At 68.1% G+C, this 108251-nt stretch carries 103 protein-coding genes and 1 tRNA gene (1 of these 104 only partly in view); 66 read left to right on the forward strand and 38 right to left on the reverse strand.

Annotation, left to right across the window (positions count from 1 at the left end):
- The 6 genes in view from PV766_RS07440 to PV766_RS07465 are tightly spaced (at most 10 nt apart) and all read left to right on the forward strand, a layout consistent with a single transcriptional unit that may run on beyond the window.
- A protein-coding gene (locus PV766_RS07440) for a histidinol-phosphate transaminase (RefSeq protein WP_421096774.1) crosses the window boundary here: on the forward strand, nucleotides 1–756 show its 3' portion. 372 nt of this gene lie to the left of the window's left edge; the window shows 756 of its 1128 coding nt (coding positions 373–1128); its start codon lies off the left edge, out of view; the stop codon is at nucleotides 754–756.
- Nucleotides 753–1367 carry an imidazoleglycerol-phosphate dehydratase HisB gene (hisB, locus tag PV766_RS07445; protein WP_421096775.1) on the forward strand — a complete coding sequence of 205 codons (615 nt, stop codon included), beginning with the start codon at nucleotides 753–755 and terminating at the stop codon, nucleotides 1365–1367. Before PV766_RS07440 ends, hisB begins: the two co-directional genes overlap by 4 nt.
- A gap of 3 nt (nucleotides 1368–1370) precedes the next feature.
- The gene (locus PV766_RS07450; protein ID WP_016696019.1) at nucleotides 1371–1526 is read left to right on the forward strand and encodes a hypothetical protein; all 156 of its coding nucleotides are present in this window, start codon (nucleotides 1371–1373) and stop codon (nucleotides 1524–1526) included.
- Nucleotide 1527: 1 nt separating this feature from the next.
- On the forward strand, nucleotides 1528–2685 hold the full coding sequence (locus PV766_RS07455) for an MFS transporter (RefSeq protein ID WP_064062962.1): 1158 nt from the start codon (nucleotides 1528–1530) through the stop codon (nucleotides 2683–2685).
- Nucleotides 2686–2695: 10 nt separating this feature from the next.
- Nucleotides 2696–3331, forward strand: a complete 636-nt coding sequence (gene hisH, locus PV766_RS07460; protein ID WP_421096776.1) for an imidazole glycerol phosphate synthase subunit HisH — start codon at nucleotides 2696–2698, stop codon at nucleotides 3329–3331.
- Nucleotides 3328–3582, forward strand: a complete 255-nt coding sequence (locus PV766_RS07465; protein WP_064062964.1) for a hypothetical protein — start codon at nucleotides 3328–3330, stop codon at nucleotides 3580–3582. The genes hisH and PV766_RS07465 overlap by 4 nt, the downstream gene beginning before the upstream one ends.
- Nucleotides 3583–3695: 113 nt before the next feature.
- Here PV766_RS07465 and PV766_RS07470 read toward each other — a convergent pair whose 3' ends face one another.
- Nucleotides 3696–4682: a helix-turn-helix transcriptional regulator gene (locus PV766_RS07470; RefSeq protein ID WP_421096777.1), complete on the reverse strand. Its 987-nt coding sequence runs from the start codon at nucleotides 4680–4682 to the stop codon at nucleotides 3696–3698.
- Between the two features lie 62 nt (nucleotides 4683–4744).
- On the opposite strand from PV766_RS07470, the gene PV766_RS07475 reads away from it, so the two are divergent.
- The 6 genes from PV766_RS07475 (at nucleotide 4745) to PV766_RS07500 (ending at nucleotide 10035) form a co-directional block, all read left to right on the forward strand.
- Nucleotides 4745–7024, forward strand: coding sequence for an ATP-binding cassette domain-containing protein (locus PV766_RS07475; RefSeq protein ID WP_421096778.1), 2280 nt, complete (start codon nucleotides 4745–4747; stop codon nucleotides 7022–7024).
- A gap of 72 nt (nucleotides 7025–7096) precedes the next feature.
- The gene (gene priA, locus PV766_RS07480; RefSeq protein ID WP_006554069.1) at nucleotides 7097–7831 is read left to right on the forward strand and encodes a bifunctional 1-(5-phosphoribosyl)-5-((5-phosphoribosylamino)methylideneamino)imidazole-4-carboxamide isomerase/phosphoribosylanthranilate isomerase PriA; all 735 of its coding nucleotides are present in this window, start codon (nucleotides 7097–7099) and stop codon (nucleotides 7829–7831) included.
- Between the two features lie 3 nt (nucleotides 7832–7834).
- Nucleotides 7835–8677, forward strand: a complete 843-nt coding sequence (locus PV766_RS07485; protein WP_421096779.1) for an inositol monophosphatase family protein — start codon at nucleotides 7835–7837, stop codon at nucleotides 8675–8677.
- A complete protein-coding gene (gene hisF / locus PV766_RS07490; protein ID WP_064062968.1) occupies nucleotides 8674–9447 on the forward strand; it encodes an imidazole glycerol phosphate synthase subunit HisF in 774 nt (257 codons plus the stop codon). Before PV766_RS07485 ends, hisF begins: the two co-directional genes overlap by 4 nt.
- On the forward strand, nucleotides 9444–9809 hold the full coding sequence (gene hisI / locus PV766_RS07495; protein WP_016935787.1) for a phosphoribosyl-AMP cyclohydrolase: 366 nt from the start codon (nucleotides 9444–9446) through the stop codon (nucleotides 9807–9809). Before hisF ends, hisI begins: the two co-directional genes overlap by 4 nt.
- Nucleotides 9810–9855: 46 nt before the next feature.
- Nucleotides 9856–10035, forward strand: coding sequence for a tautomerase family protein (locus PV766_RS07500; protein WP_016935788.1), 180 nt, complete (start codon nucleotides 9856–9858; stop codon nucleotides 10033–10035).
- Between the two features lie 122 nt (nucleotides 10036–10157).
- On the opposite strand, the gene PV766_RS07505 is transcribed toward PV766_RS07500, so the two are convergent.
- Nucleotides 10158–10643, reverse strand: a complete 486-nt coding sequence (locus PV766_RS07505; RefSeq protein WP_129976124.1) for a MarR family winged helix-turn-helix transcriptional regulator — start codon at nucleotides 10641–10643, stop codon at nucleotides 10158–10160.
- Nucleotides 10644–10749: 106 nt separating this feature from the next.
- Between PV766_RS07505 and PV766_RS07510 the strand changes: the two genes are divergently transcribed.
- The 10 genes from PV766_RS07510 to PV766_RS07555 all read left to right on the forward strand — a co-directional run bounded on the left by PV766_RS07510 (nucleotide 10750) and on the right by PV766_RS07555 (nucleotide 21217).
- Nucleotides 10750–11538 carry a dioxygenase gene (locus PV766_RS07510; protein WP_064062970.1) on the forward strand — a complete coding sequence of 263 codons (789 nt, stop codon included), beginning with the start codon at nucleotides 10750–10752 and terminating at the stop codon, nucleotides 11536–11538.
- A gap of 44 nt (nucleotides 11539–11582) precedes the next feature.
- Entirely contained in the window at nucleotides 11583–13166 is a 1584-nt protein-coding gene (locus tag PV766_RS07515) for an anthranilate synthase component I (RefSeq protein ID WP_421096780.1), read from the forward strand.
- A complete protein-coding gene (locus PV766_RS07520; protein ID WP_421096781.1) occupies nucleotides 13163–13828 on the forward strand; it encodes a TIGR02234 family membrane protein in 666 nt (221 codons plus the stop codon). The genes PV766_RS07515 and PV766_RS07520 overlap by 4 nt, the downstream gene beginning before the upstream one ends.
- Before the next feature lie 91 nt (nucleotides 13829–13919).
- On the forward strand, nucleotides 13920–14729 hold the full coding sequence (gene trpC, locus PV766_RS07525) for an indole-3-glycerol phosphate synthase TrpC (protein ID WP_064062973.1): 810 nt from the start codon (nucleotides 13920–13922) through the stop codon (nucleotides 14727–14729).
- Between the two features lie 112 nt (nucleotides 14730–14841).
- Nucleotides 14842–16104 carry a tryptophan synthase subunit beta gene (gene trpB / locus PV766_RS07530; protein WP_421096824.1) on the forward strand — a complete coding sequence of 421 codons (1263 nt, stop codon included), beginning with the start codon at nucleotides 14842–14844 and terminating at the stop codon, nucleotides 16102–16104.
- The gene (gene trpA, locus PV766_RS07535) at nucleotides 16101–16904 is read left to right on the forward strand and encodes a tryptophan synthase subunit alpha (RefSeq protein WP_016935009.1); all 804 of its coding nucleotides are present in this window, start codon (nucleotides 16101–16103) and stop codon (nucleotides 16902–16904) included. The genes trpB and trpA overlap by 4 nt, the downstream gene beginning before the upstream one ends.
- Nucleotides 16901–17911: a prolipoprotein diacylglyceryl transferase gene (gene lgt, locus PV766_RS07540; protein WP_064062975.1), complete on the forward strand. Its 1011-nt coding sequence runs from the start codon at nucleotides 16901–16903 to the stop codon at nucleotides 17909–17911. Before trpA ends, lgt begins: the two co-directional genes overlap by 4 nt.
- A complete protein-coding gene (locus PV766_RS07545; protein WP_064062976.1) occupies nucleotides 17908–18822 on the forward strand; it encodes a TM2 domain-containing protein in 915 nt (304 codons plus the stop codon). Before lgt ends, PV766_RS07545 begins: the two co-directional genes overlap by 4 nt.
- Before the next feature lie 92 nt (nucleotides 18823–18914).
- The gene (gene pyk, locus PV766_RS07550) at nucleotides 18915–20336 is read left to right on the forward strand and encodes a pyruvate kinase (RefSeq protein WP_064062977.1); all 1422 of its coding nucleotides are present in this window, start codon (nucleotides 18915–18917) and stop codon (nucleotides 20334–20336) included.
- The gene (locus tag PV766_RS07555) at nucleotides 20333–21217 is read left to right on the forward strand and encodes an acyl-CoA thioesterase (RefSeq protein ID WP_421096782.1); all 885 of its coding nucleotides are present in this window, start codon (nucleotides 20333–20335) and stop codon (nucleotides 21215–21217) included. The genes pyk and PV766_RS07555 overlap by 4 nt, the downstream gene beginning before the upstream one ends.
- Here PV766_RS07555 and PV766_RS07560 read toward each other — a convergent pair.
- A complete protein-coding gene (locus tag PV766_RS07560) occupies nucleotides 21187–21381 on the reverse strand; it encodes a hypothetical protein (protein WP_421096783.1) in 195 nt (64 codons plus the stop codon). The genes PV766_RS07555 and PV766_RS07560 overlap by 31 nt on opposite strands.
- On the reverse strand, nucleotides 21378–21995 hold the full coding sequence (locus PV766_RS07565) for a DJ-1/PfpI family protein (protein WP_421096784.1): 618 nt from the start codon (nucleotides 21993–21995) through the stop codon (nucleotides 21378–21380). Before PV766_RS07565 ends, PV766_RS07560 begins: the two co-directional genes overlap by 4 nt.
- A 349-nt stretch (nucleotides 21996–22344) precedes the next feature.
- Between PV766_RS07565 and PV766_RS07570 the strand changes: the two genes are divergently transcribed.
- From PV766_RS07570 to PV766_RS07585, 4 genes are read left to right on the forward strand one after another with little or no spacing between them, the layout of a single operon-like run.
- Complete coding sequence (locus PV766_RS07570; RefSeq protein WP_064063033.1) at nucleotides 22345–23373, forward strand: isopenicillin N synthase family dioxygenase; 1029 nt, start codon at nucleotides 22345–22347, stop codon at nucleotides 23371–23373.
- Nucleotides 23374–23417: 44 nt separating this feature from the next.
- Nucleotides 23418–24254, forward strand: coding sequence for a MetQ/NlpA family ABC transporter substrate-binding protein (locus PV766_RS07575; RefSeq protein ID WP_129976116.1), 837 nt, complete (start codon nucleotides 23418–23420; stop codon nucleotides 24252–24254).
- Entirely contained in the window at nucleotides 24254–25273 is a 1020-nt protein-coding gene (locus PV766_RS07580; protein WP_064062981.1) for a methionine ABC transporter ATP-binding protein, read from the forward strand. Before PV766_RS07575 ends, PV766_RS07580 begins: the two co-directional genes overlap by 1 nt.
- 13 nt (nucleotides 25274–25286) lie before the next feature.
- Nucleotides 25287–25955: a methionine ABC transporter permease gene (locus PV766_RS07585; RefSeq protein WP_129976114.1), complete on the forward strand. Its 669-nt coding sequence runs from the start codon at nucleotides 25287–25289 to the stop codon at nucleotides 25953–25955.
- Nucleotides 25956–25992: 37 nt separating this feature from the next.
- Here the strand turns inward: PV766_RS07585 and PV766_RS07590 are convergent, their stop codons facing one another.
- Complete coding sequence (locus tag PV766_RS07590; protein ID WP_421096825.1) at nucleotides 25993–27006, reverse strand: iron-siderophore ABC transporter substrate-binding protein; 1014 nt, start codon at nucleotides 27004–27006, stop codon at nucleotides 25993–25995.
- 351 nt (nucleotides 27007–27357) lie between these two features.
- Between PV766_RS07590 and PV766_RS07595 the strand changes: the two genes are divergently transcribed.
- The 18 genes from PV766_RS07595 (at nucleotide 27358) to PV766_RS07680 (ending at nucleotide 46724) form a co-directional block, all read left to right on the forward strand.
- Entirely contained in the window at nucleotides 27358–27639 is a 282-nt protein-coding gene (locus PV766_RS07595; protein WP_245207778.1) for a hypothetical protein, read from the forward strand.
- 79 nt (nucleotides 27640–27718) lie between these two features.
- Entirely contained in the window at nucleotides 27719–28111 is a 393-nt protein-coding gene (locus PV766_RS07600; RefSeq protein ID WP_421096785.1) for a hypothetical protein, read from the forward strand.
- A 254-nt stretch (nucleotides 28112–28365) separates the two neighbouring features.
- Nucleotides 28366–28725, forward strand: coding sequence for an NADH-quinone oxidoreductase subunit A (locus tag PV766_RS07605; RefSeq protein WP_016935086.1), 360 nt, complete (start codon nucleotides 28366–28368; stop codon nucleotides 28723–28725).
- 98 nt (nucleotides 28726–28823) lie between these two features.
- Nucleotides 28824–29378, forward strand: coding sequence for a NuoB/complex I 20 kDa subunit family protein (locus tag PV766_RS07610; protein ID WP_059381031.1), 555 nt, complete (start codon nucleotides 28824–28826; stop codon nucleotides 29376–29378).
- Nucleotides 29375–30091, forward strand: coding sequence for an NADH-quinone oxidoreductase subunit C (locus tag PV766_RS07615; protein WP_421096786.1), 717 nt, complete (start codon nucleotides 29375–29377; stop codon nucleotides 30089–30091). Before PV766_RS07610 ends, PV766_RS07615 begins: the two co-directional genes overlap by 4 nt.
- Nucleotides 30091–31392 carry an NADH-quinone oxidoreductase subunit D gene (locus PV766_RS07620; RefSeq protein ID WP_421096787.1) on the forward strand — a complete coding sequence of 434 codons (1302 nt, stop codon included), beginning with the start codon at nucleotides 30091–30093 and terminating at the stop codon, nucleotides 31390–31392. Before PV766_RS07615 ends, PV766_RS07620 begins: the two co-directional genes overlap by 1 nt.
- Nucleotides 31389–33575, forward strand: coding sequence for an NADH-quinone oxidoreductase subunit NuoF (gene nuoF / locus PV766_RS07625; protein WP_421096788.1), 2187 nt, complete (start codon nucleotides 31389–31391; stop codon nucleotides 33573–33575). The genes PV766_RS07620 and nuoF overlap by 4 nt, the downstream gene beginning before the upstream one ends.
- Nucleotides 33572–36043 (forward strand): NADH-quinone oxidoreductase subunit G, encoded by a 2472-nt coding sequence (locus tag PV766_RS07630; RefSeq protein ID WP_421096789.1) that lies wholly within the window; start codon nucleotides 33572–33574, stop codon nucleotides 36041–36043. Before nuoF ends, PV766_RS07630 begins: the two co-directional genes overlap by 4 nt.
- Nucleotides 36040–37341, forward strand: coding sequence for an NADH-quinone oxidoreductase subunit NuoH (gene nuoH, locus PV766_RS07635; protein WP_064062987.1), 1302 nt, complete (start codon nucleotides 36040–36042; stop codon nucleotides 37339–37341). Before PV766_RS07630 ends, nuoH begins: the two co-directional genes overlap by 4 nt.
- Entirely contained in the window at nucleotides 37341–37886 is a 546-nt protein-coding gene (gene nuoI / locus PV766_RS07640; RefSeq protein ID WP_064062988.1) for an NADH-quinone oxidoreductase subunit NuoI, read from the forward strand. The genes nuoH and nuoI overlap by 1 nt, the downstream gene beginning before the upstream one ends.
- Nucleotides 37883–38677 (forward strand): NADH-quinone oxidoreductase subunit J, encoded by a 795-nt coding sequence (locus PV766_RS07645; protein WP_064062989.1) that lies wholly within the window; start codon nucleotides 37883–37885, stop codon nucleotides 38675–38677. Before nuoI ends, PV766_RS07645 begins: the two co-directional genes overlap by 4 nt.
- The gene (nuoK, locus tag PV766_RS07650; RefSeq protein ID WP_016935375.1) at nucleotides 38674–38973 is read left to right on the forward strand and encodes an NADH-quinone oxidoreductase subunit NuoK; all 300 of its coding nucleotides are present in this window, start codon (nucleotides 38674–38676) and stop codon (nucleotides 38971–38973) included. The genes PV766_RS07645 and nuoK overlap by 4 nt, the downstream gene beginning before the upstream one ends.
- A gap of 56 nt (nucleotides 38974–39029) precedes the next feature.
- Nucleotides 39030–40922: an NADH-quinone oxidoreductase subunit L gene (gene nuoL / locus PV766_RS07655; RefSeq protein WP_421096790.1), complete on the forward strand. Its 1893-nt coding sequence runs from the start codon at nucleotides 39030–39032 to the stop codon at nucleotides 40920–40922.
- Between the two features lie 13 nt (nucleotides 40923–40935).
- Nucleotides 40936–42621: an NADH-quinone oxidoreductase subunit M gene (locus tag PV766_RS07660; protein WP_421096791.1), complete on the forward strand. Its 1686-nt coding sequence runs from the start codon at nucleotides 40936–40938 to the stop codon at nucleotides 42619–42621.
- Complete coding sequence (gene nuoN, locus PV766_RS07665; protein ID WP_421096792.1) at nucleotides 42618–44222, forward strand: NADH-quinone oxidoreductase subunit NuoN; 1605 nt, start codon at nucleotides 42618–42620, stop codon at nucleotides 44220–44222. Before PV766_RS07660 ends, nuoN begins: the two co-directional genes overlap by 4 nt.
- Before the next feature lie 67 nt (nucleotides 44223–44289).
- Complete coding sequence (msrA, locus tag PV766_RS07670; RefSeq protein ID WP_421096793.1) at nucleotides 44290–44811, forward strand: peptide-methionine (S)-S-oxide reductase MsrA; 522 nt, start codon at nucleotides 44290–44292, stop codon at nucleotides 44809–44811.
- A gap of 125 nt (nucleotides 44812–44936) precedes the next feature.
- Nucleotides 44937–45077 (forward strand): hypothetical protein, encoded by a 141-nt coding sequence (locus tag PV766_RS07675; RefSeq protein WP_421096794.1) that lies wholly within the window; start codon nucleotides 44937–44939, stop codon nucleotides 45075–45077.
- 51 nt (nucleotides 45078–45128) lie between these two features.
- Nucleotides 45129–46724 carry an FMN-binding glutamate synthase family protein gene (locus PV766_RS07680; protein ID WP_421096795.1) on the forward strand — a complete coding sequence of 532 codons (1596 nt, stop codon included), beginning with the start codon at nucleotides 45129–45131 and terminating at the stop codon, nucleotides 46722–46724.
- 7 nt (nucleotides 46725–46731) lie between these two features.
- On the opposite strand, the gene PV766_RS07685 is transcribed toward PV766_RS07680, so the two are convergent.
- The 3 genes from PV766_RS07685 to PV766_RS07695 all read right to left on the reverse strand — a co-directional run bounded on the left by PV766_RS07685 (nucleotide 46732) and on the right by PV766_RS07695 (nucleotide 50062).
- Nucleotides 46732–47610, reverse strand: a complete 879-nt coding sequence (locus PV766_RS07685) for a cyclopropane mycolic acid synthase family methyltransferase (RefSeq protein ID WP_129976092.1) — start codon at nucleotides 47608–47610, stop codon at nucleotides 46732–46734.
- Nucleotides 47611–47791: 181 nt separating this feature from the next.
- Nucleotides 47792–49192: a WS/DGAT/MGAT family O-acyltransferase gene (locus PV766_RS07690; protein WP_421096796.1), complete on the reverse strand. Its 1401-nt coding sequence runs from the start codon at nucleotides 49190–49192 to the stop codon at nucleotides 47792–47794.
- Nucleotides 49193–49522: 330 nt separating this feature from the next.
- Nucleotides 49523–50062 (reverse strand): potassium channel family protein, encoded by a 540-nt coding sequence (locus PV766_RS07695; protein ID WP_421096797.1) that lies wholly within the window; start codon nucleotides 50060–50062, stop codon nucleotides 49523–49525.
- Nucleotides 50063–50193: 131 nt separating this feature from the next.
- Between PV766_RS07695 and ppsA the strand changes: the two genes are divergently transcribed.
- Nucleotides 50194–52479 (forward strand): phosphoenolpyruvate synthase, encoded by a 2286-nt coding sequence (gene ppsA / locus PV766_RS07700; protein ID WP_421096798.1) that lies wholly within the window; start codon nucleotides 50194–50196, stop codon nucleotides 52477–52479.
- Between the two features lie 135 nt (nucleotides 52480–52614).
- Here ppsA and PV766_RS07705 read toward each other — a convergent pair whose 3' ends face one another.
- From PV766_RS07705 to PV766_RS07720, 4 genes are all read right to left on the reverse strand, one after another.
- Nucleotides 52615–53703 carry a TerC family protein gene (locus PV766_RS07705; RefSeq protein ID WP_421096799.1) on the reverse strand — a complete coding sequence of 363 codons (1089 nt, stop codon included), beginning with the start codon at nucleotides 53701–53703 and terminating at the stop codon, nucleotides 52615–52617.
- Nucleotides 53704–53882: 179 nt separating this feature from the next.
- Nucleotides 53883–54551 carry a hypothetical protein gene (locus PV766_RS07710; protein WP_064063038.1) on the reverse strand — a complete coding sequence of 223 codons (669 nt, stop codon included), beginning with the start codon at nucleotides 54549–54551 and terminating at the stop codon, nucleotides 53883–53885.
- Nucleotides 54548–57319 (reverse strand): cation-translocating P-type ATPase, encoded by a 2772-nt coding sequence (locus PV766_RS07715; RefSeq protein WP_421096800.1) that lies wholly within the window; start codon nucleotides 57317–57319, stop codon nucleotides 54548–54550. The genes PV766_RS07710 and PV766_RS07715 overlap by 4 nt, the downstream gene beginning before the upstream one ends.
- Nucleotides 57320–57631: 312 nt before the next feature.
- A complete protein-coding gene (locus PV766_RS07720; RefSeq protein ID WP_421096801.1) occupies nucleotides 57632–58792 on the reverse strand; it encodes an AI-2E family transporter in 1161 nt (386 codons plus the stop codon).
- 207 nt (nucleotides 58793–58999) lie between these two features.
- On the opposite strand from PV766_RS07720, the gene PV766_RS07725 reads away from it, so the two are divergent.
- On the forward strand, nucleotides 59000–59149 hold the full coding sequence (locus PV766_RS07725; RefSeq protein WP_421096802.1) for a hypothetical protein: 150 nt from the start codon (nucleotides 59000–59002) through the stop codon (nucleotides 59147–59149).
- A 57-nt stretch (nucleotides 59150–59206) separates the two neighbouring features.
- On the opposite strand, the gene PV766_RS07730 is transcribed toward PV766_RS07725, so the two are convergent.
- Nucleotides 59207–60997, reverse strand: a complete 1791-nt coding sequence (locus PV766_RS07730) for a glycoside hydrolase family 15 protein (RefSeq protein ID WP_421096803.1) — start codon at nucleotides 60995–60997, stop codon at nucleotides 59207–59209.
- A 298-nt stretch (nucleotides 60998–61295) separates the two neighbouring features.
- On the opposite strand from PV766_RS07730, the gene PV766_RS07735 reads away from it, so the two are divergent.
- From PV766_RS07735 to PV766_RS07745, 3 genes are all read left to right on the forward strand, one after another.
- Nucleotides 61296–61847, forward strand: coding sequence for a GNAT family N-acetyltransferase (locus tag PV766_RS07735; RefSeq protein ID WP_421096804.1), 552 nt, complete (start codon nucleotides 61296–61298; stop codon nucleotides 61845–61847).
- Between the two features lie 120 nt (nucleotides 61848–61967).
- Nucleotides 61968–62900 carry an ABC transporter ATP-binding protein gene (locus tag PV766_RS07740; protein ID WP_064063000.1) on the forward strand — a complete coding sequence of 311 codons (933 nt, stop codon included), beginning with the start codon at nucleotides 61968–61970 and terminating at the stop codon, nucleotides 62898–62900.
- A gap of 16 nt (nucleotides 62901–62916) precedes the next feature.
- Nucleotides 62917–64551, forward strand: coding sequence for an ABC transporter permease (locus PV766_RS07745; RefSeq protein ID WP_064063040.1), 1635 nt, complete (start codon nucleotides 62917–62919; stop codon nucleotides 64549–64551).
- 3 nt (nucleotides 64552–64554) lie between these two features.
- Here PV766_RS07745 and PV766_RS07750 read toward each other — a convergent pair whose 3' ends face one another.
- Nucleotides 64555–65427, reverse strand: coding sequence for a universal stress protein (locus PV766_RS07750; RefSeq protein WP_421096805.1), 873 nt, complete (start codon nucleotides 65425–65427; stop codon nucleotides 64555–64557).
- A gap of 191 nt (nucleotides 65428–65618) precedes the next feature.
- On the opposite strand from PV766_RS07750, the gene PV766_RS07755 reads away from it, so the two are divergent.
- Complete coding sequence (locus tag PV766_RS07755; RefSeq protein WP_421096806.1) at nucleotides 65619–66149, forward strand: flavodoxin domain-containing protein; 531 nt, start codon at nucleotides 65619–65621, stop codon at nucleotides 66147–66149.
- 138 nt (nucleotides 66150–66287) lie between these two features.
- Here PV766_RS07755 and PV766_RS07760 read toward each other — a convergent pair whose 3' ends face one another.
- From PV766_RS07760 to PV766_RS07780, 5 genes are all read right to left on the reverse strand, one after another.
- On the reverse strand, nucleotides 66288–66737 hold the full coding sequence (locus PV766_RS07760; protein ID WP_421096807.1) for a hypothetical protein: 450 nt from the start codon (nucleotides 66735–66737) through the stop codon (nucleotides 66288–66290).
- A 154-nt stretch (nucleotides 66738–66891) separates the two neighbouring features.
- Nucleotides 66892–67659: a glycerophosphodiester phosphodiesterase gene (locus tag PV766_RS07765; RefSeq protein WP_064063002.1), complete on the reverse strand. Its 768-nt coding sequence runs from the start codon at nucleotides 67657–67659 to the stop codon at nucleotides 66892–66894.
- Nucleotides 67659–69044, reverse strand: coding sequence for an ABC transporter substrate-binding protein (locus tag PV766_RS07770; RefSeq protein WP_064063003.1), 1386 nt, complete (start codon nucleotides 69042–69044; stop codon nucleotides 67659–67661). The genes PV766_RS07765 and PV766_RS07770 overlap by 1 nt, the downstream gene beginning before the upstream one ends.
- 37 nt (nucleotides 69045–69081) lie before the next feature.
- Nucleotides 69082–69966: a carbohydrate ABC transporter permease gene (locus tag PV766_RS07775; RefSeq protein ID WP_064063004.1), complete on the reverse strand. Its 885-nt coding sequence runs from the start codon at nucleotides 69964–69966 to the stop codon at nucleotides 69082–69084.
- Nucleotides 69963–70940, reverse strand: a complete 978-nt coding sequence (locus PV766_RS07780) for a carbohydrate ABC transporter permease (RefSeq protein ID WP_064063005.1) — start codon at nucleotides 70938–70940, stop codon at nucleotides 69963–69965. The genes PV766_RS07775 and PV766_RS07780 overlap by 4 nt, the downstream gene beginning before the upstream one ends.
- A 315-nt stretch (nucleotides 70941–71255) precedes the next feature.
- On the opposite strand from PV766_RS07780, the gene PV766_RS07785 reads away from it, so the two are divergent.
- Entirely contained in the window at nucleotides 71256–72125 is an 870-nt protein-coding gene (locus tag PV766_RS07785; RefSeq protein ID WP_242496656.1) for a DeoR/GlpR family DNA-binding transcription regulator, read from the forward strand.
- Nucleotides 72122–72832, forward strand: a complete 711-nt coding sequence (locus PV766_RS07790; RefSeq protein ID WP_016933698.1) for an HAD family hydrolase — start codon at nucleotides 72122–72124, stop codon at nucleotides 72830–72832. Before PV766_RS07785 ends, PV766_RS07790 begins: the two co-directional genes overlap by 4 nt.
- A gap of 40 nt (nucleotides 72833–72872) precedes the next feature.
- On the opposite strand, the gene PV766_RS07795 is transcribed toward PV766_RS07790, so the two are convergent.
- From PV766_RS07795 to PV766_RS07815, 5 genes are all read right to left on the reverse strand, one after another.
- Nucleotides 72873–73955 (reverse strand): ABC transporter ATP-binding protein, encoded by a 1083-nt coding sequence (locus PV766_RS07795; RefSeq protein WP_016933699.1) that lies wholly within the window; start codon nucleotides 73953–73955, stop codon nucleotides 72873–72875.
- Between the two features lie 185 nt (nucleotides 73956–74140).
- Nucleotides 74141–74713 (reverse strand): hypothetical protein, encoded by a 573-nt coding sequence (locus tag PV766_RS07800; protein WP_064063008.1) that lies wholly within the window; start codon nucleotides 74711–74713, stop codon nucleotides 74141–74143.
- A 360-nt stretch (nucleotides 74714–75073) separates the two neighbouring features.
- On the reverse strand, nucleotides 75074–75736 hold the full coding sequence (gene lexA / locus PV766_RS07805) for a transcriptional repressor LexA (RefSeq protein ID WP_016934208.1): 663 nt from the start codon (nucleotides 75734–75736) through the stop codon (nucleotides 75074–75076).
- A gap of 77 nt (nucleotides 75737–75813) precedes the next feature.
- Entirely contained in the window at nucleotides 75814–76347 is a 534-nt protein-coding gene (locus tag PV766_RS07810) for a hypothetical protein (protein WP_129976073.1), read from the reverse strand.
- An 85-nt stretch (nucleotides 76348–76432) separates the two neighbouring features.
- A tRNA-Leu gene (locus tag PV766_RS07815) sits at nucleotides 76433–76506 on the reverse strand.
- Between the two features lie 110 nt (nucleotides 76507–76616).
- On the opposite strand from PV766_RS07815, the gene PV766_RS07820 reads away from it, so the two are divergent.
- On the forward strand, nucleotides 76617–77231 hold the full coding sequence (locus tag PV766_RS07820; protein ID WP_016934206.1) for an ANTAR domain-containing response regulator: 615 nt from the start codon (nucleotides 76617–76619) through the stop codon (nucleotides 77229–77231).
- Nucleotides 77232–77417: 186 nt separating this feature from the next.
- Nucleotides 77418–78749: an ABC transporter substrate-binding protein gene (locus PV766_RS07825; protein WP_064063010.1), complete on the forward strand. Its 1332-nt coding sequence runs from the start codon at nucleotides 77418–77420 to the stop codon at nucleotides 78747–78749.
- A 40-nt stretch (nucleotides 78750–78789) separates the two neighbouring features.
- Here the strand turns inward: PV766_RS07825 and PV766_RS07830 are convergent, their stop codons facing one another.
- The 4 genes from PV766_RS07830 to PV766_RS07845 are packed head-to-tail and all read right to left on the reverse strand — an operon-like array spanning nucleotide 78790 to nucleotide 83064.
- On the reverse strand, nucleotides 78790–79629 hold the full coding sequence (locus tag PV766_RS07830; protein WP_064063011.1) for an ABC transporter ATP-binding protein: 840 nt from the start codon (nucleotides 79627–79629) through the stop codon (nucleotides 78790–78792).
- Nucleotides 79626–80708, reverse strand: a complete 1083-nt coding sequence (locus PV766_RS07835; RefSeq protein WP_421096808.1) for an ABC transporter ATP-binding protein — start codon at nucleotides 80706–80708, stop codon at nucleotides 79626–79628. Before PV766_RS07835 ends, PV766_RS07830 begins: the two co-directional genes overlap by 4 nt.
- Nucleotides 80701–81690 (reverse strand): branched-chain amino acid ABC transporter permease, encoded by a 990-nt coding sequence (locus PV766_RS07840; protein WP_016934864.1) that lies wholly within the window; start codon nucleotides 81688–81690, stop codon nucleotides 80701–80703. Before PV766_RS07840 ends, PV766_RS07835 begins: the two co-directional genes overlap by 8 nt.
- 3 nt (nucleotides 81691–81693) lie before the next feature.
- Nucleotides 81694–83064, reverse strand: a complete 1371-nt coding sequence (locus PV766_RS07845; protein ID WP_421096809.1) for a branched-chain amino acid ABC transporter permease — start codon at nucleotides 83062–83064, stop codon at nucleotides 81694–81696.
- 253 nt (nucleotides 83065–83317) lie between these two features.
- On the opposite strand from PV766_RS07845, the gene polA reads away from it, so the two are divergent.
- Entirely contained in the window at nucleotides 83318–86041 is a 2724-nt protein-coding gene (gene polA, locus PV766_RS07850; protein ID WP_421096810.1) for a DNA polymerase I, read from the forward strand.
- A gap of 80 nt (nucleotides 86042–86121) precedes the next feature.
- Here polA and trxA read toward each other — a convergent pair whose 3' ends face one another.
- From trxA to PV766_RS07865, 3 genes are all read right to left on the reverse strand, one after another.
- On the reverse strand, nucleotides 86122–86493 hold the full coding sequence (trxA, locus tag PV766_RS07855; protein ID WP_016691445.1) for a thioredoxin: 372 nt from the start codon (nucleotides 86491–86493) through the stop codon (nucleotides 86122–86124).
- A 140-nt stretch (nucleotides 86494–86633) separates the two neighbouring features.
- Nucleotides 86634–87641 (reverse strand): GlxA family transcriptional regulator, encoded by a 1008-nt coding sequence (locus PV766_RS07860; RefSeq protein WP_421096811.1) that lies wholly within the window; start codon nucleotides 87639–87641, stop codon nucleotides 86634–86636.
- Nucleotides 87642–87870: 229 nt separating this feature from the next.
- Nucleotides 87871–88389 (reverse strand): 2'-5' RNA ligase family protein, encoded by a 519-nt coding sequence (locus PV766_RS07865; protein WP_421096812.1) that lies wholly within the window; start codon nucleotides 88387–88389, stop codon nucleotides 87871–87873.
- Between the two features lie 37 nt (nucleotides 88390–88426).
- On the opposite strand from PV766_RS07865, the gene PV766_RS07870 reads away from it, so the two are divergent.
- From PV766_RS07870 to PV766_RS07885, 4 genes are all read left to right on the forward strand, one after another.
- The gene (locus tag PV766_RS07870) at nucleotides 88427–89494 is read left to right on the forward strand and encodes an isocitrate/isopropylmalate dehydrogenase family protein (protein WP_421096826.1); all 1068 of its coding nucleotides are present in this window, start codon (nucleotides 88427–88429) and stop codon (nucleotides 89492–89494) included.
- An 86-nt stretch (nucleotides 89495–89580) separates the two neighbouring features.
- Nucleotides 89581–90474: an ABC transporter substrate-binding protein gene (locus PV766_RS07875; protein ID WP_421096827.1), complete on the forward strand. Its 894-nt coding sequence runs from the start codon at nucleotides 89581–89583 to the stop codon at nucleotides 90472–90474.
- An 11-nt stretch (nucleotides 90475–90485) separates the two neighbouring features.
- Nucleotides 90486–91472, forward strand: a complete 987-nt coding sequence (locus PV766_RS07880; RefSeq protein ID WP_016691439.1) for an amino acid ABC transporter permease — start codon at nucleotides 90486–90488, stop codon at nucleotides 91470–91472.
- Nucleotides 91469–92242, forward strand: coding sequence for an amino acid ABC transporter ATP-binding protein (locus PV766_RS07885; RefSeq protein ID WP_064063017.1), 774 nt, complete (start codon nucleotides 91469–91471; stop codon nucleotides 92240–92242). Before PV766_RS07880 ends, PV766_RS07885 begins: the two co-directional genes overlap by 4 nt.
- A gap of 39 nt (nucleotides 92243–92281) precedes the next feature.
- Here PV766_RS07885 and PV766_RS07890 read toward each other — a convergent pair whose 3' ends face one another.
- Nucleotides 92282–93190: a class I SAM-dependent methyltransferase gene (locus PV766_RS07890; protein ID WP_421096813.1), complete on the reverse strand. Its 909-nt coding sequence runs from the start codon at nucleotides 93188–93190 to the stop codon at nucleotides 92282–92284.
- A 219-nt stretch (nucleotides 93191–93409) separates the two neighbouring features.
- On the opposite strand from PV766_RS07890, the gene rpsA reads away from it, so the two are divergent.
- Nucleotides 93410–94870, forward strand: a complete 1461-nt coding sequence (rpsA, locus tag PV766_RS07895; protein ID WP_016934980.1) for a 30S ribosomal protein S1 — start codon at nucleotides 93410–93412, stop codon at nucleotides 94868–94870.
- A gap of 196 nt (nucleotides 94871–95066) precedes the next feature.
- Here the strand turns inward: rpsA and PV766_RS07900 are convergent, their stop codons facing one another.
- Entirely contained in the window at nucleotides 95067–95279 is a 213-nt protein-coding gene (locus PV766_RS07900; RefSeq protein ID WP_421096814.1) for a hypothetical protein, read from the reverse strand.
- Between the two features lie 184 nt (nucleotides 95280–95463).
- On the opposite strand from PV766_RS07900, the gene PV766_RS07905 reads away from it, so the two are divergent.
- The 3 genes from PV766_RS07905 to PV766_RS07915 all read left to right on the forward strand — a co-directional run bounded on the left by PV766_RS07905 (nucleotide 95464) and on the right by PV766_RS07915 (nucleotide 98512).
- On the forward strand, nucleotides 95464–95751 hold the full coding sequence (locus PV766_RS07905) for a hypothetical protein (RefSeq protein WP_421096815.1): 288 nt from the start codon (nucleotides 95464–95466) through the stop codon (nucleotides 95749–95751).
- 304 nt (nucleotides 95752–96055) lie between these two features.
- Nucleotides 96056–97273, forward strand: coding sequence for a dephospho-CoA kinase (gene coaE, locus PV766_RS07910; protein ID WP_421096816.1), 1218 nt, complete (start codon nucleotides 96056–96058; stop codon nucleotides 97271–97273).
- A gap of 96 nt (nucleotides 97274–97369) precedes the next feature.
- Nucleotides 97370–98512, forward strand: coding sequence for an LLM class flavin-dependent oxidoreductase (locus PV766_RS07915; protein ID WP_421096817.1), 1143 nt, complete (start codon nucleotides 97370–97372; stop codon nucleotides 98510–98512).
- Nucleotides 98513–98699: 187 nt separating this feature from the next.
- On the opposite strand, the gene PV766_RS07920 is transcribed toward PV766_RS07915, so the two are convergent.
- The 3 genes from PV766_RS07920 to PV766_RS07930 form a co-directional block, all read right to left on the reverse strand.
- Nucleotides 98700–98831, reverse strand: coding sequence for a putative transporter small subunit (locus PV766_RS07920; protein WP_016935144.1), 132 nt, complete (start codon nucleotides 98829–98831; stop codon nucleotides 98700–98702).
- On the reverse strand, nucleotides 98828–100528 hold the full coding sequence (locus tag PV766_RS07925; protein WP_421096828.1) for a sodium:solute symporter family protein: 1701 nt from the start codon (nucleotides 100526–100528) through the stop codon (nucleotides 98828–98830). The genes PV766_RS07920 and PV766_RS07925 overlap by 4 nt, the downstream gene beginning before the upstream one ends.
- Nucleotides 100529–100972: 444 nt before the next feature.
- On the reverse strand, nucleotides 100973–101491 hold the full coding sequence (locus PV766_RS07930) for a DUF402 domain-containing protein (RefSeq protein WP_064063046.1): 519 nt from the start codon (nucleotides 101489–101491) through the stop codon (nucleotides 100973–100975).
- 69 nt (nucleotides 101492–101560) lie between these two features.
- Between PV766_RS07930 and uvrB the strand changes: the two genes are divergently transcribed.
- The 3 genes from uvrB to PV766_RS07945 all read left to right on the forward strand — a co-directional run bounded on the left by uvrB (nucleotide 101561) and on the right by PV766_RS07945 (nucleotide 105247).
- Nucleotides 101561–103720, forward strand: a complete 2160-nt coding sequence (gene uvrB / locus PV766_RS07935; protein ID WP_421096818.1) for an excinuclease ABC subunit UvrB — start codon at nucleotides 101561–101563, stop codon at nucleotides 103718–103720.
- 45 nt (nucleotides 103721–103765) lie between these two features.
- Nucleotides 103766–104638: an SCO6745 family protein gene (locus PV766_RS07940; RefSeq protein WP_421096819.1), complete on the forward strand. Its 873-nt coding sequence runs from the start codon at nucleotides 103766–103768 to the stop codon at nucleotides 104636–104638.
- A 156-nt stretch (nucleotides 104639–104794) separates the two neighbouring features.
- The gene (locus tag PV766_RS07945; RefSeq protein WP_064063023.1) at nucleotides 104795–105247 is read left to right on the forward strand and encodes a universal stress protein; all 453 of its coding nucleotides are present in this window, start codon (nucleotides 104795–104797) and stop codon (nucleotides 105245–105247) included.
- Between the two features lie 4 nt (nucleotides 105248–105251).
- On the opposite strand, the gene PV766_RS07950 is transcribed toward PV766_RS07945, so the two are convergent.
- The gene (locus tag PV766_RS07950; RefSeq protein ID WP_129976059.1) at nucleotides 105252–105674 is read right to left on the reverse strand and encodes a DUF732 domain-containing protein; all 423 of its coding nucleotides are present in this window, start codon (nucleotides 105672–105674) and stop codon (nucleotides 105252–105254) included.
- 84 nt (nucleotides 105675–105758) lie between these two features.
- Nucleotides 105759–108074 (reverse strand): HelD family protein, encoded by a 2316-nt coding sequence (locus PV766_RS07955; RefSeq protein ID WP_421096820.1) that lies wholly within the window; start codon nucleotides 108072–108074, stop codon nucleotides 105759–105761.
- Nucleotides 108075–108251 lie beyond the last annotated feature (177 nt).

Here is a 108251-nt window from a genome sequence, read left to right on the forward strand (position 1 = left end):
GTGCCGTCGTACTCGATGCACCCGATCATCGCCGACGGCACGCAGACCGAGTGGCTGCCCACCTACCGGCGCGACGACTTCACCCTCGACGTCGACGCATCCGCGGCGGCCATCCGTGAGCGACGGCCCGATGTCGTCTTCGTCACCAGCCCCAACAATCCGACGGGACACAGCATCCCGCTCGACGAGTTGCGGGTGATCCTCGACGCCGCACCCGGCATCGTGATCGTCGACGAGGCGTACGTCGAGTTCTCCTCGCAGCCGAGCGCTCTGAGCCTGATCGACGAGTACCCGGCGAAGATCGTCGTCTCGCGGACGATGAGCAAGGCGTTCGCCTTCGCCGGCGGGCGCCTCGGCTATCTCGCCGCCGCCCCCGCGGTGATCGAGGCTCTGCTGCTCGTGCGCCTGCCCTACCACCTGTCGGTCGTCACCCAGGCCGCCGCGCGCGCGGCTCTGCGGCACGCCGACGACACCCTCGCGTCGGTCGCGGAACTGGCCGCCGAGCGCGACCGCGTCGCCGCCGAACTCGCCCGGTTCGGCTACGACGTGATCCCGTCCGACGCCAACTTCATCCTGTTCGGCCGCTTCGCCGATGCAGCTGCCACGTGGCAGCGGTATCTGGACGACGGGGTGCTCATCCGTGACGTCGGGATCCCCGGCTATCTGCGCACCACGATCGGCCTGGCCCACGAGAACGACGAGTTGCTGCGAGTGAGCGAGAAGCTCGCGGCCACGGAAATCGAGGAAACCCGATGAGCGACCGCACCGCACGCGTCGAACGCACCACCAAGGAATCGAGCATCACCGTCGAGATCGACCTCGACGGCACCGGTCGCACCGAGATCTCCACGGGGATCCCGTTCTACGACCACATGCTCACCGCGCTCGGCCAGCACGGTTCGTTCGACCTCACCGTGCAGGCGCAGGGCGACATCGAGATCGAGGCCCACCACACCGTCGAGGACACCGCGATCGTGCTCGGGCAGGCCTTCGGCCGGGCCCTCGGCGACAAGCGCGGCATCCGCCGTTTCGGCGACTGCTTCATCCCGATGGACGAAACCCTCGCGCACGCCTCCGTCGACGTCTCCGGCCGTCCCTACTGCGTGTTCACCGGCGAACCCGACTACATGGTGCACTCGGTGATCGGGGGATATCCCGGCGTGCCCTATTCGACGGTGATCAACCGGCACGTGTTCGAGTCGTTCGCCTTCCACGCCCGTATCGCACTGCACGTGCGGGTGCTCTACGGCCGCGATCCGCACCACATCACCGAAGCCGAGTTCAAGGCGGTCGCCCGCGCGCTGCGCGAGGCCGTCGAACCCGACCCGCGTGTGTCCGGCATCCCGTCGACGAAGGGCAGTCTCTGACACATGGATGTCGTCCTCACCTATCTGTGCTTCATCGTGGCCGGATTCGCCGCCGGCGGAACGTGGTCGATGTGGAAGGCACGCAACACGTTGTTCGCGGGTGTGCTGCTGGCTCTGACCGTGCTGGCAGCCGCCGCGGGCGTCTTCCGGTTGCTCTGACGTGGCGGAACAACAAGGGCTGTTCACCGTTCGTGGTCTGATCCCGGCATGGTCGACGTCCGCGGCGGCCTTCGGAGGCTTCTCGCTGCTGCTGCCGGTCGTGCCGTGGGCGATCGCCGAGGCCGGTGGCAGCGACACGCTCGCCGGATCGGTGACGGCGGTGTTCATGCTCACCACCGTTCTCACGCAACTCGCGATGCCGCGACTGCTGCGCGCGTTCGGTCACCGCGCGACACTCGCAGCCGGCTGCCTGTTCCTCGGGCCACCGTCGCTGCTGTTCCTCGTGTCGATCGCCCCGGCAGCGGTGCTCGGGATCTCCGGGCTCCGCGGTATCGGCTTCGGGATGATCACCGTGGCGTCGGCCGCGCTCGTCGGCGAACTGGCGCCGCCGAGGTTGCTCGGCCGTGCCACCGGCATGCTCGGCATCGCCATTGCCGCGTCGCAGACGATCGGCTTGCCCGCCGGGTTGGCGATCGCCGAGCGGTTCTCCACCACGCCGGTCTTCGTGCTCGGTGCGATCATCTCGTCCGCAGGTCTGCTCGCCGCGATCCGTCTGCCACGGCTGACCGCGAAGCAGGCCCGGACGGCGCGACGCGTGCCCCCGGTCGTGCTGCTGTTCCCGTTGGTCGCCGTGGGTGCGGGCGCGATCGCCTACGGTGGTCTCACCTCGCTGTTGCGCATCGCGGTCGCCGGCCTGCCCGTCGCGGCGGCCTTGGCCGTACTCAGCGCGTCTTCGCTGATCGGGCGGTATGCGGCAGGTTCCGTCGCGGATCGGATCGGCGCCGGCAAGCTGTTGCCCGTCGGTCTCGGCCTGGCGGGCCTGGCGATGATTCCCTTCGCCCTCGTCGCCGACGACCGAGGGGGAGCGGTCCTGCTGATCGTCGCCGCGATCGCCTTCGGTCTCGGATTCGGTGTCGTCCAGAACGAAGCACTGCTCGTCGCGTTCCGCCGTGCCGGTGCAGGCAACACCGGCTCCGCGAGCGCCGCCTGGAACATCGGTTTCGACGCCGGCACGGGTGCGGGGTCGTTCGCGCTCGGCGCGCTGGCAGCGGCGGCGGGATATCCCGTCGCCTTCACCGTGGCCGCAGTGCTGGTCCCGACGCTGCCCCTGCTCGCCCGGCTGGCCGGGCCGTCGGAACGTCCCCGTCCCACCACATAGAATCGACATCATGAGCGCAACCACGGTCGCCGTCCTCGACTACGGCTCGGGTAACCTCCACTCCGCCACGCGGGCAGTCGCCCGTACCGGCGTGCACGTGGAGGTCACCGCCGACCCGAAGATCGCGCTCGCCGCCGACGGGCTCGTCGTCCCCGGCGTCGGTGCCTTCGACGCGTGCATGAAGGGCCTGCGCAGCGTCGGCGGAGACAAGATCATCGGTACCCGCCTCGCCGGTGGACGCCCGGTGCTCGGCATCTGCGTCGGCATGCAGATCCTGTTCGAACGCGGCGTCGAGCACGGCATCGAGACCGAGGGCTGCGGCGAGTGGCCGGGCACGGTCGAGCGTCTGGACGCGGCGGTGTTGCCGCACATGGGCTGGAACACCGTCGAGGCCCCCGCCGATTCGGTGCTCTTCGCCGGCATGGACGCCGACACCCGTTTCTATTTCGTCCACACCTACGCCGCCCGCACGTGGGAACTGGATGCCCCCGAGCGCCTCGCCCCGCCGAAGGTGACCTGGGCCGAACACGGCAGCCGGTTCGTCGCCGCCGTCGAGAACGGTCCGCTCTCGGCCACCCAGTTCCATCCGGAGAAGTCCGGCGACGCCGGCGCGCAGCTGCTGCAGAATTGGGTCAGCTCGTTGTGACCGAGCCGCGGCGCGGCCGGTCGAGTGGAGACTTCTCCTTCGGCCGTCACGCCCTGATGTCCGTCGGCACGGCGACCGTCGTGCTGCTCGTCACCGCGATCGTCGTGGTGGCGGTCCGGCCCACGCCGGTCGTCGGGCTCGTCATCGCACTCGTCGGCATCGTGGTGGCCGTCGTGGCGATGGGTGTCGTGTCGACGCGGTCGGCCCGCCGCGCCTTCGGTCCCGGCGAGGACGACCGCCCCGGAAGCTGACGCGCCGAACCGGATTTCGCCCGGCGTGTTGCGGTAGCGAACCCCGGTCGGGCGCGCGAGGAGCTTCGTAACGCAGCTGTGCGGAACTCGAAATCGATCTGCCGCGCCCAGATTCACCTCGCGCCGTTCTCGGAGGGGACGACGGCGTCCTGCGCCGCCGCGCGCAGACGATCGGCGAACACCGCGCAGGCCCGGACGATCTCCGGGTCCGCGCGCATCCGGACGTCGGCGTCGAGGGTGGCGAGCGCGAGGACGAGCCACTGCCACGACTCGACCGCGAGGTGCACCTCGGTCCGGTCGTCACCCGTCGGCCGGATCTCGGCGTCTTGGTACTTCAGCGCGTCGGCGACGTGCGTGGCCGAGGCCGCCACGTCCAGGTGCACCGGTGTCCGCCCCTGCCGGAGTCCTTGCCGCAGGTATTCCGTGGCGGACCCGGCGGGAAGTCGGCGGGGTGCGAACCGTCGGCCGGTGCGGAGCAGGTCGCGCACACGATCGAGGCGGAAGACCCGCCAGTCCTCGCGATCGACGTCCCATCCGAGGAGGTACCACCGCAGCAGGTGGTGGACCTGCCGGTACGGCTCGACCCTGCGCGAGGTCGGCGAGCCCTGCGCGTCGACGTAGTCGAAGGTGAGCGTGTCACACCGCGCGATCGCCTCCGCCACGGAGCCGAGCAGCTCCGCCGACACGCTGGGCGCCTGCAGCGCACTCGTCTCCACCGCGCTGCGGACGGCCGCGACGCGCGGGCGCAGCCGCGCGGGCAGGAACTGGTCGAGCTTGCCGTAGGCGCGGGTGGCAGCGTCGTCCAGTCCGCCTTCGGCCGGCCCGGTCGCGGCGAGAGCGCCGAGCCCCAGCAGCACCGCGACGGCCTCGTCGTCGTCGAGCACCAGCGGCGGCATCGAACGTCCCGACGCGAGACGGTAGAAACCGCCGGGCCCGGAGCGGGTTTCGACGGGATATCCGTAGCCGCGCAGCCGGTCGACGTCGCGGCGGAGCGTCCGGCGGCTCACCTGCAGCCGCCGGGCCAGCTCGTCCCCGCCGATCGCGCGTCCGGTCTGCAGGATCGACAACAACGCGAGCATCCGCTCGGTGACGTCCGCCATGCCGTCATCCTCCCACCGGTTGCGGTCAGGATCCGGCCGCAACCGGTCGTAGCGTCGAATCCATGACCACCACCGTCACGACCACCGAGGCGGCAGTGCGAGGCCGCGCCATCACGATTCGTCGCGCCCGCACCCACAACCTGGCCGACGTCGATCTGACCGTTCCGCGCAACCGGCTCGTGGTGATCGTCGGGGTGTCCGGCTCCGGGAAGTCGTCGCTCGTCTTCGACACGATCGCCGCGGAGGCCGGCTACCAGCTCAACGAGACGTACCCGCCGTTCACGCGCAATCGGTTGCCGAAGTGGACACGACCCGACGTCGACCACATCGACGGTCTGACGCCGGTGATCGTCGTCGACCAGCGCCGCCTCGGCGGCAACGCCCGCTCGACGGTCGGCACCATCACCGACACCTGGACCTATCTGCGGCTGCTGTATTCCCGGGTGGGCACACCCGTCCTCGGGGAGTCGAACCGCTTCTCGTTCAACGACCCCACCGGGATGTGCCCGACCTGCTCCGGGCTCGGCGAGATCGTCGTCAGTGCCGTCGAGCGGTTCCTCGATCTCGACAGGTCCCTCGCCGAGGGCGCGATCCTGGTGCCCGGCTTCGGCAACGGTGGGTACTGGTACTCCCAGTACGCCGACATCGGTTCCTTCGACGCGGACACACCCCTGCGCGAGTGGAAGCCCGCCGAGCGGGAGGCACTGCTCTACGGCGGCGAGGCCGCAGCGGCGCTGGGCCACAAACCGCCGGACGGATACGAGGGCGTCGTCGAGAGGTTCGAGCGCATCCACCTGCACACCTCCGACAACCTCTCCGAACGCAAACAGGACGTCATCCGACGTTTCACCCGCGCCGAGACGTGCCCGGACTGCGCCGGAGAACGGCTGAACGCGGCCGCGCGGGCGGTCACCCTTCGCGGCCGCACGATCGGGGAGCTGTCCCGCCTCGAGATCATCGAGCTGCTCGAATTCGTGCGCACGATCGACGACTCGCGCGCCGCACCTGTGGTGTCCGCACTGGTGGGCCGTCTCGAGGCGATGGTGACGATCGGCCTCGGCTATCTCGCGCTCGCCCGGGCGACCACCACGCTCTCGGGCGGCGAATCGCAACGGATCAAGTTGGTCCGGCACCTCGGGTCGAGCCTGACGGAGATGACCTATGTCGTCGACGAACCAACGGTCGGTCTGCATCCCGCCGACGTGGAGACGATGATCGACCTCCTTGAACGGCTCCGCGACAGCGGCAACACCGTCCTCGTCGTCGAACACGACCCGAGCGTGATGGCCCGGGCCGACCAGGTGATCGAGATCGGTCCCGGTGCGGGCTCGTCCGGTGGTCGCCTCGTCTTCCAGGGCACTTTCGACCGGCTCCGAACGGCCGACACTCCCACCGGCCGATCGCTGCGGCGCGACATCGGCCGCGGTCACCCCGCCCGCGAGGCGACCGGTCGTCTCACGATCGCCGATGCGTGTCGCAACAACCTCCGCGACCTGACGGTGTGGATCCCCACCGGGGTGCTCACCGTGTTCACCGGCGTCGCCGGATCGGGAAAGTCCAGTCTCGCAGCCGAACTCGTCGACCAGTACGACGCCACGGTGATCGACCAGCGGCCGGTGAGCACCAATCGCCGCTCCACCCCGATCACCTACGCCGGCATCGCACCCGCCCTGCGGCGGATGTTCGCCGAACACAACGGTGTGCCGGCGAGCCTGTTCAGCGCGAACTCGGCGGGTGCGTGCCCGACCTGCACGGGGTCCGGTGTCGTGTACATCGACCTCGCCTTCATGGACGGACACGAGGTCGTCTGCGACACCTGCCATGGCCGCCGGTTCACCGCCGAGGTGCTCGGGCACACCGTGAACGGCCTGTCGATCGCCGATGTCGACGACCTCACTGTCGGTCGCGCCCTCGAGGAACTGCCGCACCCGGAGATCGCGCGCCGACTGAGTGCGCTCGCCGGGGTGGGTCTCGACTACCTCCGCCTCGGGCAGTCGCTCGACACGCTCTCGGGTGGCGAGTGCCAACGGGTGAAGATCGCCAAGGAACTCGGACGAGTGAAGACGCCGACCCTCTACGTCCTCGACGAGCCGACCACCGGCCTGCACGCCGAGGACGTCGGCACCCTCCTGCACGTCTTCGACGGCCTCGTCGACCGAGGGCACACGGTCGTCGTCATCGAGCACCACCTCGACGTGATGCGCCACGCCGACCACATCGTCGACCTCGGGCCGGGACCGGGACGGCACGGCGGCACCGTGCTGTACGAGGGGTCCGTCGACGAGTACACCGGCCGTCCGACCCCGACCTGCCGGGCCCTCGACGCAGCACGGTCGGCATGACGCACGGCGCTTTCCCGGCGTCCCGGCCACGCGTTTGGCGATGTCACAGGTACAGGCACTAATGTGTACGCAGTGAGCCTGGTCCTTTTGCCCGCAGTCGACGTCGTCAACGGTGAAGCAGTTCGCCTCGTTCAGGGAGAGGCGGGCAGCGAGACCGGCTACGGTTCGCCCCGCGACGCCGCCCTCGAATGGCAGAACGCCGGAGCCGAATGGGTGCACATGGTCGACCTCGACGCGGCGTTCGGTCGCGGCGACAACCGCGCCCTCCTCGCCGAGGTCATCGGCGAACTCGACGTGAAGGTCGAGCTGTCGGGCGGCATCCGCGACGACGAGACCCTCGCCGCCGCCCTCGCGACCGGCTGCGCCCGCGTCAACCTCGGCACCGCCGCGATCGAGAATCCCGAGTGGTGCTCGCGCGTCATCGGCGAGTTCGGCGACCGCATCGCCGTGGGCCTCGACGTCAAGCTCCTCGACGGCCAGTGGCGGCTGCGCGGCCGCGGCTGGGTCTCCGACGGCGGCGACCTGTGGGAGGTGCTCGAACGCCTCGAACGCGACGGCTGCTCGCGCTACGTCGTCACCGACGTCACCAAGGACGGCACCCTCTCCGGCCCCAATCTCGACCTGCTCCGCGAGGTGTGCGCGGCCACCGAATCGCCGGTCGTCGCCTCCGGTGGCGTCTCGACCGTCGACGACCTGCGTGCCATCGCGACGCTCGTCGACGAGGGTGTCGAAGGTGCCATCATCGGAAAGGCGCTGTACGCGGGCCGATTCACGCTGACCGAGGCGCTCGACGCCGTCTCGCGCTGACCGATGACCGATCCCGCAGACCTGAACCGGCTGCTCGCCGTCGCGAGCGGTGTACTCGACGAGGTCGCGGAACGGTTCGTCGCCGGGCACGGTGCGCCGCGTTCCGTCGACAAGGGGCCGAACGACTTCGCGACCGACCTCGATCTCGAACTCGAGCGGCGGATCTCCGGTGCCCTCGCCGAGCGCACCGGTATCCCCGTGCACGGTGAGGAGTTCGGCGGCCCGTCCGCGGGGGAGGGCACCGTCTGGTTGCTCGATCCGATCGACGGCACGATCAACTACTCCGCCGGGTTGCCGATGGCCGGGATCCTCCTCGCGCTCGTCGAGAACGGGGAGCCGATCCTCGGACTCACGTGGCTGCCCCTCACGAAGCAGCATTTCGCGGGAATCGCCGAGGGGCCGCTGCTCGTGAACGGAACGCCCACCGAACCGCTGCAGCCGGCACGGCTCGAGGACGTGATGATCGCCGTCGGAAGTTTCGACATCGACAGTCGCGGTCGCGTTCCCGGCACCCGCCGCCTCGCCGTGATCACCGAGCTGAGCCGGCGGGTCGCACGGTTGCGGATGCACGGCTCCACGGGTGCCGACCTGGCATTCACAGCGGGAGGTGCGATCGGCGGTTCGGTCGTGTTCGGCCACCACCCGTGGGACAACGCGGCCGGTGTCGCGCTGGTGCGGGCGGCCGGTGGGATCGCCACCGACTTCGCGGGCGAACCGTGGCGGATCGGCTCCGGATCGGTGGTCGCCGCAGCGCCCGGAGTGCACGGCGAGATACTGGAGATTGTGCAGTCGGCGACGGAACGGTCCGTGGCCGAGCAGTCGGGTTCCGAAGGAGATCGAACATGACACTGGCCGTGCGGGTCATCCCGTGCCTCGACGTGGACGCGGGGCGGGTGGTCAAGGGTGTCAACTTCGAGAACCTGCGCGATGCGGGTGACCCGGTCGAACTCGCCGCGCTCTACAACGAGCAGGGTGCCGACGAACTGACCTTCCTCGACGTCACCGCGTCGAGCGGCGACCGGGGCACCATGCTCGACGTCGTCACGCGCACCGCCGAGCAGGTGTTCATCCCGCTCACCGTGGGAGGTGGCGTCCGCACCGTCGAGGACGTCGACCGGCTGCTGCGTGCCGGCGCCGACAAGGTCTCGGTCAACACCGCGGCCATCGCCCGGCCCGAGGTGCTGCGCGAGATGTCCGGGCGCTTCGGCTCGCAGTGCATCGTGCTGTCGGTCGACGCGCGCACCGTGCCCGCCGGTCAGGAACCGACGCCGAGCGGCTGGGAGGTCACCACGCACGGCGGTCGCCGCGGTACGGGGATCGACGCGGTCGAGTGGGCCCGGCGCGGCGAGGAACTCGGGGTCGGCGAGATCCTGCTCAACTCGATGGACGCCGACGGCACGAAGAACGGATTCGACCTGAAGATGATCGAGGCCGTGCGCGGGGCCGTGCACGTGCCCGTCATCGCTTCCGGGGGCGCCGGAGCCGTCGAGCATTTCGCGCCCGCCGTGCAGGCCGGTGCCGACGCGGTGCTCGCCGCGAGCGTCTTCCACTTCCGGGAGCTGACCATCGGCGAGGTCAAGGACGCGATGCGTGCGGAAGGGATCACGGTTCGATGAGCAGCGACATCCTGAATCCGGCGATCGCCGCCCGGCTGAAGCGCAACGACGACGGTCTGTTCGCCGCCGTCGTGCAGGAGCGGGCCACCGGCGCCGTGCTGATGATGGCGTGGATGGACGACGAGGCGCTCGCCCGCACCCTGGCGACCCGCAAGGCCACCTACTACTCGCGGTCGCGGCAGCAGTACTGGGTCAAGGGCGAGACGTCCGGGCACACCCAGTACGTGCACGAGGTGCGCCTCGACTGCGACGGCGACACGGTGTTGCTGGTCGTCGACCAGGTCGGTGCCGCCTGCCACACCGGCACGCACACCTGCTTCGACACCGACGTCCTGCTCGAAACGCCGCAGATCGCCGAATAGCCGGGACCGATCGGCGGGTCGTGCGGCGGGCTGCGACAATGCCCGCATGCCTCTCATCCAGATCAGTCAGACGCCGGGCCTGTCCGACGAGCAGAAGGCCGAGGTGATCTCCGCGGTGACCCGCGCGTACGCCGAGGCCTCGGGCAAGAATCCGTCGTCGGTGTGGGTGACGATCACCGAGGTGCCCCGCGAGAACTGGGGTGTGGGCGGAACTCCGCTCGGCTGAACACCATCGGTTACGAGGTCACCGACGCGAGCGGTGCCGTCCGGGACGAGCGCAGCCACGACCCGACCATGTCGTTCCGGGACGTACCGAGGAGCCGCCCCACCACGTGACGGTGGGACGGCTCAGGCCTTGCCGATACCGCCGGCGATTCCCTCGTCGATCTGCTCGACCAGAGCGGAACCGAGACGCGCGAGCGCGCGCACCTGCTGGTCGTCGAGACCGTCGAACACCAGCCTGCGCACGGCGTCGACATGGGTCGGCGCCGCCTCGGCGACGGTGTCGTAGCCGGCCTCGGTGAGCACGGCGTACGAACCGCGACTGCCCGGAACCGGTTCGCGTCGCACCCAGCCGCGCTTCTCGAGGCGGGTGACGACGTGGGACAGCCGCGACAGCGACGCGTTGGCCTCGGCGGCGAGGGCGTTGAGACGGAGCCTGCGCTCGGGGTGCTCGGAGAGCAGTGCGAGGACGAAGTACTCGAAGTGGGTCATGTCGGAGTCGCGCTGCATCTGGGTGTCGAGCGCTGCCGGCAATCGCGTGATGACGGAGACGAGTGCGCGCCAGGCGTTCTGCTGCGTCGGATCGAGCCACCGGGGGTCCTCGTTGCTCATGCGTTCTCCTCGCTCGTTCGGTCTCGCCGCCGCCCCCCGGGAACAGAATGCCCTCAGGGCGGGTTGTCCTTCATAATACTTGAAGCTTCAACCCGAAAGGGATGTCATGAGCACCGATTCCGCGACCACGCCCGCCCTGTTCCTCAGTCACGGCGCTCCGCCGCTCGTCGACAGCGAACTGTGGGTCTCGCAGCTGCAGCGCTGGGCGGCCGACCTGCCGCGCCCCACGGCGATCCTCGTGGTCTCGGCGCACTGGGAATCCGCACCGCTGACCATCGGCTCGACCACGCCGGGCACCCCGCTCGTGTACGACTTCGGGGGATTTCCGCGGCGCTTCTACGAGGTGACCTACACCAGTCCTGGGGCGCCCGATCTCGCCCGGCAGGTCGCGGCACTGATGCCCGACGACGAACCGGTGGTGCAGCAGCCGAACCGAGGACTCGACCACGGTGCCTACGTGCCCCTGACCGTCATGTACCCGGACGCCGACATTCCGGTGCTGCAGATCTCCCTGCCCACTCTCGATCCGGGACGGCTGCTGCACCTCGGCGCCCGGCTGCGCCCGCTGCGTGAGCAGGGCGTACTGATCATCGGCTCCGGGTTCACCACTCACGGTCTGCCCTTCCTGCGCGACCCGCGGCCCGAGGCCGCCGCGCCGGGCTGGTCGTCGGAGTTCGACCACTGGACCGCCGAGCAACTCGCCCGCGGCGACGTCGACGCGCTGCTCGATTTCCGGAACCGCGCACCGGGTATGCCGTACGCGCACCCGACCGTCGAACACTTCGCGCCACTGTTCGTCACCCTCGGTGCTTCGGAGACTCCGGATCGCGGCATCGACCAGGTCGTCGACGGGTTCTGGATGGGTCTGGCCAAGCGGTCGTTCCAGGTCGTCTGACCGCGGCTGCATCGCCGGACACCGCCCCTGGGATGATGGGGCGCATGTCCGGCGAGCCCACCACCATTCCCGCAGCCACAACCGACCCCTCCGGCGGCAGCCGGTCCGATTCGACGACCACCCGCGAGCAGTTCCGTCAGCTGGCCGCCGAGCACCGCGTGGTCCCGGTGACCCGCAAGGTGCTCGCGGACGCGGAGACCCCACTGTCGGCCTACCGTAAGCTCGCGGCCGACCGCCCCGGGACCTTCCTGCTCGAGTCGGCGGAGAACGGCCGGTCGTGGTCGCGGTGGTCGTTCATCGGCGCCGGGAGCCCGGCGGCGCTGACCGTCGTCGACGGCGGTGCGGCCTGGTACGGGCACGTTCCCGCCGGCGCCCCGACGGGCGGCAACCCCGTCGACGTCCTCGGTGAGACGCTGCAGCTGCTCCACACCGACCGCATCCACGGACTGCCGCCCCTGACCAGCGGCATGGTGGGTTACCTCGGCTACGACGCCGTCCGCTATCTCGAGAAGCTGCCGACGCTCGCCGAGGACGACCTGCAGATCCCCGAGATGGTGATGCTGCTGGCCACCGACCTCGCGGCCGTGGACCATCACGAGGGCATGATCTGGCTCATCGCCAACGCCGTGAACTGGGACGGCTCGGACGAGCGCGTCGACGAAGCCTACGACGACGCGGTGGCCCGTCTCGACCGCATGACCGAGGCGCTCGCCGCGCCTGCTCCGGCCACCGTCGCGACCTACTCGCGGCCCGAGCCCGACTACCGCCGTCAGCGCACCACCGAGTCGTTCTGCACGGACGTCCGCAAGCTGATCGGCGACATCGAGGCCGGTGAGGCCTTCCAGGTGGTGCTCTCGCAGCGATTCGAGATCGACTGCGAGGCAGCACCGATCGACGTGTACCGGATGCTCCGCGCGTCCAACCCCAGCCCGTACATGTTCCTGCTCCACATTCCCGGCCCGGACGGCGAGACGGCCTTCTCGATCGTCGGATCGAGTCCCGAAGCGCTCGTGACGGTCTCGGACGGGGTGGCCACCACCCATCCCATCGCCGGGACCCGGTGGCGCGGCGCGGACGAGGAGGAGGATCTCCTGCTCGAGAAGGACCTCGTCCACGACGAGAAGGAGAACGCCGAGCACCTCATGCTCGTCGACCTCGGCCGCAACGATCTCGGCCGGGTGTGCGCACCGGGCACCGTCGAAGTGCACGACTACCGGCACATCGAGCGGTACAGCCACGTGATGCACCTGGTCTCCACGGTCACCGGACGGCTCGCGGAGGGCAAGCACGCCCTCGACGCCGTCACCGCGTGTTTCCCCGCCGGCACCCTGTCGGGCGCGCCGAAGGTACGCGCGATGGAACTGATCGAGGAACTCGAACCCACCCGCCGCGGTATCTACGGCGGCATCGTCGGCTACCTCGATTTCGCAGGTGACGCCGACACCGCGATCGCGATCCGTTCCGCTCTCGTCAAGGACGGCATCGCCTACGTACAGGCAGGTGCGGGCATCGTCGCAGACTCCGATCCGGAGGCCGAGGACACCGAGGCCCGCAACAAGGCCATGTCCGCACTCGCTGCCGTGGCCGCCGCGTCCACACTCACCACCTACGGCGGTGACGCGCGGTGACCGAGAAGACGCCGGACGCCGGCTCCGCCCCCGTACGCCGGCGCAGACCGACGGTGATCGCCGCTCTGCTGCTCGGGCTCGGCGCCGCCCTGCTGTGGGCCTCGAGCCGGATGACATGGGTCACCGCGGTCTCGTCGGACGGTCTCGGCATCGACCGCGTCGACGACCTCGAGGGAGGCCGCTGGGCGGCGGCACTGACCCCGCTCGCTCTCGTGCTGCTCGCGGCGGTCGCCGCGGTCTTCGCCGTGCGCGGGTTCGCATTACGTCTCGTGTCGGTCGTGGTCGCGATCGTCGCCGTGGCAGCCGCGGTCCCCGCGGTACGGTTGCTGACCGGGGACCCCGACCCCGAGACGGCGGCCGGGGTGGCCGCGTTGCCGGACCGCGCGGAGGTGACCGGCATCGAGACGTATCCGCTGCCCGCGATCCTCGTGATCGTCGGTGCCGTCGCCGTCCTCGCCGCGGCGGTGACCCTCTGGCGCACCCCGCGCGAGCAGGCCGGACTGTCGTCGAAGTACGACGCCCCGGCGGCGCGCCGCGAGGCTGCGGCCCGGCGCGCCGAGAGCGACGAACCGCTGTCCGAACGCGGCCTGTGGGACGCGCTGGACGCAGGTGAGGATCCCACGGACGACGGTGGTGAGGGTGATACGGACACCCGCCGGTGACTGCTGTAAACCAGTTCACTACTCTTCTACACAGATCCGATGAGCTTGATCACATCGGGATTGAGCAGGGTGGGAAAGGACTCGAGCCACGATGACAGTTCTCGATTCGATTCTCGAAGGAGTGCGAGCCGACGTCGCCGCCCGTGAGGCGGCCCTCGATCTTGCCTCCGTGAAGGCTGCTGCTGCGAGTGCGCCCCCGCCGATCGACGCCAAGGCCGCGCTGCGCGAGCCCGGCATCGCGGTCATCGCCGAAGTGAAGCGTGCCAGTCCCTCGAAGGGTGCTCTCGCCGACATCGCCGATCCCGCCGAGCTCGCCGCGGCCTACGAGTCCGGAGGGGCTCGTGCCATCAGCGTCCTCACCGAGGAACGCCGGTTCCACGGCAGCCTGGCCGACCTCGACGCCGTGCGTCGTGCGGTCCGCATTCCGGTGCTGCGCAAGGACTTCGTGGTCGGTCCCTACCAGATCCACGAGGCGCGTGCGCACGGCGCCGACATCGTGCTCCTCATCGTCGCGGCCCTCGAACAGACCGTGCTGACGGCCCTGATCGACCGGGTCGAGTCGCTCGGGATGACGGCGCTGGTCGAGGCGCACACCGAGGAGGAGGCCGACCGCGCCCTCGAGGCCGGCGCGACCGTCATCGGGATCAACGCCCGCAACCTCAAGACCCTCGAGGTCGACAAGACGACATTCTCGCGCATCGCGCCGGGCCTGCCCAGCAACGTGCTCAAGATCGCCGAGTCCGGTGTCCGCGGGCCGGCCGATCTGCTCGCGTACGCGGGTGCCGGCGCCGACGCGGTGCTCGTCGGAGAGGGCCTGGTGACCAGTGGGGATCCGCGTCAGGCGGTCGCCGAGCTGGTGACGGTGGGTACGCATCCGTCGTGCCCCAAGCCTGCACGCTGACCGTGCCGGCCGGTCCGGACCCCCATGTGATCCGCGTCGCGTGGTGGGGCAGACTGGACGCGTGACTGCAGACGATTCCGCACTTTCCGCCAAGGGCCGGGGGCTTCCCTCGATGAGCGAAGCCCTCGCCACTCCGACCGCGCACGAACCCGACGTCCGCGGCCACTTCGGAGCCTTCGGTGGCCGCTATGTGCCCGAGGCGCTCATGGCGGTGATCGAGGAGGTCACCGCCGCCTACGAGAAGGAACGCGTCGACCCCGGCTTCCTCGCCGAACTCGATCGGCTGCAGCGCGAGTACACCGGTCGCCCGTCCCCGGTCTACGAGGCCACTCGTCTCAGCGAACACGCGGGAGGCGCGCGCATCTTCCTCAAGCGCGAGGATCTCAACCACACCGGCTCGCACAAGATCAACAATGTGCTCGGGCAGGTGCTGCTCGCCAAGCGCATGGGCAAGACCCGCGTGATCGCCGAGACCGGCGCCGGCCAGCACGGCGTCGCCACCGCGACCGCGTGCGCCCTGTTCGGTCTCGAATGCCGGGTCTACATGGGCGAGGTCGACACCGAGCGGCAGGCGCTCAACGTCGCGCGCATGCGTCTGCTCGGCGCCGAGGTCATCGCTGCCAAGACCGGCTCGCGCACCCTCAAGGACGCGATCAACGAAGCGATGCGCGACTGGGTCACCAACGCCGACAACACCTATTACTGCTTCGGCACCGCCGCCGGTCCGCATCCCTTCCCGGCGATGGTCCGCGACTTCCAGCGCATCATCGGCCTCGAGGCACGCGCCCAGATCCGCGAGCTCACCGGTCGTCTGCCCGACGCCGTCGTCGCCTGCGTCGGCGGAGGGTCGAACGCGATCGGCATCTTCCATCCGTTCATCGACGACCCGTCCGTCAAGCTCGTCGGCTGCGAGGCCGGGGGAGACGGGGTCGAGACCGGACGTCACGCCGCCACCATCGGCGGCGGCACCCACGGTGCTCTGCACGGCGCGTACTCGTACCTGTTGCAGAACGAGGACGGCCAGACCATCGAATCGCATTCGATCTCCGCGGGGCTCGACTATCCCGGCGTCGGCCCCGAGCACGCCTGGCTCGCCGACACCGGCCGGGCCGAGTACCGCGCCGTCACCGACAGCGAGGCGATGGACGCCTTCGCGTTGCTGTGCCGCACCGAGGGCATCATCCCCGCTATCGAGTCGGCCCACGCCGTCGCCGGTGCCGTGAAGCTCGGCCCCGAACTCGGCAAGGGCGCCATCGTCCTCGTCAACCTGTCCGGTCGCGGAGACAAGGACGTCGACACCGCCGCCAAGTGGTTCGGTTACCTGCCGACCGACGAGTCCGCCGACAAGACCGGCCCCGAAGGAGCAGCCCAGTGAGCGCCCCGCACGAACGCCTGACCGAGATCTTCGCGACCTGCCGCGCCGAGAACCGCGCCGCGCTGGTCGGCTACCTCCCGGTCGGCTATCCGACCGTCGAGCGTTCCGTCGAGGCGATGAAGGTCCTCGTCGAGGGTGGCTGCGACCTCGTCGAGGTCGGCATCCCGTACAGCGACCCCGTCATGGACGGCACCACCATCCAGAACGCTGCGTTCGAGGCGATCGCCAACGGCGTCCGGGTCCGCGACGTCTTCCCCGCGGTCGAAGCGATCACCGCCGCCGGTGGCGCCGCAGTCGTGATGACCTACTGGAATCTCGTGAGCAAGTACGGCGTCGAGAACTTCGCGCGCGACCTCGCGGCGGCGGGCGGACTCGGCATCATCACACCGGATCTCGTGCCGGACGAGGCCGAGGAGTGGATCGCCGCCGCCGACAAGTACGGGCTCGGCCGGATCTTCCTGGTCGCACCGTCGTCGACCAACGAACGCCTCGCGATCACCCTCGACAAGTGCCGTGGCTTCGTCTACGCCACGTCGACGATGGGTGTCACCGGCGCTCGCGACAGTGTCGACAACCGCGCGCCGGAGATCGTCGCCCGGGTGCGCACGCACTCCGACATCCCGGTCGGCGTCGGCCTCGGTGTGCGCAACGGTGCACAGGCCGCGGAGATCGCGGGTTACGCCGACGGCGTGATCGTCGGTTCGGCGCTGGTCTCCGCAGTCGCGGAGGGACACGACGCGCTGCTCGCCCTCACACAGGATCTCGCGAAGGGCGTTCGCTCCGCTAACGTGCACTCGTGACATCCACTGCGTCTGTTCTGGCATATCTGCCGAGTCCGCCGCAGGGCGTCTGGTACCTCGGGCCCTTCGCCCTCCGTGCCTACGCCCTGTGCATCATCGTCGGGATCGTCGTAGCGATCTGGTGGGGCGACCGCCGCTGGGTCGCACGCGGCGGGCAGGCGGGCACCGTCCTCGACATCGCTGTGTGGGCGGTGCCCTTCGGCCTGATCGGCGGGCGGCTCTATCACGTCGCCACCGATTGGCAGAAATACTTCGGAGCCGGGGCGGACCCGGTCGACGCCCTGAAGATCTGGGAGGGCGGCCTCGGTATCTGGGGCGCCGTCGCGTTCGGTGCGCTGGGTGCGTGGATCGGGTGCCGCCGGCGCGGGATCCCGCTGCCCGCCTTCGGGGACGCGCTCGCCCCGGCGATCCTGCTGGCGCAGGCCATCGGGCGCCTCGGCAACTGGTTCAACCAGGAACTCTACGGCCGCGAGACCACGGTCCCGTGGGGACTCGAGATCTACGAGCGGCGCAACGGCGCGGGACAGGTCGCTCCCGGGCTGGTCGACGGTGTGTCCACGGGTGAGGTGGCCTTCGTCGTGCACCCGACCTTCCTCTACGAACTGCTGTGGAACCTCGCCGTGGTGCTGTTGCTGGTGCTCGTCGACCGGAAGTTCACGATCGGCCACGGACGACTGTTCGCCCTCTACGTGGCCGGGTACTGCGCGGGCCGGTTCTGGATCGAACTCATGCGCACGGACGCCGCCACCGAGATCGCGGGCATCCGGATCAACACGTTCACCTCGGGCATCGTGTTCGTGCTCGCGGTCGCGTACTTCGTCCTCGCGCGCAAGGGTCGCGAGGAGCCTTCGACACTGAATCCGGGGGCGGCAGCGCACGCGGCCGACCCGGCGGCCGAGGACGAGACGGCCGGGACCTCGCCTGCCGCCGGCACCGCCGGCCCCTCGCCTGCCGCCGGTAGAGTCGACGAGGCGACGTCCGGAGACAACAAGGGGGATCACTCGTGACCACACAGGACCCGGGAGCTGCGGGAGCACCCGATTCGGAGCCTGCCAAGCCGGACCTGACGAAGCGGACCGGGTCCGGACCCGGCGCGGACGCCCCGGATCGGTCGGAGAGCGACCAGACGCCGCCGCCCGATCTCGGGCGCGCCTTCGACTACGACGCCACCGCGCAGGCCTCGCTGTCGGCGCAACCGCCCACCCTCGACTCCCTCGGTGGTGCCACCGGCACTCCGGGGCCCGGATGGGACACCTATTCCGGTGTCGGCAACGGACCGGGTTGGGGCAACACCCCGAGTTACCCGCCGCCGGCCGAGCACCAGTCCGACTATCCGCCCCCGGGCGACTACCCCTACGGCGAGCATCCGGGCCGGACCGAGTCCGGGGCCGGGCCGGTCTACGGGACACCCGATCCGCACTTTCCGATCGGGTCCCCGCAACAGGACCCTTCGCAGGGCGGGTACACCGGTCCGCAGGGATCGCACCAGGCGCAGGGATACGGTCCGCCGCAGGGTGGGTACACCGGTCCGCAGGGATCGCACCAGGCGCAGAGTTACGGCCCGCCGCAGGGTGGACAGGGATACGGCCCGCCGCCCGGTTACGGGGTGATGCCCGCCTACGGCTACCCCGACCCGTCGAACCCGTACGGTCGCGACGCCGCAGCGCCCTTCGGACGCGATCCCTACACCGGCGAGCCGTACTCCGACAAGAGCAAGGTCACCGCGGGCGTGCTCGAGATCCTGCTCGGTGCCTTCGGTGCCGGACGCTTCTATCTCGACCAGCCGGGCGTGGCGGTCGCGCAGATCGCCGTCACCTGGCTCACCTGTGGTATCGGTGGCATCTGGCCGTTGATCGACGGCATCCTGATGCTCACCGGCAAGGTCCGCGACAAGAACGGACGTCAACTTCGTCCGTGATGCCCCGGCATCGCCCGTCTCACGGGCACCCCGGCGACACGCGCCGGGGTGCTGAGATGGAGGGTCCGGGCGTCGAGGGCTAGGCTCGAACCGTGACCCGACGCACCAAGATCGTTTGCACTATGGGGCCGGCCACCGCCGACCCCGATGTCCTGCGGAATCTCGTCGACGCCGGAATGGACGTCGCCCGCCTGAATTTCAGCCACGGCGAACACGCCGACCACGAGGGCCACTACAACCGGGTCCGCGCTGCGTCGGAGGCCTCCGGGCACGCCGTAGGCATCCTCGCCGATCTCCAAGGGCCGAAGATCCGGCTCGGACGATTCGCAGAGGACCGCACCGTATGGGAGCACGGTGAGGTCGTCCGCATCACCGTCGACGACGTGATGGGCGACCACGACCGCGTCTCGACCACCTACAAGGAACTCGCGCAGGACGCCGTCGCCGGCGACCGGCTGCTCGTCGACGACGGCAAGGTCGGATTGGTCGTCGAGGCCGTCGAAGGCAACGACGTCGTCTGCCGGGTCATCGAGGGCGGACCGGTCAGCAACAACAAGGGTGTCTCCCTGCCGGGGATGAATGTTTCCGTTCCGGCCATGTCGGAGAAGGACATCGAGGATCTCGAGTTCGCGCTCCGTCTCGGTGTCGACTTCATCGCCCTGTCGTTCGTGCGGTCCCCGGCCGACGTCGAACTCGTCCACGAGGTGATGGACCGGGTCGGCCGGCACGTGCCGGTGATCGCCAAGCTCGAGAAGCCCGAGGCCGTCGAGAACCTCGAGGCCGTGGTCCTCGCCTTCGACGCGGTCATGGTGGCGCGCGGCGATCTCGGCGTCGAGCTGCCGCTCGAGGAGGTCCCGCTCGTGCAGAAGCGCGCAATCCAGATTGCGCGCGAGAACGCCAAGCCCGTCATCGTCGCGACGCAGATGCTCGAGTCGATGATCGAGAACTCGCGTCCCACCCGCGCCGAGGCCTCCGATGTCGCGAACGCGGTGCTCGACGGCGCCGACGCTGTGATGCTCTCGGGTGAGACCTCCGTCGGGAAGTTCCCGGTCGAAACGGTCCGCACGATGGCGCGCATCATCACCGCCGTCGAATCCGATTCGACGGAAGTGCCTGCGCTGACGCACGTTCCGCGTACCAAGCGCGGTGTCATCTCGTACGCCGCCCGCGACATCGGCGAGCGTCTCGACGCCAAGGCGCTCGTCGCCTTCACCCAGTCCGGCGACACCGTGCGCCGACTGGCGCGTCTGCACACGCCGCTGCCGCTGCTCGCCTTCACGCCCGCCCCGCACATCCGTAACCAGCTGGCACTGACGTGGGGCACCGAGACCTTCTCGGTCGAACCGGTCGACACCACCGATCAGATGGTCGAACAGGTCGACGCCGCCTTGTTGTCGCTGGGCCGGTACCAGCGCGGCGACCTCGTCGTGATCGTCGCCGGTGCGCCCCCCGGACGTTCGGGTTCGACCAACCTCATCCACGTGCACCGGCTGGGTGAGAAAGACACCCGGTGACGCGTTCGGGCACAAGGGATCTCGATGTTCTCCTCGGCCTGCTCGATCTGGAGCAGGTCGAGGAGAACGTCTTCCGGGGCGGGCATCCGGCGCAGGTCGGCAGCCGCACCTTCGGCGGACAGCTCGTCGCGCAGGCGCTCGTCGCGGCCGGGCGGACCGTGGGTGATCGTCCCGTGCACGCGGTCAACGCCCACTTCATCCGGGGCGGCGACGTCAAGCGACCCATCGACTACCACGTCGTCACCCACCGGGACGGCCGGGATTTCGCCAACCGGATGGTCACCGCCTGTCAGGACGAGCAGGAACTGTTCGTCATGCTCGCCGCTTTCCAGCGATGGGGCAAGGGACTCGAACATTCGGTGACCGTCCCCGAAGTTCCACTGCCCGAAGCGCTTCCACCGATCGGCGAACGTCTGCGCGGCTTCGAGGACCAGCTGCCGCATTTCGTCGGCGCCCTCAAGCCGATCGACATGCGTTACGCGAACGACCCCGCATGGGTGCTGCGGGGAGCGGGGGAGAAGCTCGGTCACAACCGCGTATGGATGCGCGCCGACGGGCAGTTGCCCGACGATCCGCTGCTCCACGTCGCCACGCTGGCCTATGCGTCCGACACGACCATCCTCGATTCGATTCTCACCACCCACGGTCTGTCGTGGGGACTCGACCGGATCGTGGCCGCGACGGTCAACCATTCGATCTGGTTCCACCGTCCGCTCCGCTTCGACGAGTGGCATCTGTACGCCACGGAATCGCCGGTGGCCGCGGGTTCCCGAGGGATGGCGACGGGCCGTTACTTCACGATCGAGGGTGAGCTGGTGGCGACGGTCGTGCAGGAAGGGCTCATCCGTCACTATCCGCCGCGTCGTCCGCCGGGGAGCTGATCGGCCGATCGGTCGACCGCGGCGGACAGTGCGCGCATGCCTTGCCCGATCGTCATCGGGGCTTCGACGCCGGTCTCGTCGCACGGTGCACGTGCAGCGTCGGCATGGGTCGGACCGATCGCGGAGACCGCGCCGAGCAGGTCCGTCTCGCGGTGCCCCGTCACGACCCGGATGTCATGAGCTCGTAATAGCCTCGCGGGTCGCGCTCACCGTAGAGGGCGTACCAGGCGTCGAGGACACGCGGTTCGTACATGTCGAGCCGCGCGAAGATCGCGCGGGCGAAGTCGACCGGGGCGATGCCGCTCGCGGTGATGAGATCACCGTCCGTGACCGCGGGCTCGTCCCGGTACAGCCCCGCGCCGCCGTAGCCGACATGCTGCAGGAACTCGAGGGCGTTGCTCGTATGGGGCCGCTCGTCGAGCAGTCCGGCGGCGGCGAGCGCACCGGTCGCGCCGCAGACCGCGGCCACCGGTACACCGGCGTCGAGGAACTGCCGGGCCTTCTCGACGAAGGGGGCGTAGGCGTCGGTCGGCCAGATGTCGTTGCCCGCGAGGATCAGCATCGCGCTGTCCTCCGGCGTCACATCCGCGAGCACGGTGTCCGGGACTATCCGCAGTCCGCCCTTCGTCGTGACCGGCTCGGCGGAGCCGCCCACCGTGCGGACGCGGTACCGTCCGGGATTCCGCTGCCATTCGGGATCCGCGAGGTGCGCCGTGACGTATCCGATCTCCCAGTCCGCCAGGGTGTCGTACACGGCGACGTGAACCGTTTCCACCATGACAGTATGCTGGCAGGAACGTGATGTGCCGGCAATGGGCCTCGTTGCCCGTCGGGGGTGATTTGCCCGGTGGTCGCGGAGGCGATTAGCCTTGATCAGGACCACGTCGTGGCGCCACTGTCGTCGAAGGTCGCGCGCGGCCTCATCGGAGGAGAACATGGGCAACACTCACACGCAGACTGTGAGCACACGCGCTCGGGGCGCCGTGGCTCCTGCGTGTTGTCGTTGCCGCTGATCTCCCTGCCCGGGCAGCTCGTCCTGCCCTCACGATTTCCCTGAGTCCGCCGCGACCGACGGTCCGGCAAGCGACCGGGAATCCTCGCATCCGATGCGGTTCGAAAGGCACATCATGTCCGATTCGGCGGTATTACCCGTCGTCGATCTGTCCGATCTCGACGGCGACGACACAACACGTACTGCTCTGCTCGATCGTCTCCGGGTCGCCACCCACGAGATCGGGTTCTTCCATCTCGCCGGCCACGGGATCGACACCGTGCTCGCGGACGACCTCGTCGCCGCGGCCCGCGAGTTCTTCGCCCTTCCCGAGGCGGACAAGCTCGCCGTCGAGAACATTTACTCGCCTCACTTCCGCGGCTACACCCGCGTCGGTGGCGAGCGCACCCAGGGCAACGTCGACTGGCGCGAACAACTCGACATCGGTCCGGAGCGCGACGCCGTCGCCGAGATCGGCCCCGACCGTCCCTGGGAGGTGCTGCACGGCCCCAATCTGTGGCCGGAGCGGATCCCGCGACTGCGCGAACTGGCACTGCGCTGGATCGACGAGGCCGGCAACGTCGGACGCCGGCTGCTCGGTGCCTGGGCCGAATCGCTCGGCGCCCCGGCCGATCACTTCGAGAAGGCCTTTGCCGATCCCGACCCGCTGCTCAAGATCGCGCGCTATCCCGGGCACGACCGGTCGGTCACCGACCAGGGAGTAGGCAGTCACAAGGACGTCGGTGCGTTGACGCTGCTGTATCCCGAACCCGGCAGCACCGGATTCCAGGTCGAACTCGACGGTAGCTGGGTCGACATCGACCCGCTCCCAGGGCATTTCATCGTCAATATCGGGGAACTCCTCGAGGTCGCCACCGGTGGCTACCTCCAGGCGACGGTCCATCGGGTGCTGCCCCCGCCCGCGGGCACGGACCGCGTGTCGTTGCCGTTCTTCCTCAATCCCGGCCTCGACCGGGCACTCCCGCCGGTGGAGTTGCCCGCAGAACTCGCAGCAGCCGCCCGCGGTGTCGGTCCCGACGCGCACGGCGGTACCCTGCACGCCGTCTACGGCCTCAACGCACTCAAATCCCGCCTCCGGGCACACCCGAACGTGGCGGAGCGTTTTCACGCGGATCTCCTCGCCCGCTTCGCTGCACCCCGATAATCGATTCTGTCCGTCCCGCTATCCCTACGGAAGGTATCCACCCGATGTCACTGCGTCGTATCGTCGTCGCCTCCGCTGCGCTCACCCTCGCGGTGGGTCTCGCGGCCTGCTCGTCGTCCGAAGAGGACGGCACCACCCTCCGGATCTCTGCATCGTCCACTCCGCACGTCGAGATCCTCGACCACGTCGTGAGCACCGGGGCGCTGGGCGACTACACGCTCGACATCGTCGAGATCACCGGTGAGGTCGATCCCAACGAATTGCTCGAGGCCGGCGACGTCGACGCGAACTATTTCCAGCACGAGCCCTACCTGACGGACTGGCAGAAGCAGAAGGGTGTCGACGATCTCGTCGCGGTCGCCGACGTGCACCTCGAGCCGATCGGCCTGTACTCGAACAAGATCGGCTCGCTCGACGAGCTGAAGGACGGCGACACCGTCGCCGTGCCGCGCGACACCACCAACTACGCCCGCGCGCTGTACCTGCTCGAATCGGCCGGGCTGATCGAGATGGACGTGCCCTTCGAGGACGCCGACCTGTCGGTGGTCACCGAATCGAACATCACCGCCAACCCGAAGAACCTGAACCTCGTCGGCATCGAGCGTCCGCAGCTCGCCCGTCAGCTCGACGACGCGCAGATCACCGCCGCCGTGATCAACTCCAACTACGCGCTCGAAGCCGGCCTCGATCCGGCCGACGACGCCATCGTCACCGAGAAGGTGGAGAACAACCCCTTCTCCAACCTGCTCGTCGTGCGGGCCGAGAACGAGAACGACCCGGCCGTCACCGCTCTCGCCGAGGCTCTCGAATCGCCCGAGACGGCTGCCTGGATCGAGGAGACCTACTCCGGCGCCGTGCTTCCGGTTCACCCGACGAACTGATGATCGTCGTCGAGAACCTCGTCAAGACCTTCCCCGGAGCCGGGCGCTCCGGGGAGGTCGCGGCGCTGCGAGGGGTGTCGCTCGAGATCCCGGACGGCGAGATCTACGGCATCGTGGGCCCGTCCGGATCCGGCAAGTCCACCCTGTTGCGCTGCCTGAACCTGCTCGAGCGGCCCACCTCGGGACGGATCCTGCTCGGCAAGGACGATCTGTCGACGTTGTCCGGCGCCGATCTGCGTGCGGCCCGTCGCCGGATCGGGACGGTCTTCCAGCAGTTCAACCTGCTGCATTCGCGCACGGTGATCCGGAACGTGGAGTTCCCGCTCGAGGTAGCCGGGGTGAGCAAGGAGCAGCGACGGAAACGAGCCCTGGAACTGCTCGATCTCGTCGGCCTGGTGGGCAAGGGGGAGAGCTTCCCGTCGCAGCTGTCCGGTGGTCAGCAACAGCGTGTGGGTATCGCCCGCGCACTCGCGGCCGAACCGGAGGTACTGCTGTGCGACGAGGCCACGAGCGCCCTGGACCCCGACACCACCGATCAGGTTCTCGATCTCGTCGCCGAGGTGAACAGACGACTGGGTGTCACGGTCGTGGTGATCACGCACGAACTCGGGGTGCTGCGCCGGATCTGCACCTCGGCCGCACGTCTCGCCGCAGGGCAGGTCGTCGAGACCGGCCGGATCGTCGATCTCGTCGCCGATCCCGAATCGGCACTCGGGCACGCACTCGTCCCGGTCGGCACCGACCCGTCGGCGGGATCGGGTGCGGACACGGCTCTGGTCACCGCAATCGGCGATGCCGCACACGGACCGTGGCTCGCGGAGATGATCCGTGCCCTCGACACCGATGTCGCAGTGGTCGGTGGCCGGGTCGAACAGGTCGGCAGCGTCACCGTGGGCCGGATGCGCCTGCGGTTCACGGCGGGCACCGACCGGGCACGCATCGAGGGATTCGTGGCCGAACGCCCGTACCTGAGCCTGGCCTGGGGGACGGAAGGCGAACTGGAGGGACTCACGGAATGACGGTGCAGGCGCGATGAACAAGCTGCAGTGGTACGACGCCTTCCCGGAAGTGTGGGAAGCCACCCTCGAGACGCTCTACATGGTTGCCGTGTCGTTCCTGCTCACCATCGTCGGTGGTGTGCTGGTCGGGATCGTATTGCAGTTGACCTCACCGTCCGGACTGTGGCCCCGCAGGACGCTCAACACCGTTCTCGGTGTGATCGTCAACCTGTTCCGGTCGCTGCCCTTCCTCATTCTGCTGATCGCCCTGATCGGGTTCACCCGCTTCGTCGTGGGCACCGCGATCGGGCCCACTGCGGCGATCGTGCCGCTCACCATCGGCGCGATCCCGTTCTTCGGCCGGATCGTCGAATCCGCGTTGCGGGAGGTGCCGCGCGGCCGGGTCGAGGCGGCCCAGGCGATGGGAGCCACGAACCTCCAGATCGTGCGCAAGGTGCTGCTGCCGGAGGCGTTGTCGCCGCTGATCGCCGGAGCCACCCTCACGCTCGTGCTGCTGGTGGGCTACTCGGCGATGGCCGGCGTCATCGGTGGTGGCGGTCTCGGCGACTTCGCGATCGTCTACGGCTACCAGCGGTTCAACACGCCGGTGCTGCTGGTCGCGGTGGTCGTTCTCATCGTGATGGTGCAGATCATGCAGTCCATCGGTGATCTGATGATCCGCAGGCTCGCGCACCGGCGGTGACACCCGGGAGCCGGGCGCACCACCGGTGGCGTCCGGCTCAGCGGTCGAGCTTCGCGAGCGCCTCGTCGATGAGCGGGATGTAGCGGTCGATCGCCCACGGCACGGTGAGCGGATTGATGATCGACGAGCCGGTGACGAAAGGTTGTTCCTTCGGCGCGACCAGCGACCCGCGGGCGACCGCCGGGATCTGCCGGTAGACCGGCTGGGCTTCGATCTCGGCGCGGTTCGCCGGGTCGGAGTAGAAGGTGAAGATCAGGTCCGATTCGGACAGCAGGCCGGCGTTCTCGAGACCGATGACCGCGGAGTCGGTGCCCTCGGTCTCCTCGAGCGTCTCCGCGACCGGGTCGACCGTCAATCCGAGTCCGCGGACCATCGCCACCCGTTGTTCATCGGGCATGAACACCCCGAGCGTGCCGGGGCCGGTGTTGTAGATGTAGGAGAACGTCACGTCGGTGTACTCGGGATGGGCAGCCGCGGCGGCCTCGAAGGTGTCCTCGATCTCGGTGATCAGGCCGAGGGACTCCTCGTGCCGGCCGAGGGCGGTGCCGATGGTCTCGATCTGGTCCTGCCAGGTGATCGTCCACGGCAGTTCGGGATAGGCGACGGTCGGGGCGATCGCGGACAACAGGTCGTACTGTTCCTGCGTGATCCCGGACCACGGAGCAAGGATGACGTCCGGCGCGAGTCGGGCGATCGCCTCGACGTCCACCTCGGCTCCGCCGGTGAACTGTTCGGGCAGCGGCTCGTCACGCTCGGTCAATTCCTCGTGGATCCAGGGCAGATATCCCGTTTCGTCGCTGCCCCAGGGATATTCCTCCACACCGATCGGGGTGACACCCAATGCGATCGCCGTCTCGGCCGAGCCCATCCCGAGCGTGACGACCCGTTCGGGTTGCGCGTCGATCTCGGCGGTCCCCAGTGCGTGTTCGATCACGACGGGCTCGAATTCGCCGGTGGGTGAGTCGTTCGGCTCGATGTCGGCTCCGGACGAGCAGGCCGTGAGGGCGACGGCGGCGGCGACCAGCACGGCGGTCGCGCGCGGAATGCGCATCAGGGCTACCGGGCGAGGCTCGCGGCCGGGGCGCAGGGATCGGAGTTTCATGGGTACCTCTCGGCGATGGGGGCAGATCAAGAGGTGAGCCTAACCTTCTTTCGAGCCCGTCGGTGACCGGCAGATTTCAGGGTGCCTGTCGGATTAGTGATGCCCCACAAACAGATCACGAGACGCATGTCACATTTGATAGTATTCTGTTATCGAAACCGCTCACGGCCCGAGCGGAGAAGGGAATGGCCGTAACCGGCTCCTGCGGGGGTCCGCTCGTCACCGACAATTCGTCGACAGGGATGGTGAGTGGACGCGGGAGTGCGGGAGGGGTCGTTCCGGGGAGGAACGGAGATGCTCATGGTTGCATCCACAGGCAAGAGGCCCGATTCGATACCACGCTCGAGTCGGCGAATTCTCGCGATCATCGCGCTCACGGGAATGCTCACGATCGGTTTCCTGGCGGCGGTGTTCACCGGGTCCTATCTGATCGGCGGTGCGTTCGCCATGCTGACCGGTGCGTGCATCGTCCTGGCGCACCTGATGATCGCGCCCGCCTCGATCATCCACGACGACGAGGCGGAGACGGCTGCCCGTTCCGATGTCCGGGGGCGGTGGCATCTTCTCGGAAGCGGATCCTGATCTCGGGCTCCGTCTCCGTACCGCCCCGCGACACGCGGGTTCCCCGGGCGAACCACCGGCCTCGGCTAGCATCGTGCCCGTGACCGACTCGCTGCGCATCCTCGTCTACAGCGACGATGCGACCGTGCGGCAGCAGGTTCGTGATGCCCTCGGTACCCGCCTGCACCCGGATCTGCCCCCGCTCGACTATGTGGAGGTCGCGACACCACCGGTCGTCGTCGAACGCATGCATGCCGGCGACATCGATCTCGCCGTGCTCGACGGTGAATCCGCTCCGGCCGGCGGAATGGGGATCGCGAAGCAGCTCGAGGACGAACTCGACTCGTGTCCGCCGATCGTCGTCCTGATCGCCCGCGCCGACGATGAATGGCTGGCCCGCTGGTCGGGCGCCGAGGTGGCGCTGCGGCATCCGGTCGACCCGATCCGGCTCGGCCGGCAGGTCCTTGCTCTGCTCACCTCCCGCCACTCCTGACCCTTCGGGCGCGGCCGGCAGACCGCGAACCTGTATGAGGGGAGGGGAATCTACCCTCCTTCCCGGTGCGGAGCAGCCCGACACGCCGCCCCGAATCGGGGGTGTGAAATCGCGACAAGTCCGACGCGAACACCACTAGTGTGTGCCGTAACTCACATGCCCGCCCTGGGGCGAGGACCCCGGTGCACGGCGGAGTGGGTGCGCGGGCGACGAGAAGGCCCGCGGCCGGATTCGCGCGAGGAACCGGAGGTGGCATGAACGCCTATGTACCGATCCTGGTACTCGGTGGCATCGCGCTGGCCTTCGCGGTTTTCTCCGTCGCGGTGGCGAGCCTCGCGGGTCCGAGCCGATACAACCGTGCCAAACTCGACGCCTACGAGTGCGGCATCGACCCGACGCCCCAGCCGGTGGGTGGTGGCCGCTTCCCGGTGAAGTACTACCTCACCGCGATGCTGTTCATCATCTTCGACATCGAGATCGTCTTCCTGTACCCGTGGGCGGTCCACTTCGACGCGCTCGGCGTCTTCGGTCTGGCAGCGATGGCGCTGTTCATGTTCAACGTCTTCGTCGCCTACGCCTACGAGTGGAAACGAGGAGGCCTGACATGGGACTGACGCCCCACATGCACGCCCGGACCTGTTGTACCCGAAGCGGTTACGCGACCCGTCCGGCGGTCGTCCGGTCCGTCCGACTCCGGGGGGAGTGACAGGTCATGGGCATCGAGGAGAAGGTTCCCAGCGGTTTCCTGCTCAGCACCGTCGAGACACTCGCCGGGTTCGCACGCAAGGGTTCACTGTGGCCCGCCTCCTTCGGGCTCGCGTGCTGTGCCATCGAGATGATGGCCACCGCGGGCGGACGCTACGACATCGCCCGATTCGGCATGGAAGCGTTCCGGGCCTCGCCGCGGCAGGCCGACGTGATGATCGTCGCCGGGCGCGTCAGCCAGAAGATGGCCCCCGCGCTGCGCCGCGTCTACGACCAGATGGTCGAACCGAAGTGGGTGCTCGCAATGGGGGTGTGCGCCTCGTCCGGCGGGATGTTCAACAACTACGCGATCGTCCAGGGTGTCGACCACGTCGTCCCCGTCGACATCTATCTCCCGGGCTGTCCGCCCCGGCCCGAGATGCTCCTCCACGCGATCCTGACACTGCACGAGAAGATCGCACAGATGCCTCTCGGCGTGAACCGGGCCGAGGCGATCCGCGCCGCGGAGGAAGCCGCCCTGGCCCAGCGTCCGCTCATCGAACTGACGGTGCCGCCGCGATGACCGATCTCGAACGGACCGGATCCGACCACGACGACCGCGCCGACGAGGTGATCGCGGTCCGCCGCGGCATGTTCGGGGTGCGTGGATCCGGTGACACCAGCGGCTACGGACGCCTCGTGCGCCGGGTGACGCTGCCCGGCAGCACCGACCGTCCCTACGGCGGGTACCTCGACGACCTCGTCGACACCCTCGAGGACGTACTCGACGAACGCTCCGGCGACACCGCGGTGGGTTACGCCGACGCGGTGGAGAAGATCGTCGTGCACCGCCACCAACTGACCGCCTTCGTCCGCCGCGAGCAGCTGCCCCTCGTGGCCGGCACCCTGCGCGACCATCCCGCGCTCCGATTCGAGCTGTGCCTCGGGGTGTCGGGCGTGCACTATCCGCAGGAGACGGGCCGGGAACTGCACGCGGTGTATCCACTCGTCTCGATCACCCACAACCGCCGCATGCGTCTCGAGGTCGCGATCCCCGACAGCGACCCGCACGTCCCGTCGCTGTACCGCATCTACCCGACGAACGACTGGCACGAACGCGAGACCTACGACTTCTTCGGGATCGTCTTCGACGGTCATCCCGCGCTCACGCGCATCGAGATGCCCGACGACTGGCGCGGGCACCCCCAGCGCAAGGACTACCCTCTCGGCGGAATCCCCGTGGAGTACAAGGGAGCCCGGATCCCGCCACCCGACGAACGGAGGGCGTACACGTGATGAGCGAACTCGCCGGCGAGACCGTCTTCGACGCCGTCGGACGCGACTGGGACGACATCGCCGCCGCCGTGCGCGACAGCGGTGAGGACCACATCGTCGTCAACATGGGACCCCAGCACCCGTCCACCCACGGCGTCCTGCGCCTGATCCTCGAGATCGACGGCGAGACGGTCACCGAGGCGCGTTGCGGAATCGGGTATCTCCACACCGGAATCGAGAAGAATCTCGAATACCGCAACTGGACCCAGGGCGTCACCTTCGTCACGCGCATGGACTACCTCGCGCCGTTCCACAACGAGACCGCCTACTGCCTCGGTGTCGAGAAACTCCTCGGCATCGAGGATCTCGTCCCCGAACGCGCGCAGGTCGTGCGGGTGATGCTGATGGAACTCAACCGCATCTCCTCGCATCTGGTGGCGCTGGCCACCGGCGGCATGGAACTCGGTGCGACGACACCGATGCTGTTCGGATTCCGCGAGCGCGAACTGATCCTCGACGTCTTCGAGACGATCACCGGACTGCGGATGAACCACTCCTACATCCGGCCCGGCGGACTCTCCCAGGACCTGCCCGACGAGGCCGTGCCGATGATCCGCGACCTGCTCGCCGCGCTGCCCGCCCGGCTCGCCGATCTCGAAGCGTTGTTCACCGACAATCCGATCTTCATCTCGCGCACCCGAGACATCGGCTGCCTCGATCTCACCGGATGCATGGCCCTCGGCGTCACCGGCCCGATCCTCCGATCCACCGGACTGCCCTACGACCTGCGCCGCGCCGAACCCTATTGCGGTTACGAGACCTACGAGTTCGACATCGTCACCGCCGAGGGATCCGACTGCTACGCGCGCTATCTCGTGCGGATCGGGGAGATGCGCGAATCGTTGAAGATCGTCGAGCAGTGCCTCGACCGGCTCCGTCCCGGCCCGGTGATGGTGCAGGACGGCAAGATCGCCTGGCCGTCGAAACTGCAGCTCGGACCGGACGGACTCGGCAACTCGCCCGACCACATCCGCCACATCATGGGCGAGTCGATGGAGGGCCTGATCCACCACTTCAAACTCGTCACAGAGGGCATCCGCGTCCCGGCGGGACAGGTCTACATCGGCGTCGAATCGCCACGCGGCGAACTCGGCGTCCACCTGGTCAGCGACGGCGGCACGCGGCCCTACCGCGTGCACTACCGCGATCCGTCGTTCACGAATCTGCAGGCCGTCGCGGCGATGTGCGAAGGCGGCATGGTCTCCGACGTCATCGCCGCCGTCGCCAGCATCGACCCGGTGATGGGGGGAGTGGACCGATGAGCACCGAATTCGTGCGCGCCGCGGGCGCGGAGACCGTCGGCACCGCGGCCACGAGCGAGACCACCGCCGCCGTGCCGATGACCGAACCCGCTGCGCGCGAACCCGTCCTCGTCCCGCTCGGACCGCGACCCGACGAGGACACCTATCTCACCCCACCCGACGCGCCGCGCCGCTATCCCGACGACGTGCGCGCCCGTCTCGACGCCGACGCCGACCGGATCGTCGCGCGCTACCCGCAGCCACGATCGGCGCTGCTACCGCTGCTGCATCTGGTGCAGGCGGAGGACGGCTACATCACGCCCGCCGGGATCGAGTTCTGTGCCCGGCGGCTGGGGCTCACCGGCGCCGAGGTCGCCGCCGTCTCGACCTTCTACACCATGTACCGCCGCTCGCCGACGGGCCGCCACCACGTGGGGGTGTGTACGAACGCGCTGTGCGCGACGATGGGCGGCGACGAGATCTTCTCCGCGCTGTGCACCCGGCTCGGCATCGGACACGACGAGACCACCGCCGACGGCGCGATCACCCTCGAACACATCGAGTGCAACGCGGCGTGCGACTACGCCCCGGTGATGACCGTCGACTGGGAGCTGTTCGACAACCGCACCGTCGACTCCGCGGTCGAGCTCGTCGACGAACTGCTCTCCGGCGGCACGCCCACACCGACGCGCGGCGCACCGCTGCGCAGCTTCCGCGACACCGCACGCCTGCTGGCCGGTTTCCCCGACCGCCGGCCCGGCGCGCTCGACGCCGCCGGCACCGCCGGACCGGCCTCCCTGGCCGGACTCGGGGTCGCCCGCGAGCACGACATGCGGGCACCGGAACCGCCGGAGAAGGACGAGGCCGTCGTCACCGTCGGGAAATCCCCGACGGGTCTGACCCCTGTGCTCACCCGTTACTGGGACGAGGAGCGGGCGTGGACCCTCGACGCCTACCGGCGGCACGGCGGCTACGAGGCCCTGCCCATCGCGCTCGGTACGGATCCGGACGCCGTCATCGCCGCGGTGAAGGACTCCGGGATCCGCGGCCGCGGCGGTGCCGGATTCTCCACCGGCACCAAGTGGTCGTTCATCCCGCAGGGCGACGACAAGCCGCACTACCTCGTCGTCAACGCCGACGAATCCGAACCGGGAACCTGCAAGGACATCCCGTTCATGCTGGCCACCCCGCACGCCCTCGTCGAAGGCGTCATCATCGCCGCCTACGCGATCCGCGCCCGGCACGCGTTCATCTATCTGCGCGGGGAGGCCGTCCCGGTGCTGCGGCGCCTGCACGCCGCGGTCGCCGAGGCCTACGAGGCCGGCTATCTAGGACGCGACATCCTCGGTTCCGGATACGACCTCGAACTCGTCGTCCACGCCGGTGCGGGCGCGTACATCTGCGGTGAGGAGACGGCCCTGCTCGACTCCCTCGAGGGCCGACGCGGCCAGCCTCGTCTGCGCCCACCCTTTCCCGCCGTCGCCGGCCTGTACGCGTGCCCGACCGTCGTCAACAACGTCGAATCCATCGCGAACGTCCCGCTCGTCGTCCGCAACGGTGTGGACTGGTACCGCTCGATGGGCACCGAGAAATCACCGGGCTTCGCGATGTTCTCCCTGTCCGGGCACGTCACCGCCCCCGGCCAGTACGAGGCTCCGCTCGGCATCACACTGCGGGAGCTGCTCGGCTACGCCGGGGGTGTGCGCGCCGGCCACCGGCTCAAGTTCTGGACACCCGGCGGTTCGTCGACCCCGATCTTCACCGACGAACATCTCGACGTCCCTCTGGACTACGAGAACGTCGCCGCCGCCGGGTCGATGCTCGGGACCCGGGCCCTGCAGATCTTCGACGAGACCACCTGCGTCGTCCGCACGGTGCTGCGCTGGACGGAGTTCTACGCCCACGAATCGTGTGGCAAGTGCACCCCCTGCCGCGAGGGCACCTGGTGGCTCGTGCAGATCCTCGACCGGCTCGAACACGGTCGGGGTACCGAAGCCGACCTGGAGAAGCTGCTCGACATCTCCGACAACATCCTCGGCCGGGCATTCTGCGCGCTCGGTGACGGTGCGACCAGCCCGATCACCTCCTCGGTGAAGTACTTCCGCGACGAGTATCTCGCCCACTTCGAGCACGGCGGCTGCCCGTTCGACCCGCACCTGTCGACGCTCGCCGCCGATACCCCCGCGGAAGGAGGCGAGCGATGACCGCCGTGTCCGGTGCCGGTGCGGAGAAGTCCGAGACCACCGACCTCGTGAACGTCACCATCGACGACACCGGGATCGCCGTGCCGAAGGGCACTCTCGTGATCCGCGCCGCCGAACTGATCGGGGTGCAGATCCCGCGGTTCTGCGACCACCCACTGCTCGAGCCGGTCGGCGCGTGCCGCCAGTGCCTCGTCGAGGTCGAGGGCCAGCGCAAACCGCTCGCCTCGTGCACCTCGGTGGTCACCGACGGGATGGTCGTGCGCACCCAGTTCACCTCGCCGGTGGCCGACAAGGCACAGCGCGGCGTGATGGAACTGCTGCTCATCAACCATCCGCTCGACTGCCCGGTGTGCGACAAGGGTGGCGAGTGCCCGCTGCAGAACCAGGCGATGTCCAACGGCCGCGCCGAGTCCCGCTTCGAGGACACCAAACGCACCTATCCGAAACCCATCGCGATCTCCTCACAGGTGCTCCTCGACCGCGAACGGTGCGTGCTGTGCGCCCGATGTACCCGCTTCGCCGATCAGGTCGCGGGCGACCGGTTCGTCGACATGCTCGACCGCGGAGCGCTGCAGCAGGTCGGCATCTACACCGAGGAACCCTTCGAGTCGTATTTCTCCGGCAACACCGTCCAGATCTGCCCGGTCGGTGCCCTCACGGGCGCCGCCTACCGGTTCCGCGCCCGCCCGTTCGACCTGGTCTCCACACCGAGCGTGTGCGAACACTGCGCGAGCGGTTGCGCCCAACGCACCGACCACCGTCGCGGAGCCGTGCTGCGTCGCCTCGCCGGAGACGACCCCGAGGTCAACGAGGAATGGAATTGCGACAAGGGACGCTGGGCGTTCACCTACGCCACCGCCGACGACCGCCTCACCACGCCCCTCGTCCGCGACCACACGGGAGCGCTCGTCCCTGCCTCGTGGATCGAGGCGCTCGGGGTCGCCGCCCGCGGGCTGGCGGCGGCACGTGGCAGGGCCGCAGTCCTGACCGGCGGCCGGCTCACCGTCGAGGACGCCTACGCCTACGCGAAATTCGCGCGTACGGCGCTCGGCACCAACGACATCGACTTCCGCAGCCGCGCCTTGTCGGACGAGGAGACGGCCTTCCTCGCCGCACGGGTCGCCGGACGGCACCTCGAGGTCACCTACCGCGACCTCGACCGCGCGCCGGCGGTGCTGCTCGTCGGATGCGAACCCGAGGAGGAATCGCCGATCGTCTTCCTGCGGCTGCGCAAGGCGGTCCGGCGGAACAGGCTGCAGGTCTTCACGATCGCGCCGTTCACCTCGCGCGGCGTGCACAAACTGTCGGGGCGACTCGAGCAGTGCGTACCGGGCGACGAGGCGCGTGCACTCGACGCGATCCGCACCGGATCGTCCTCCGACGCGGCCGCCGCGCTGCGAACTCCCGGTGCGATCGTGCTGGTGGGGGAGCGCGCTGCAGTGTCGCCCGGTGCACTGTCCGCCGCGGCGGCCCTCGCCGATGAGACCGGAGCCCGCCTGGCGTGGATCCCGCGGCGCGCCGGTGATCGCGGCGCCCTCGAAGCGGGTGCGTTCCCGACCCTGCTGCCCGGGGGCCGCCCGGTCGACGACCCGCAGGCCCGTCGCGACATCGAGTCGGCCTGGGGTCTTGCGGCCGACACCCTGCCGTCCCGGCCGGGTCGCGACACCGCGGCGATCCTGGCCGCAGCCACCGAGGGCGCGCTGGGCGCGCTCGTGGTCGCCGGGTTCGAACCCGCCGACCTGCCCGATCCCGATGCCGTACATGCCGGCCTCGACGGCGCCGGGTTCGTCGTGAGTCTGGAAGTGCGGCGCAGCGCGGTGACCGACCGCGCCGACGTGGTCTTTCCCGTCGCGCCGGTAGCCGAGAAGGCCGGGAGCTTCCTCGACTGGGAAGGGCGCGAGCGGGTGTTCCCGATCGCGCTCCGCGACACCGGGGCACTGCCCGATCACCGGGTGCTCGCGGCGATCGCCGATGCTCTGGATCTCGATCCCGGCCTCGACGGTCCCGGCTCCCACGACGTCGACACTCTGCGCCGCGAACTCGCGGCCCTCGGGCGATGGACGGGCGCCGTCCCCGAGACACCGGTGACGTCTCCGCGACCTGCACCACGTCCCGTTCTCGGGGAGGCGGTCCTCGCCACCTGGCGGATGCTCCTCGACGCGGGCCGGTCGCAGGACGACGAACCCCACCTCGCCGGGACGGCGCACGAACCCGTCGCCCGCCTGTCGGCCGCGACAGCAGCGGAGATCGGGGCGGCCGACCACCGTTCGCTCACCGTCTCCACCGGACGCGGGTCGATCACGCTTCCGCTGGTGATCGACGAGCTGCCCGACCGTGTCGTCTGGTTGCCCACCGCCTCGCCGGGTTCGATGGTGCACCTCGATCTCGGCGTCACCGCCGGTGATGTGGTGCGGATCCGAGCCGCCGCGACGACGAGCACGGGATCGGCCGAGGAGGATCCGCGATGAGCGTCACCGCCCAGCAGTCCGTGGACCTGTCGATGTTCGGTATCGATCCGTGGTGGCTCGTCGTCGTGAAGGCCCTCGCGATCTTCGCGTTCCTGGTTCTGACCACGCTCGTGATGATCCTCGCCGAACGCAAGATCATGGCCTGGATGCAGATGCGGGTCGGACCCGACCGGGTGGGACCGAAAGGACTGTTCCAGACCGTCGCCGACGGCCTGAAACTCGCTCTCAAGGAAGGCATCATCCCGACCGGGGTGGACAAGCCGATCTATCTGCTCGCCCCGATCATCGCGACGGCCCCGGCGTTCATGGCGTTCGCGGTCGTCCCGTTCGGACCGGAGGTGTCGATCTTCGGAACTCGAACGCCGCTGCAGCTCACGGATCTTCCCGTCGCGGTCCTCTACGTTCTGGCGATCACCTCCGTCGGCGTCTACGGCATCGTGCTCGCCGGCTGGGCCTCCGGCTCGACCTACCCCCTGCTCGGTGGCCTCCGCTCCACCGCGCAGGTCATCTCCTACGAGATTGCGATGGGACTCGCGTTCGCCGCGGTCTTCCTGCAGGCGGGCACGATGTCGACCTCGGGGATCGTCGCCGCGCAGAACGACCTGTGGTTCGTCGTGCTGCTGCTCCCGTCGTTCCTGGTGTACTCGGTGTCGATGGTGGGGGAGACCAACCGCGCTCCCTTCGATCTTCCCGAAGCCGAAGGCGAACTCGTGGGCGGCTTCCACACCGAGTACTCGTCGCTGCGGTTCGCGATGTTCATGCTCGCGGAGTACGTCAACATGGTCACTGTCTCCGCGCTCGCGACCACCTTGTTCCTCGGCGGCTGGCACGCGCCGTGGCCGCTGACGCTGTGGAGCGGCGCGAACTCGGGCTGGTGGCCGCTGCTGTGGTTCGTGATCAAGGTGTGGGTCGTGCTGTTCGTCTTCGTCTGGCTGCGCAGCACTCTGCCGAGGCTGCGATACGACCAGTTCATGGCCCTGGGCTGGAAACTGCTCATCCCCGTCTCGGTGGTGTGGGTGATGGTCGTGGCCGTGCTGCGCCTCCTCGACGGCCACGACGTGCTTCCCGGCACCGCGAGTCTCATCGTCGCCGGTGTGCTGTCCACGGCGCTGCTGTTCGGCTACCTGTCCCTGCGCGCGCGGCGGACCCGGCGTACCGCACAGGCGATCGAGCTGCCCGGACCCGACGAGGAATTCGACGCCATGGCCGGTGGATTCCCCGTGCCGCCACTACCTGCCCGGTCGGGCACCCGACCGAGCCCGCCCGCTTCGGCGGGTCGTCTCCCAGGAGGATCGTGATGGTCGAATTCCGCGGACCGCTGGCCGGTTTCGGTGTGACGCTCACGACGATGTTCAAGAAGCCCAACACCGAGCAGTATCCGGAGCAGAAGAGACCCACCGCACCCCGCTATCACGGACGCCACCAGCTCAACCGGTATCCGGACGGGCTCGAGAAATGCATCGGCTGCGAACTGTGCGCGTGGGCGTGCCCGGCCGACGCCATCCACGTCGAGGGCGCCGACAACACCGATCAGGAGCGGTACTCGCCCGGGGAACGGTACGGACGTGTCTACCAGATCAACTACCTGCGGTGCATCGGCTGCGGACTGTGCATCGAGGCGTGCCCGACCCGCGCGCTGACGATGACGAACGAGTACGAGATGGCCGCGGACAACCGCACCGACATGATCTACGAGAAGGACCGGTTGCTCGCCCCCCTCGAATCCGGGATGCAGCCACCTCCGCATCCCATGGCGCCCGGCGCCACCGACGAGGACTACTACCGGGGCACGATCCCGGTGCCCGAGCACGTGTCCGCCGCCGACGGGGAGGAACACCGGTGACCACCGTCCTGCTCGCCGCCGAACTCGTCACGACCTCCACCGGGGAGGCCGTGCAGTTCTGGATCCTCGGCGCCGTCGCGGTGCTCGGGGCGCTCGGCGTCGTCGTCGCCCCGAAAGCCGTGTACTCGGCGCTGTTCCTCGCCATGACGATGATCGTGCTCGCCGTCTTCTACATCGCGCAGGACGCCGTGTTCCTCGGTGTGGTGCAGGTCGTGGTCTACACCGGCGCGGTCATGATGCTGTTCCTGTTCGTGCTCATGCTCGTCGGCATCGACTCGTCCGATTCCCTCGTCGAAACCATCAAGGGCCAGCGCGTTCTCGCGATCGTCGTGGCGATCGGATTCGCGGTGATGCTCATCGGCGGCATCGGGAACACCGCTGTGTCCGGATTCGCGGGACTCGACGCCGCCAACGCCGGCGGCAACGTCGAGGGTCTGGCGGTGTTGCTGTTCATCGACTACGTCTGGGCGTTCGAACTCACCGGGGCGCTGCTCATCACCGCCACCGTGGGTGCGATGGTGCTCGCCCACCGGGAACGATCGGAGCCCAGGAAGACCCAACGCGAACTCGCCGCACGCCGGTTCCGAGAAGGAGAACGGGTCACTCCGCTGCCGGCTGCGGGTGTCTACGCCCGCCACAACGCCGCCGACGTTCCGGCCCTGCTCCCGGACGGCTCGTTCTCCGAACTGTCGGTCGGTGAGCTGCTCGGCCGCATCGGCCGCGACTGGGACCACACCGAGCTCGGCCTGCGCGAACCCGGCGGTGACGACGCGAGGAAGGATCGGCGATGAACCCCGAGAACTACCTCTACCTGTCGGCACTGCTGTTCACCATCGGCGCAGTGGGAGTTCTCGTCCGCCGCAACGCCATCGTCGTGTTCATGTGCGTCGAACTGATGCTCAACGCCGCCAACCTGGCCTTCGTCACCTTCGCGCGGATGCACGGCAACCTCCACGGCCAGGTGTTCGCCTTCTTCACGATGGTCGTCGCGGCCGCCGAGGTCGTCGTCGGTCTCGCCATCATCGTGACGATCTTCCGGACGAGGCGATCCGCCTCCGTCGACAACGCAGACCTGCTCAAGTACTGACAACCCACGAGGACGGTGAGTGTGAGAGCCCACGACGAACCGAGAGGACACGCGACATGACGTCGTTCCTGAACTCGGCGCTGTGGACGATACCGGCACTGCCCTTGGCCGGCGCGTTCGTACTGCTGCTCCTCGGGCGGCGCAGCGACAGCTGGGGACATCTGCTCGGATGTGCCACTGCGATCGCCTCGTTCGTCGTCTGCGCCGTCATGTTCGCCGGGTTGCTCGGACTCGACGCGAACGCCCGGCTCGCACAGCAGACCGTCTTCGCCTGGGTGCCGGTCGGCGAGCTGCAGGTCGATCTCGGCCTCCGGCTCGACGCGCTGTCGATCTGCTTCGTGCTGCTCGTCACGGGCGTGGGATCGCTGATCCATCTCTACTCGATCGGGTACATGGCACACGATCCGGAACGCCGGAAGTTCTTCGCCTATCTCAACCTGTTCCTCGCGGCGATGCTGGTGCTCGTCCTCGCCGACAACTTCCTCGTCCTGTATCTCGGGTGGGAGGGGGTCGGTCTCGCCTCCTACCTGCTCATCGGCTTCTGGCAGTACAAGCCCGCTGCCGCGACCGCCGCGAAGAAGGCGTTCGTCGTCAACCGCGTCGGCGACATGGGGCTGCTCATCGCTCTCATGATCATGTTCGCGATCTTCGGCAGCCTCGACTACGACACGGTCTTCGCCTCGGTCCCCGCCGCGACCGAAGGCACGGTGACGGCGATCGGCCTGTGTCTGCTCCTGGCCGCGTGCGCGAAATCCGCTCAGCTGCCGCTGCAGTCGTGGCTCGGCGACGCGATGGAGGGTCCCACCCCGGTCTCGGCGCTCATCCACGCCGCGACCATGGTCACCGCCGGCGTCTATCTCGTCGTCCGGGCGAACGCGATCTTCGACGCCGCACCGGCCGCACGACTCGCGGTGGTGATCGTCGGTGCCGCGACCTTGCTCTTCGGCGCGATCATCGGCTGCGCCAAGGACGACATCAAGAAGGCGCTCGCGGCGTCGACGATGAGCCAGATCGGCTACATGGTGCTTGCCGCCGGACTCGGTCCCGCCGGGTACGCCTTCGCGATCCTGCACCTGCTCACCCACGGCTTCTTCAAGGCCGGGTTGTTCCTCGGCGCCGGCTCGGTGATGCACGCGATGAACGACGAAACCGACATGCGCCGCTTCGGCGGTCTCCGCGCGGTCATGCCGATCACCTTCGCCACCTTCGGGCTGGGGTATCTCGCCATCATCGGCATCCCGCCGTTCGCGGGCTTCTTCTCCAAGGACAAGATCATCGAGGTCGCCTTCGCCGCGGGTGGCGTCGAAGGAGCCGTGCTCGGTCTCGTAGCGCTGCTCGGCGCGGGGCTGACCGCCTTCTACATGACCCGCGTGATGATCCTGACCTTCTTCGGCGACCGGCGATGGGCGTCCGGCGCCACCCCGCACGAGTCGCCGGCCTCGATGACCTGGCCGATGATCGCTCTCGCCGTGGGCTCCGTCGGCGCCGGCGGGCTGCTGGTGCTCGGCGGCGCGCTGCAGCACTGGCTCGAACCCGTCGTCGGATACGACCACCACGAGGGCGGCCTGCCCGTCCTGCTCGTGACCACCCTCACTCTGGCGGTCGTGCTCGCCGGTGTCGCCGTCGCCTACCGGCAGTACGTGCGCGAACCTGTGCCCGAGACGGCACCGGAGGCGGTGTCGGCGCTGACCGTCGCCGCGCGCCGCGACCTGTACGGCGACGCGGTGAACGAAGCGGTGCTCATGCGTCCCGGCCAGGGCATGGTGCGCGCCCTGGACGCCGTCGAGTCGACCGGGATCGACGGCTCCGTCACCGGTGCGGCCACCGGGATCGGTGCGCTCTCGCGCGGACTGCGCCGATTGCAGACCGGCTTCGTCCGTTCGTACGCGTTGTACATGTTCGCCGGCGCGACCGTCGTGGTCGGCGCGCTCGTCCTGGTGACGCTGTGATGGGGGTGTACCGGTGACCACCGTTCCCTGGTTGACGATCCTGTGGGTGCTGCCGCTGCTCGGCGCCGCCGTGATCGCGGCTCTGCCCGCACGACATAGCTCCGCCGTCAGGGCGCTCGCCCTCGCGGTATCGATCGCCGTCCTGGTGGTCGCGGTGATCGTCGCCGTCGGGTTCGACCGCGCGGGCGAGCGTTTCCAGTTCGTCGAGTCGCACGACTGGATCCCGTCGTTCGGTGCCGGTTACCGGCTCGGCGTCGACGGGATCGCCCTGGTGCTCGTCCTGCTCACCGCCGCACTCGTGCCGTTGCTCCTGGCCGCCGGGTGGCACGACCACCGCGCCGCCGACGAGGAGGCCGGTTCGGCGCGCCCCCGATCCGCCCACACCTATGTGGCCTTGATCCTGCTCGTCGAGTCGATGGTGCTCGTGTCGTTCACCGCCCTCGACATCCTGCTGTTCTACGTCTTCTTCGAAGCGATGCTCGTCCCGATGTACTTCCTCATCGGCGGATTCGGCTCCCCGGGAACACCGCGAGCCGACCGGGCGCGCGCCGCCGTGAAGTTCCTGCTGTACAACCTGCTCGGCGGGTTGGTGATGCTCGCCGCGCTGATCGGCTTGTACGTGGTCACCGCCCGATCCGGGTTGGGGGAGACCGCGGGTGTCGGCACCTTCGACGTCCGGACCGTCACCGCGGCGGCCGTCGCCGGCGATCTCGACGCGACCCCCGCCGTGCTCGGCGCCCTGTGTTTCGGTTTCCTCGTCGCCTTCGCGGTGAAGGCCCCGCTGTGGCCGCTGCACGGATGGTTGCCCGACGCGGCGGTGCGGACCACCCCGGTCGCCGCGGTGCTCATGATGGCCGTGGTGGACAAGGTCGGCACGTTCGGGATGCTGCGCTACTGCCTGCAGCTCTTTCCCGACGCCTCGGTGACCTTCGCGCCGGTCGTGGCGACCCTCGCCGTCATCGGCATCGTCTACGGCGCCATGCTCGCGATCGGCCAGACCGACATCATGCGCCTGATCGCCTACACATCCATCTCACACTTCGGATTCATCGTCCTCGGTATCTTCGCGCTGACGGCGCAGGGGCAGGCCGGCTCCACCCTGTACATGGTCAACCACGGGATCTCCACGGCCGCACTGTTCCTCATCGCCGGATTCCTCGTCTCGCGGCACGGCGACCGCACGATCGCGGCGTACGGCGGCGTACAGAAGATCGCGCCGGTCCTCGCCGGAACCTTCCTCGTCGCCGGGCTGGCGACCCTGTCCCTGCCCGGACTCGCCCCGTTCGTCAGCGAATTCCTCGTCTTCGTCGGCACCTATCCCCGCTATCGGGTGGCGGCGGTGATCGCGACGCTCGCGCTCGTGCTGTCCGCGCTCTACGTGCTGTGGCTCTATCAGCGCATGATGGGAGGCCCCGTGCGCCTACCCGGCCGGGACCACGACGGGGACGACGGCGCCGAGCACACACGCAGGCTCTCCGATCTCGTGCCGCGGGAGATCGCGGTGGTCGCGCCGCTGCTCGCGTTGCTGCTCGTACTGGGGATCTATCCGAAACCGGCGCTCGATGTCATCACCCCCGCAGTCGACGACACGCTCGTCTCGATCGACATCTCCCGGCCGGAGCCGGTGGTGCCAGCCGAGCGTCCGATCGCCGAGAGTGACGTTCCGGACCACGGTTCCGAGGAAGGTGAAGCCGAATGAACCCCTCCGAGGGCATCGTCGTTCTTGCCGCGTCCCTCCCCGCCCCGGCGATCGACTACGGCCTGATCGCGCCCATCCTGATCGTGTTCGCCGCCGCCGTCGCCGGCGTACTCGTCGAATCCTTCGTGCCGGCCTCGGCGCGCTATCTCGCCCACGTGGTCCTGACGACGGTCGCGCTCGTGGCGGCGTTCGTCGCGGTCCTGATGCTCGCCGGAACCCGCGCGACCACCCTGTCGGGGGCGGTCGTGATCGACGGCCCGGCGCTGTTCCTGCAGGGATCGGTCCTGATCGTGTCGTTGCTGTCGGTCGCGCTGGTCGCGGAACGCAGCATCGAACCGGCTCGTGCACACGCCGTTCCCCGCACGGCGGTCGGTGCGCATCTCGACGCGTTCGCACCTCAGGCGTCGGCGATCCCGGGTACCGCCGCCGAACGACAGGCACTCGCGGCGGGCGGCGCACGGACCGAGGTCTTCCCGCTCCTGCTGTTCGCGGTGGGTGGGATGCTCGTGTTCCCCGCCTCGAACGACCTGCTGACGATGTTCGTCGCACTCGAAGTGCTGTCGCTGCCGCTGTACCTTCTGTGCGGGCTCGCGCGGCGCCGACGGTTGCTCTCGCAGGAAGCCGCGCTGAAGTACTTCCTGCTGGGAGCGTTCTCGTCGGCGTTCTTCCTGTACGGGGTGGCGATGCTCTACGGCTACGCCGGCACTGTTCACCTCGGAGGTATCGCCGTAGCGATCGACACGGGTGCGGGCAACGAGACCATAGCGCTCGTCGGGGTGGGTCTGCTGGCCGTCGGCCTGCTGTTCAAAGTCGGAGCGGTGCCCTTCCACTCGTGGACCCCGGACGTCTACCAGGGGGCCCCGACCCCCGTCACCGCGTTCATGGCCGCCGCGACGAAGATCGCCGCGTTCGGCGCCCTGCTGCGCGTGCTCTATGTCGCGGTCCCCGGTTCCGCCGACCAGTGGCGGCCGATCCTGTGGGCCGTCGCGATCGCGACGATGGTCGTCGGCGCAGTCCTGGCGGTGACGCAGAACGACATCAAGCGCATGCTCGCGTATTCGGCGATCAGCCACACCGGATTCGTGCTCACCGGCGTCGTCGCCGGCACGGCGTCCGGAGTGTCCTCGACGCTGTTCTATCTGCTCGTCTACGGCATCGGGACGGTCGGTGTGTTCGCCGTGGTGACGCTCGTCCGCGACCCGGACGGCGAGGCGTGGGAGTTGTCGCGGTGGGCCGGCGTCGGACGGCGCTCGCCGCTGCTCGGAGGGGCGTTCGCACTGTTCCTGTTGTCACTGGCGGGCATTCCGCTCACCAGCGGGTTCATCGCCAAGTTCGCGGTCTTCGGTGCCGCGATCGCGGGAGGCGCGGCTCCACTCGTGATCGTCGGTGTGCTCGTCAGCGCGGTCGCGGCGTACTTCTACGTGCGGGTGATCGTGCTGATGTTCTTCACCGAGCCGACCGCCGACGTCCCGCAGCTCGCGACCTCCACCGTGGCGACGAGCGCCGCGATCGCGTTCGCGGCGGTGGCGACGGTGCTGCTCGGCATTCTGCCGCAACCCGTCCTCGACCTCGCCGGGCGGGCGGCGGTGTTCGTGCTCTGACCACGAACAGGGTGCGGGCCGGGAATGCCGCGACCCTCGTATCGGTTCCACTTCCCGAGGAGGCGTAATGACCGATACACGCACGGCGATTCTGGCAGGCGGATGCTTCTGGGGCATGGAGGAGCTGATCCGGCGGCAGCCCGGGGTGGTGTCGACACGGGTCGGTTACACCGGTGGGCAGAACGATCACCCCACCTACCGCCACCATCCGGAGCACGCAGAGTCTGTCGAGATCGTCTACGACCCCGCACGCACCGACTACCGGGCACTGCTCGAGTTCTTCTTCCGGATCCACGATCCGACCACCGTGAACCGGCAGGGAAACGACGTCGGAGCATCCTACCGTTCGGCCGTCTTCTATCTCGACGACGAGCAGAAGCAGGTCGCGCTGGACACCATCGCCGACGTCGAGGCGTCCGGTCTGTGGCCCGGCACGGTGGTCACCGAAGTGACTCCCGCGAGCACCTTCTGGGAAGCCGAACCCGAGCACCAGGACTATCTCCAGCGCTACCCGAACGGGTACACCTGCCACTTCCCGCGGCCGGGCTGGAAGCTGCCGAACAGCCGCATCGTCGACGCACCGAACTGAATCGCGCGCACGGGCAGTTCCACGGGAACTGCCCGTGTCGCCGACGGCGACTACTCCTCGGCGTTCCCGCATCCGTATCGTGGAAGTAGCAGTTCTGATGACACACGGAGGAGTGCTCGATGGGAATGTTCGGTAAGGCTATGAAGAGCGCCGCCGCGGTCAAGGCGATCCAGGTCGTCCGGCGTGAGGCGGCCAAGCCGGAGAATCAGCGCAAGGCCAAGGAGATGCTCGCGAAGGTGCAGCAGAAGCGTCGCGGTTCCCACTGAGCTGCCGCTCGACATGTGAGACCCGCCGGACAGGCGGAGAGAAGGTGAACCGTGCTGCGGTTCTTCCTCGTCGGTTTCCTGGGCCTGACTCTGGTTCTGGTCGGTGTGATCGCCGCAGTCGGAGGGTGGGGCTGGTGGGTGCTGGTCGCCCTTCTGACGTTCCTGTCGGTGGTCGGAATCTACGATCTCGTGCAGCGCCGGCATTCGGTGCTGCGCAACTATCCGGTGCTCGGCCACATGCGGTATCTGCTCGAGAGTGTGCGCCCGGAGTTCCAGCAGTACTTCGTCGAGCGGAATTTCGACGGCCGCCCCTTCGACAGGGACGTGCGCACCGTCGTCTACGAACGGGCGAAGGGAATTCACGGCGAGTTGTCGTTCGGCACCGAACGCGACGTCTACGAGGTCGGGTACGAGTATCTCGTTCACTCGACAGTGCCGGCGGCCGAACCCGACGAACCACCGCGGGTGGACATCGGAGGGCCCGACTGCAGCCGGCCGTATTCGATGTCGCTGCTGAACGTTTCATCGATGAGTTTCGGCGCTCTGTCCGCCAACGCGATCCGGGCGTTGAATCGTGGGGCGGCCCGAGGTGGGTTCGCCCACGACACCGGCGAAGGCGGGCTGACACCGTATCACCTCGACGGTGGTGGTGACCTGGTGTGGGAGATCGGATCCGGGTACTTCGGGACGCGCGACCGCGACGGACGATTCGACCCCGCAGAGTTCGCCGACAAGTCGGCTCACGACCACGTGAAGGCGATCTCCCTCAAACTCAGCCAGGGGGCGAAACCCGGCGTGGGTGGCGTGCTCCCGGCGGCGAAGGTGAGTGAGGAGATCGCACGCTATCGTGGCGTTCCGGCCCACGAGAAGTGCGTCAGTCCCGCAGCGCACACGGCCTTCACGACACCGCGCGAACTGATCCGCTTCCTCGTCGACCTTCGGGAACTGTCCGGAGGAAAACCCGTAGGTGTCAAGCTCTGCGTCGGTTCCCGCGTCGATGTGCTCGCGATCTGCAAAGCCATGCTCGCCGAAGGGACGACACCCGATTTCGTCATCGTCGACGGGGCCGAAGGTGGCACCGCCGCGGCACCCCTCGAATACGAGGACAACATGGGGCTTCCGCTCACCGACGGGCTGATGACGGTCCACAACGCCCTCGTGGGTACCGGATTGCGGGGCCGCATCAGGATCGGCGCGAGCGGCAAGGTCGCGACCGGAAACGACATGGTGAAGCGGCTGATCCACGGTGCGGACTACACCAATTCGGCACGGGCGATGATGATGGCGCTCGGATGCATCCAGGCGCAGCGATGCCACACGAACAGGTGTCCGGTCGGAGTGACGACCCAGGACCCGAAACGAGCGCGGGCGCTCGATGTGGCGGACAAGGCATTACGAGTGCAGCGGTACCACGCGAGCACGGTGCGTCAGGCGGTTCGACTCATGGCGTCGATGGGCGTCGACGAACCCGGCGGGCTCACGACGGACATGCTTCGGAAGAAGGTGTCGCCGACCACCGTTCGCTCCTACACGGAACTCTACGAATGGCTCGCTCCGGGCGAACTCCTCACCGATCCACCGCCCATGTGGTCAGCGGATTGGCGTGCAGCCACGCCGGATTCGTTCCGCCCCCGGTCTCGCTCGTGACAGATCCTCATGATCGCTGTCGCTGCTTCACGAGGGTGAACTGCTGGACGTCGACGAGGCGCCGTCGGAAGTTCGCGGCGCAACCGGTCAGATACCTGATGTATCGCTGGTAGACCTCGTCGGAGGCCATCCGGACCGCATCGTCGCGACGCGACTCGAGGGCCTGCGCCCACAGGTCGAGTGTGCGGGCGTAATGGGGTTGCAGCGACTCGATGTTCTGCACCCAGAAACTGTTGCGTTGCGCGCCGGTGATGACCAGGTCCCGGTCGGGTAGCTGCCCTCCGGGGAAGATCTCCCGCATGATGAATCGCAGGAACAGGGCGTCCTCCCGGGTGACCGGCACCTTCATCGCCTCGAGTTGGGCGCGGGAATGACCGACGATGGTGTGCAGCAACATCCGGCCGTCGTCGGGCAGGATGCGCGAGGTGCGTTCGAAGAAGGTGTCGTACCGCTGCCGGCGGAAATGCTCGAACGCCCCGATGCTGACGATGCGGTCCACAGGCTCGTCGAATTCCTCCCACCCCTGCAGGCGAACCTCGGCGGTACGGCCGCCGGCCGACATTCCCGAGAGCAGACCGGACACGTGCTCGTACTGGTTGCGGCTCAACGTCAAGCCGATGACGTGCACGTCGTATCGCTGCGTCGCCCGCACCATCGTCGAGCCCCACCCGCAACCGATGTCCAACAGCGTCATTCCGGGCCGGAGATCGCACTTGCGGAGAGCAAGGTCGACCTTCGCGATCTGCGCTTCCTCGAGGCTCATGCCGTCGCGCTCGAAATAGGCGCAACTGTACGTGCGGGTGGGGTCGAGAAACAGTTCGAAGAAGTCGTCGGACAGGTCGTAGTGGGTCTGGACCTTTTCGTAGAACGGCGTCAGCTTCTGCATTCGGACCTACTCTCCGCGAGGAGTGGGACGAGAGTTCCGGTGTCGGCGTCGATGCCTCCCGACGGACACACCGCTCTCGGTCGATAGTGCTCCCGCAGAGCGCCTTCGCACACGGGAACGGCGATTCCTGGGGCAGTTGTCCGACTCGGTCACACGAGTGTGTTACCGCTACTCCGTGACGTCAGCCTGCACGGACGGATGGCTCGTCGTCGTCCGGCTCGATGCCGAGGGCGTCCTCGAGTGCTTCGAGGGCCGCGTCGAAGTGGTCGAGCAGCGGCTGCAGTTGCGGCAGGCTGCGACTGCACGAGGTCAGGCCGAAGGCGATGGCGTCGTCGGTGCTCGTGCACGTGATGTTCAGCGCCTGGCCGTCGACGGGCACGGACAGCGGATACACCGCGTCCACCCGAGCACCGTTCCAGTACAACGGATCCGGGGATCCCGGCACGTTCGAGACGATGACGTTGAAGGGCGGGCGGGGGAGTGCGCGATTGCGGGTGAGGATGCCTACCGCCAGTGGCGCGACGCCGAGCGCGCTGGTCGCCAACCGCGACAGGGTGGACATGCCCTGCATGGAGGCCTTGCCCTCCGTGGTCGACGCCGACACCCGGGCCAGCCGGTCGGCCGGATCGGCCAGGTCCGTACCCAGATCGCACATCAGGACGCCGAGTTCGTTTCCTGCGCAGTCCTTGTCGGGCCGGAGGCAGACGGGGACCATGGCTACGAGCGACTTGTCGGGCAGCGCTTTCTGCTCCGTGAGAAGAGCGCGCAGTGCTCCCGACGACATGGCCAGCACGACATCGTTGACGGTCGCGTCGGCCGCCCTCGCCACGGTGCGCAGACGGGCGAGCGGCCACGACCGCGCAGCGAACCGGCGCGTGCCCGAGATGGGGACGTTGATCACGGTGTTCGGTGCGGCGAGCGACAGCGATCCGCCCCCACCGCGCAGTGCCCTGTTCACGGTGCCGGCCAGCGCGGGCACGAAGCCTGTGACCTCGGCGGTTGCGGTCCGCACCGCCTGCATCGCGGCGTCGGGGAGACCGAGCGCCGTCCCGGGCGAGTGGGGGCGGCCCGGCGTGTCGAACGGGGCCCACGGCGCCGGCATGTCGGTGCGCTCGGAGTCCGGGCTCAGGGCGCGGCGCAGCAACTTCATCGCACCCACGCCGTCGGCGAGGGCGTGGTGGATCTTGGTGTAGACGGCCAGTCGGCCGTCCGTGAGACCCTCGATGACGTGCATCTGCCACAGGGGCCTGCTCCGGTCGAGCAGCGTGCTGTGCAAACGGGAGACGAGATCCCACAGTTCGTCGAGGCCGCCGGGTTGCGGCAGCGCGTTGCGCCGGACGTGGTACTCCAGGTCGAAGTCCACGTCCTGCTCCCATGCCCACTGTCCGAAGGTGCCCAGGGAACGGGCCGCGCGCTTACGCCACAGCGGGGCGACCTCGCCGTTCTCTGCGGCGGCGGTGAACAGGGCCCCGAGATCCGCGGCGGTTGCTCCGTCCCGGGGACTCAGAAGGATCAATCCGCCCACATGCATCGGATGATCACGGGACTCCCCGAGAAGGAACATCGAATCGGTGGGCGACATGGGTAGACGCATAAGAACGTTTCCTCAGCTCGGAACACCGAGCAGTTCGTGGCGAGACCCCCTGCTGTCCCGTCGGCATGTGCGTCAAACCATGACCCCCGTCACAGATTTATGACGCGACACAACTAATACGCGATCCCGGACCATGTCGCCAAGTCCGGGAGTCCGTTTTCGTACCAGAACGACAATTGTTGTCCGATTTGCGAACTCCGGGCCGAGTTCTGGGACGCGGTCGTGGGAGGCGTCGAGAGTTCTGCGATGTCCGACGCCGACGATCGTGGCGATCAAGACCGGGACGCCGAATCGCGTAGGTCTCGGTCCCGTGATCGGTCACTCCTCGCCCCCACGATTGCGACGACGCCACTGCACGGCGGCCGTGAGCAATCTGATCCCGACAGCCAGGAAGATCAGATTTGCGACCATCTGCACCGACACGACGGCTCGCGCGGTCTCGGATACGGCGGCGATGTCCCCGAATCCCACCGTGGAGAAGACCGTCAGACAGAAGTACAGGGCATCGACGCGGGACAGTGGTTCGGTGAAGTGGTCCGGATGCGCCACGGACATGCGGAGATAGATGGTAGCGAAGACCACGAGATAGGTGGACACGATCGTGGTGAGTGCCTCGACGGCCTGGACCGCCGGGTACTCGGAGGCGAGAATCCTGCGGATCTGCCACCAGCCGACCATCAGGACCGCAGTGCCGCCACCGATGAGGGTCAGGGCCTCGGAGGTGCTACGGATATGCTCGACCGGAATCACGAAGTAGACGCTGACCAGCACGAAGGCGGTGAGCGTCGGACGCGCTATCGCAGTCAGGATCAGCCGTCTCCGCTCCCGCGGGTCCGGTATTCGCGGAGAATCGACCATGACGATGCCCGTTCCGGAATGGTGACTTTCGCCCCTACGGTATCGACCGGGTCGAGGCGACGATGGGAAGACCGAGGATCCGATCCGGCCCGAAAGGTCGACGCGGGGCGGCGAAGCGTGGGGAGTCACCGATGACCGAACACAACCTGTGGGTTCGACCGATCGGCGAAGTAGGCGCCACCGACGCGCCGACGGTGGGCGGTAAGTCCGCGAACCTGGGGGAACTGACCCGCGCCGGGTTCCCTGTCCCCGCCGCCTTCGCCGTCACCACCGACGCCTACCTCGATGCGATGGAGGCTGCCGGGACACGAACCGAGCTGGCCGCCGAGGCGGTGCCCGCACCGGACATCGACGACGCCACGCTCATCCGCACGTCTGCCGCCCTCGCCGCCCTGGTGACCGATTCGACCGTTCCGGACGAGATGCGTGCGGCGATCGTCTCCGCCTACGAACGTCTCGGACCCGATGTCCCCGTGGCGGTGCGGTCGTCGGCCCCGGCGGAGGATGCCTCCGACACGTCGTTCGCCGGGATCCACGAGTCCTACACGAACATCATCGGCGCCGCTTCGGTGGTCCGCGCGGTGCAGGCGTGCTGGGCCTCGTTGTGGTCCGAACGCGCCCGCACCTATCGCGGACTGCGCGGAGTCACCGACGAACCGTCCATCGCGGTGGTCGTCCAGGTCATGGTGAAATCCGAGTCCTCCGGTGTGGCATTCACCGCGGACCCCCGCACCGGCGACCTCGACCGCATCGTGATCGAAGCGGCGCTCGGTCTCGGCGAGGTCGTCGTCGGCGGGCAGGTGGAGCCCGACACCTACGTCGTCGCCAAGGACACCTTCGAGGTGCTCGACGTGCATCTCGGTCACCAGGAGTTCCGGATCGCCTCGACCGACACCGGGGACAGTCGTGTCGCGGTCGATCCGACTCGCAGCACCCGGGTGCTCGACGACGATCAGCTCGACCGCGTCGCGCGGCTGGCCGCCGGAGTCGAACAACACTACGGTCGGCCCCAGGATCTCGAATTCGCATTCGCGAACAACGAGCTGTGGATCGTGCAGACCCGCCCCATCACCACCCTCGATCAGCCGGCTCCTGCCGCCTCGACCGGCAACGGCCAAGCACGACCGTTGCTGACCGGCCTCGGCGCCGGCCCCGGGGCGGCGACCGGGCGTGTACGGGTGCTGCACGAACTCGTCGACGGGAAACGTCTGAGCGACGGCGAGATCATCGTGGCGCCCATGACCCGGCCGGACTGGCTGCCGATCCTGCGGCGCGCCGGTGGCATCGTCACCGACGGCGGCGGCATCACCTGCCATGCCGCCATCGTCGGACGGGAACTGGGCAAGCCCGTCGTGGTCGGTGCCCGGACCGCCACCACCGATCTGCGCGACGGACAGTTGATCACGGTGGACGGCAACGCCGGGGCGGTGTTCGACGGGGCGGTCCACACCGCCGAGCGGCCCGCGGCGACGACATCCGCACCGGCGACGTCGCCTGCCGGAGCTGCGACCGTCACGGCCACAGCGGTATACGTCAATCTCGCCACTCCGGACGCGGCAGAGGCGGTCGCCGCCACCGATGTCGACGGCGTCGGCCTGCTCCGCGCGGAATTCATGATCACGGAGGCGCTCGCGGGGGAGCACCCGTCGCACATGATCGCGCAGGGCCGTCGCGACGAGTACGTGGAGAAGATGGCGGAAGGCGTCGCGACGATCGCGGCGGCGTTCGCGCCACGTCCGGTGGTCTATCGCGCAATCGATCTGCGCAGCAACGAGTTCGCCGATCTCGAAGGAGGCGAGATCGAGCCCCACGAGGAGAACCCCATGATCGGCTACCGCGGATGCTTCCGGTACGTGCGGGATCCTGAACTGTTCTCGCTCGATCTCGATGTGCTGCACCGCGTTCGGAGTGCACATCCGAACGTGCACCTGATGATCCCGTTCGTGCGCACCCGCTGGGAACTCCGGGACTGCCTCGCCCAACTCGACCGGCATCCACTCGGATCCGACCAGCGCATGCTGCGCTGGATCATGGCCGAAGTCCCTTCCGTCGTCTACTGGCTGCCGGAGTACGCGAAACTCGGAATCCATGGGGTGTCGATCGGCAGCAACGACCTCACACAATTGATGCTCGGGGTCGACCGGGACTCCGAGGTGTGCAAGGACCTGTTCGACACCCTCGACCCGGCCGTGCTCGACGCGATCGACCACGTCATCGAACGAGCCTCGGCCGCGGGACTGACGACGTCGTTGTGCGGGCAGGCCGTGTCGACCAGCACCGACCTCGCCGAGCATCTCGTGCGGCGCGGTATCACCTCGGTGTCGGTCACACCCGACGCCGCAACGCAGACGAGACGGACCGTGGCGCGAGCGGAACAGCGCATTCTGCTCGACCGCGCCCGCACCTCGGAGACGTGAGTGAAATATCGACGCCCGCTACCCGGTGGGCCTCTCGACAGGGCGTCGATAGGTCGGATCCCCTGTCTCGGATCCGACACGATCTGTTCCCACCGTCGTTTTCGATCTCCCGCTGCAGGTCGCCGAGACTCGCGCTCAGTCCCGGAGCCCCTCTCCTGTGGTGGTTCGGCTCCCATCCCCGAGGCACTCGGAATCGTCCGAACGAGCCGGGGCACCTGTGCGCCTCCACCCCCACAGGGGCGCTGCGGCAGCGAGTTCCGCCGGAGTGGCGCTGCGGAACAGAGCCGCAGCGACCGGAGGAGCCTGACGGCCCCGGCCGCGGGTGACGTACAAGCTCGCAGCGATGGAGGCCCCGATGATCGTGGTCACCACGGCCAACGAGATCGTGGTGGGGATGTAGAACACGTCGATCTTCAACGCCATCTTGAATCCCACCCAGACGAGCACCAGCGCCAGGCCGACCTTCAGGTAGACGAAGCGGTGGATCAGATCGGCGAGAAGGAAATACATCGCCCGCAGACCCAGGATGGCGAACGCGTTGGCCGTGAACACCAGGAACGGAACGTCGGTGACCGCGAAGATCGCCGGGATGGAGTCGACGGCGAAGACGATGTCGGTGACCTCCACCAGTACCAGCACCGCCAGCAGCGGAGTGGCCAGCACCGTGCCACCGATCCGAACGAAGAACTTCTGCTCGTAGAAGGCGTCGGTCATCGGCACGTAGCGGCGGAACAGGCGTAACGTACGCGAGCGCTCCGGATCGAGGTGCTCGTCGCGGCCGCGCAGCATCCGGCAGCCCGTGAGGATCAGCAAGGCCGCGAACAGATACAGGATCGCTCCGAAACTCGCGATCAGCACGGAACCGGCAGCGATGAACAGGCCACGGAAGACCAACGCTCCGAGTACCCCGAGGAAGAGCACCCGGTGCTGCAACCGGCGGGGCACTGCGAAGTATGTGAAGATGATCGCCCACACGAAGACGTTGTCCACTGCGAGGGATTTCTCGATCAGGTACCCCGCGAAATACTGCCGGCCGAACTCCGCGCCGGCATTGAGCCAGATCAGAACGCCGAACCCGATCCCGAAGCCGACCCAGACGGCGGACCAGACCGCCGCCTCACGCACCCCGATCACATCGGCGCGGCGGTGGGCGAACAGGTCGATCGCGAGCATCACCACGATGAATCCCAGCACCGCGGCCCAGGCCCAGAACGGAACAGTCATCGACACACCTCCGGTTCGTGATCAACCGGAGGTCTTTCCCGCCCGCCGAGACAGGCCCGCTCGCCGGGTCCGGATCGTCGGACCGTCGTGACGACGAGACGGTTGGGGGATACTCCCCTCCATCGGAAACCAGTGAAACCGATCCAGCGGAGTTCTGCAAGGAATTTCGCCGAGTGCGCTCACGGTCGTCCCCGTCGAGATTCCGAGGACTCCGCGACTCGTGGGACGGACGGGGTCTGTCGCCTGAGCAGGACCGACATGGTCGCGCCCGTCACCGCGGCCATGGCGAGCGCCATACCCACGCCCGCGACGAGTCCGATCGCCACGACGAGCACCGGGGGCTGGCCGGGGTGCCAGAACGGTGGAGCTACTGCGAAGAAGACGGCGAGACCGACGAGCCAGCCGAGAGCCGTTCCGAGTATCCACCAGGTCGCACCGGAGAGATGACGGCGTAGTTCGAGCCATTGAGCGAGACCGATCGACGTCAGGAGGGCGACAGCACCCGCTCCGAAGAAGAGCACCTGCGCGATCAGTGGCCAACTCGTCCACCGGGCGGCGAGTGCGGAAGGCAGGAGACCGATCGCGTACGCCGCCGTCGCCGCTGCCGCTGTGAGTGCCACCCATCTCCGTCTCGACAGTTGCGGCAACCGCCGGTGCAGTACCGCTGCCTGCGAGATTCCCAGGATCGCACCTTCCACGGCACCCGCGGCCAGAAGCAACGGAAATGCCGATGGGGAATCCCTCGTGAGGACGCCGACTGCGGCGGGCGCAGCGAAACCCGCCGCTTCTCCTGCCGCCACCACCACGATCCACGTCGTGAGCCAGCGTCGCGTCGGTTGCTCGTTCATCCGTGCTGCGCTCCGTTCCCAGTCCGACGCCACCATCGGAACAACTCGTCGCATCCCCACACGATGACCGGTAAGGGAAGCAACAGGGTCAGCAGCCAGATGTCCGGGACTGCGGTACCGAAGACGGTCTGCAGCGGGGGAAGGGTCACGACCGCTGCCGCAAAGACGATCTCGAAGGCGATGCCCCACAACAGCATCCGATTCGTGGTGAATCCGATTCGGGCGAGTGGACTGCGGCTGGTGCGGGCCGCCATGGCGGTGCCGATCTGACAGGCGACGATGCCGAGAAAGGTCATCGTCGTCGCCTGCTGCCAGGTGTGGTGCAGTTCTCCGGTGCTGGTGTCGGCCCCGAAGGTCCATCCGCCGTCGAGGAGGGTGAGCAGGAACAGTCCCATCACGAGGACGGCCGAAACGCCACCGAGCAGGCCCCATGAGCGGGCGAGCATAGGGCCGTCGATCACCGACTGTGTACGCGGCCGAGGCGGACGCCGCATCAGATCCGGTTCGGCGTTCTCACGACCGAGTGCCAGGGCGGGAAGTGTCTCGGTGCCGAGATCCACGGCCAGGATCTGCATGATGGTCAGCGGCAGAGGGATCGCGCCGCTGGTGAGTGCGTACGCGAGGAACGGCACGACCTCCGGTGTGGCGTGCGCGAAGATGTAGACGATGAATTTGCGGACGTTGTCGTAGACGCGCCGGCCCGCTTCGATGGCGCCGACGATCGTGGCGAAATTGTCGTCGACGAGGACCATGACGGCGGCTTCGCGCGCGACGTCCGTGCCCGAACGCCCCATTGCCACTCCGATGTCGGCCTGGCGCAACGCCGGTGCGTCGTTGGCTCCGTCCCCGGTCATGGCGACGATATGGCCCGATTCCTGCAAGGCGTCGGTGATGCGCAGTTTCGTCTCCGGTGAACTACGGGCGAAGACGATCTCGTCGTGTCCTGCGAGTGCCGCGTCGAGTTCACGATCCGACATGGCGTCCGCCTCGTCCCCGCCGATGACGCGCAGACCCCTTTCCCCGATGTGCACACTCTCGGCGATCCCCCGGGCAGTGAGCGCGTGGTCGCCGGTGACGACGATCAGTCGGATCCCCGCCGAGTGGCAGCGGTCCACGGCTTCGGGTACCTCGTGGCGGGGTGGATCGATCATGGCGGTGATACCGAGCAGTGTCGAGCCCTGTTCCGCCTGTTCGCGGGTGAGGTTCGCGGGGATCTCGGACGACGGGAGGGTGCGTTCGGCGATCGCGAGCAGACGCCGGCCTCGCCGCGCCCAGTCGGCGATGACCGCGTCGACCGTGGCACGATCCTCATCCGTCAACGGTCTGGTCGAGGTCTCCTCGGCGATGTGCGTACAGCGTGCGAGGACTTCCTCGGGTGCGCCTTTGGTGTGCACGACGACGGATGTGCCGACGCGGTCCACCGTCGACATTCGTCGCAGAGCGGGATCGAAGTGGAACTGCGCCAGCCTGTCGTCCTTGCTGCGATGGGGGTCGATGCCGACCTGCGCGGCGGCCTGGAGGAGAGCGAGTTCGGTCGGGTCGCCGATGCCGGTCTTCGCGGCATGTTCACCATCGGGTCGGATCGTGTCCGGAGCTTCGGCCGGTTCGGAATTGTTGCACCATACCGCCGCGGTCATCAGCCGGTGCGAGACCGAACGTGCGGCGGGCGGATCCGGGAGGGCTTCGAAGTCGACGACTCCGTCGCTCGTCCACGCCGTCGTGACGGTCATCCGGTTCACGGTCAGCGTGCCGGTCTTGTCGGTGCAGATGACGCTCGTCGACCCGAGTGTCTCGACGGCCGAGATCCGCTTGACCAGGGCGCCCTGTCGGGCGAGCAGGCGTACCCCGACGGCGAGAGCGAGGGTGATGGTGGGAAGCAGTCCCTCGGGAACGTTGGCAACGATCAATCCGATCGCGAAGGTCACGGAGTCTGCCAGGGACAGTCCGGCCAGCAATGTGCCGAGTGGTATGAATGCGGCGCCCATCCCGACGGCGACGACGGCGATCAGCCGCGCAACCCGTTTGACCTGCTTTTCGAGGGGACTTTCCTGATGTCCGCCGCCTTGGGACAACGCCGCGATCCGTCCGAGCTCGGTGTGCATGCCGGTGGCGAAGACCACGGCTGTCGCTTCGCCGGTGACACAGGTGGTGCCGCTGAACACGACGTCCCGCGCGTGGATCAGAGGCACGTGGCTGTCGGCGCTGTCGGCGGTCACCCGCACCGGCATCGATTCTCCGGTGAGAGCCGAGGCGTCGATTTCCGCCACGCCGTCGAGCAGTCGTGCATCGGCGGAGACCCGATCCCCCTCGGAGACCACGACGACGTCACCCGGCACCAGCTCCCGGGCGTCGATTTCCCCGTCGGTGTCGTCACGCAGGACTCGGGCACGTTGGGGCAGGTACGCGGCGAGAGCTTCGACCGCCTGGTCGGCGTGGCGTTCCTGCACGAACGCGAACGCGGCGTTGAGGGCGATGACGACGACGATCGCAACGGCGAGAGGAACGGAGGACGACAGCGCCGCAAGGAGAGCCGCGACCCAGAGCAACAGCGCGAGCGGGTGCACGAGTTGCCGGCTCAGGGCGCGCAACCAGCCTTCGCTGCGGCGACGGACCAGTTCGTTGTAGCCCGACACGCCCAGGCGCCGCTGCGCTTCGCGGGTGGACAGGCCGGTACGGGACGAACGCAGGTCCCGTAGCAGGCGGTCGAGGGATTCGAGGGGATCGACGGGCGGATCGTGCTCGGCGGTGTCGGTCGTGAAGTGACTCATGAGGTCTCATTCCTGCCGCATCGCACAGGGTCTCGGTGGCGGGGCACGGGGAACCGGTGTCCGGTGCGGCCTTCGATGAGGTGGACGGGCCGGACGGTCGAGCACGCGGCGGCCGACCCGAGACAGGCGGCTCCGCCGCGTCCGACGACCAGAAGGATCTGTTCCGCGACAGCGCCGGCGGTCACTTCTGCAGAATAGGCCTGCACGGTCGGTCGAGCAGCGGCCTCGCCGTCTACGGCATCTTTCGGCCCGGCGGGCTCGACGGCCGTTCGGAGGCCGGCCGTCCGGCTCATCGGTGCCGAGCGGCGATCATCAGGCACGGTCGAGCCGGGGAAAGAGAACTTCCTGAGCGATCAGGTGCACGGCCGCGGCGAAAGGAATCGCGACCAGTGCTCCCACCAGACCCAGCAGGGCGCCGCCGATCAGGACTGCGATCAAGGTGCTGAGAGCCGGCACCTCCACCGATCGCCCGATGATCTTGGGAACGAGCAGGTAGTCCTCACCGAGTCGGAAGGCGACGAAGAACACGATCGTGGCCACACACACCGGCACCGAGACCGTCAATGCCACGGCAGCCACCGCAATCCCCGCGATCGTCGATCCGATGAGCGGCACCAGATCGAGTAGAGCGACGAACACCCCCAGCAACAGTGCGTAGGGCACGGAGAACACGGAGAGCCACACGAAGGTCGCTGTGCCGGCGATCACCGAGATCAGGATGTTGCCGAGCACGTAGGAACCCACTTTTGCGAAGATCTCGTCGCCGAGCAGGATCGCCCGTGGACGCCGTGAGCTCGGCACGAACCGATAGAGGGTGGCGCGCAAACGGGGCAGATCGGCAAGGAAGTAGATGGTCAGCACCGTGACGACGAGGGTGTCGGTCAAGGCGGTGAACACGGCCTGACCCGCGGTGACGATCTCTCCGAGCACCGACGTGCCGGTACCACCCCAGAACTGGGTCAACCGGTGCTGCAGGTCGAACCGGGCATCGAGACGACCGACCCATGACGACGGTTCGGTGAGTTGCTCGAAGTAGTGAGGGGCGGCTGCGATCAACGCCGACGCCTGGTCGGTCAACGGAGGAATCGCCGCAGCGACCAGTGCCGCCAGGGCGACACCGCCGACAACGAAGACGCCGGTGACCGCCACCCACCGAGGGACCCGTCGGGTGGTCGTCCACCGCACGAGCGGTTCGAGTCCGAGCGCGAGGAAGAACGCGACACCGATCAGGATCAGGATCGACTCCACGGCTCGTGCCGCCAGCACGACCCCGACGGTGGTGAGTGCACCGGCCGCGGCAGTCATTCCGGTGAAGAAGGGGGAGTGGCGATCGAATCGGGGACCGAGTGTGCCGCGAGGGAAACGGTCCGTGCTCGATGCTGCCGCAGCCCGTTCGGCGGCCGCGATCGGGTCGATATCCGGGGTTCGCTCGGGATCCGCGCCGGCCGGTGGTTCACGGTCCGAACCGGTCACGATCGATCCTGGTGTCCGCTGTCGTCGCGGTTTCGGGCCGGGACGACCATCGAATGGACGAGCAGCGCGTGAACCGGTAGGCCGCCGATGGTCGACATGATTCCAGTATTGGAGGACGTGTCACTCCGGTGGCGGGTTCGGGGGAATTCCCCCGGCACGCCATATGAAGCGACTGCGAATCAGGGGGACGATGGAGGTGGCAAGGGGGTGAGCGTTTCCGCTTCCCCGACTCGGGAAAGGCAGGTGGCGGCAATGAACATGATGACGATGATGGACCAGGCGCATATGGTGCTGCACCAGTTCATGATGTGTCTTCACCAGCTGGGCGTGATGCCGATGATGCACATGCCGATGTAGATCCGGAGGCGGACGCGGTCGACGAAGCAGGTGACTCCCGGTGGGTGGTTCAGGAGGTCACCGCGCAGCGGGACGGTGGGTGCCGACAGGGCAACCGGAGAGGTGCCGTGCGGTGTTGACCAACGCGACATGGCTGAAGGCCTGGGGAACGTTGCCGAGTTGGCGACGCGCGTCCGGGTCGTACTCTTCGGCGAACAACCCGACGTCGTTGCGCACGGACAACAATCGATCGAACAACTCGCGGGCATCACGGACGCGGCCGGCGCCGTACAGTGCGTCGGCGAGCCAGAAGCTGCAGGCCACGAATGTTGCCTCGGGTTCGGCGATGCCGTCGACCTGCTCGAGTTCGGGTCGGTAGCGGACGAGAAAGCCGTCCCGGCTCAGCTCACGCTCGATCGCCGACACGGTGCCGGTAACGCGGGGATCGTCCCACGGCAGAAAGCCGGTGCGGGGTATGAGCAGCAGCGCCGCGTCCACCCCTCGGCTGCCGTAGAACTGGGTGAAGGTGCCGCGGCGTGCGTCGAATCCTTCCTGCAGGATCTCGGCATGGATCTGTTGGCGCAGAGCGCGCCACCGATCGACCGGACCGGGTAGGCCGAACCGCTCGACGGCTCGGACGCCGCGGTCCACACCTGCCCAGGCCATCACCTTGGAATGAACGAACGGACGCGGCCGACCGCGTATCTCCCACAAACCGTTGTCGGGTTCCCGCCAGTGACCTTCCAGGAAATCGAGCAGGGCCACCTCGATGTCCCACGCCGGGTCGCCGCGCAGACCGCTCTCGCGGGCCAGATGCAGACAGTCGAGTACCTCGCCCCACACATCGAGCTGGAACTGTCCGGCAGCGGCATTGCCGACGCGCACGGGTACCGAACCGTCGTAGCCGGACAGCCACGGCAGGGCGAATTCCGGTACTCGTCGAGCTCCGTCGAGTCGGTACACCATCTGCAGGTCGGCGGGGTCTCCCGCCACTGCCCGTACCAGCCAGTTGCGCCACGCCTCGGCCTCGGCGACGAATCCGCACCCGAGCAGGGCTTGCAACGTGAAGGCGGCGTCGCGTAACCAGCAATATCGATAGTCCCAGTTGCGGCTGCCGCCGATCTGTTCGGGCAGCGAGGTGGTGGCCGCAGCCACGATGCCCCCGGTCGGGCGATAGGTCAGCGCCTCGAGGGTGATGAGCGAACGATGTACCGCATCGGTGTGCTCCCCGGTGTAATCGCAGGACTCGATCCAGTCGGTCCAGTATCTGTCCGTGTCGGAGATCGCCTGCCCCGCATCGAGCGGCCTGGGAGCGTGTTCATAGGACAGGCCGTAGGTGAGCACGAACGGAACGGTGTCTCCGGCGTGGATCTCGAACTGTCCGGTGGTTCGCATGTCGTGCCCGCGTAGAGGCACCGGAGTGCGGAGCCGGACGGCATCCGGACCGGCGACGGCGGTCAGGCATCCCGGGACGCGGCGGACCCACGGGACGATGTGCCCGTAATCGAACCGCAGTCGAAGCTCGGTCTGCATCCTCACCGATCCGGTCACGCCCTCGACCACACGGACGACGTCGGCGGTCTGTCGCCGCACCGGCATGCAGTCGGTGACCCGCACCGACCCTGTGGCGGTGACCCATTCGGTCTCCAGGATCAATGTGTCGCGACGGTACGCCCTCCGGGTGCAGACACCGCCTCCCACGGGAGCGAGCGACCATCGTCCCGCCTCGTCGCCGTCGAGCAGCGCGGCGAAACACGCAGGCGAGTCGAAGCGCGGCAGGCACAGCCAGTCGATCGACCCGTCACGACCCACCAGGGCAGCAGTGTGCAGGTCCCCGATCAACGCGTAATCCTCGATGCGCTGACGCATATGTCGACCTCTCGAAGTTCGGCACTCGCCGCCGAACAATGCGGCAGACAACCGAGACCACTGTGCTGCGGGAGTCGAATTCCTTCAGTATGCCCCGCTCGGCGGCGTCCCGTCACAGCCCTGCAGACTCACCGTCGGCCGCGTGAACAGTGACCAGGGACCCCACGCCTCTCGCGTTTCGGGCCTATCGTGGACGTCGACGGAAATCGGAGCACACGGGAGGCCGTGATGCGGTCGGTGTCGGCGGCGATCGAGGCGGTGCAGAGTCTCGGCTCGCCGGTGGGAGGGGATGCACTCGATGGGGACTACTCCACCACACACCGTCTGCGCAGATCTGGTGCTCCGCCCACTCGGTCCGCAGGACGAGGAGCGAGTCCGCGCATTGCACGAACATCTCACCGAACGGGAGACCTATCTGCGATTCTTCACGCTCGTCCCGCGCCACCTCGACGATCTCGTGGACATGCTGTGCAATCAGGACGACAAGCACGTGAGTCTCGGGGCCTTCGACGACGGAACGCTCGTCGGAGTCGCGAACTACACCGTTCTCGAGCCCGATCACAAGGCTCCTACGGCGGAATGTGCCGTCGCTGTCGGTCATCCGTTCCAGCATCACGGGGTCGGCACCACCTTGCTGCAGCGATTGGTGGGAATCGCGTGGCGTCGCGGCATCCGACATCTGTCGGCATTCGTCCTGGCCGAGAACAGTACGATGTTGCAGGTGCTCGAGGACCTGGGGTGGTCGCGGGACGAGCGAGCGCCGGGGCCCGTGGTCGAGGTGAAGATCGACCTCGCGGATCCGAGGGGCGAGGACGACCTCCGAAACCTGATCGCCGGGCCGGCCGGTTGACGCAGTGCCACCTGTTCTTCGCGTCCGGTGGCCGCGGCGCGACGAAAACCGTGCAGTGTGCGACGCATTCGTGTTCGAAATGCGCTGTCTGCGCCCCGGAATGCGCGTAATCTCGGCACCGTGTCCCCGGCCGTGTCGGTGAATCAGCTCGTCAAGACGTTCGGCACGACCCGCGCGCTCGACGGCCTCGATCTCGAGGTCCGTCCCGGTGAGGTGCACGGTTTTCTGGGACCCAACGGGTCTGGCAAGTCCACGACCATCCGGATCCTGCTCGGATTGCTTCGTGCCGACTCCGGAGAAGTGTCACTGCTCGGTGGCGACCCGTGGCGTGAGGCGGTGTCGCTGCACCGGCGTCTCGCCTACGTGCCGGGAGACGTCAACCTCTGGCCGAACCTGACCGGCGGGGAGGCGATCGATCTCCTGGCCGGACTTCGGGGAGGTCTGAACGAGCCGCGACGCGCCGATCTCGTCGAACGATTCGAACTGGATCCGACGAAGAAGGTGCGGACGTATTCACGAGGCAACCGGCAGAAGGTCGCGATCGTTGCAGCGCTGGCCTCGGACGTGGACCTGTTCCTGTTCGACGAGCCCACCTCCGGTCTCGACCCTCTCAAGGAGGAGGTTTTCCGGGACTGCGTGCGCGACATGGTTGCTCTCGGCTGCTCGGTGTTGTTGTCGAGCCACATCCTGGCGGAAGTGGAGGCATTGTGCGACCGCGTGACCATCATCCGTCGTGGCCGCACCGTCGAGTCGGGCACACTCGCCGAACTGCGCCACCTGACCCGCACGTCGGTGACCGCCGAAACCGTTCGCCCGGCGGTGGGCCTCGAGACGATCGAGGGGGTGCACGATCTGGACGCGCACGACCACACCGTGCGCTTCGAAGTCGACACCGGACATCTCGAAGCGGTGTTGCGCGAACTGCTCGGATTCGGTCTGACCTCGCTGACGAGTACTCCGCCCACTCTCGAAGAACTGTTCCTGCGGCACTACGGCGACGATCTGCCGGGTGAGCACAACCATGCACCCGGAACACGCTCCGCACCGCGGTGAAGGAGCCGGATCCGTCATGAGTGCGGCATTCGTCGGAACCGGCCACCTGATACGGCTCGCCGCGCGCCGCGACCGGGTGCAGCTGCCGGTGTGGCTGGCAGCGATCACGGTCGTCTACACGGTGTCGGTGTCGAGCCTCGAGGGTTTGTATCCCACGCAGCAGGATCTGCACGTGCTTGCGGTGAGTTCTGCGGTCTCGCCGGTGGTGCTCGCCACCAACGGTCTGGTGTCGGGGGACAGCCTGGGGGCGGTGGTCGCCGCGCAGACGCTGTTGTTCCTCGCGCTGGCCGCCGGATTGATGAGCACGCTGGCGATGGTGCGGCACACGCGGCAGAACGAGGAGACCGGTCGAGCGGAGTTGGTGGGCGCCAACGTCGTCGGCCGACGCGCGATGCTCACCGCAGCTCTGGCCGTCACCGCCGGGGCGAATCTGGCGCTGGCGGTGCTGTCGAGCGTCGTGTCCATCGCTTTCGGATTGCCCGTGGACGGATCCGTGGCCCTCGGTGTCGCAACCGGTGCCGCCGGTCTTGCCTTCGCGGCCGTCGCCGCTGTGACCGCCCAGATCGCCGAGGGAGCTCGGGCGGCGAACGGGCTCGCCGGTGCCGCCCTCGGCGCGGCTTTCCTGCTGCGTGCGATCGGTGACAGTGCCGGCACGGTGGATCCGTCCGGTGTTCGCGTCACGAGCATGTGGCTGTCGTGGCTGTCGCCGATCGGATGGGCCCAGCAGATCCGGCCGTTCGACGCGAACGCATGGTGGATCCTGCAACTGTTCGTGGTGTTCGTGGTCGTGATGGTCGGGCTCGCATATGCCCTGACGGAGCGACGGGATTTCGGTGCCGGATTGATGCAGTCGCGTCCGGGACCTGCCCGTGCGGCCGAGCGGTTGCCGACGGCCTTCGGTCTCGCCTGGCGGCTGCAACGCACCACGCTGCTGTGGTGGGCGGTCGGTCTCGTGATCCTGGCTGCGACCTACGGCAGCGTGGCCGACGAGATGAACGACTTCCTCGACGAGGGCGGCGGGGTCGCCGACCTCATGAAGCAGCTCGGAGGCGGTGCGGAAGCGCTCACCGACGCGTACTTCGCCATGACCTTCCTGATGATGGCGTTGTTGACGAGCGGCTATGCGGTGCAGTCGATTCTGCGGTTGCACGGTGAGGAGACCTCCGGCCGTGTGGAATCGGTGCTCACCACCGCCCTGGGGCGGGTGCCGTGGGTGCTCACCCATCTCGTCGTCGTGGTGATCGGTGTGCTGATACTGCAGCTCCTCGTGGGGATCGTGCTGGCACTGACATACGGTGCGGCGATCGGCGACGTCGCCGGTCCGTCGGCCGATCTGCTTCCGGCGGCACTCGTGTACGTGCCGGCGATCGCGCTGGTCGCAGCCACGGCCGTGCTGTGCGTCGGGGCGCTTCCGCGTCACGGCGCGGCCGTCGCATGGGGACTCTTCGCGGTCTGGCTGCTCATCGGGCAGCTCGGGGTACTGCTCGATCTCCCGCAATTCGTGCTCGACCTGTCGCCGTTCACACACGTACCGGCGCTCCCGGCGGCGCCGTTGCGGATCCTGCCGCTCGCTGTCCTGTCGGTGCTTGCGGCAGCCACCGCGACGGCGGGGGTGCTCGCGATGCGCCGCCGCGACCTCGTCCTCCACTGATGTCTAGGGGGCGACCATCACCGGGCAGGTCACCGTGTGCAGCAGCGCCCAGGTGGTCGACCCGAGCAGCAGGTTGGGGAATCCGCCTCGTCCGCGACGGCCGAGGACCAGCAACTGCGCGTCGGCCGCGTGCGACGCCAGATAGCGGGAAGGCTGGTCCAGGACCACCACCGGCCGCACCGTGACGTCGGGGAACTGTTCACCGTGCCCGGAGAGGTTCTCCGACAACAGTGCTCGCTCCCGGTTCTCCACACTGTCCCAGTCGATCCTGAAGCGGAAAGGTGCCCGCACGTCGAGATCGGACCAGGCGTGGACGGCCACGAGCTCGGTGCCGCGCAATGCCGCCTCCTCGAACGCCGCAGCGATGGCGCGGGAACTGTGCTCCGAACCGTCGACCCCGACCACGACCGGCCCGGAGATGTCGTTGATCTCGACGTGCGGCAGGTCCCGCACGACCACTGCAGGAGCGTGCGTGTGCGTCACGAGCGCCGTACCGACCGACCCGAACCGCTCCCAGCCGAACCGGTTGTAGCCGGCACCGACGACCACCATCGACGCCGACTTCGAGCGGTCGACCAGTTCGAGGGACGGAGAACCGGTGCACAGGTGGGTTTCGATGTCGAGTTCACGATCGGGGACCGCGCGGCGCGCATACTCGGCGGCGTCGAGAAGTAACTCGCGTCCTTCGGACTCTTCCTGTTCGAAGAAGCCGGCGGGCATACCGATGGGAACACCGAAGGTGTTGCGGACCGACACCGTGGTGACCAGTGCCAGCGGTAGCCGGCGGCGGTCGGCTTCGCTGGCCGCCCAGGCCACGGCCTGAAGGGACGCTTTCGACCCGTCGACTCCGACGACGACGGAGCGATGTGCGGACATGGCGACCACCTCGGGAATGTCCGGGCTACGGGGGCACTGTCAGTACACGCTCGTATCCATCGGTCGCACTAGAGTCGACGGTCCCGAGTCGATCGGAACGGGTGACCAAAGGCCCTCGTGGGCAGCCGACTCGATGTTCACACTGAGAACTACGAAGGGCACCGAATGCCACTACACCCGAAAGGCCTGACATGTCCGTCCTGGTCGGTTACGCGACCGCCGGAGGATCGACGCGCGGGGTCGCCGAGCGCATCGCTGCGGGGCTGGAGCGTGGCGGTGCGGTGGAACTTCGAGCGTTGACCGAGGTCGACTCGGTGCGGAAGTACGAGGCTCTGATCCTCGGAAGTGCGATCCACAACGGCCGATGGCTGCCCGAGGCCACCGCAGCCGTCGACCGGTTTCGCGCGGAACTCGCAGGGCGGCCTCTGTGGGTCTTCTCGGTCTCGTCGGTCGGGGCGACGAGCACGACCCTGTCGCCCCGGCTCGCGGGACGTCTGCGCCGGATGACTCCCGAACCACAGGCGGTCCAGGCTCTCCGCTCATCCGCGGATGTGCGCGACCACCGGTTCTTCGCAGGAGCCATCGCCCCCGGAGATTGGCCGGGAGTGGGGCGGATCGTCTTCCGTCTGATGGGCGGACACTACGGCGACGCCCGCGACTGGGACGACATCGATGCGTGGACGGGACGGATCCGGGCAGGACTCGTCGAGAACACGCCGTGATCAGGGCGGATCGGTGCCGTCCGGGTCCGGCGACGATGTGACGGTGCTCGGTTGGACAGGTTCGCGCGCGCCCTGGTCGAACCGGAACGGCGGGTACTCGTCGCGCATCAGCGCGGCATACGCCCAGACCCGGAACAGTCACCGATCGATGCCCATCACGACGTCGAACAACCCCCGCGGGTAGGCGCCGGTGAACAGCACCGCCACCGCGGCGAACAACACCAGGACGCCCAGCAGTGAGCCGAAGGCCCAATTGCTGTTGCCGGCCGGATCGTCGTTCCCGTCGTCGGTCGCGATGCCGACGAACACCGCCTGTGTGGGATCGGCTGCGGTGGCGCGCACCGACAGTCGGCCGATGTCCTCGCCGCGCAGCCCCGACGGAGTCTGGTCGTCGGTGACCAGGTCGAGTCGTTCGGTGACCAGCGCGTGTGTCTGCGTCCGGAAGGTCTCCGTGGGCCCGGTGAGGAATCCGCCGTCGCGCTGGAGGACGAGGAACCATCCCGGTACGAGCGCTCCGACCGCGGCAGGGGCGCCGAGAAGCGCGAGGAGAGTTCCGACGACCAGCATGATCACTCTGCCGACGTTCATCGATCCGTCCTCCGGACAATCGTGGCGGCCCTCGACGTGCGATTCGTTCACGATAGCTGTCGTCCGGGACGGATCTCCAGCAACGCTCGGTCGCCGCAGCCCAGGTGGACGTGGCTGTCCGGCTTCTCGCCGGCGAACGAGAAGCCGGACAGGGTCAGAGGGCGAGTTCCGCTCGGGCGCGGCTCAGCCAGTCCATCGCGGCGCGGGGGTCGTCCACTGTTCCTCCGCCGAAGCCGAGCACGAGACCGCGTCGCAGCTCCTCGAACGTGCGGACCGGCCAGCCGCCCATCTCGTATCCGGCGTCCTGGATCCGGGTGACGAGGTCGTCGGTCAGCCCGTCCCAGCCGCAGTAGAACGCCTCGGCCTCGACCTCGGCGAGCACCTGTTCGATTCCACCGGGATGTCGTTCCGCATCGGGCCACCCGTGCGTGATCAACCCGCGCGGGACGTGCGGCGCAAGCACGAGCATCCGGTGCAGGGCTTCGGGCCGGAAGCTCGTGAAGCGGATCCGCGGGGTGTCCTCCGGACGATCGGCTATCGCCGCGGCGACAGCCTCGCACGCCTCGACGGCCTTGATCTCGACCTGCAGGAACACGGTCGTGGCGTCGAGGACCTCGGTCAGGGTGGGCACGTGGCGGCCCTCGCCGACGTCGACGGCCCGGATGCGCTCGTAGGCGAGTTCCGCGACAGGACCGAGCCCGTGGGCGGAGGGGTCGACCGCGGTGCGGTCGAGGGTCGCGTCGTGCAGCACGACGGGCACACCGTCGGCGGACACGCGTACGTCGAATTCGAGTTCGTGGACTCCGATCTCCTCGGCGAGCCGGAACGATTCGATGGTGTTCTCGGGGGACAGATCCTTGGCGCCGCGGTGCCCGACGACGTGGTAGACGGCGCGATCGGGGGTCGATCCGGTGGTGGTCATCAGGCGACGAGCTCCTCGTAGCGGCTGCGGATGTCCTCGGTGTCGCGCCGGATCACCGTTGCGGCGGCGGCGAGCGCGGCGGCCGGATCGGCGTTCTCGGTGTAGAGCTTCTGGATCACGGTGCGCATCTCGAGGATGGTCGACGACACGTACCGGCGGACCGCGTCGGGCTGGCGGGCACGGTCGAGTTGTTCCACGGCCAGGCCGTAATTGGGGTTCTCGGCAATGCGGCTCGTGACGATCGGAGACGTCGTCGCCCCCTTCGTCGCCGGCAGGTACCCGGTGCCGACCGCCCATTCTGCTGCCGCGTCGTCGCCGGCGAGGAACTCGATCACCTTGGCTGCGGCCGCCTTCCGCTCGGGGTCGGCGTGCTTGAGGATGCCGAGCCCGGCACCGCCGGTGGGCACACCGGTGTCCTGTGCGACGGGAAGGAAACCGGCTCCGAGCTCGAACCCGGCCGCTTCGGCGCCCTTCGTCAGACCGCTCAGCGAACCTGTCGAGTTGCAGACGGTGGCCACGAGCCCGTTCGTGAAGTCGGTGTTCATCTCCTGGGCGAGATAGCCGATCCGGTCGTCGTTGACACAGGCGCGGTCGAACTCGGCGGCGGCGATCGCGGCTGCGGAGTCGACGGTGACGTCGAGCCCGTCGGAGATCGAGCCGCCGAAGTTCCACAGCAGCCCCTGCATGTACCAGTCGTCGGCGCCGGTGTAGGCACGCATCATCAGCCTGTTGCCGCGGTAGTCGCGCCCGGTGATGCGATTGCCCCACTCGCGGAACTCGTCCCAGGTCTCGGGTGCGCGATCGGGCAGACCGGCGTCGGCGAAGATCTCCTTGTTGTAATAGAACAACGGTGTCGACCGGCCGAACGGAACCCAGAACGCTTCGCCGCGCACGACGCCCTCCTGGAAGAGGCGGTCGTGGTAGGTGCCGGCGTTCCACGTGTCGGTGAAATAGCCGTTCATCGGTTCGAGATGCCCGGACAGGAAGAATTTGTTCCACGACACATCCGAGAAGATCGCCAGGTCGGGGATCTGGCGGGCCTGCAGACCGGCCGAAAGTTTCTCGGTGAGTCCGTCGTAGCCCTGGAACTGCTGGATCTCGACGTAGATGTCGTTCTGCGATTCGTTGAAACGGCGGATCAGCGACGCGAGGACCTCACCGTTCGTGCCGGCCCAGCCGCTCCAGAAGACCACATCGGTACGCCCGGCGAACTCACCGGGTGGATTCACATCGGGCTGACCGAACGAACCGGACGACCCGCCGGCAGGCGAGCCGCACGCGGCCAGGATGGGAACGGACGCCGCGGCGATTCCGGCCACGGCCAGGAAACGACGCCGGCTGAGCGACGCAACCGGTGCAGTGTTTCGTCGGATGGACGGGAACATGGATTCTCCTCGAAGGGGATTCGTGGGGGAGGGGAGGTCAGCGCCGCGTGGCGGCGCCGGCGAAACCGGCGATGATGTAGCGCTGGGCGAACAGGAACAGCAGGAGCATCGGCAGGATCACCAGGACGGTGCCGGCCATGATCGGACCCCACTGGTCGACACCTTCGGTCTCCTTGAGGAACATCAGACCGATGGGCAGGGTGCGGGCCTGCAGGGTGTTGGTCACGAGCAGCGGCCAGATGAAGTCGTTCCACTCGTCGATGACCGCGATCAGCGCCACCGTGACGACGGCGGGGCGCGACATCGGAAGAACGAAGTGCACGAGGCGGCGCAGATGGCCGCACCCGTCGAGTTCCGCGGCCTCGAGTACTTCTTTCGGTAGTGCCAGGAAGTGCTGGCGCAGAAGGAAGGTCCCGAAGGCGCTGGCGAGACCGGGCAGGAAGATGCCCGCATAGGTGTTGATCAGGCCGAGGTTGCCGATGGTGATGTAGTTGATCAGCAGGGTGACGTGACCCGGCACCATGAGCGCGCCGAGCACGGCGAGGAAGAAGATCCTCTTGCCGGGAAAACGCAGGAACGCGAAGGCGTAGGCGCTGAAGACCGCGAGCAGCACCTTCAGTGTCGATCCGGCCGCCGTGACGATCAGCGAGTTGACGAAGAACTGTCCGAAGGGCACAGCCTCCCATGCGCGGGCCAGATGCTCGAGTGTGATCGTCGACGGAATCCATTGCGGCGGCCACGAATAGATCTCGTGTTCCGGCTTGAACGCCGAGGAGACCATCCAGTAGAAGGGGACGAGGAAGACCGCGGCGACGACGACGAGCCCGACGACGGTGAGGGGATTGCCGACTCGTCGTCGGCGGAGACGGCGGCCGGGCTTCGTGCTGCGTTCCCGGGAGGGGCGTTCGACGGTGGTGATCATCGGTAGTGCACCTTCTTCTCGACGAAGCGCATCTGCAGAACCGTGACGACCATGAGCAGGACGAACATGATCATCGCGCCGGCCGCGGCGGATCCGGCCTCGAACTGCCGGAATCCCTCGTTGTAGATGAACCAGCTCAACGTGGTGGTCGCTCCGGCCGGTCCGCCGCCGGTCATCATCGCGATGAGGTCGAACGACTGGAACGCGCCGATCACCTGGGTGACGAGGAGGAAGAACGTCGTGGGGGAGAGCAGGGGCAACGTGATGTGCCGGAAGGTCTGCCACCGCGACGCGCCGTCGAGTCGCGCGGCCTCCATCACGTCCCGGGGGAGCGCCAGGATCGCCGCGAGATAGACGATGGCGACGAACCCCACTCCCTTCCAGATGGCCACGATGATGAGCGCGGGCAGTGCCCAGCCGCTCGAGGTCGTCCAGTGCGGGGAGTCGAGTCCGAAGGTGTCGAACAGGATGCGGGACAACCCGTAGTTGGGATCGAACAGGAACAGCCAGATGGCGGCGACCGCGGCACCGGAGAGGATGTGGGGAGAGAATGCCAGTGCCGAGACCGCCGACCGCCCGCGGGTTCCGGAGGCGAACAGCAGGGCCAGTGCGAGGCCGCCGGTGAGGCTGATGCCGACGACGGCGAGGACCCAGATCGCGGTGATGCGAAGAACTCTCAGGAACGACGGGTCGCTCAGCAGGGTGACGTAGTTGTCGAGGCCGACGAAGGTGGGGGACGGCGCGATCATGTCCCACCGCGTCAGGCTCAGCGCGGCGTTACCGAGCACCGGCCAGTAGGCGAACACGACGATCAACGCGAGATTGGGGAATGCGAACAGCGCGAACAACAGGTACTCGCGCCGTTTTCGGGCGCGGGCGCGTTCGGGCCGCCGGGCCGGGGGAGTCGCTGGGGCGACGGGCGCCACCGCTGCCCGCACGGGTGTGTCGGGAGCGCGCTGGGCGGTGACGGACATGTCCGCCCTCCTTCCGAATTATCAACGAACTGTTATCTCCAACGTGGGATGACGATCATGGTGGCACTGCCGACGGAGGTGGTCAAAACGGATGCCGGCGCTTCCGGCGCACGTGCACGGTATGCCGAGATATGCGCTTCAAGCTTGTGTTGCAACGGGATTCGTGTGAAGCGCGGTCGTCACTCGTGGTGGGTGTCAAGTTCCGTTGGGTCGGGATCCGGCGAAGTTTCCCTTCGTGTTCATGGCCCGTTAATCACATGAAAAGTGATATAAACAGCGTCACCGATCCCCGATTCGATGATGGAGGCGACCGCCGTGCACTCGAGAGCCATCAGCACATCACGCCAGGAACGGCTCGACGCGATCATCGAAGTGCTGCTCGCCGACGACACGACCTCGGCGCAAGTGCTCGCCGAGACCTTCGGTGTCTCGCTCATGACCGTCCACCGCGATCTCGACGAACTCCAGCGGCGCGGCATCGTCCGCAAGTTCCGCGGTGGAGTCAGTGTGGCGCGTACGAGCACGTACGAGATCAGTGCCGCGCTGCGCCGACGCCTGGCAGTACCGGAGAAATCTGCGATCGCCGCAGCGGCGGCCCGGACGGTGACGCCCGGAAGCTCGATCCTGCTCGATGATTCGACCACCGTGGCGACCATGATCGACCACCTGCTCGACATCGAGGACCTGCACGTGGTCACCAACTATCTGCCCACCCTCACCCGTCTTGCGCGTGCCGCCACCGGAGCGGGAAGCAGCACCGTGACGGGGCTCGGAGGCACCTACAACGTGGGTCACGAATCGTTCCTCGGGGTCGGCGCCGTGAACGCGATCCGGGCGCTCCGCGTCGATGTCGCCTTCCTGTCCACCACGACGGTCGACACGGCAGGCCTCTACCATCAGGAGGAATCGATCGTGGCGGTCAAGTCCGCCATGATCCGCTCCGCGCGCCGCAGTGTGCTGCTGGCCGATTCGACCAAGCTCGGCGCCACGTCACTGCACCGCATCTGCGACTGGGATGTCGTCGACGAGCTGATCACCGATACCGCGGCTCCCGTCGAACTACTCGACACGATCCGTGCGCGCGGGGTGCGGGTGATCACGGTCGACCCCGATCGGACCGAGAACGCTACCGCCTGCTCCGAACGAGAGCAGGGCGCCGAAGAATACGACGAGGAGAACACGTGAGCCAGACGGACACCGACCGGACACCGCGGGTGCGGACCGATACCGGCGTACATGCCGTGCTGTGGGACATGGACGGCACGCTCGTCGACACCGAACCGTACTGGTTCCGGGCCGAGACCTCGCTCACCGCCGAACACGGCGTTCCGTGGACGCACGAGCAGGCGACCGCTCTGGTGGGCAACTCGCTGCCCACGTCCGCTGCGATCCTGCGGGAGGCCGGCGTCGGCCTCGGCATCCGGCAGATCATCGACACCCTGGTCGATTCGGTGATCGACCAGGTCCGGGAAGCCGTGCCGTGGCGGCCCGGCGCCCGGGAACTGCTCGCCGAGATCCGGGAGGCCGACGTCCCGTGTGTCATGGTCACGATGAGCGAGCGAAAGCTGGCCTCCGAGATTCACCGGCTCCTGCCCTCCGGCACCTTCGAATTCGTGATCAGCGGCGACATGGTCGAGCGCGGAAAGCCCGATCCGCAGCCCTACGATCTGGCCGTGGAACGACTCTCCGCGACCCGCGGAGTCCTCTCGCGTGAGCGGATCGTGGCCATCGAGGACTCTCTACCTGGTCTCGCGTCGGCCAAGGCGGCGGGTGTGGTGACCCTCGGCGTGCCGAACATGGTGGCGTTGCCCGACGGTCCCGGTCACACGTTGTGGCCGACACTCGAAGGTCGTGGTCTCGCCGACCTCCGCCACTTGCTCGACGCGGGCTGACAGTGGCGGCGGGACCCACGCGGGTCCCGCCGCGGTCGGTCTATGCGCTCAGCCGAAGACCGGTGACCCCGTCGAAGAGGTGCACCGCCGACGCATCCGGACGCACGCGCACCGTCGTGTCCACCGCAGGATGATCGTTTCCGTCGGTGCGCACGGTGAGCGGGTACGAGTGCTCCGCACCGATCACCCGCCCGTACAGATAGGCATCGGCACCGAGAACCTCCACGGCATCGACGATCATGTCCACACCGTCGGCATCCCCGGTGAGTTGCGCGGATTCGGGTCGAACGCCCACCGTGACCTGCCCGCTCGTGACCGCCCGCACTATCGTCCGCTCCACGGGAACGACGGTGCCCGCGAAGTCGACACCACCGTCGACGAGCGGAAGGTCGAACAGACTCATGGCAGGTGACCCGATGAACCCGGCGACGAACCGGTTCGCCGGACGTTCGTAGAGTGCGCGCGGCGTATCGACCTGCTGCAGGATGCCGCCGTCGAGCACTGCGACGCGGTCGCCCATCGTCATCGCCTCCACCTGATCGTGTGTGACGTACAAGGTCGTGACGCCGAGACGGCGTGTCAGCCGCGAGATCTCGTTCCGGGTCTGCACACGCAGCTTGGCATCCAGATTCGACAACGGCTCGTCCATGAGGAAGACCTGCGGATTGCGGACGATGGCGCGTCCCATCGCCACCCGCTGTCGTTGCCCGCCGGACAGTGCGGCGGGCCTACGCCCGAGATACGGTTCGAGATCGAGCATGCGCGCTGCCTCCGTGATGCGGCGGGTGCGTTCGTCTTTTGACACCCCGGCGATCTTCAGAGCGAATCCCATGTTCTCGGCGACGGTCATGTGCGGATAGAGCGCGTAGTTCTGGAACACCATCGCGATGTCGCGTCGCGAGGACTCGACATCGGTGACGTCGGTGTCGCCGATGAACAGATGCCCCGCATCGATCTCCTCGAGACCGGCGAGCATGCGCAACGAGGTCGTCTTGCCGCAGCCGGACGGGCCCACGAGCACGAGGAACTCGCCGTCGGCGATGTCGAGGTCGAGCGCGTCGACCGCGGGACGCGGCGCACCGGAATAATGCCGGGTGACGCCGTCGAAGGTAACTGTTGCCACGAATATTCCTCTCACGGGCAGGAACGTGCCCGACGATCCGAAGTGAAGAGACGTCCGAGACGGACCGATGCATCACATCGGGTCTGCGTGAACGGCATGCAGCGTCGATCCGAACGGGATATGGACCGCGTGAGAGGAGTGCGTGGAGACCGTTCGAGCGCCGGGACTCCGAGTGCGTTACGTGATCAGCGAACGGTGTTCGTCGGTCGGTCCGCACCTCGTCGCGCAACGATGTCGTCGAACGCATCGATGAGCCCGGCGGGATACCAGCGGGAATTCGTATCCGCCGTGGTGGCGACGAGCAGGAGTTGCCGTTCGCTCGCGCCGGTCGCGATCGCCGCGAGCCGCTCCCGCCCCTCCTCGTCGAGCGCTGCGACCGTCGCCGCGAGGTCGGCGACGAGAAGCACGCGCGGGGGTCCGACGATCGGGGAATCGAGTGCGGCCACGACGCGGGTGATCTGCTCGGCGGTCGTGGCCCAGCAGATCGGCCCCGAGGGAAGCGGGGCCGATCCTCCGAGCCAGCGATGCCTCCGATGAGGGTCGACGACGACGAGATCGTGCGTGTCGCCGGTCAGTGTCGTCATGGCGATCAGATCGAGCGACACGCTGGGTACCGAGCGGCGCTCGTCGCGGTGGATCAGCAGGTGCCGTCCGGCGGAGAGATCCCACGAGACGGGTGTGCCGTCGCTGTCGCGCCCGAACGGGATCGTCGTCCGGCATGCGGTGATCCGCCGGGGGAGTCCACGAGCGGATCGCATCGGGACGGAAGACCGGCACGATCGAGGTGTGGGCGGCATGGCGGGCGTCGGCATGGCGGTTCCGTTTCGTATCGCTGGGTTCGGAGCGAATCCCGGACGGCAGAACTGTAGAGGGGGCCACCGACAGGAACGTTCGAGTGCAGGTCGCCGCCCCGAGCAGTACGCAGATCTCGTTCGGTCACACCCCGAGCGGTCTGCGGACCGGCACCGCGAACGAACACGCGTCCCGTGGGTGTGTCGATCGTCGAGATGTATCCGGCCGAATACGTCCTCACCTACGGTGACCCCGCGGACCATGCGGACGCGACCGAGATGATCCGGTCGTCACCGATCCGACCTGCGGCCGACCTCGGCAGGGGGTCAGATGCGGCGCATGACGGACACGACCGTGCCCAGCACGATTGCCTCGTCACCGTCGAGGACGGGGTACGCGGAGTTCCGGGGTTCGAGGTAGACGTGGCCGCTGCGGCGCCGGTACACCTTGACCGTCGCTTCGCCGTCGATCATCGCCGCGACGATCTGCCCGGAGTGGGCCTCGTGCTGTCGCCGAACCACCACTGTGTCACCGTCGCAGATCGCCGCATCGACCATCGAATCGCCGCGCACACGCAACGCGAAGACGGTGCCGGAGCCCACCAGATCGCGAGGGAGCGTGAGCAGATCTTCGGTGTGCTCCTCGGCGAGAATCGGTGCGCCCGCAGCGATGTCGCCGACGACCGGCACGGTCACGGTGTCGTCGGACGCTCGTTCCCCACCGGGTGATCCGAGGAACGGACGTACGTCGAGCTGTCGGGCCACGGCGCTGCCGCGACGCAGGAAACCCTTCTCTCCGAGGCTTTTCAGATGCTTCGAGACCGTCGACGTCGACCGCAGACCCACCGAATCGGCGATCTGCCGGGTGCTCGGCGAAGACCCCTGAGCGACGATCCAGTCCCGGATCGCGGCCAGGATCTGCTGCTGGCGCAGCGGCAGGGAAGCAGGGTCGAGGCCCCCGAACATGTCGAACTCGTCGTAACCGGTCACCCGGCGAATCGTAGTGGGCGAGACGAACTCGGCTCGCTGCGGGCAGAGACCCGTACGAGAGAGCGGATCAGGCGCCGCTACGCCGTCTCCGCCAGCTCCGAGGAAGTGCCGGCAGACGAACCCGGTCCGTTCTGCAGCTGCTCCATGGCGCGGCGTTCCCGCAACGCACGGACGAGCTGTCGGTCCTGCATCTCCGCCGGATCGACGGACAAGGCCGGAATCGAGAATCCGACCAGGGCGCCACCCAGCAGGGCGAGAGCCACCCGGAGCGAGTCGTCCTCCCGGATGTTCAGGACGAGTTCCAGGAGCGCGAGGGCGCCGACGACGACGAGTGCGACTCCGGCCAGAGCCAGGATCCGGCGCACTCGAGGCTTCGGGCGCGATCCCGGCGGCAGCGGCATCGACCGGGCCGCCAACTGCCACAGCCTTGCGTCGATGCTCTCCCGGACGGGACGCTTGCGGAACTCGTCGCCGAGTGCGTTGTAGATGGCGAGATCGGCTGCGATCCGGGTCCGGAGGTTTCGGCGGCCCAGCTCGCGCGTCAGACGCACGACTGCCCATGACACTGTCCCGGTGACGAGTGCGACGACGACAAGAACCCAGATACCCACGTCGGAACATTACGACAGGGAGGAAGGAATCGGCGGGAGGCGGGCTGCTTCCCGCGGCCGCGCCGCGCCGCGGAGTGAAAAGCGGTGCCCCCGGTGAGACTCGAACTCACACTGGACGGGTTTTGAATCCGTTTCCTCTGCCAATTGGGATACGGGGGCGTTGCGGACACCACTGTAGAGGATCGGGCGAAGCGGGCGCGCACCGGTACCCTTTCTTACGTTCCACTCCCGCACCCGGGGACCGCCAGTACCGAGGGGAAGGCCCGACCATGACCTCCGCGCCGCACGACAGCACACCAACTCCTCGTCGGGTCGTCGTAGCGGAAGACGAGGCCCTGATCAGGCTCGATCTCGTCGAGATGCTGCGCGAAGAGGGCTTCGAGGTGGTCGGCGAGGCGGGCGACGGACAGCGTGCCGTCGAACTCGCCGACGAGCTCCGCCCCGATCTGGTGATCATGGACGTCAAGATGCCGCGTCGCGACGGCATCGACGCCGCGTCCGAGATCGCACAGCGCCGCATCGCCCCTGTGGTCATTCTCACAGCCTTCAGCCAGCGCGAACTCGTCGAACGCGCCCGCGACGCAGGCGCTATGGCCTACCTCGTCAAGCCGTTCTCGAAAAGTGATCTCGTGCCCGCCATCGAGGTGGCCGTGAGCCGTTTCTCCGAGCTGCGCGAGCTCGAGCGCGAGGTGCAGGGTCTCAACGAACGCTTCGAGACCCGCAAGCTCGTCGACCGGGCCAAGGGTCTGCTCATGGAGAAGCACGCGATGACCGAGCCGGAAGCGTTCCGGTGGATCCAGCGGGCGGCGATGGACCGCCGCACCACCATGAGGCAGGTCGCCGTCGTGGTTCTGGAGACCCTCGGGGGCGACACCACCGAGTAGCTGCCCGAACCGGTTTCGCGTGCTCACGGCGCCGTGCCGCGTTACCGCCACATCACATCTCCGCTCCGCAGATAACGGTCGTATCACAAGGATTTCGGCACGGTTCACGGGGTTCGTCCGACCGCTATGTTTCGACCACATCCGGAATCCGCCGGATGCGGTGTCAGGCGTTCGAAGGAGAGTTGAATGGCAAGACGGACTCTGGTCCGCGCCGTAGCGGTACTCGGTGCTGCGACGCTCGCCCTCGCCGGGTGCAGTTCGGACGGTGACGATTCGACGTCCGGCACGTCGGCCGGCGACGACGGATCGGCGGCCGCGACGACCGTCGAGACCGACTGCGAACCGCAACAGGCCACAGCCGGGACGACTCCCGCCACAGGACCGCTGAAGATCGGCACGATCCTCCCCGAGACCGGCAGCCTCGCCTTCCTCGGCCCGCCCGAGGTCGCCGCCGTCCGACTCGCCGTCGACGAGATCAACGCCGCCGGCGGGGTTCTCGATCAACCGGTCGAACTGTTCCCCGGCGATTCCGGCGATACGACGACCGACACCGCGAACACCACCGTCGACCGACACCTCGCCAACGGCACCCAGGTGATCGTGGGCGCCGCGTCGTCGTCGGTCTCGCTCAAGGTGATCGACAAGATCGTCAGCGCCGGCGTCGTGCAGTTCTCGCCGGCGAACACGTCCGACCAGTTCGTCTGTTATCCCGACCGCGGGTTGTACTTCCGTACCGCCCCGACCGACGTGCTCCAGGCTCAGGCGCTCGCGCAGTTGATCGCCGAGGACGGAGCGCAGCGCGTGTCGATCCTGGCGCTGAACGACCCGTACGGCACCGGACTCGCCGAGAACACCGTGACCAACCTCGTCGACGCCGGTATCCCGGAGGACCAGATCCAGAAGATCATCTACGACCCCAACGCGCAGTCGTTCAACGCGGAGGTCGACCAGGTGGTCAACTTCGGACCGGATGCGGTGGCGCTCATCGGGTTCGAGGAGTCGGCGAAGATCATCACCCGCATGCACGAGGTCGGCATCGGCCCGTCCGACGGCACGGCCGTGTTCGGCGTCGACGGCAACATGGGTAATGCGCTGGGCGAGAACGTCGCCGAGGGACTGCTCGACGGCATGGCCGGCACCACGCCGCTGACCGACACCGGGGAGGAGTTCCGGCAGCGGCTGCTCGGTGTCGATCCGGCTCTGATCGACTTCAACTACGCCGGTGAGTCGTACGACGCCGTGGTGGTCTCGGCGCTGGCCGCAGTGCAGGCGGGGTCGACCGCCGGGGTGGACATCGCCGCGAACATCAACTCGGTGACCCGTGACGGGCAGAAGTGCACCAGCTACCAGCAGTGCCTGGATCTTCTTCGTACGGGTGAGGACATCGACTACGACGGTGCCACCGGCGAACTCAGCTTCGTGGACGCGGGCGAACCGGGTGTGGGCTCGTACGGCCGACTCGTGTTCGGTCCCGACAACACACTGACCACCGAGGACTACATCGTGGTCGGGGAGTGACCGGAAGGTCGTGTGCGAAGGGGTGGCCGCCGATGGGCGGTCACCCCTTCGGCTTCTCCCGGCTGCCGGCGAGAGTACCGAGATACAGTTCCACGACCTTCGGGTCGTGCAGCAGATTCGTGCCGGTGTCGGTGTAGGCATTGCGGCCCTGGTCGAGAACGTAACCACGGTCGCAGATCTGCAGGCAGCGCCGCGCGTTCTGCTCGACCATGATGATCGAGACCCCAGCGGCGTTGATCTTCTTGCAACGGATGAAGACCTCGTCCTGGAACATCGGCGACAGTCCGGCCGACGGCTCGTCGAGAAGCAGCACCGACGGCTCCATCATCAATGCCCGCCCCATCGCGACCATCTGCCGTTCACCGCCGGACAGTGCCCCCGCCTTGACCTTCCGGCGCTCGGCGAGCAGTGGGAACAGCGACGCCACCCGCTCGAACTGCTTCTCGAACGCCTTGGGGCGCAGATAGATCCCCATCTCGAGGTTTTCCTCGATGGTCAGTGAGGGGAACACGTTCTGCGTCTGTGGTACGTAGCCGATCCCTTTGCGCACGAGGACGTGTGCGGGTGCCGACGTGATCGCGTCCCCGCCGAGCGTGACGGTACCGCTGCGGATGGGGATGAGACCGAACAACGCCTTGAGCAGAGTGGACTTGCCGGCACCGTTCGGGCCGATGATGCCCACGATCTCACCGTCGCGCAGGTAGAAGTTGCAGCCGCGCAGGATGTCCACCCCGGGGAAGTAACCGGCCACGAGATCGTCGGCGCGCAGGAGTGCGTCGGCCGCGAGGCGGGCATGCTCCTCCGGGGACGCCGCACGTTCGGCCGGCGTCGTGCCGGTGGGCGTCGTGTCGGTCGGACCAGGACGGATGTTGTCGCTCACGGCTTCTCCACTGTTCTCGCCGTCGAGTCCGTCGACGCGGCATCGGCCGGATCGCCTCCGGCTCCGGCATCCGACAGGTCGCCTCCGGCTTCGGGATCCGACAGGTCGCCTCCGGCTTCGAGGGTCTGCGCCTCCGCGTCGGCGAGGGCGTCGGCGAGTTCGGCGGTCGCGCCCACGGGATTGCCGTCGTCGTCGAATTCGAGCGCCTGGTCGTGGTGACTGCCGAGATAGGCGTCGACCACGGCCGGATCGGACGACAACGCGTCCGGGGGTGCCTCCGCGATCACCGAGCCCTGCGCCATCACCACCACCCAGTCGGAGATGTCGCGGATGACGTCCATGTCGTGCTCGACGAACACCACCGTCGTCCCGTCGTCGCGCAGGGTCTTGATGTGCCCGAGCAGACTCTGTGTGAGCGCCGGATTGACCCCGGCCATCGGCTCGTCGAGCATGACGACGGTCGGCTCGGTCATCAACGCCCGTGCCATCTCGAGCAGTTTGCGCTGGCCGCCGGACAGTGAACCGGCGAAGTCGTCGGCCTTCGCCGCCAGACCGAAGCGGTCGAGCAGTTCGTGCGCGCGTGCGGTGATCTCGCGTTCCTGCCGGCGCCACGTCCACGGCAGCAGCGCACCGGCCATGCGCTCCCCGGTCTGGTGCCGGGCGCCGAGGCGGACGTTGTCGAGGACGGTCATCTTCGACAGTGCCTTGGTGAGCTGGAAGGTGCGCACGATCCCGCGGCGTGCCACCTGATGGGGGTGGAGTCGGCCGAGCGGGACGCCGTCCATCGCCCACGTGCCGGTGTCGGGCCGGTCGAAGCCGGTGAGGAGATTGAACAGAGTGGTCTTGCCGGCGCCGTTCGGGCCGATCAGGCCGGTGATGCAGGAGCGCTGGATCTCGAGATGGCCGACATCCACGGCCGTGAGGCCCCCGAAGGTGCGGCGCAGGTCGTCGACGACGAGGATCGGGTCGGGCTTGGCGACGCCGGGCGTGCGGGAGACGCCGGCGAACAGGACGGCGCGTTCGTCCGCGCCGAGTACCGTCCGGGACGGCTGCGGGTCGGGTCGGATCGTGTCAGGCATCGAGTTGCACCTTCCGCTTGCTTCCCAGGATGCCTTGTGGCCGGAAGACCATCATCACCGCGATGAGAACGCCGAGCAGTACGTACCGCATCGCGCCGACCTGCTGTTCGGTGAGGGGAAGCAGCGGGTCGGGCCCGGCGATCGCCTGTCGCAGGAAGGCGTCCGGGAGGGTGAGCAGGAACCAGAACACCATCGCACCGAGCACCGGTCCGAAGACCGTTCCCGCCCCGCCGAGGATGAGTGCGCCGAATGCGAAGAAGGTCTGTGCCGTCGAGTAGAAGTCGGGGTTGATCGACTTGGTCTGCAGCGCGTTGAAGATTCCGCCGAGGCCGCCGATCATGCCGCCGAGCACGAGGGCCTGCATCTTGTAGGCGAAGACGTTCTTGCCGAGTGCGCGGGCCGCGTCCTCGTCTTCGCGCACCGCTTCGAGGACCCGTCCCCACGGACTGTGGGAGAGGAGGTGGACCAGACCGCACAGCAGCAGCACGAGCGTCCACCCGACGACCATCGCCCACAGGTCGTCGCCGTAGAACCGCATACCGAGCAGGTTGTACTGGCGACTCGAATCGAACGGGCTCAGGGAGGTGAACGGCTCGGCGAATCCCCACAGGCCGCGGGTGGAGCCGGTCACCGAGTCGGACGCGGTGGAGCGGAACATCAGGCGCAGGATCTCCGCCGCGGCGATCGTGGCGACGGCGAGATAGTCGGCGCGCAATCGCAGGGTGGGGATACCGAGGACCAGGGCGAGCAGACCTGCCAGGGCGAGGCCTACGAGGATGCCCACCCACAACGGCTGGTCGTAGGTGACGGTCATGATGCCCACGCCGTAACCGCCCAGCAGTGCGAAGCCGATCTGCCCGAAGTTCAGCAGGCCGGCGTAGCCGTAGTGCAGGTTCAGCCCGATCGCGAGCAGAGCGTAGAAGATCGCCGACGGGCCGATGAGCTGGGCGAAGGAAACCTGGAGTACCGCAACGATATCCATGGGTCACCCGATCCTTGTCCGACTGCCGAGGATGCCCTGGGGGCGGATGACCAGGATGACGATGAGGACGAGCAGGCCGCCGATGTACTTCAGGTCCGGATTGATCACGAGGGTGGACAGCTGGACGAGCAGGCCCACCACGACGCATCCGACCAGCGCGCCGTAGGCGGTACCGAGACCGCCGAGGATGATGCCGGCGAACATCAGCAGCAGCAGCTTGAAGCCCATCTCCCACTGCACGCGCCCGCCGAGCTCCGACAGGCCGAAGAGCACACCGCCGAGTGCGGCGAGCCCGCCGCCGAGCCCCCACACGAAACGGATGACGTGTTCGACGTCGATCCCCGACGACGCCGCGAGGTCGCGGTTGTCGGCCACGGCGCGCATGGCCTTGCCGATCCGGGTGCGCTGCAGCAGCAGTGCCACCCCGACGAGCACCACCAGGCTGATCACGATGCACGCGAGGTTGACCGGTGTGATCGCGATCGGCCCCCACACCAGCTGTTGCTGGGCCTGGTAGTCGTCGAACGCCTGTGTACGGTCGGAGAAGAAGGCCAGGATGAGATAGCGCAACGAGATCGCGAGCCCGATCGACACCACCAGCTGCGCGATCAGGCCGGTGTGGCGCCGCCGGAGCGGAGCCCAGATCAGCGTGTTGTTGAGCAGGCCGATGACGATGCCGACGAGCACCGCCAGGATCGTGGCCGGTATCAACCGGATGCCGAGCGTGACATTGAAGATCCACGCCGCGACCGCCCCGAGGGTCACCAATTCTCCGTGGGCGAAGTTCGTCAGGCCCGTGGTGCCGAAGATGAGGCTCAGGCCCACCCCGGCGATGGCGATGACCAGGCCGAAACGCAGACCGTCGACGATCGTGCGGATCAGCGTCTCGCTCCAGGCCACCGTCGAGCCGGTGCGGGCCTCGCCGAACGAGAAGATCACCGTGTTCGCCTGTCCCGGCGCCACTTCACGGGTGACGGAGGTCTGGACGGTGACGTCGTCGGGCAGACTCCCGGTGTCGACCTCGAAGACGTAGGTGCCGGGTGGGACGGTGAGTTTCCAGCGTCCGCCGTCGGCCGACTCGGCCTCCGCGACCACCTCGCCGCCAGTCGTCGTCGCACGGACGACGACGCCGTCGAGACGTTCACCGGCATTGTTCAGCGTGCCGCGGACGGTCACCCCTGCCGCGGGCTCCTCGTCGGGGGACGCCGGTGCCGTGGTCGCGGGCGGGGAGGGTGGATCCGGTGGATCCTGCGCGGAGGAGAATCCGGCGCCGAGAAGGACGAACAGGACACCCGTGAGCGTGACGAGTACGGCGCGAACCGATCGGCGGAGTGTCGACGTCGGTGGTCGCCGACATCCCGAGGTTGGGGCCACGCGGGTCCTCCCGGTCGGTGCGCTGTCATCGAGCGCGGCGCCGCGCCCGAGGCGTCATCCGAACAGGGATGACGCCGGACTACGGTGTCGTGAGAGGGGACTCTAGCGGCTGCGACGCGCCTCGAGGGAAAAATTGGATCACCCGGACGTTTCGGTCTCGTTTCTTCGGTTCACGAGCGTTCGCAGATATCGGCGGGACGCAGGTCGGGCGGTGTGGCCGACGCTGTCGCCCTCGGTCCCTAGACTGGCACGCGTGACCCGTGCATCCACTTCCGCGACGTCCATCGCGGCCACCGACGACCGCCCGACCCTGCTGCTCCTCGACGGCCACTCGCTCGCGTTCCGCGCGTTCTACGCGCTGCCCGCCGAGAACTTCAAGACCCACAGCGGGCAGACCACGAACGCGGTCTACGGGTTCACCTCCATGCTCATCAACCTGCTGCGCGACGAACAGCCCACGCATGTCGCGGCGGCATTCGACGTCAGCCGCAAGACCTTCCGCGCCGAACTGTTCGCTGCCTACAAAGCTCAGCGCAGCGCCGCGCCCGACGACTTCAAGGGCCAGATCGACCTCACCAAGGACGTCCTCGGGGCGATGGGGATCCCGGTGATGGCGATCGAGGGTTACGAGGCCGACGACATCATCGCCACGCTCGCCACGCAGGCGCATGCGCGAGGCTTCAAGGTGCTCGTGGTGACGGGCGACCGCGACGCGCTCCAGCTCGTCAACGGCGAGATCACCGTGCTGTACCCGCGGCGCGGCGTCTCCGACCTGACGCGCTTCACCCCCGAGGCGGTGGAGGAGAAGTACGGGCTCACCCCCGAGCAGTATCCCGATTTCGCGGCGCTGCGCGGCGACCCGAGCGACAATCTGCCCGGCATCCCCGGTGTCGGTGAGAAGACCGCCGCGAAGTGGATCCGGGAGTACGGAAGCCTGAGCGGACTGGTCGACCGCGTCGACGAGGTGCGCGGGAAGACCGGCGACGCGCTGCGCGAGAATCTGTCCAACGTGCTGCTCAACCGGCAGCTCACCGAGATGGTGCGCGACGTGGCGGTGCCCTACACCCCCGAGCAGCTCGCGCTCGCCCCGTGGGATCGCGACCGGATCCACCGCCTGTTCGACGATCTCGAGTTCAAGGTGCTGCGCGACCGGCTGTTCGAGACGCTCTCGTCGGCCGAGCCCGAGGCCGAAGAGGGCTTCGAGGTGCGCGGCGGAATCGTCGAGCCGGGTGCCCTCGGGGACTGGCTGACCGAACATGCTCCGGCGGGCCGACGGCACGGCCTCGCCGTGGTGGGCACCGGCACCCCTTACGGCGGCGACGCGACCGCGATAGCCGTCGCCGGTGCCGACGGCGAGGGTGCCTACGTGAGCACCGTGGCGCTCACCCCGGAGGACGAGAACGCCCTCGCCGCGTGGCTCGCGAATCCCGCGGTGGAGAAGGCCGTGCACGAGGCGAAGCCCGCCATCCACGCCCTGCGCGGTCGTGGCTGGTCGCTCGCCGGCATCACCAGCGACACGGCGCTCGCCGCCTATCTGGTGCGGCCCGGGCAGCGCTCGTTCAAGCTCGACGACCTGTCTCTGCGCTACCTCAAGCGTGAGCTCCGGGTGGAAGACACCGGGGCGCAACAACTCTCGCTGCTCGACGACGAGGACGCGGCCGACGCGCAGGCGGCCGAGACCCAGATCCTCGCCGCGCGCGCCGTCGTCGACCTCGCCGCATCCCTCGACACCGAACTCGGAGACATCGAGTCGGGGCGGCTGCTCACCGAGATGGAACTGCCCCTGCTCGAGGTCCTTGCGGACCTCGAGGCCACCGGCATCGCCGTCGACGCGACACAGCTGCACGACCTGCAGTCCGAGTTCGCGGCCCAGGTGGCCGCGGCCGCGAACGCCGCCTACGAGGTCATCGGCAAGCAGATCAATCTCGGTTCGCCGAAGCAGCTGCAGGTGGTGTTGTTCGACGAGCTCGAGATGCCGAAGACGAAGAAGACCAAGACCGGATACACCACCGACGCCGACGCGCTGCAGAACCTGTTCGACAAGACGGGTCACCCTTTCCTCGAACATCTGCTCGCGCACCGTGAGCACACCAAGATGAAGACCACCGTCGACGGGCTGATCAAATCCGTCGCCGACGACGGCCGCATCCACACCACCTTCAACCAGACCGTCGCGGCGACGGGCCGGCTCTCGTCGACCGAGCCGAATCTGCAGAACATCCCGGTGCGGACCGAGGCCGGTCGCCGGATCCGCGACGGCTTCGTCGTAGGCGACGGCTTCGACGTGCTGCTCACCGCCGACTACAGCCAGATCGAGATGCGCATCATGGCGCACCTGTCGGCCGACGAAGGACTCATCGAAGCCTTCCGCACCGGCGAGGACCTGCACACCTTCGTGGCGTCGCGCGCGTTCGGGCTGCCGCTCGAGGAGGTCACACCGGAACTGCGTCGCCGGGTCAAGGCGATGTCCTACGGCCTCGCCTACGGGCTCAGCGCCTACGGGCTGGCGCAGCAGCTGAAGATCTCCACCGACGAGGCCCGCGAACACATGGAGGCCTATTTCACCCGCTTCGGCGGCGTGCGCGACTACCTCTACAACGTGGTCGAGGAGGCCCGCAAGGTCGGCTACACGTCCACGTTGTACGGCCGCCGGCGGTACCTTCCCGACCTCAACAGCGACAACAGGCAGCGCCGGGAGATCGCCGAACGCGCCGCGCTCAACGCCCCCATCCAGGGCACGGCCGCCGACATCATCAAGGTCGCGATGATCGACGTGCAGAAGGCGCTGAACGAGGCGGGGTTGCGGTCGCGGATGCTGCTGCAGGTGCACGACGAGCTCGTGCTCGAGGTGGTCGAATCCGAACGCGAGCAGGTCGAGGCGCTCGTGCGCGACAAGATGGACTCGGTGATCGAGCTGTCGGTGCCGCTCGAGGTCTCGGTCGGCTACGGCCGCAGCTGGGACGCCGCCGCACACTGAGCCGTACAGGAAGACCGCGACGCACGGACGACGACGCCCGCCCCCGAATGCCGGGAGCGGGCGCCGTCGATGCGAGTGGGTCAGCCCTGCTCGGCGCGAGCCTCGGCGATCTGCTTGCGCACATCGTCCATGTCGAGGTTCTTGACCTGCGAGACCAGATCCTCGAGCGCGGCAGGCGGAAGAGCACCGGCCTGGTTGTAGACGAGGATGCCTTCGCGGAACGCCATGATCGTGGGGATCGAGCGGATGTTCGCCGCTGCCGCGATGGCCTGCTCGGCCTCGGTGTCGACCTTCGCGTGCACGACGTCGGGGTGTTTGTCCGACGATGCCTCGAAGGTGGGGGCGAACTGCTTGCAGGGGCCGCACCAGTCGGCCCAGAAGTCGACGAGCACGATGTCGTTGCTCGTGACGACCTCGTCGAAGTCCTGCTGGGTGAGAGCCTTGGTTGCCACGGAAATCCTTTCGGTCGGGCGTGTCGACGGGTCCAACATCCGGCCGCAGTTGTTTCTTCCCGTCACGTCTTCCTTCCGCCCACGCTACGTGACGGCACCGCGTCGGGGGACGCGTCGAGACGGGCGAACCGAGGGATGCGTCACACGCTCACCGGCTCGAGGGATCGGCGGAACGTACGGCGATAGGCCTGCGGCGTCGTCTGGCGCAACCGCAGGAAATGCCGACGCAACACCGCTGCGGTGCCGAACCCGACGCGGTCGGCCACCACGTCGACGGGCAGGTCGGTCTCCTCGAGAAGCCGCTGAGCGGCCAGGACCCGCTGGTCGCGGAGCCAGCGCGCGGGGGTGACCCCGACCTCGGCGACGAACCGCCGCGCGAACGTGCGCGCCGACATGTGCGCCTTCTGTGCCAACGCGGCCACCGGGAGTTCCCGGTCGAGGTGCTCGCTCATCCAGTCGAGCAGAGGCGCGAGCGACTCGTCCTTGCATTCGGGCAGCGGCATCGCGACGTACTGGGCCTGCCCACCGTCGCGATGCGGCGGCACGACCATGCGCCGGGCGATCGTGTTGGCGACCTGCGCCCCCTGCACGGTGCGCACGATGTGCAGGCACAGGTCGATGCCGGCCGCGGTGCCTGCGGCGGTGAGGACGGGATGGTCGTCGACGTAGAGCACGTCCCGGTCCACTTGCGCCGTCGGATACATCCGGGCGAGGCGATCGGCGTGCATCCAGTGGGTCGTGCAGCGGCGCCCGTCGAGCAGTCCCGCCGCGTCGAGGACGAACGCGCCGGTGCACATGCTCGCCACGCGCGCACCCCGGTCGACGGCGGCGCGCAGCTTCGCACACAGCGGTTCGAGGCGCTCGTCGTCGAGACCGATGCCTTCGCTGTCCACCGCGGGCAGCAGGATCAGGTCGGCGTCGTCGAGCAGATCGAGCATGTGGGGCACGTCGATGGTGTAGCCGAAGCGGGTGCGCACGGGCTCGGTGCTCGCGGCGACGAGGTGGAAGTCGTAGGTGGGCAGGCCGTCGTCGGAGCGGTCGAATCCGAACACCTCGCACGCCACGCCGAGCTCGAACGTCTCGACGTAGGGGAGGAGGGGGACGACCACCTTCTCGAGCCGGCCGCTGATTTGCGGTGTTCCGGACACGGCAACGAGTGTGACAGCGCAGTGGCAGAAAATCGAGGTTTCCTGACGATTCTGCCACTGTCGGGCCGGGTCCCGCCGCAGCAGACTCGACGCATGATCCTGCTGGCCCTCGTACTCCTGGCGATCTTCCTCCTCCTCGACGTGCTCGCGCTCACCGATCGCACGCCCGACACCCATCGGGAAGTGACGCAGTTCGGCAACTGTCGCTTCTGAACCATCTGCTCACCGCTCAGGTGAGCAACCACTCTCGCTTGGCGTCGCCGTCCCAGCGCCGCACTCCCGCGCTCGAACCGGTCGGTTGCCGTTCCGGGCTCTGCGCCGCCACGATCGCCGTCCCGACCCGTGCGGCCGGCACTCTCCGCGCCAGGGTGACGTGCGGTGTCCACTCACCCGGACGGATGTGCGCCGGGATCCCCGGGCATCCCGAGAGCGCCTCGAACACCCGCGCCTGGAGTTCGAGCAGTTCGATCGACGGCACGACCACGCGGGCGAGCGTCGTGTACGGGCCGCCGAAGATCACCACACCACCGAGCCGGAGCGTGATCCGCCGGACCCTGATCGCGGCCCGCACCGCATCCTCGAGTTCCGGCGGTACGGAGTGGGCGACGAACAGCGTGACGTGCGGACGGTTGGACTCGGAACGGACGCGTGCCTGACTGTGCAGGCCCGCATCGAGCAGCCGGATCCACTCGTCGCGCACCGCCGCGTCGAGCGAGGTGTCGAGGAGGAGTTCCACCGACTGGACCACGGTAGGCAATGATGACGGGGTGACCGACGACACCGCAATGCTCCACCGCCACCGCATCGGACTTCTCGAGGGCGACGGCATAGGCCTCGAGATCGTGCCGGCGACCCGCACGGTCGTCGACACCGCCGTCGCGGCGGCCGGGGTCGCGATCGACTGGGTGCCGTTGCCGGTGGGTGCCACCGCGATCGACACCCACGGCAGTCCCCTGCCGCAGGCGACTCTCGACACCCTCGCCGAGCTCGACGCGTGGATCCTCGGCCCGCACGACAATGCCTCCTACCCACCCGAGTTCCGGGGTCAGCTCACGCCGGGCGGACGGATCCGCAAACACTTCGACCTGTACGCGAACATCCGGCCCGCCTCCGCGTTGCCCGGGGTGCCGTCGGTCTCGCCGAGGATGGATCTCGTCGTCGTCCGGGAGAACACCGAGGGCTTCTACGCCGACCGCAACATGGCCGTCGGCAGCGGCGAGTTCATGCCCACCCCCGACATCGCCCTCGCGGTCGGGGTGATCACGCGCGCTGCCTGTGAACGCATCGCGCACACCGCCTTCGACCTCGCGTCGCGTCGCCGCAAGCGCGTCACCATCGTGCACAAGGCGAACGTGCTCTCCCTCACGACCGGCCTGTTCCGGGACGTGTGCCAGGAGGTGGGGCGTCTCTACCCGAGCGTCACCGTCGACGACCAGCACGTCGACGCGATGGCCGCGCTGCTCGTGCGCCGCGGCGCGGAGTTCGACGTCATCGTGACGGAGAACATGTTCGGCGACATCCTGTCGGACCTCGCGGCCGAACTGTCCGGCTCGCTCGGCACCGCGGCGTCGATCAACGCATCGCGCACGAAGGCCATGGCGCAGGCCGCGCACGGCGCGGCACCGGACATCGCCGGGCAGGGCCGTGCCAATCCGATCGCGCTGATCCTGTCCGCCGCCATGCTTCTCGACCGTCTCGGTGCCCGAGCGGACATCGAGTTCTCCGCCGCCGCCCGCAACATCGAGGACGCGGTACGCGCGACGGTCGCGACGGGTGTCGCCACCGCCGATCTCGGTGGCACCGCCTCGACGGACGAGTTCACCGCCGCCGTCGTCGCTCGCCTCGAGGCCTGAGCTTCGGTTTGCGTTCGCCCCCCTCCCGGGTTGGATACTGTTCGACTGTGAAACGAGCAGTGCACACCCGCCGCGCGACCTCGTGGGTGCGTGGTCGCGCCCGGACCCTGAGCAGGCTGGCGGGGGGAGTGGCGGTGCTCGCCCTCGCGACCGGGTGCGTGGTGAACACCGAATCGACCGTCCCGCCCGGCGACCGGATCGGCGTCGAGAAGGTCGACGCCATCGCGAGCCGACTGCCACCAGACGTCGCCGACGGCGGAACCCTCGAGGTCGGGGTGAACGTGCCCTACGCCCCCAACGAGTTCAAGGACGACGACGGAACCATCGTCGGTTTCGGCGTCGAGCTCGTCCAGGCCGTCGGCGACGTCCTCGGTCTCGAGGCGGTGTTCAACGAAGCGGACTTCGACCGGATCATCCCGGCCGTCCAGGCCGGCACGTTCGAGATGGGCTCGTCGTCGTTCACCGACACGAAGGAACGCGAGGAATCGGTCGACTTCGTCACCTACTACAGCGCCGGGGTGCGGTGGGCGCAGCGCACCGGCGAATCCGTCGACCCCGACAACGCGTGCGGCCTGCGGGTGGCGGTGCAGACCACCACCATCGAGGACCTCGAGGAGGTCCCCGCCAAGAGCGAGGAGTGCGTCGCCCGCGGACTGCCGCCCATCGACAAGGTCAAGTACGACAGCCAGGACGAGGCCGCCAACGCCCTGATCCTCGGCCGGGTGGACGCACTGTCCGCCGACTCACCGGTCACGGCGTACGTCATCGCCCGCAGCGAGGGACGACTCGAACCGGCCGGTGAGGTCTTCGACGCCGCGCCCTACGGCTTCGTCGTCGCGAAGGGTTCGCCGTTCGGTCCCGTACTGCAGCAGGCGGTGCAGTACCTCATCGACTCCGGTGCATACGACGAGATCACCGCGCGCTGGGGCATGGAGGACGGCGCGATCACCACCTCGCAGATCAACGGCGCGACGAGCTGAGAAAGGGAACCATGAGCGAGTCCACGTCCGCGAGATCCGCGGAACCGCGACCGGACGAACCGGAGCCGATACGCGCAGTACCCCTGCGGCATCCCGGACGATGGATCTCCGGCGCGATCGTCCTGATCGCACTCGGGCTGTTCGCCTGGGGAGCAGCCACCAACGAGGCGTACCGCTGGGACATCTACGCCCAGTACCTGTTCGACGCCCGCATCACTGCAGCCGCCTGGAAGACCGTCCAGCTGACGGTGCTCGCCATGGCCATCGCCGTCGTTCTCGGCGTGGTGCTCGCCGTGATGCGTCTGTCCCCGAATCCCGTGCTGCGCTCCGTCGCATGGCTGTACCTGTGGGTCTTCCGCGGTACCCCCGTGTACGTCCAGCTCGTGTTGTGGGGACTGTTCCCGTCGATCTACAAGCAGATCGACCTCGGGATCCCGTTCGTCCACCAGTTCGTCCACATCGACGTGCAGGGCCTGAACGCAGCGTTCCTGTTCGCCGTCATCGGTCTGGCACTCAACGAAGCGGCCTACATGGCGGAGATCGTGCGCGCCGGCATCACCTCCGTGCCCGAGGGGCAGCTCGAGGCGTCGACCGCGCTCGGCATGTCGTGGTCGCAGACCATCCGCCGCACCGTCCTGCCGCAGGCGATGCGGGTGATCATCCCGCCCACCGGCAACGAGCTGATCAGCATGCTCAAGACCACCTCGCTGGTCGCCGCCGTGCCCTACAGCCTCGAGCTGTACGGCCGGGCCCGCGACATCTCGGGTGCGAACTTCCAGCCGATCCCGCTGCTGCTCGTCGCTGCGACCTGGTACCTGGCGATCACCAGCCTGCTCATGATCGGCCAGTACTACCTCGAACGGCACTACTCGAAGGGCCTGAGCCGGCAGCTCACCGCCCGCCAGCTGCAGGCACTCGCCGACGCACAGAACGCACCGGTCACCGAGGCCGGCAAGCCGACGCCGAAGCCCGGCGCACCGGGGGAGGAACGCATATGACGTCCGTCGACACGCCGATGGTGCGGGCCGACCGGGTCTGCAAGAGTTTCGGTGCCGTCAAGGTGCTCAAGGGCATCTCGCTCGAGGTCGGGCGCGGCCAGGTGACCTGTCTGATCGGCCCGTCCGGATCGGGCAAGTCGACCTTCCTGCGGTGCATCAATCACCTCGAACGCGTCGACGCCGGTCGCCTGTACGTCGACGGCGATCTCGTCGGCTACGCCGAGCGGGGTTCGAAGCTGTACGAACTGCACCCGCGTGCCGCCGCGAAGCAGCGCCGCGACATCGGTATGGTGTTCCAGCATTTCAACCTGTTCCCGCACCGCACCGTGCTGGACAACGTCGTCGAGGCACCGATCCTCGTGAAGAGGATCAAGCGCGGCGAGGCGGTCGAGAAGGCCCGCGATCTGCTCGCCCGGGTGGGGCTGGCCGACAAGGTCGACGCCTATCCCGCGCAGCTCTCGGGCGGCCAGCAGCAGCGCGTGGCGATCGCCCGCGCGCTCGCCATGGATCCCAAGCTCATGCTGTTCGACGAGCCCACCTCGGCCCTCGACCCCGAACTCGTCGGCGAGGTACTCGCGGTGATGCGCGATCTCGCGGACGGTGGCATGACGATGGTCGTCGTCACGCACGAGATGGGCTTCGCGCGGGAGGTCGCAGATCAACTGGTCTTCATGGACGGCGGTGTCGTGGTCGAGGCCGGCGATCCCCGCAAGATCCTGGCCGACCCGAAGGAGAGCCGTACTCGGGAGTTCCTGTCCCGGCTGCTGTGAACGCCGGACCCTGAACCCGGCGGGGGTCGGGAGCCGGGATCAAGCGGATTTGCGGCTGCAGAAGATGGCGGTGCCCGGGAAGATCGATCCGCGCAGCGGGCTCCACTGCCCCCACTCGCGATCGAGATGCTCGGGCCACTCGGGTTCGACGATATCGTAGACCTCGAGCCCGGCGGCGACGAGTTCGCGCACCCGGTCGCCCACCGTGCGGTGGTGCTCGGCGTAGGTCGCGCGACCCGTCGGGTCGACCTCCACGTAAGGGGTCCGGTCGAAATAGGGGAACATCGCGACGAGGCCCTGTTCGCCGGGGTCGTCGGGGAAGATCCACCGCATCGGGTGGTTCACGGAGAACACCCATCGTCCGCCGGGGCGCAGCACCCGCGCGACCTCGCGCATCACCCGGGCGGAATCGGCGACGAAGGGCACCCCGCCGAAGGCCGAACACACGATGTCGAAGCTCGCATCGGCGAACGGCAGGTTCTCGGCGCCGGCCTGTACGAGCGGAACCGCCCGGCCGGAGGCGGCCGTCGCCGTGCGTCCGCGCTGCAGCATCCCCATGGAGATGTCCAGTCCGACCGCGCGGGCGCCCTGTCCCGCCAGCCAGCGGGCGCACGGGGCCGAACCGCATCCGAGTTCGAGGACGTCGCGTCCGGAGACCGGTCCGAGCAACTGCACATCGGCCTCGTGCAGACCCTCCGGGCACCACACGAACTCGCCGTCGGCCGAATCCGCGCCGAGGAAATCGCCGTGGGTGCGGTGGTAGTCCTCGGCGTCGGCGTCCCACCACACCCGGTTCGCGCGCTCGCTCTCGAGGGAGCCGAGGCGGGTGCGGGTGGGCCGGGTCTCGCCGAGGACGGTCTGCGCGTTCGCGTGCCGCGCGGTCTCGTCGTCGGTCCCGTCCGAGTCGCCGGACGAGTCTGGAGAAAGGGGGTTCACGGAGCCCGACATGTGCGTGAGCCTAACGGGTCGGCAGGACGGGCCACGATATCGGTTTGCCCGGGTCCCCTCGAGGCGCGTAGCCTGGTGATCGCGAGTGTCCGCAGTTCGGCTCCACGGCCGAGCGGGGAACTCGCCGTGACTCACACATCGCCGTATCGCAGTGGGTGTTTCACGTGCCCGACCGAATTTCACCAACCGACTATCAACCCGTCCGGAGCAACTCAACACATGGCCTCCACCACCGTCACCTCGCCGCAGGTAGCCGTCAACGACATCGGCTCTGCCGAGGATTTCCTCGCCGCCATCGACGCCACGATCAAGTACTTCAACGATGGCGACATCGTCGAGGGCACCATCGTCAAGGTCGATCGCGACGAGGTGCTGCTCGACATCGGTTACAAGACCGAAGGCGTCATCCCGTCCCGCGAGCTCTCCATCAAGCACGATGTCGACCCCAACGAGGTCGTGTCGGTGGGCGATGAGGTCGAGGCACTTGTTCTCACCAAGGAGGACAAGGAAGGCCGTCTGATCCTGTCCAAGAAGCGTGCGCAGTACGAGCGCGCCTGGGGCACGATCGAGGAGCTCAAGGAGAAGGACGAGGCCGTCAAGGGCACCGTCATCGAGGTCGTCAAGGGCGGCCTGATCCTCGACATCGGCCTGCGCGGCTTCCTGCCCGCCTCGCTCGTCGAGATGCGTCGCGTCCGCGACCTCCAGCCGTACGTCGGCAAGGAGATCGAGGCCAAGATCATCGAGCTCGACAAGAACCGCAACAACGTGGTCCTGTCGCGCCGCGCATGGCTCGAGCAGACCCAGTCCGAGGTCCGCAGCGAGTTCCTGCACCAGCTCCAGAAGGGCCAGGTCCGCAAGGGCGTCGTGTCCTCCATCGTCAACTTCGGCGCCTTCGTCGATCTCGGCGGTGTCGACGGCCTCGTGCACGTCTCCGAGCTGTCCTGGAAGCACATCGACCACCCGTCCGAGGTCGTCGAGGTCGGCACCGAGGTCACCGTCGAGGTTCTCGACGTCGATCTCGATCGCGAGCGCGTCTCCCTGTCGCTCAAGGCCACGCAGGAAGATCCGTGGCGTCAGTTCGCCCGCACCCACGCGATCGGTCAGATCGTGCCGGGCAAGGTCACCAAGCTCGTTCCGTTCGGCGCGTTCGTCCGCGTCGAGGAGGGCATCGAGGGCCTCGTCCACATCTCCGAGCTGGCCGAGCGCCACGTCGAGGTCCCGGACCAGGTCGTCGCGGTCGGCGACGACGCGATGGTCAAGGTCATCGACATCGACCTCGAGCGTCGTCGTATCTCGCTGTCGCTGAAGCAGGCGAACGAGGACTACACCGCCGAGTTCGACCCGTCGAAGTACGGCATGGCCGACAGCTACGACGAGCAGGGCAACTACATCTTCCCCGAAGGCTTCGATCCCGAGACCAACGAATGGCTCGAGGGCTACGAGAAGCAGCGCGAGGAGTGGGAGTCCCGCTACGCGGAGGCCGAGCGTCGCCACAAGATGCACACCGCTCAGATCGAGAAGATGGCTGCCGACGAGGCTGCCGAGGCTGCGGCCGGTGTGTCCGGTGGCAACTACTCGTCCGAGTCGGGTGCCGAGGCTGCGCCGGAGACCACCGGCGGATCGCTCGCGAGCGACGCCCAGCTCGCCGCTCTGCGCGAGAAGCTGTCGGGCAACGCCTGACATATCGTTCCCACGGACGGCCCCGCACCATTCGGTGCGGGGCCGTCCGTGTTCCGGGGAAACGCTCCCTCCCGCCTCACTCTCGTTTCGGAGCAGCGGCTCCGGGACCACGACGAGACCGGCCCCTTCCGAAACGGAAAGGGCCGGTCTTCGTATGTCGTCGGCAGCAGCAGCAGCTGCTCAGCTCGGGGCGAGTTCACCCCACGGCGGGAGTGGCCCACTGTGCGGGCAGGGCCGTCGCGCGCTTGCGCATCGCGGCGTGGCTGTGGCGCGCGTTCGTCAGCAGCGCGGTGAACCAGTTCCGCCGGTGCTCGGCGAGGGCGGCAGCGACCTCGGGGATGAGGATGCAGTGAACACCGTTTTCCATGCCGAGGCGATGCCGACCTGTGATGGAGGTGGAGGATCGCATGGCCTGCCTTCTCGAATGCTCCGGACGAGCCGGGAGGGACGCTTCGCACCGACGATATCGGACAGCCCCGCGAATTCTGCGCATTTACCCCAGGTCGGAGGGGGTGTGTCCGGTCGTCGAGCGGTGTTGCGACCGCCCCGTGACCCCACCGTGATCGGGGTGTGATCCCGGGAGCCCGGGCGCCGTGGTCCTCGCCGCCTACGCGCGCTCGATCCCTACCCGCACCGGTTCCCGGCGGATGCTCGGACGGGAATCCGAACCCGCCCGGTCACGCCCAGGAGATCCCTACGGCGCACCCCATGTCGACATGCACTTCTCCACGACGGACGCCGACCACGGAGCCGGCCCGGCCGCAAAGGATTTCGTGGAGCGCGCGGCGCGACTGCCCGGTCCGCACTCCGTTCCGCAGGGTTGCATTCGGCCTCCGGGTTCGCCGCTCGAGAACACCGTCCCGGTCATGCGGATGCACTGAAGGGATGCGGAGGACCACGTGATTCCGGATCGTTCGAATTCGCCGAGGTCTGTGGACGGCTCGTGGGACGGGGAGTTCATCGTCATCGAGCCGATGACCACCCGAGAATCACCGGCGGCGAAGCCGTCCCTGCGGGAGTCGTGACGCAGCCGGCGTCCGACCAACCCCTACCCGACGCTGTACACCGTCGACTTCGACGAGCAGACGGACGAATGTGTCGTCTCGCCGTCGGGACCGACGATGCGCGAAGCGTTGCAGGGACCGCAAAGATGCCTCGACGGCGTGGTGATGCGAGACTGGCAGCGTGCTGCGAATGGGGTTGACCGGAGGTATCGGCGCGGGCAAGTCGACCGTCGCCAAGGAGCTCGTCGAACTCGGGGCGGTGATCGTCGACTCCGATGTCGTCGCCCGGGAGATCGTCGCTCCGGGATCCGACGGCCTCGCCGAACTCGTCGACGCCTTCGGCGAGGACATCCTGCACGCCGACGGCACGCTCGACCGCCCCGCGCTCGCGGCGAAAGCGTTCGCGAGCGACGACGCGCGCGCCGTCCTCAACGCCATCACCCATCCGCGGGTCGGCCGCCGCACCGCCGAACTGGTCGCATCCGCGCCCGGCGACGCGGTGGTGGTGCAGGACATCCCGCTGCTCGTCGAAGGTGGCATGGCGCCGGCCTTCCATCTCGTCGCCGTGGTGCACGCCGACGAGTCCGAGCGGGTCCGCCGCCTCGTCGAGCTGCGGGGTATGCCCGAGGCCGACGCCCGGGCGCGCATCGCGGCGCAGGCGACGGAGGAGCAGCGGCGTGAGGTCGCCGACGTCTGGCTCGACAACACCGGCGATCAGCAGGTGCTGGTCGAGCAGGTCCGCAGACTGTGGAACGAGCGCCTGATGCCCTTCGAGGAGAATCTGCGCACCGGTGTCGCGGTCGAGGCGGAACCGGTGCTCGTGCCCGCCCGCGAGGAGTGGCATCGTCAGGCCCATCGGCTCATCGCCCGGCTGGCCTTCGCCGCCGGGGGCGCGGCGAAGCGCATCGACCACATCGGGTCCACCGCCGTGCCCGGTCTGGCCGCCGTCGACGTCCTCGACCTGCAGATCACCGTCGGTGATCTCGCGGCGGCCGACGCGCTCGCACCCGCGCTCGCTGCCGCGGGTTTCCCGCGCATCCACGACGTGGTCACCGACGAACCGAAGCCGTCCTACGGTGCCGGGGGCGAGACCGACCCGGCCGTGTGGGAGATGCGGTTGCACGGCAGCGCCGATCCCGGCCGTCCCGCGCGGGTGGCTGTCCGCGTGGACGGCTGGCCCGCCCAGCAGTTCGCGTTGCTGCTGCGCGACTGGCTGTCCGCGGTCGACACCGCGAAGCGCGAGTACGCGGATCTCAAGGCCGGCGCCGCGGCCGACGCGGCGCAGCGGTCCGACCCCGCCGAGGCGGCCGCCGCCTATGCGGCGCTCAAGGCGCCGTGGTTCGACCATGCGCACCATCGCGCATGGGAGTGGGCCGCGAACACCGGTTGGTCGGCCTAGAGGCGTCCGGATCCGGTGGATTCCCATCCGGGAATGTTCCGGACGCCCCGTCCGTTAGAGTAGTTGACAGTTCAACTATTTGACGGAGGTTCCATCGTGCAGTTCGGCATCTTCACCATCGGCGACGTGACGCGCGACCCCACGACGGGCCGGGTCCCCACCGAACACGAGCGCATCCTTGCGATGACGAAGATCGCGCTGAAGGCCGAGGAGGTGGGGCTCGACGTCTTCGCGTCCGGCGAGCACCACAATCCGCCCTTCGTCCCGTCCTCGCCGACGACGATGCTCGGCTGGATCGCTGCGAGGACCGAGAAGCTCATCCTGTCGACCGCGACCACGCTCATCACCACCAACGACCCGGTGAAGATCGCCGAGGACTTCGCGATGCTGCAGCATCTCTCCGGTGGCCGCGTCGACCTCATGATGGGGCGCGGCAACACCGGGCCCGTCTACCCGTGGTTCGGCAAGGACATCCGACAGGGCATTCCCCTCGCCATCGAGAACTACCACCTGCTGCGACGGCTCTGGCGCGAACGCGTCGTCGACTGGGAAGGCAAGTTCCGCACGCCGCTGCACGGCTACACCTCCACCCCGTGGCCGCTCGACGACACCCCGCCCTTCGTCTGGCACGGCTCCATCCGTTCGCCCGAGATCGCCGAACAGGCCGCCTTCTACGGCGACGGCTTCTTCCACAACAACATCTTCTGGAACAAGGAACACATCGAGCAGATGATCACCCTCTACCGCCGGCGGTTCGAGCAGTACGGACACGGCGCCGCCGACCAGGCGATCGTCGGGCTCGGTGGCCAGGTGTTCATGGCCGGGACCGAGGCCGAGGCGAAGCGGATCTTCCGTCCCTACTTCGACAATGCTCCCGTCTACGGCCACGGCCCGTCGCTCGAGGACTTCTCGACGATGACACCACTGACCGTCGGCACACCCGAGCAGGTCGTCGAACGTACGCTCGGCTTCGCGGACTATGCGGGCGACTACCAGCGGCAGCTGTTCCTCATGGACCACGCCGGCCTGCCGCTCGACGTCGTGCTCGAACAGATCGAGATCCTGGGGCGAGAGGTCGTGCCGGTGCTGCGAACGGAATTCGAACGCCGCCGCCCCGCCCACGTGCCGTCCGACCCGCCCACGCACAGCACTCTCGCCGCGCAGGGCGCCGACTCGGCGCACCGACAGGTGATCCCGGCCCGCGTGGACCTCGTGCCGGAGGAGGCCGACGCCCGCTGACCCGCCACCGAGGACTTCGGCGCGGGGAAGGCCTCCGCCGCGTCGACGAGCCGGATCGGCAGGGCGGCGCGAGAACTCGCCGAACAGATCGCCCGTGGTGCCGGACGGGCACCGGCATCCCGGACGCCGCGCCCGCCGGGCTGCCACGTTCCTCCGAGGATCACCTGGCGTTCCCCGAATCGAGGGGTCAGATCAGATCCTTGCCGTCCCGTCGCGCTTGCAGCCACTCCTCGAAGAACCCGCGGCACAGCACCGCCAGGACACCGGCGACCAGCACGGGCCAGATCAGGACGTAGATCGTCAGCGTGAGCATGTTCATCGGTTCTCCTTCTCCGGACTGGTTGCTGCAGGATCGTTCCCGGCCGTCGCGGTGTCCTCCTCCACGTCGAAGTCACCGACGCGCTGCGCGATGACCTCGAAATCGAAGTCCTCGTCGGAGTTCACGGACATCGCCCAGCACACGACCGTGCTGACGGCGTAGGCGACGAGCGAGGCGCTGAGCACGGCGTAGTCGTGGACCGCGCCGAGCGCGAAGGGTGCCACGGCCACCGCGGCGACGACGCCGACGACGCGTGCGGCCCGGAGTCCGAAGAAGCCGAACGCCATCAGGCCCGCGATCACGCCAACACCGATCACCGAGGCGATGTCCACCGTCCAGGCGATCACTCCGTCCATCGGGAACCATCCGAACCGCACCGGCAGGAACGCTGCGAGGGCGACGAGCACCGACGTCGTGAACGCCTTGTTGGTGACCTTGTGCCAGTAGAAGCTCGCGATGACGGGGAAGACCAGCGCACCCCAGAGCGCGCCGACGAAGACCAGCAGGTCGAGGATGCTCAGCCGCATGCTTGCGAACGCGACGGCGGCGGCGGTCGCGACGATCATCGTGGCGCGCCCGACGAAGAGCATGCGCTTGGGATCGGCGTTGCGGGTGCCCCCGGCGATGTTCTGGCCGTAGATGTCCGCCATCACGATCGACGACAGGGCCGACAGGTCGGAATCGGCGGTGGACGACAGCGCGCCGATGATCATGACGAAGAACACGACGACCAGTGCCGTGGGCAGGAACGACGCCACCATCTGCGGCACGATGTTGTTGACGTCGCCGTCCATCGGGTCGATGCCCAGATACAGCGCGAGCACACCGAACATGCCGACCCCGATGACGGTCGCCCCGTAACCGATCGTCGCGGTGACGAAGGTCGGTTTGATGAGATCCTCCCGCACCGCGAACAGCCGCTGCGCGATCGTCTGGTTTCCGATGGCATACGCGAGCACGGCCGCGATGTACGGCGCGCCCTGGTTCAGGAACGCCTCGCTCGAGAAGAAATCTCCCTGCTGGTCGCTGAGATTGCCGGCACCGCTGTCGAAGGCGCCGGGAAAGCCCGTGAGGAAGAAGACCGCCGGGATGATGACGACGACGGCACCGAGCATCGCCACGACCTGCACGAAATCGGTGAGGACGGACGCGCGGAAGCCGGACCACAGGGTGTAGAGCAGCACCCCGACGGCGATGAACACCACGCCCTGAACGAAATCGAACGGGGAGAGCAGCGAGATGAGCACGCCCCCCGCGATGAAGTTGGACATCAGGCTGATCAGGCTGCCGACGAGATTCGAGCCGGCGAGCATGAGCTGGCTCGACCGGCCGTGCCGGGCGAACATGACTTCCGCCAGAGTGTGGGCTTTCGGTGCGACCGCGCGGATCCGCTTGCCGAAGGGGTAGATGAACAGGATCATCAGTGCACCCCACAGCCCGTAGTGGATGGGGCCGGAGACGCCGTAGGTGTATCCGGAGGTCGCGGAGGCGTACAGCGAGGACGCCCAGATCCAGGTGGCGGTCATGCTGGCCGCCGACACCCCGAAACCGACCTTGTTGCCGGCGGTCATGTAACCGTCTGCGTTCTCGTCCTTCTTCCCGATCCGGGCGGAGATGAGAAGCGTTCCGCCATAGAAGAATACGAGCAGGGTAACGATCGTCGCGGCGCTGAAATGAACGAGCTCGGTGCCGTCCACTGCGACCTCCTTCGTCTTCGCGTCGTGTCCACGGCGATCGGAGCGCAGCGCGGATCCACGGGGCGCGTTGCACGCGTCCGTTCGCGGTTCCGCTTCGGCGTCTGTCCGATTCACCCCCGGACGGTGGGCATGCGTCGAACACCCGATCGGGCGTGGCATACCGCTCCAGCAGGGCACACCCGGATCCGGGCGTGTGCCGACGAAGAGGCGGCGGCGTTCTCGGTGGCGCCCGTGAACTGCGCGGGCGCGCGCCGCCGGCGCGAGGGGTTACCTCGGTCGGGCGATGTGCACGCGGAGAGGCGATCCGGGCCGGCCCGATGGTCGCCTTCTCGGTGCACTGCTTCGCCGGCCGAGGCAGATTATCATGTCCTTTGCGACAGTAACTTTTTCGCTCCCGTGCCCTGTGTTTCTGTGCAGGTGGCACCCACGTCGACGGCGTGAGCGTCAGCGCCAGGAGACGGGCGCGCCCCGCTCCCGGAGCCATGCGTCGAGATCGTGACCGTGCGCGGCGATGCCGTCCACCGCCCGCAGCGCCGTCTCGATCGCGATCTCGGCCGCCCCGGCATCGATCAGACCGGCGGTGACCGCGACGACCAGTTCGTCGATGTCCTCGACGGTGGTGTCGCGACCGGTGCGGACGATCAGGTCGAGATAGTGGTCGTGGGAGTGCCAGACGTCACCGTCGCGCCGGAACTCGCCGACGTCGACGTACCGGTCCTGATCGCGTTCGTTGCCCGGTGTGAAATGGAAGATCGAAGCCCGTAGCCGCAACTCCGGAAGCAGCCACGACTCGAGATAGTGGAACTGCGGGTGATCGGACGGTCGCGCCATGTACAGGCCCCACGCCTCGACGCGGTACTCGTCGACGGCGCGCACGAAACCCTTCGGGTCGATGTTGGTCTTCGCGGCGACGTCGAACGTCTCGGTCTTCACGGGATGCGGGGTCGCGGACACGGGATGCAGGCTAGCGGCCGGACCGTCCCGCACGTAGGAGCACGGTGCGTGTCGGTGGGAGCGCTTACTCTGGTTTCCATGGCGTTCGCAAGTGAACATCCCGTCGTCGCCCACTCCGAGTTCCGGCCGGTGGGTGAGATCGAACGCACCGAGGCCCGCTTCGAAGTCGTCAGCGAATACGAGCCGGCGGGTGACCAGCCCGCCGCCATCGACGAGCTCGAGCGGCGGCTGAGGGCGGGGGAGAAGGATGTCGTCCTGCTCGGTGCCACCGGTACCGGCAAATCCGCCACCACCGCGTGGCTCATCGAGCGCGTCCAGCGACCCACCCTCGTGATGGCGCCCAACAAAACCCTCGCCGCGCAGCTCGCCAACGAGCTGCGAGACATGTTGCCCAACAACTCGGTCGAGTACTTCGTCTCGTACTACGACTACTACCAGCCCGAGGCGTACATCGCGCAGACCGACACCTACATCGAGAAGGACTCGTCGATCAACGACGACGTGGAGCGACTGCGGCACTCGGCCACCTCGTCGCTGCTGTCGCGTCGCGACGTCGTGGTGGTCGCGTCCGTCTCGTGCATCTACGGTCTCGGTACCCCGCAGTCCTATCTCGACCGGTCCATCCAGCTCGAAGTGGGTGTGGAGGTGCCGCGCGACGCGCTGCTGCGCCTGCTCGTCGATGTCCAGTACGCCCGCAACGACATGGCGTTCACCCGCGGATCGTTCCGCGTCAAGGGCGACACCGTCGACATCATCCCCGCCTATGAGGAACTCGCCGTGCGGATCGAGTTCTTCGGCGACGAGATCGACGCGCTGTACTACCTGCACCCGCTCACCGGCGATGTCGTGCGCAAGGTCGACTCCCTGCGCATCTTCCCCGCCACCCACTACGTCGCCGGTCCCGAACGCATGGAACGCGCCGTCGCGAGCATCGAGGTCGAACTCGAGGAGCGCCTCGCCGATCTGGAGAACCGCGGCAAGCTGCTCGAGGCGCAGCGTCTGCGCATGCGCACCCAGTACGACATCGAGATGATCCGGCAGGTCGGCTTCTGCTCCGGCATCGAGAACTATTCCCGTCACATCGACGGTCGCCCCGCCGGGTCCGCTCCCGCGACCCTCATCGACTACTTCCCGGAGGACTTCCTCCTGGTCATCGACGAGTCGCACGTCACGGTGCCGCAGATCGGCGCGATGTACGAGGGCGACATGTCGCGCAAGCGCAACCTCGTCGACTTCGGCTTCCGCCTGCCCTCGGCGGTCGACAACCGGCCCCTGACCTGGGAGGAGTTCGCCGCCCGCATCGGGCAGACGGTCTACCTGTCGGCCACCCCCGGCCCCTACGAGCTCGGGCAGACCGGCGGCGAGTTCGTCGAGCAGGTCATCCGTCCCACCGGTCTCGTCGACCCGGAGGTGGTCGTCAAGCCCACCAAGGGCCAGATCGACGATCTCGTGCACGAGATCCGCGAGCGCGCCGACCGCGACGAGCGCGTCCTCGTCACCACACTCACCAAGAAGATGGCCGAGGACCTCACCGATTACCTGCTCGAACTCGGCATCCGGGTGCGCTATCTGCACTCCGACATCGACACTCTGCGGCGTGTCGAACTACTGCGGCAGCTGCGCCTCGGCGAATACGACGTCCTCGTCGGCATCAACCTGCTCCGTGAGGGCCTCGATCTTCCCGAGGTGTCCCTGGTGGCGATCCTCGACGCCGACAAGGAAGGCTTCCTGCGGTCGACGACCTCGCTGATCCAGACCATCGGCCGCGCTGCGCGCAACGTCTCGGGCGAGGTCCACATGTACGCCGACAAGATCACCGACTCCATGGCCCGGGCCATCGAGGAAACCGAGCGGCGCCGCGAGAAGCAGGTCGCCTACAACACCGAACACGGTCTGGATCCGAAGCCGCTGCGCAAGAAGATCGCCGACATCCTCGATCAGGTCTACCAGGAGGCCGACGACACCGAGATCGTCGAGGTGGGCGGTTCCGGACGCAACGCCTCGCGCGGCCGGCGCGCACAGGGCGAGTCCGGGCGCGCAGTCAGCTCCGGTGTCGTGGAAGGTCGCGACACCTCGACGATGCCGCGGGCCGAGCTCGCGGATCTCGTGCAGCAGCTCACCGATCAGATGATGCAGGCCGCACGCGACCTGCAGTTCGAGCTGGCGGCGCGACTGCGCGACGAGATCTCCGACCTGAAGAAGGAACTGCGCGGCATGGACGCCGCGGGGCTGAAGTAGCCGCCCTGCCCGGTCGGCGCCGGAGACTCGGTAGGGTCCTTTCCCATGGATCCCTCCTCGGCCGGGCGTACGGCCCGCGCGCTCGAACTGCTGCATTCGGTCGTCTACTTCGCGCCGGACACCGCGAGTGAACTCGCCGCGCTGGGCGTCGACGGGCCGGCCGCACACTATTTCGGTGGGCGCTCGGCAGCCGTGGGTGCTGTGGGCCCCGGCCTCGTGACGGCGACGTTCTACAGTTTCTCGCCCCGTCTGGTGGCCTCGGCCGTCCCGGCGGTGTGGCAGAGCGCCGAGCCTGCCGCGATCCTTGCGGCGCGGTTGCGCGGGCTGGACGCTCTCTACCGGCGGGTCCTCGGGCAGGACGTGCTCGATTCCGCGGAGATGAACGAGGCCACGGATCTCGCCGTCACCGCGGCGCGGGCGATCCCGGGCCCCGATGGGCGACCGCTCTACGCCGCCCACGCCGACCTGCCCTGGCCCGAGGAAGCGCATCTCCGGTTGTGGCACGCGCTGACATTGCTGCGCGAGTACCGCGGCGACGGGCACATCGCGGCGCTGCAGACGGCGGGGCTGTCGGGGATCGAATCGCTGGTCACCCACACGGCGACCGGCATCGGATTCGCCGTCGATCCCGCCCGGAAGCTTCGGGGATGGTCGCGGGACGAGTGGGCGGACGCCGAGAAGGGATTGCGCGGACGCGGCCTGCTGGACAAGCGCGGAGAACTCACCGGTGAAGGGTTCGAGGTCCGCGAGCTCGTCGAGGACCTGACCGACGACCTGGCGGCCGCGCCCTGGGGCGCGCTCGGCGAGGACGGCGTGGAGCGTCTGCTCGACCTCGCGTTGCCGTGGCGCGATGCCTTCGTCGATGCCGAGGTGTTCCCCGCCGGCCTCTTCGGCCCGCGTTACGGTGACGCACGGTAACATCAAACCGGATTGTGGGATGAGACCCAAACGTCCCACCCGAGCCGCCCATCCCGCTACTGTCGACGCAGCGTATGGCGGGGGAGCGTGCGTGTCCTCCGTCGACGACGGCATCGGCGGCACACGTCGATGAACCACACACTCGATGGAGGATGAATGAGCGCCTACCGGACCATAGTCGTCGGAACCGACGGTTCCGAATCGTCGTATCGGGCCGTGGAGAAGGCAGCCGCTCTGGCCGGCGACGCCGGCGCCCAACTGGTGATCGCCTGCGCCTACTACCCGGCCGACCCCAAGGACACCGCGCAGGCCGCCGATGCGCTGCGCGACGAGGCGTACCAGATCACCGGTTCGGCCCCGACCTACGAGATCCTGCGCACCGCACGGGAGAAGGCGACCGTCGCGGGCGCCCGCAAGATCACCGAGCGCCCTATCGTCGGTGCTCCCGTCGAGTCGCTCCTCACACTCGTCGAAGAGGTCGACGCCGATCTCATCGTCATCGGCAACCGCGGTCTCAACACGCTGACCGGCCGCCTGCTCGGTTCCGTCCCCTCGGACGTCGCCCGCAAGGCCCTGTGCGACGTGCTGGTGGTGCACACCGTCCGCTGACGGATCAGCAGTACTCCTCGCGGGTGACCTCGAGGTAGCGCACGGCAGCGGCGTCCGCCGACATCCGCGAGTGTGTGGCCCCCGCGGCGTAGGCGGCGATCGGCCGAAGCGTGGCGAGGACGTCATGCTCCGGCACTCCCGCACTCAGCTGGTCGCACACCCCTCGCACCACCGCCAGGACGGTGTCGTCCCCGACGTCGGCGACCAGACCGGACGCCTCCAGCATCTCCTTCACCCGCAGGAACCGCGCGTCGGGCGGCATCGTGGAGGGTGCGGGCGCGGTCGACGTCGTGGAGGGGGCGGCCTGCGCCTCGTCCGGGGCCGGCGCCACCGACCCGCAGGCGGCGGAGACGAGGAACCCGCTCAGCGCCGCGACCGCCGCGCACCCCGCTCGACGTACCCGATGGTGCGCTGCCCGATAGGTCACTTGTTCGTTCCCTCCGCGGATGATCCGTCCCGTGTCCCTGCCCGGAAGGACGGTACCGTCCTTCCGGCCGGTCGTGGGCTGCCCTCAGCAGTGGGTGGGGGCCACGAGACCCGTGAGCACGTCCGGCAGCGGCTCCGAGTGCACCACCCCGAGACGCTGGGTCGCGCGGGTCAACGCCACGTACAGATCGTTCGTCCCGCGCGACGAGTCGGTGAGGATCTCGGCCGGTTCGACGAGCAGAACCGCATCGAACTCCAGGCCCTTGACCTCCTTGACGGTCGCGACCGTGACCGACTCGGATGCGAGAGGTTCCCATTCGCGTACGAGGCGTGCGGGCGCGAGCACGGCCGTCGTGCCCGGGCCGGTCTCGGCGTCGAGAGCGGCCCGCACGGTCGCCGACAGCGCCTCCGCGTCGACCTGCTGCGCCCACGGCTCGAAACCGGATTCGCGCACCGACTGCGGCGGCACCTGATCGGGATCGATCTCGGCCAGCACCGCATGTGCGATGCGCATGATCTCCGCCGGCGTGCGGTAGTTGACGGTCAGCTCGGTCTTCTTCCACCGGTTCGCGACATACGGTTCGAGGATCTGCTGCCACGACTCGGTTCCCGCCGGATCACCGGTCTGTGCGGTATCGCCCACCAGGGTCATCCAGCGATTCGGGATGCGGCGCATGATCGTTCGCCACGCCATCGCGGACAGCTCCTGCGCCTCGTCGACGATCACATGACCGTAGGTCCACGTGCGATCACCCGCCGCGCGTTCGGCCGTGGTCTCGTGGCGGCGGTGGTTCTGCCGTTCGGCGAGCTGAGTGGCATCGATGAGGTCGTATGCCATGAGCAGCTCCGGATCGAGATCGTCCTCGAGATCCTGCGGCGCCGAACCGGTGAGGATGTCGAGTGCACCCTGGGCGTCGGCGATCTGCTTGCGCCAGCGCCGCTTCGCGCGTTCGCGCTCGGCGGCGTCGTCGACACCGAGCAGTTCGGCGAGTTCGTCGAGCAGGGGAGCGTCGGCCGCGCTGAAACGTCCCGGTGCGTCGGGGCGGTACAGCGCGTCGATCTGCTCGTCGGACAACGCCGGAGCCGCCGACGCGATCCTGTCGCGCGAAGCCAGCAGATCCGAGAGTACTTGCTGCGGGGACAGTTCCGGCCACAATGCGTCGATCGCAGTGATGATGTCGCGGTCCGAACGCATCTCGGACCGGATGTCCTGGATGTCCTCCCGGCTCAACAGATTCGCGCCGCCGAGCGGATTCGATCCGATGATCCCCGCGAGCTGATCGGCGAGTGCGTCGATCACCCCGCCCACGAAGATCGGCCGGGCGAGGTTGTGCGGTCGGCGGGACGACCGAGCGCGACCGCGTGCGCGGGTGACGATCTTGCGGTCGAGCGTGAGCGCATAGGTGTCGAAGCTCAGGTGCACGGGGGAGCGGGGCACCTCCTGCCGGTCGCGGACGGCCTTCTCGAGCACCTTCACCATGTCCAGGGAACCTTTGAGCTCGCCGCCCTCCGGGCTGTCCGCGACGGTCGGCGTCACCCCCGGATACAGATCACCGACCGTGGAGAGCAGCACTCCGGTCTCACCGAGCGAGGGCAGCACCTGACCGATGTAGTCGAGGAAGCGGCTGTTCGGGCCCACGATGAGTACGCCGCTCTTGGCCAGCTGCTTGCGGTAGGTGTAGAGCAGGTAGGCCGCCCGGTGCAGCGCCACCGCGGTCTTGCCGGTTCCCGGACCGCCCTGGACGACGAGCACGCTGCGATGCTCCGAGCGGATGACCGTGTCCTGTTCGGCCTGGATGGTCGCCACGATGTCGTGCATCTGCCCGGTGCGCGCGGCGTTCAGCGCGGCGAGCAACGCCGACTCACCGGCCACACCCCCCGCCGCCTGGGTATCGGCATGCTCGAGGGCGGCGTCGAGGTCGAGATATTCGTCGTGCAGAGCGGTGACGGTCCGGCTGCGGCTGCGGATATGACGTCGCAGTACGACCCCGTCGGGAGCGGCGGGGGTGGCGAGGTAGAACGGGCGGGCCTGCGGTGCCCGCCAGTCGAGCAGCAGCGACTCGTAGTCGTTGTCCTCGTCGAGGATGCCGAGCCGACCGATGTACCGGGTCTCCGCGCCGTCCTCGGTCGTCACTGCCGCATCGGTGCCGTCGTCGCGGACGTCGATGCGGCCGAAACACAGGCCGTGCTCGGCGGCGTCGTACTTCGCGATGTCCTCGGTGTACATCTGCGTGAAGGACTCGCGCTCGCTGCGTGCCTGCGGAGTGCCTCCCGTCTCCTTCAGCACGCGGGTCAACCGAGTCCGGGCGTAGTCGCGCAGCCCGTCGAGATGCGTGTAGAGCATCGCCACGTAGGCCTGCTCGCGATCGAGCTCCGGATGGGACGCGCCATCAACCGGCACAGGGACTCCTCGGGATAGACAGGACGAGATCGCTCCGCCGTGCGCAGGATGATGCGCTGACGAAAGTGCCCGAGAAGTCTAGTCGTCGCCGTAAGAAAACAGGCAGAAATCCTGGTCACAGCAGTGGGGGGGGGGGGGCCGCGCGGCCCCCCCCCCCCCGGGGGGGGGGGGGGGTAA

The sequence above is a fragment of the Rhodococcus sp. As11 genome (genome assembly GCF_048957735.1).
Taxonomy (GTDB): Bacteria; Actinomycetota; Actinomycetes; order Mycobacteriales; family Mycobacteriaceae; genus Rhodococcus; species Rhodococcus gordoniae.

Excerpts from the sequence above, each read along its gene's own strand:
- hisB (WP_421096775.1), top strand. The coding sequence starts at position 753 with ATGAGCGACCGCACCGCACGCGTCGAACGCACCACCAAGGAATCGAGC.
- PV766_RS07450 (WP_016696019.1), top strand. The coding sequence starts at position 1,371 with ATGGATGTCGTCCTCACCTATCTGTGCTTCATCGTGGCCGGATTCGCC.
- hisH (WP_421096776.1), top strand. The coding sequence starts at position 2,696 with ATGAGCGCAACCACGGTCGCCGTCCTCGACTACGGCTCGGGTAACCTC.
- PV766_RS07470 (WP_421096777.1), bottom strand. The coding sequence starts at position 4,682 with ATGGCGGACGTCACCGAGCGGATGCTCGCGTTGTTGTCGATCCTGCAG.
- PV766_RS07475 (WP_421096778.1), top strand. The coding sequence starts at position 4,745 with ATGACCACCACCGTCACGACCACCGAGGCGGCAGTGCGAGGCCGCGCC.
- PV766_RS07485 (WP_421096779.1), top strand. The coding sequence starts at position 7,835 with ATGACCGATCCCGCAGACCTGAACCGGCTGCTCGCCGTCGCGAGCGGT.
- hisF (WP_064062968.1), top strand. The coding sequence starts at position 8,674 with ATGACACTGGCCGTGCGGGTCATCCCGTGCCTCGACGTGGACGCGGGG.
- hisI (WP_016935787.1), top strand. The coding sequence starts at position 9,444 with ATGAGCAGCGACATCCTGAATCCGGCGATCGCCGCCCGGCTGAAGCGC.
- PV766_RS07500 (WP_016935788.1), top strand. The coding sequence starts at position 9,856 with ATGCCTCTCATCCAGATCAGTCAGACGCCGGGCCTGTCCGACGAGCAG.
- PV766_RS07505 (WP_129976124.1), bottom strand. The coding sequence starts at position 10,643 with ATGAGCAACGAGGACCCCCGGTGGCTCGATCCGACGCAGCAGAACGCC.
- PV766_RS07510 (WP_064062970.1), top strand. The coding sequence starts at position 10,750 with ATGAGCACCGATTCCGCGACCACGCCCGCCCTGTTCCTCAGTCACGGC.
- PV766_RS07515 (WP_421096780.1), top strand. The coding sequence starts at position 11,583 with ATGTCCGGCGAGCCCACCACCATTCCCGCAGCCACAACCGACCCCTCC.
- trpC (WP_064062973.1), top strand. The coding sequence starts at position 13,920 with ATGACAGTTCTCGATTCGATTCTCGAAGGAGTGCGAGCCGACGTCGCC.
- trpB (WP_421096824.1), top strand. The coding sequence starts at position 14,842 with ATGAGCGAAGCCCTCGCCACTCCGACCGCGCACGAACCCGACGTCCGC.
- PV766_RS07565 (WP_421096784.1), bottom strand. The coding sequence starts at position 21,995 with ATGGTGGAAACGGTTCACGTCGCCGTGTACGACACCCTGGCGGACTGG.
- PV766_RS07570 (WP_064063033.1), top strand. The coding sequence starts at position 22,345 with ATGTCCGATTCGGCGGTATTACCCGTCGTCGATCTGTCCGATCTCGAC.
- PV766_RS07575 (WP_129976116.1), top strand. The coding sequence starts at position 23,418 with ATGTCACTGCGTCGTATCGTCGTCGCCTCCGCTGCGCTCACCCTCGCG.
- PV766_RS07580 (WP_064062981.1), top strand. The coding sequence starts at position 24,254 with ATGATCGTCGTCGAGAACCTCGTCAAGACCTTCCCCGGAGCCGGGCGC.
- PV766_RS07585 (WP_129976114.1), top strand. The coding sequence starts at position 25,287 with ATGAACAAGCTGCAGTGGTACGACGCCTTCCCGGAAGTGTGGGAAGCC.
- PV766_RS07590 (WP_421096825.1), bottom strand. The coding sequence starts at position 27,006 with ATGCGCATTCCGCGCGCGACCGCCGTGCTGGTCGCCGCCGCCGTCGCC.
- PV766_RS07595 (WP_245207778.1), top strand. The coding sequence starts at position 27,358 with ATGGTTGCATCCACAGGCAAGAGGCCCGATTCGATACCACGCTCGAGT.
- PV766_RS07605 (WP_016935086.1), top strand. The coding sequence starts at position 28,366 with ATGAACGCCTATGTACCGATCCTGGTACTCGGTGGCATCGCGCTGGCC.
- PV766_RS07610 (WP_059381031.1), top strand. The coding sequence starts at position 28,824 with ATGGGCATCGAGGAGAAGGTTCCCAGCGGTTTCCTGCTCAGCACCGTC.
- PV766_RS07615 (WP_421096786.1), top strand. The coding sequence starts at position 29,375 with ATGACCGATCTCGAACGGACCGGATCCGACCACGACGACCGCGCCGAC.
- PV766_RS07620 (WP_421096787.1), top strand. The coding sequence starts at position 30,091 with ATGAGCGAACTCGCCGGCGAGACCGTCTTCGACGCCGTCGGACGCGAC.
- nuoF (WP_421096788.1), top strand. The coding sequence starts at position 31,389 with ATGAGCACCGAATTCGTGCGCGCCGCGGGCGCGGAGACCGTCGGCACC.
- PV766_RS07630 (WP_421096789.1), top strand. The coding sequence starts at position 33,572 with ATGACCGCCGTGTCCGGTGCCGGTGCGGAGAAGTCCGAGACCACCGAC.
- nuoH (WP_064062987.1), top strand. The coding sequence starts at position 36,040 with ATGAGCGTCACCGCCCAGCAGTCCGTGGACCTGTCGATGTTCGGTATC.
- nuoI (WP_064062988.1), top strand. The coding sequence starts at position 37,341 with ATGGTCGAATTCCGCGGACCGCTGGCCGGTTTCGGTGTGACGCTCACG.
- nuoK (WP_016935375.1), top strand. The coding sequence starts at position 38,674 with ATGAACCCCGAGAACTACCTCTACCTGTCGGCACTGCTGTTCACCATC.
- nuoL (WP_421096790.1), top strand. The coding sequence starts at position 39,030 with ATGACGTCGTTCCTGAACTCGGCGCTGTGGACGATACCGGCACTGCCC.
- nuoN (WP_421096792.1), top strand. The coding sequence starts at position 42,618 with ATGAACCCCTCCGAGGGCATCGTCGTTCTTGCCGCGTCCCTCCCCGCC.
- msrA (WP_421096793.1), top strand. The coding sequence starts at position 44,290 with ATGACCGATACACGCACGGCGATTCTGGCAGGCGGATGCTTCTGGGGC.
- PV766_RS07675 (WP_421096794.1), top strand. The coding sequence starts at position 44,937 with ATGTTCGGTAAGGCTATGAAGAGCGCCGCCGCGGTCAAGGCGATCCAG.
- PV766_RS07685 (WP_129976092.1), bottom strand. The coding sequence starts at position 47,610 with ATGCAGAAGCTGACGCCGTTCTACGAAAAGGTCCAGACCCACTACGAC.
- PV766_RS07690 (WP_421096796.1), bottom strand. The coding sequence starts at position 49,192 with ATGTCGCCCACCGATTCGATGTTCCTTCTCGGGGAGTCCCGTGATCAT.
- PV766_RS07695 (WP_421096797.1), bottom strand. The coding sequence starts at position 50,062 with ATGGTCGATTCTCCGCGAATACCGGACCCGCGGGAGCGGAGACGGCTG.
- ppsA (WP_421096798.1), top strand. The coding sequence starts at position 50,194 with ATGACCGAACACAACCTGTGGGTTCGACCGATCGGCGAAGTAGGCGCC.
- PV766_RS07705 (WP_421096799.1), bottom strand. The coding sequence starts at position 53,703 with ATGACTGTTCCGTTCTGGGCCTGGGCCGCGGTGCTGGGATTCATCGTG.
- PV766_RS07710 (WP_064063038.1), bottom strand. The coding sequence starts at position 54,551 with ATGAACGAGCAACCGACGCGACGCTGGCTCACGACGTGGATCGTGGTG.
- PV766_RS07715 (WP_421096800.1), bottom strand. The coding sequence starts at position 57,319 with ATGAGTCACTTCACGACCGACACCGCCGAGCACGATCCGCCCGTCGAT.
- PV766_RS07730 (WP_421096803.1), bottom strand. The coding sequence starts at position 60,997 with ATGCGTCAGCGCATCGAGGATTACGCGTTGATCGGGGACCTGCACACT.
- PV766_RS07735 (WP_421096804.1), top strand. The coding sequence starts at position 61,296 with ATGGGGACTACTCCACCACACACCGTCTGCGCAGATCTGGTGCTCCGC.
- PV766_RS07745 (WP_064063040.1), top strand. The coding sequence starts at position 62,917 with ATGAGTGCGGCATTCGTCGGAACCGGCCACCTGATACGGCTCGCCGCG.
- PV766_RS07750 (WP_421096805.1), bottom strand. The coding sequence starts at position 65,427 with ATGTCCGCACATCGCTCCGTCGTCGTCGGAGTCGACGGGTCGAAAGCG.
- PV766_RS07755 (WP_421096806.1), top strand. The coding sequence starts at position 65,619 with ATGTCCGTCCTGGTCGGTTACGCGACCGCCGGAGGATCGACGCGCGGG.
- PV766_RS07760 (WP_421096807.1), bottom strand. The coding sequence starts at position 66,737 with ATGAACGTCGGCAGAGTGATCATGCTGGTCGTCGGAACTCTCCTCGCG.
- PV766_RS07765 (WP_064063002.1), bottom strand. The coding sequence starts at position 67,659 with ATGACCACCACCGGATCGACCCCCGATCGCGCCGTCTACCACGTCGTC.
- PV766_RS07770 (WP_064063003.1), bottom strand. The coding sequence starts at position 69,044 with ATGTTCCCGTCCATCCGACGAAACACTGCACCGGTTGCGTCGCTCAGC.
- PV766_RS07775 (WP_064063004.1), bottom strand. The coding sequence starts at position 69,966 with ATGATCACCACCGTCGAACGCCCCTCCCGGGAACGCAGCACGAAGCCC.
- PV766_RS07780 (WP_064063005.1), bottom strand. The coding sequence starts at position 70,940 with ATGTCCGTCACCGCCCAGCGCGCTCCCGACACACCCGTGCGGGCAGCG.
- PV766_RS07800 (WP_064063008.1), bottom strand. The coding sequence starts at position 74,713 with ATGCGATCCGCTCGTGGACTCCCCCGGCGGATCACCGCATGCCGGACG.
- PV766_RS07820 (WP_016934206.1), top strand. The coding sequence starts at position 76,617 with ATGACCTCCGCGCCGCACGACAGCACACCAACTCCTCGTCGGGTCGTC.
- PV766_RS07825 (WP_064063010.1), top strand. The coding sequence starts at position 77,418 with ATGGCAAGACGGACTCTGGTCCGCGCCGTAGCGGTACTCGGTGCTGCG.
- PV766_RS07835 (WP_421096808.1), bottom strand. The coding sequence starts at position 80,708 with ATGCCTGACACGATCCGACCCGACCCGCAGCCGTCCCGGACGGTACTC.
- PV766_RS07840 (WP_016934864.1), bottom strand. The coding sequence starts at position 81,690 with ATGGATATCGTTGCGGTACTCCAGGTTTCCTTCGCCCAGCTCATCGGC.
- PV766_RS07870 (WP_421096826.1), top strand. The coding sequence starts at position 88,427 with ATGCTCCACCGCCACCGCATCGGACTTCTCGAGGGCGACGGCATAGGC.
- PV766_RS07880 (WP_016691439.1), top strand. The coding sequence starts at position 90,486 with ATGAGCGAGTCCACGTCCGCGAGATCCGCGGAACCGCGACCGGACGAA.
- PV766_RS07885 (WP_064063017.1), top strand. The coding sequence starts at position 91,469 with ATGACGTCCGTCGACACGCCGATGGTGCGGGCCGACCGGGTCTGCAAG.
- PV766_RS07890 (WP_421096813.1), bottom strand. The coding sequence starts at position 93,190 with ATGTCGGGCTCCGTGAACCCCCTTTCTCCAGACTCGTCCGGCGACTCG.
- rpsA (WP_016934980.1), top strand. The coding sequence starts at position 93,410 with ATGGCCTCCACCACCGTCACCTCGCCGCAGGTAGCCGTCAACGACATC.
- PV766_RS07900 (WP_421096814.1), bottom strand. The coding sequence starts at position 95,279 with ATGCGATCCTCCACCTCCATCACAGGTCGGCATCGCCTCGGCATGGAA.
- PV766_RS07920 (WP_016935144.1), bottom strand. The coding sequence starts at position 98,831 with ATGAACATGCTCACGCTGACGATCTACGTCCTGATCTGGCCCGTGCTG.
- uvrB (WP_421096818.1), top strand. The coding sequence starts at position 101,561 with ATGGCGTTCGCAAGTGAACATCCCGTCGTCGCCCACTCCGAGTTCCGG.
- PV766_RS07940 (WP_421096819.1), top strand. The coding sequence starts at position 103,766 with ATGGATCCCTCCTCGGCCGGGCGTACGGCCCGCGCGCTCGAACTGCTG.
- PV766_RS07945 (WP_064063023.1), top strand. The coding sequence starts at position 104,795 with ATGAGCGCCTACCGGACCATAGTCGTCGGAACCGACGGTTCCGAATCG.